A 115,343-nucleotide genomic window follows, 5' to 3' on the forward strand; every position below is an offset into this window, starting at 1 on the left:
CAGTCTGAATCGAGTTCATTGTCAACGCTTGCATTTTGTAAGCTTAATGAACTCAATCCCTCGACGTTTTATGCTAAGCGCCAGCAACTCAAAAAAGCAGATGTCTCTCAAGGCTTTGTACGGGCAGAGGTCGTCGAAAAGACAACGAAATATCAAGCTCAAATAGCCACCGCTAACATGACACTTCTCATCAATGATGTGGAGTTGAGCATTCCTCAAGGCACGCCCGCTGCCTACCTGGCAGAACTCATTGGAGCCTTGTCATGAAACATATGCTCAGCGCACCAGAGATTTATCTGTATCGTGAGAGTGTCGATTTTAGAAAGTCCATCAATGGCCTCGCGGCGATTATCGAAAGTGACACCGATTTACCCTTGGGAAGCGGCGCACTGTTCYTGTTCACCAATAAACAGCGCGACAAAATCAAAGTGCTGTACTGGGATAAAACTGGCTTTGCACTTTGGTATAAACGCCTTGAAAAAGCCAAGTATAAATGGCCTATAAAAGAGAAAAATGAAGTGTTTACCCTGACTAAATTCGAGCTTGATAGACTGCTTTCTGGCTTCACGATTATCGGCCATAAACCCGTTCAAATAAACGATTTTACAATGACTTAGTCGATAATAAAGCCTTATCTACCAAGCATTAATGGCATGGTTTTAGTATAATAAATGCCATGAAAAAAACGCCAGTTATCAACCCAGAAAGCCAAGATGTTGCCGAGCTACAAGCGATGGTGAAAGCGCTGATGGTGTCAGAAAACCAATGGAAACAAGAGCGTCAATCTCTGCTTGAGCAACTCAAACTTGCTTTCGACCGCCAGTTCGCAAAACGCTCGGAGGCGTTAAAGCCTTACGATGAATCTCAAGGTGACCTCTTCAACGAAGTGGAATGTGAAGCCGCTAAGGAAGAAGAGGTTGAGGTAACGACGACCACAACGAAGAAGCGTGGTAAACGCAAGCCACTTCCAAAGACTTTGCCTCGTGAGGTTATCGAACTTGATTTAGACGACCATGAAAAACAGTGTGCATGCTGCCAACATAGTCTGCATAAAATCGGTGAAGACCGCACTGAGAAACTTGAGTTCTCACCAGCTGTGCTCAAAGTCCTAGAATATGTTCGTCCTAAATATGCTTGTCGTCAGTGCGAGCAAACTGAAGACAAAAGCCACATCGTTCAAAAGCCAGCGCCCCAGAGCATCATCCCTAAAAGCTTCGCGACAGAAAGCTTGCTGGCCAATATCATCCTTGGTAAATATCAATACGCAATGCCACTGTACCGCCAAGAGTCGCTGTTTACTCAGTCGGGTATCGAGCTATCACGAACTACCATGGCAAGGTGGGTTATCCAAGTCAGTGAGAAGTTCAAACCCCTCTATGCCGCCTTAAAAGAGCATCTACTTCAACAAGTGGTGGTTCAGGCAGATGAAACGCCGCTCAATGTCCTCAAAGAAGATAAACAGTGTTATATGTGGCTCTACTGCTCGGGCGCAGACTCGCCCGACGCTGCACTGCCGAATGTAAAGAATATCGCCTTGTACGACTATCAAAACAGTCGCGCGAGGGCATGCCCTGTTGCCTTCTTGGGGGATTACAGTGGTTATCTGCAAACCGATGGCTATGGTGCCTATGATGGTCTTCATCACKTAACCAATGTTGGTTGCTTGGCGCATGCACGGCGTAAGTTCATGGATGCTAAGAAGCTTCAAGGTAAAGGTAAGTCAGGCAAAGCAGATAAAGCGCTAGCCAAAATCCAGAAGCTCTATGGGATAGAGTCGCGCTTAAAAGGTGCGACTGTCGAAACACGAAAAGCAGAACGTCAACAGCATGCCAAGCCGATACTGGATGAGCTGTACGACTGGATGACGTCTCAACAAGTAATAAGCTCTAGTCCATTAGGAAAAGCGCTTAAGTATACGCTCGGCCAATGGCCGAAACTTATCCGCTATATCGATGACGGTCATTTATCTATCGATAATAATCGTGCTGAACGCGCCATTAAACCGCTGGTCATTGGAAGAAAAAATTGGCTCTTCTCAAATACACCAAATGGTGCTGATGCGAGCGCGATGCTTTACAGCATCGTCGAGACAGCGAAAGCCAACGGCCTTATCCTCTACGACTACATAGTCAAGTGCATGAAAGAGCTCGCGAAAGCTGAGACGCGCCATTAAACCGCTGGTCATTGGAAGAAAAAATTGGCTCTTCTCAAATACACCAAATGGTGCTGATGCGAGCGCGATGCTTTACAGCATCGTCGAGACAGCGAAAGCCAACGGCCTTATCCTCTACGACTACATAGTCAAGTGCATGAAAGAGCTCGCGAAAGCTGAGCCTGATATCGATGCGCTCCTACCTTGGAACTTCAAACATTAACAACACCGCCCCGTGGGTTCATGGGGCGCATACGATTATTATTGGTCTTCTGTTCCCTTAATGTCTGCGAAAAAGTACCAGAGTGTCTTTGTCTTTACTCTGCGGATACGAATAAAACGTCAAGACGTGTGAAATAATTCGAATACAAGGTGATTTTAAAGGAATAGAAGAGCCAGACAGTTGGGCTGTCTGGCATGATCTCGATGTTAACATTCGGGATAATAATGGACTATATTTTGACCCCGAGAGCTCTTACTGTCTCCATGTTAATGTATTTATCGGTTGGTAGGTTATTGTCTGTTTGGAAGGCGTTTACAGCCTTGACGGTTAGTGGTCCAACATCCCCATCGATAGGGCCAGGATTGTATCCTTTGCTTTTCAAAGCATTTTGAATATCAATTATAGTTGCGCGTGTCATGTTTGTGTCACATAGAATAGAGCGCCATTCCATGAACCCATCTTGGTCGATTTTCTTAAGATTAACCGTGCTATATTCAGCGGGTATTTCGATGCGTTTTTCTGATGCTTGGGAAGTAAGCTTAGTTAGCTGTACCGTTTTGTATTTCGCTGGGATTTCTATGCGTTTGCTCCCCGCTTCTTGAGAAACGACACGACGTTTGACCGTTTCATATTTAGCTGGGCTCTCTGTTAAACATATTTTTTTACCTGTACGAGTACTGGCTGGATGTTCATGATTGTGTACTTCATGCCAAATAAAACCAACACCTGCTACCTGGTTGGTCACGGTTACATCTTTATATTTTGCCGGTACAGAGGTGCGAACTTCTTTGGATTCAGAGACTAACTCTTGTACTTTTACGGTTTTATATACAGCCGGTATTGCTACTGTACGGGTGGACGCTGGTGTTACTAGAACGCGTTTTGACAATGTTTTGTATGTCGTAGGGACATCAACTAAGCACATGATTTCTCCTGTTGCTTCATTGATCTTTTGAATCGGACCGGTACCTTTCTTCCAAATTGTATGAGCTGGTACGTCAACAACTTTTTCTGTCACGGTCTTATATTTGGCTGGCACCTGCTCGATTCGGCTACTTTCTTCTTTGACTAATACTTGTTTTTCAACCCATCGGTATTTTGCTGGGACAATTTTGACAACTTCAGAGGCTTCACTAATCAGAACGGGTTCATTTACCTTTTCATATTTAGCTGGTAAATAATGCTCGTGGAAACACATTCCTACTGTTGCTGAATCTAAATCGATACCATGAGCAGAAGCAGCATCTAACACTTCTTTACTTGCCGGAGCACTCCCCTTTTTTAAATCAACCAACCATTGGGTACTCGCTTTCTTTACGAGTTTTTGTTCTGTGATAAAGTCATATGTAGCGGGAACCGCTACCATTTTGAAACCCGCCGGTTGTACCAACACTGTTTCTTCAACTGTTTGATAACTCGCGGGAACAATTTCAAAACGCTCGCTTGCCTCTTTAACCAAGACGGTTTCAGTGTAATTTTTATAAGTTGGTTCGACCCAAACGCGAGCGTAACATTCACCAGACTTTGCGTTTGGTGGTAATAATTCTTCCACCATTGTATCAGTTTTGTTTGCTTTAACAGAGCTTGCTTGAGCCTGGCTAATGACTTCTTGAGCTTCTGCCTCGCGCTTGGCCACTGCCTTTTCTCTTTCTAACAGTGTATTGTTGCGTTGCTCTAATTCTGCAGCAGAAAGCCCTGTGGCAGCAGTGTTTGGTTGAGTCGTACTACATGCGCTCAGTAACAGTGCAATTGAAATTAAATTCAGCTTAAAAGCTAGCTTACTTGAATCGACCATATTTACTCCTTAATAAGGGGACAAGTAGTTAATTTTTTTAAAAGATACGAATTCTAGTCACCAATGTGTGAGTATTTGAGCGTGAAAAATATCCTTAATACTCACGCTTCCTACTTGGCAACAATTAGACTCTAGTTCAGAAAAACCAGAATTGCCCATCTTAACGTCCACAAAATATGCAATTTTTCTATTGTTATAAGGAACTTTTCGATAACCCAATCTTGTATTATTGGCGACATTAATCCAGAAGTTCATTAGCCAGCAGTCATCTTAGGAATACTTCATCAGTTAATGATCTACTTAAAAACTTATCATCATGGTGTATATCCCCTAATCAGAGCAGCATGGTTTCTTAGACTTAATTGACCTCCTAACGACGGTAAAGCGCTATATGCCGCCGTTTCTGAGAGTGAATGCTCATGGTCAACATTCCACTTTTTCCAGTGGTTGTTTGAGCAATACAGTTCTGACAATCAAACGCTAGATTTCTTTGGAACATTCTTGTTCTGTAAGCACCATTACCGATCCAAAAGGTTAGAGAATCAGGGGGCAATTAGTGCTTGGTTGTATTGTATTCAGTTGATTTTTTTAACGAGGTCTTGTCGTGAGGCTATGACGTGCAGTAAACGTGTTGTTTTGTTCATGCTAGCACTGTAAACGTTGCTTTCGGATAGCATTGAATTTTTTCTAAGGCATGAATGACAATTTGAAAAGAAATGTTAGCGATAGAGCCGTTGATTTATGAGCTTATCAATGTTGACATTTAGTGCAGGATAACAACTAAGGTTACAAACAAATGCAAAACAAACTGACTGATGATGAACTTTGCCATTACTTGACTGAAGTCTTCAAAAACATATTCCCTAACTTGACGATCATCGGTGGAGCTGAAGAACCCTATTACTCATCCCCAAAAGAAGATTCTAACGCAACAATTTATTATCGAAGTAATTACCCTAGAAGCCTATTACATGAAATGGCACATTATTGTTTAGCGGGTGGTCGGCGAAGAAATATAGATGACTTTGGTTACTGGTACTCTCCTTGTGGCAGAACTCAAGAAGAACAAAAAAAGTTTGAACTCGTTGAGGCTCGCCCTCAAGGGTTAGAAAAAGCAATGTGCCAAATCCTGGGTATTAGATTTTCAGCAAGTATTGATGACTTTTCAGGCCGCCCCCCTTCTGATGGCTTTTTATTGAAATTAGATCATTATTATAATCAAATGTTAGTCGATCCTCCGCTAACGGCTAAAAAAGCATTGAATGGATTGAAGGAGGCTGCAAAGGGGGGGAAGTCGCTCACGACATATTCAATTGGGGCGTAAAGGAGAGCAGACAAGACGAAATGTAATTTATTAGGGCTTAAACCTCGCTCAAATGGCATGGTGAAAAGCTCTTTTATCATAGGGTCCATCGTTAGACTTCTCTATGATGTGACGCGTTTTTGTTTGAGTAAGCTTGAAAGTATCTCTCCATCGTAACATGTGTTTTTACTTTCCACTTGCCTTCGCCAAAAAACCTTAAAGCCAGTTTTATCAAGACCTAGGTGCTGTATTAAGGCTCTTTTTGTTCTAAATAAGGCTTCTACTTACTTTCCTTTTAATGTCAGCTGTGACAGTCTACACGGCGATTTTGAGCCAGATTGTTTGGTCTTTATGAATAAAGTACACAACGAAGTCATGGGTATCTTAGAAGTTGGTCTTCCACCAAGAGTCAAAATGCTTTCTGAAGCGTTGCGCGACTTCTGCGATGTAGAACCTCTGTGTGCTAGCCAGTTTATTGTGAAATAAGAGAATATTATGATTATCGAATTTGAAGAAAAACTACTTGAAGTAATTGATGCTCGCATTGAAAACGCATCAGACGACGAACTGTTTGCGGGTGGTTACTTACGTGGTCATATTTCTCTTTCAGTGGCTTCATGTGAAGAAGAAGGTATTGAAGATTTGGCAGAAGTAAAAGCGCGCATTGAGAAGAGCCTAGATGATGCTCGCTCTGAACTAACACCTGCAGATCGCACCATTGTGAATGACCTTTGGGTTGAGCTGCAAAACCAAGCTTAATCGCGGGTTATTTATCATTGTCTGCTCAGTCCCTTCCTTTCCATTTTGCTGAGTAGTGAATAGTTTGAGACTCATTCGAAATTTTTGAATGAGTCTGTTCAATCCTTGTGATGGTGCCATTTTCTGACTACGTTATTCTAATCCCACTTAACGAGATTACAGAGAGGGTTACATCATGAAAGTTATCGCATTCGGCGCAAGCACAAGCTCTACCTCTATCAACAAAACACTAGCAACTTACGCAGCTAACTTGATTGAAGGTGCTGACGTAAAAGTTCTCGATATCAATGATTACAACGTTCCTATGTTCAGTGAAGACACTGAAAAAGAGATTGGCCAAGCTGAAGGTGCACAAGCCTTTTTGCGTGACCTAGCAGAAGCAGACGCATTCGTGATCTCTTTCGCAGAACACAATGGTCACTACCCAGCAGCGTATAAAAACCTATTTGACTGGGCAACATGTATTGAGCGCTCAGTGTTTGGTGAGAAGCCTGCGGTATACCTAGCGACGTCTCCTGGCCCTGGTGGTGCGCAAACAGTACTTGGCGCGGTAACGGGTTCTGCACCGTACTTTGGCGGTAACGTTAAAGCATCGGTTTCAGTACCAAGCTTCTACGATAACTTCGACTTTGAATCTGGCGCTATCAGCAACGAAGAGTTCGCACAGCAGATTAAAGAAGCTGTCGCTAAGCTTTAACTCTTATTAGTGCTTAAACCCAGTAAAGTCGTTTGAAAGTTTAAGTCATCAGATACAAAAAGCCCGAGAGACGTAGTGTCACTCGGGCTTTTTCATTACAAATACTCTGAATTAACGAACGAGTAATCCGTCAGCTATTGATTGGCTTTCGCTTGTTTATCTGCAACCCATCCTGCTGTTAACGCCTTACCTTTACGCAGCCTACGCACCCACATTCTGCTTGGATGAAGGGCTTCCAGTACATCAGCAGGAAGAGGCAGTGGATCGCCACAAATTTGTGATGCTAAAACTTCTGCGAGTAGGGGAGCAGAGCTTAACCCTCGCGAGCCTAAACCGATAAAGCAGAATAGGTTAGGGAAGCTAGTGACGGTTTCAACATCGTCAACCGAGTCACGCTGTGGATTAAAGTTATGCAGATTTTGGTACTGCTCTTTAATGGCTTCAAAGTTACCAACGTTGCCGATAAACGGGAGGTGATCGCGGCTTACACTACGGATACCTTGGCGCGCTAGGTTGCCACTGGTATCGACCTCTTTTGTCCAGGCTTGATTTGGCAGTGAGCCATGAAGGCGCTCGCCATTGTGCTGTTGAACCTCAGCATCAAACTCTTGGTCGATGTTTGTTTTGTCGTAGTTAGCGCCAATACAATGGTGTCCATTGTTTGGGTTTTGTGGTGTTAAGTAGCCATCAAAGCACAACACGGTTTTGAGTTTGCTAAGATTTTCCGTGGTCGGAATATGGCTCACTTGGCCTTTAACCGGAGTAAGTGGTACTGGCTGAGTTTGTTCAAACTGAGTGAACTTGTGTCCGTTCGCGACAACCACTTGGTCATGCTTGGTTTGAATCTCACCCTGAGGTGTCTCAATCGTCATTAACCATTGTTGTTCAGCTTCGAGCCACTCAAGTTGAGTCACTTGATGTTGATAGAGTGCGCTCACTTGGTTGCTCTCTTCTAACTTGCCAATCAAACCTTGAGTAAGCTGAAGTGGGCTTAGCCAACCACCTAGAGGAAAGTAGACACTCTGTTTATCAACTGGCAAACCGATCTTTTCGTTTGCTTGCTCTGGCGATAAACGCTGAATCAAATCGGTGTGGAAATTACCTTCCAACATGCGATTGAGCTTCTTAGTCGATCCTTCATCCCACATCAAAATATTTACACCACACCAGTTATGATCGAATTCAACCGATTTTGCAGCTTGATTGATGAACTGGCGAGCAAACAACAACCCCGGGCCAAATATACGCGAAACGTTTGAGGTCGCCTCACTCAACAGCGGGTAAATCGCACCTTGGTTATTACCAGAGGCGTTACCTGCAGCTTGCTGGTGTTCACAGTAAAGTGTGATGCTCTTACCACGGCGGCTCAGTGTTTTAGCCAACGCAGCACTGGCAACACCACCACCGATGATCGCGATGTCTTGTGAGTCACTGTGCTCTGATAAGCCGTACCAAGGTTTGATATTGGTATGAGCACGTTTTTCGCCAAGTCGGCCAGCAATCATTTCTCGCTTAGTGCCAAAGCCTTTGACCTTCTTCATCTCAAAGCCAGCTTCAATCAACCCACGACGCACGAAACCAGCTGCGGTGAAAGTCGCACAGCTACAATTTTGCTTGGCGAGCTTTGCCATGCCATTGAATAGGTTTTGGTTCCACATCTCGGGGTTTTTGCTCGGGGCGAATCCATCTAGGAACCATGCATCTACCAAACCTTTCTTTGGTGTAGGCACGTTTGGCATACAATCTTTGATGTCGCCGAACCATAAATCAAGCGTGATAGCGCCATCACCCATCACAATGCGGTGACATTCCGGCAATGCGATAGGGTAGTATTCTTGGAGTTGCGTCGCATACTCGGCTAATTCTGGCCACGATTGATGTGCTGTGATGAGATCCTCTTTATTTAAAGGATATTTTTCAAAACTGATGAAATGTAACTCTTTGGTCATCGCTTGTGGGTTATCTTTAAGGAAAACATCGAACCATTGGCACACCGCAAGAAAGTTGAGGCCTGTACCAAAGCCGGTTTCAGCGATCACAAAACGGCGCTGATCATGTTCAAGCCAACGCTCTGGAAGGTGGTTTTGCTTTAAAAAAACGTAACGAGTCTCTTCCAAACCATTCACGTTGGAGAAGTAAACATCGTCAAATTGGTCTGAAACTGGCGTGCCAGACTCATTCCATTCCAGTTCTGCATTAGTAATTGAAGTCATAAAATCTATCATTTTGTGATTTGAAGCGATATGTTGGTAGGGATTGTACGAATTTCTAGGAAAGCTGACCACTTTTGTTAGGCTTCTTAGTTATCATCTAGCTGAATTTAGAATTATAGGAATGTCACATGAAACGAGTCGTAATCACCGGTATGGGTATTGTTTCAAGTATCGGTAACAACGTCGAAGAAGTTTTAGCATCACTGAAAGAGGGTAAATCTGGTATTACCGCTTCAGAGCAGTTCAAGGAAAATGGCTTGCGCTCTCAAGTTTGGGGTAACCTAAAAATGAACCCTGCTGACCATATTGATCGCAAAAAGATGCGCTTTATGGGTGATGCAGCGGCATTCGCTTATCTTTCAATGGAGCAAGCAATTGCTGATTCTGGTTTAACTGAAGATCAAGTATCTAATGACCGCACGGGTATCGTAGCGGGTTCAGGTGGTGCTTCATCTCTAAACCAAGTAAACGCAGTAGACATCATTCGTGAGAAAGGCGTGAAGCGCGTTGGTCCATACATGGTTCCACGTACAATGGCTTCTACGGTTTCTGCTTGTCTTGCTACACCATTCAAAATCCGTGGCGTGAACTACTCTATGAGTTCTGCATGTGCAACATCTGCACACTGTATTGGTCACGCAATGGAGCTTATCCAACTAGGTAAGCAAGACGTAGTATTTGCTGGTGGCGGTGAAGAGCTAGATTGGTCTCTGACTATGATGTTCGACGCAATGGGCGCACTTTCTACTAAGTACAACGATACACCTGAGCTAGCTTCTCGTACTTACGATGCAGACCGTGACGGTTTCGTTATCTCTGGTGGCGGCGGCATGCTAGTTATCGAAGAGCTTGAGCACGCTAAAGCTCGTGGCGCGAAAATCTACGGTGAGATCGTAGGCTACGGCGCAACTTCCGATGGCTACGACATGGTTGCCCCTTCTGGTGAAGGCGCGGTTCGTTGTATGAAGATGGCAATGCAAAACGTTGATGGCGTTGACTACGTGAACACTCACGGTACTTCAACTCCAGTTGGCGATGTGAAAGAGCTAGGTGCTATCCAAGAAGTATTTGGTGACAACAGCCCAGCAATCTCAGCAACTAAAGCGATGACAGGTCACGCTCTAGGTGCAGCTGGCGTACACGAAGCGATTTACTCAACGCTAATGCTAGACAATGGCTTCATCGCGCCAAGCATTAACGTTTCTAACCTAGACGAAGCAGCTGCTGGCCTAGACATCGTAACTGAAGCTCGTGAACAAGAGCTAACAACAGTTATGTCTAACAGCTTTGGTTTCGGTGGTACGAACGCAACGCTAGTAATCAAAAAATACCAAGCTTAATTAGGCTTGAATTAGATAGATAAAGGTTAATTGTTAACGGGTGATGCGAGTGCAGTTTCAACACGCACAGGTAACCCATTAACCATGACCCACGGAACAAAGCTTTCTAAACATAGGTTTAGAAATGGAAAGGTTTCCAGAGCTTGATCAGTAGTGACTTTAGTTAGTACTGGTCGAACAGACGCAGACTCTGTCTCCTGGAGAGCGAGATAGGATCCTTTTGTTCTGGATGTTTGCCCGATTGTTAATTCAATCGGGCATTTTTCGTTTTAGGCTTGAGTAGTAGAAGCTGAGTAGGGTAATCATCCTAATCTCAACAAGCCTTTATTCATAATGTATTCCATTTGTTACTCGACACCGTGTGTGGAATTTTGCACAATCATTTCAATTCACATTTAGGTCGATAGACCCCAACAAAAGTACTCGCCAAATGAAAATCTTAATCGACGAAAACATGCCTTATGCTGAAGCGCTTTTTAGCCAGCTAGGTGAAGTGACAATGAAGTCTGGTCGCATATTAACTGCGGACGATCTGGTTGACGTAGACGCACTGATGATTCGCTCTGTCACCAAGGTGAATGAAGAATTAATCAGCAAAGCCAATAAACTGAAGTTTGTCGGTACCGCAACGGCTGGTATGGATCACGTCGACCAAGAATTGATGAAAGAGCGTGGCATTTTCTTTACTGCGGCACCGGGCTGTAACAAAGTGGGTGTGGCTGAATATGCGTTCAGCGCGATGATGGTTCTTGCGCAGCAACAAGGCTTCTCTGTTTTTGATAAAACAGTCGGTATTATTGGCTGTGGTCAAGTGGGTAGCTACTTAGCAAAATGCCTCGAAGGTATTGGTATTAAGGTTTTACTGAACGACCCTCTAAAACAGCAAGAGGGCGATGCTCGTGAGTTCACTGAATTAGAAACTCTGCTTGAGCAATCAGATGTGATCACTCTGCATATCCCGATCACGAGAACGGGTGAGTTCCCAACCCATCATTTGATCAACGAGCAAGTGCTGAATAACTTACGTGCTGACCAGATCCTAATTAATGCCGCTCGCGGCCCTGTGGTTGATAACCAAGAACTAAAAGCTCGTCTGCAAAAAGCTGATGGCTTCACGGCTGTCCTTGATGTATTTGAGTTTGAACCTGAAGTGGACATGGAGCTGCTCCCTTTACTTGCTTTCGCAACACCTCACGTAGCGGGCTACGGTCTAGAGGGCAAAGCACGCGGTACAACGATGATCTTTAACAGCTACTGTGAGTTCTTGGGTAGTGAACAACGCGCTTACGCAAGCGACCTATTGCCGACAGCGCCTGTACCTCAAATGAAATTAGATAGAGCTTGGGACGAAGCAACACTGCACAATTTGACTCAGTTGATCTATGATGTGCGCAAAGACGATGCCTTATTCCGTCGCAATATCGCTACGCCAGGTTCTTTTGACAAGATGCGTAAAGAATATTGGGACCGCAGAGAGTACAGTGCAGTCGAGTTAACAGGTGATGATTCTTGTAATCTAGCGCCGTTAGCTAAACTCGGTTTTATGGTAAAGCCAACTTTATAAAAGAGAGAAACAATGAGCCAAGAATTTAATATTGCTATTTTAGGTGCGACTGGTGCGGTTGGTGAAACCATTCTTGAAGTACTTAAAGAGCGTAAATTCCCTATCGGTGAACTGCACTTACTAGCAAGTGAACGTAGTGAAGGTAAAACTTACCGCTTTAATGGTAAGACGATACAAGTGCAGAACGTAGCAGACTTCGATTGGTCTCAAGTTCATATCGCATTTTTCTCTGCTGGTGGCGACCTTTCTGAACAATGGGCACCAGTTGCTGCGGATGAAGGTGTTGTTGTTATCGATAACACATCTAAGTTCCGCTACGAATACGATGTTCCACTGGTTGTGCCGGAAGTGAACCCTGAAGCAATTGCTGAGTTCCGCAACCGTAACATCATTGCGAACCCAAACTGTTCAACGATTCAAATGCTGGTTGCGCTTAAGCCAATTCACGATGAAGTCGGTTTAGAGCGTATCAACGTGTCGACTTACCAATCGGTGTCTGGTGCAGGTAAAACAGGTATCGATGAGCTTGCTGGTCAAACAGCTAAGCTTCTAAATGGTATGCCAGCTGAAAACTCAGCATTCCCACAGCAGATCGCGTTCAACTGTATCCCTCAAATTGATGAGTTTACGGAAAACGGCTATACGCGCGAAGAGATGAAGATGGTTTGGGAAACACAAAAAATCTTTAACGATTCTTCAATCACTGTGAACCCAACGTGTGTTCGTGTACCGGTATTCTACGGACACGCAGAATCTCTACACGTGGAGACACGCTCACCAATCGGTGCTGAGCAAGTGGTTCAACTGCTAGAGAACACAGAAGGTGTTGAAGTTTTCCACGGTATGGAATTCCCAACACAAGTGCGTGATGCCGGTGGTAAAGACCACGTAATGGTAGGTCGTATTCGTAACGACATCAGCCATCACAGCGGCATCAACATGTGGGTAGTTGCGGATAACGTTCGTAAGGGCGCGGCGACAAACGCAGTACAAATCGCTGAAGTTCTGATTCGCGATTACTTCTAAGCCTCACCGCTTTGATAAATAAGCCTCACTCTTTAGTGGGGCTTTTTTAATCGATTAAAAATATTGTTAGTCAAATTGTGTGAAATTGCTGCGAATATTGTCGCTGCAACACATTTTTTGTTTTCATCTCTATAGTTTTACGTCATTTATCCGATATATTTAATAGATCATCACATTATCCGAATTTAAGCACCTAGCTGAGCCTTTTATGTTTCAAATTTTCAAGCAGTGGTTAATACCTTTTGCCGTTATCATTGCGACTCAGATTTCCGTTGTTCGTGCAGATTCCATTCGAGTTGTAGGGCCTAATGGTCAGATACAATCAGCGCCTACTTTTTCAGAACCTCTTCAAAGAGCTCAATCGAATAGCGCAGAGCCTTCTCGTTTCTACGGTCCAACACGTGGCAATGAAACATTGTGGTCTATCGCCTCAAAACTGCGACCAGATAACTCTGTTTCCGTCCAACAAACCTTGTTGGCAATATACCGATTGAACCCACAAGCGTTTGAAAACCAAAATATCCATAGCTTATTGCCTGCTAGCCATTTACGTGTCCCTTCTTTAGAGCAAGCTCGTGCGAGCTCTACGCAACAAGCGATCAACATCATGAACTCGCATTTGGCAAAGCTTGATGAACCAGCAGGTAAGCCAAAAGCTGCTCAAGCTTCAAACCAATCGAATGTGGTATCGAAAAATCCGGTGCCTGCCAAGCCAACTCCTGCTGTAGAAACCGCGAAAAAAGTGGCTTCTGGTGCGCCATCTTCTTCTGTTAAAGAGATGAACAAACTAGAGAAGCAGCTAGAGCTATCTGAAAGCGAGCTTCTATCTCTCGAGGAGAAGAACCATCAACTTCGCTTGATGTTGTCGGATGTTCAGTCTGAAGTGGATGTGCTTAAGACAGAGCTTAGCGACGAAGACCGTATTCGCAGTGAAGTTGAAAAGTTACTTGCTGAAGAGCGCAGAAAGAACGCGGAAATTGAAAAAATGGCACCAAGTGCAATGGACCAGTTATTGTCGAATGGCTGGCTAGTGGCTGCACTTGCGATCATTCCTGGCCTTCTTCTTGGTCTTATCATTGTGATCTTGTTGGGTCGCCGCTCAAAAAATGAAGAGCAACAGCAACCAACGCAAGATCAGCCTATTCAGCCTGAGCTAAGCAGCGCTGCCCCAATGATGCTGGCTGATGAGATCGACGACCTCGACAATGAGTTGTCTCTTGATGACGAGCTGTTTGGAACTGAAGATGATGCGAATAAGCTATTTGATGACCAAGCACTGGCTGACGAAGACGATGTGTTTGCTGGCCTAGATGAATCAGACCTCGATTTTAACCTTGATGGTGAAGACGATGATCCGTTTGCCAGCATTGGTGAGAACGGTGATTTAGACACTAACTTCGATGATCTAGATTTAGACAGCAGCAACGGTATTAGTGTTAATGGCGAAGAGAAAGCGCTTGGCCTAGAAGAGATGGAGCGTGCGCTTGATAAGACGGCAGAAAGCGCGCTTGATTCTGATGATGGTGACTTTGACCTGTCGGACGACAACTCAATGTCTGCTGATGACATTGAAGCGCTATTATCTCAAGAATCGCAGACGGAAGACCTAGGTTCCAACGAACTGGACCAGTCTATGCTAGATGATCTGTTTGCACTGGATGACGAAGACGATGACCGTTTCGATATTGATGCACTGATCTCAGAAGAGCAAAGTGATTCGACGCCGAGCACAGACACGTCTGCAAGCGATGATTTTGATATCGATGCACTTATTTCCGAACAGCAAACTTCTCAACCAGAGCCAACAAGTGTTGAAGATGATATTGATGAAATCTTCGCGCAAGTGGCTGCTCAGAATGAACAGAGTGATCCTTTCAATCTAGATAGCGATGATGAGAGTGCCAAAGACCTAAATAGTGGTTTGGCGTCTGATGACGATATTGAAAACATTTTGGCTCAGTTTGACCAACCTTTGGAAAGCGAAGACGAGCAGGAGAGTGTTGACCTGCTTGACGAGCAATTAGCAGGCGCTGATGTCGATTTAAGTAACTCGACAGACCTACTCGATGAGATGCTGGAGAACGACTCTGATGAGGATTCTGAAGGTGAACCTCTAGGTTTTGACGCTCTGTCTGAATTGGAAGAACTGTCAGGCTTATCAACCGATGATGAACTGAATATTTCTGAAGACAGCACAGAGACGCTAGATGAGCTGCTTAGCAACTTGGACGATGACTTTGAGGTTGATGCTGAGAGCACCGACCTATTAGATGAGTTTCTTGACGACGAAATCAATGATACCGAGCTTACTCTAGACAGTGATGAAACCTTGGATGAGCTGCTAGGAAGCGAGCTGTCGGCGGATGAAGACGATCAGTCAGCGACTGAATCTCTGGATCCATTCGATGAGCTACTGACGAGTGGTATTGAAGACGAGGTTGAGTCTGAAGAGCAAGCCTTTGATAAAGAGCTAGAAGCTGCATTCGGCACACCAAGTGATGATGTAAGTAGCCTTGCAGAGGCTGATATTGAGTCGTTACTTTCTGAGCCTTCTGCTGCACCTGAATCTTCTGAAGCTGAGCTTGATGAGCCGGTAGTTGCAGAGCCAGAACCACAAGTCGACGACATCGAACTTAACGACGAGCTAGTAAGTACAGAAGCGACAGAAAATACTATAGAACCTGAGCTTAAGAACGATGAAGCTGCATTTAATCGTGATGACTTTATCGATGATATGTTTGGTGTAGCACCAGCTACAGATGCGCTACTCAATGACCCGTTGGACACCACTGATGAAGCGCTTATCGATGAGTTGATGACGCCAGAATTGGGCGCACACGTCGAAGAAGTTTCTGAGCAACCCGCTCAATCTGATGTGATTGAACCAGCGGTCGAAGAGACGAAGCCAGAGGTTGAAAGCGATGAGTTAGATATCGATTCGTTACTCTCTGAAAATAACAATCTTGAGGAGTTTGAGCAGGAGCAACCTGAGCTTAAACCTTTACCGGAACTAGGCAGTTCAGAAGAAAGCGCGCCAAGATTTGATAACGAGGCTGCGTCTCCAGCTTCATTAGGTGACATTTCTGAGGATGATGAAGATACAGTTGAAGACTGGCTAGCTGAAGCGATCAACGATGTAGAATCTCCATCGAACGTTGACTCTGATTTTGACTTTGAACCTAAGATTCAAGGTAGCGAAGAGTTCGATAGTGTTGTTGAATTCTTGCCAGAGCCAGAGCCAGAGCCAGAGCCAGAGCCAGAGCCAGAGCCAGAGCCAGAGCCAATTCGTGCTGCGAACATGCCAGAGATCATTCCAAATGAATTCGGTGTACCACAAGATGACGATTGGCTGATTGACGAAGACACCACTGAAGTAGTTGCTGAAACTGCTGAAGAACCAACGCTAGAGTCTCAACCTGAAACGGCCCTGCAGCCAGAATCAGTAGAGCAACAGAGCGAAGATGAATTCTCGTTTGATGATTTCGAGCTTCCAGAATTTAATGAAGAAGATGCATTGGCGGAAGCTGAGGCTGAAACTGCCATTGAACCGCAAGCTGAGTCTCAGCCTGAAACAGCACTACAACCAGAAGCTACAGAGCAACAAAGTGAAGACGAATTCTCCTTGGACGACTTTGAGCTACCGGAGTTTGGTGAAGAAGACGCACTTGCTGAGGCTGTGAGTGAACCTGATGAAGCTCAGTTAGAGCAGGATTTATCGGATGGTAGCGAGAAGTTTGAGTTCGATGATCTTGACCTTCCAGAATACGATGAAGAAAGTGCTAAAGCGGACTCTGTTTTAGATGATATTGAGCAGAGCAGTGCAGAGCCTGTTGCGGAAGAGCAAGGTGTACAGTTTGACGAGTTCGATTTACCTGAATACGGTGAAGATGAAGCGATCTCTGACGCATTTGCAGAGAAACCGACACCACTGACTTCTTTCAGCCCACAAGGCGAAGAGCAAGATGCGTTGCATGATTTGTTCTCAAACCCGCAGAGCTTCAGTAACGCTGAAGATTTCTCGAATTCACAAGAGTCTGAGTTGACCGGTTTTACACAGCCAGAAGAATCACTGAGCGCGGCTTCAGACCCAAACTCAACGCCTACAGCGGTTCAAGACGAACCACTAGAAGGCTTTGATGACTTTGATGAGACAGCATTAGCTGAGCTGCTTTCTGAAGATGTTCAAGACTCTGTCGACAACATGTTTGATAAGCCATTGGATGCGACATCGATTGATAGTGCTGGGTTAGACATTGACGCAATGCTTGAGGTTGGCGGTGAAGATTGGAAAGGTTTTAATCTTGCGCCAGAACAGCAATCGAGCATGCAAGATGATGTACCCGATGATCAACAAGAGATCTGGGCGTCAGCAGAGCAGCAAGCTGAACCTAAAATCAAAGAAGAGAATTGGGCGCAGCAAGATAACTTAACCGAATCATCGAACAGTCGTGATAAGCAGTACATGACCATCGATGAATTGATGGCTCAAGTTGAGCAAGAGGATGAAGATGCCATTAATCCAGATGAAGAAGAACTGAAACTGGATGTTGGTCTGAACGAATTCCCTGACGTAATTGGCGATATTGGAAACTATGATGTCGATAGCAACGCTGAAGCAGCAGGTAAGCTTGATCTCGCTAAAATCTACATTGAGATGAGTGACTCTCAAGGCGCGATCAAATTGTTGGAAGAGGCGATTGTAGACGGAAGCGACGATATTCGCCGAGAAGCCAAGAATCTTATCGATACGCTAAACGGACGATAAACTGGACGAGATATAAAGGGTAGCATTGGCTACCCTTTATTTTTGGCGGGTCGTTCTTTTAATATTGTAGATTTAGTCCCATCCTATTTGGGATAGCACTCATTTCCGTATATACTTCTCGCCCATTTTCAAAGAGAACAAGAACATGAAAATTGCTTTAGGTATTGAATACAACGGTACCCACTACTTTGGTTGGCAGCGCCAACGAGACGTGAAAAGTGTCCAAGAAGAATTGGAAAAGGCTCTTTCGGTTGTCGCAAATCACCCAGTAGAAGTTCAATGTGCAGGACGAACGGATGCCGGTGTTCACGGTACGGGACAAGTCGTTCACTTTGAAACCAATGTCGACCGCAAAATGGTGGCATGGACAATGGGTGCAAATGCCAACATGCCTAAAGACATCGCTGTTCGTTGGGCAACTGAAGTGAATGAAGACTTTCATGCTCGCTTCTCTGCAACAGCGCGCCGTTACCGCTATATCATTTTTAACCATGCACTGCGTCCTGGAATCTTGAATTCAGGTGTGAGCCACTATCATGGTCATCTTGACGAGAAAAAGATGCATGAGGCTGGTCAGTACCTGCTGGGTGAAAATGATTTCACGTCGTTCAGAGCGACACATTGTCAATCTCACAGCCCGTGGCGAAACATGATTCACTTGAACGTGACTCGTTATGGTCATTACATCGTCATTGATATTAAAGCGAATGCATTTGTACACCACATGGTGAGAAACATTACGGGTAGCCTAATAGCTGTCGGTAAAGGTGAACAGAAGCCAGAGTGGATTAAGTGGCTGCTAGAAGCGAAAGATCGTAAGTTGGCTGGAGCGACCGCCAAAGCCGAAGGTCTCTATTTAGTGGACGTGGATTATCCAGAAGAATTTGGTCTTCCAAGAGAGCCAATTGGTCCTTTGTTTCTTCCAGATAATTTGAACTAAATGTGGGACTTAGGTTCAAAAAATATTGCGAAATCGTGCGTAAAATAGCTCAAGAAAATAGGTACAACCAGTTTTTTATCTACACTTGCTGTTTTATGTGCTTTAATCTCTTCGCATAATTCCCAAATTTATTTCTTTCGCAATCAAGCGGAAGAATCGAAACAAAAGGTCTTCCATGAGTTGGCTTGAAAAGATTTTAGAAAAAAGCAACATCGTAACATCTCGTAAAGCGTCTATCCCTGAGGGTGTTTGGACTAAATGTACTTCTTGTGAGCAGGTGCTTTACCATGCTGAACTAGAGCGTAACCTAGAAGTATGTCCAAAATGTGACCATCACATGCGCATGAAAGCACGTCGCCGCCTAGAAACATTCCTAGACAAAGATGAGCGTGTTGAACTTGGTACAGATCTTGAGCCGCAAGACAAACTGAAGTTCAAAGACTCTAAGCGTTACAAAGAGCGTATCTCTGCTGCTCAAAAGAACAGTGGTGAAACTGACGCACTTGTAGCAATAAAAGGTGAACTACTAGGTCTACCAATCGTAGCGTGTGCTTTTGAATTCTCATTCATGGGCGGTTCAATGGGCTCTGTGGTAGGTGCTCGTTTTGTTCGTGCTGTAGATGCTGCTATTGAAAACAACTGTGGTTTAGTTTGTTTCTCTGCAAGTGGTGGTGCGCGTATGCAAGAGGCACTAATGTCTCTAATGCAAATGGCAAAAACCAGTGCTGCACTTGAGCGTCTTTCTGCGAAAGGCCTACCGTTTATTTCAGTAATGACTGACCCAACAATGGGCGGTGTTTCTGCAAGTTTGGCAATGCTTGGTGATATCAACATCGGTGAGCCAAAAGCACTTATTGGTTTTGCTGGTCGTCGTGTAATCGAACAAACGGTACGTGAAGACCTACCTGAAGGTTTCCAACGTAGTGAGTTCTTATTAGACCACGGTGCTATCGACATGATCGTTGACCGTCGTGAAATGCGTCAGCGCGTAGCTAGCCTAGTTGCAAAAATGACCAATCAGCCTTCACCATTAGTAGTTTCTGTGAACGATTCACCGAATGAAGCTGCTTATGAAGTACCAGAAGCGCCAGAAAAAGGGTAAAGTACCTTCTAACAAACCAACTTTATTATGGTTATGAGTTAGATGAGTCAACAACCTATTCCTCAAGCCACATCCTCTTTGGAGATGTGGCTTGATTATTTATCAAACATCCACACCAGTGCTATTGATCTTGGACTAGACCGAGTTCAGGCCGTCGCCTCTAAGGCAAATCTTACCAAACCTGCTAAACACGTCATTACTGTTGCCGGAACCAATGGCAAGGGCTCAACATGTGCCTTAATGGAAGCCATTCTATTAGATGCGGGATACTCTGTTGGTGTCTACAGCTCTCCTCACTTAATTCGTTACAACGAACGCGTTCGTATCAACGGCCAAGATCTATCTGATGAAAAGATGGTTCAGTCTTTTGATTTTATCGAGAAAGAACGCGGTGAAATCAGCCTTAGTTTCTTCGAATACGGTACTTTGGCCGCGTTACGTGCTTTTCAAACGGAAGCGGTCGATGTTGTGTTGTTAGAAGTCGGTCTAGGTGGCCGCTTAGATGCAACCAACATTGTTGATCACGACGTCTCTGTGATTACGAGCTTGGCGGTAGACCACGTAGATTGGCTTGGTGATGACATTAATGTGATTGGTTTTGAGAAAGCGGGTATTTACCGTAGCGGTAAGCCGGCTATCTGTGGTCAACCTAAGCCACCGGCGACGGTTGCTGCGCACGCCGATGATATCAAAGCTCAGTTTTATCAGGTCGGTATTCAATACACCTATGCCGTTGATGGTGATACGTGGAACTGGCATAGCGGTGCATTCCAACTGGAATCACTTCCTATCCCAACATTACCACTCCCTAACGCGGCAACGGCATTGATGGCACTGGGCACATCAGAGTTAGATATTAGCGATGTGAACGTGGTTAATGGTTTGAAGAACGCTCAGCTTTCTGGGCGCATGCAACAAATTAGCGACCAGCCTGTGATTGTGCTCGATGTGGCTCATAACCCACATTCAGCAGAATACTTTGCACAGCAAGTTACTAAAAAATATGCGGGCAAGAACTTGCACGTTGTAGTCGCTATGCTTCATGACAAAGACATTCCAGCGACATTAGAAGTGTTAGCGCCAATCGCAACACACTGGTACCCCGCTTCTTTGCAAGGGCCACGTGCGGCAACAGCAGCTGAACTTTGTCAAAGCCTTCCTCAAGGTGTTGAGCAGCATACAAATCCGGTTGCGGCGTTTGAGGCGGCATTAGCATCAGCGAAAGGTGAAGACGATGTCGTGTTGGTGGTCGGTTCTTTCCATACAGTAGGGGAAGTGTTGGAGCATTGGCAGAAAAAAGGAAACTAGATGGCAAGTAAATTTCAGAGCCGCTTAGTCGGCACCATCATTTTAGTGGCCATTGGCGTGATTGTATTGCCAGATGTGCTCGATGGTAAAAAGCTTCACTATAAAGAAGAGTTTGCAAGCATTCCTATTAAGCCTGAACTTGATAGCAATGTTGAAGTGTTTGAGGTGCTTGACCCAGTGGAAGATCAGATTGCACTGCCGGACTCTCCGGTCGAGCGAGTGGCCGAAAGCGGCGGATCATCAGAAACCCAAACGGCCTCGGCTTCTGAGAAAGAAGCAGATAAAGTGGCGGTTGTGGTTAAGCCAGTACCTGAAAAAAATGAGTACCAAGACAGCGCTTGGATCATTCAATTGATGGCTTTGAAGAATGCTGACAACGCGAAAAGCGTGGTTAAGGATTTGCAAAAGCGTGGTTATCAGGCTCACACCAAGCAAGAAAAAACTTTTACGCGAGTAATTATTGGCCCAGATGTATCTAAATCCAAACTTGAGCGACAAATTAAGGAATTAGAAAAAATTACGGGTTCAAAAGGCCAATTGCTCAAATTTAAACCGTTAAATCCATAAGAAAACGTTTGCGTTAGCATTTTTTCTGTTAAAATGCGCGCCAACTTAAGATGAAGAATTCATGAATTGGTTAGATTTTGTCATTTTAGGCGTGATCGGCTTCTCTGCCGTGATCAGTTTAGTTCGTGGTTTCGCTAAAGAAGCCTTGTCACTCGTAATTTGGTTTGGAGCATTTTTTATTGCTAGCCAGTACTACGCTAAATTAGCGATGTACTTCACCAATATCGAAGATGAGATGTTTCGAAACGGAACTGCGATAGCAGCATTGTTTGTTGCAACGTTAGTTGTTGGTGCCTTAGTTAACTATGTCATCGGTCAACTAGTTCAGAAAACAGGCCTGTCAGGTACAGACAGAATCCTCGGGGTCGTCTTTGGTGGCTTACGTGGTGTTTTGATTGTTTCTGCAGTGTTGTTTTTCATGGATGCGTTTACTGCATTCCCAAGTTCTGAGTGGTGGAAGAATTCGCAATTGGTTCCGGAATTTAGTCGAATCATTGCGCCGTTCTTCGAGCATTTACAAGCAACATCTAGTTTCTTATCTGGCGCGCTCTAGCGCCAGTTAATGTCGAAAAATCGAGGATTAGGACATGTGTGGTATTGTTGGAATCGTGGGTTCAACACCTGTAAACCAGTCTATTTATGACGCTTTAACGGTATTGCAGCATCGTGGCCAAGATGCCGCTGGTATTTGTACCATAGAAAGCAATCGTTTCCGTCTGCGTAAGGCGAACGGTTTAGTAAAAGATGTTTTTGAAGCAAAACACATGCAGCGCCTACAAGGTGAAGTTGGTATTGGCCATGTTCGTTATCCTACAGCGGGTAGTTCAAGTGCGTCTGAAGCTCAGCCTTTCTACGTAAACTCTCCTTTTGGCATTACGTTAGCGCACAACGGTAACCTGACAAACGCAAACGAAGTGCGTGAGAAGTTATTCGAAAAAGACCGTCGTCATGTAAACACAACCTCTGACTCTGAAGTTCTACTGAACGTATTAGCTCATGAGATCGATACTGTGAAAGGTAACGTAACTTCAGATGACGTTTTCCGCGCAGTAGCAAATGTGCACCGTACTATTCGTGGTGCTTACGCCGTAACTGCGATGATCATCGGCCACGGCATGATCGCATTCCGTGACCCACATGGTATTCGTCCGCTGTGCCTTGGTAAGCGTGAAGTTCAAGGTAAAACAGAGTACATGGTAGCGTCTGAATCTGTAGCACTGGATGCTGTTGGTTTCGACTTCATGCGTGACGTAGCACCTGGTGAAGCTATCTACGCAACGTTCGACGGTGAGCTTTTCACTAAGCAATGCGCAGACAACCCACAACTAAACCCATGTATCTTTGAGTTTGTATATTTTGCTCGCCCAGATTCATTCATCGACAAAATCTCGGTTTACAGCGCACGCGTTGAGATGGGTGAGATGCTAGGTAAGCGCATTAAGGAAGAGTACGCAGACTTAGATATTGATGTGGTTATCCCAATTCCTGAAACATCAAACGATATTGCACTGCGCATCGCTCAAGCTATCGACAAGCCGTACCGTCAAGGTTTCGTAAAAAACCGTTATGTTGGCCGCACGTTCATCATGCCTGGTCAGCAACAACGTAAGAAGTCGGTTCGCCGTAAGCTCAACGCAATCCGCTCTGAATTTAAAGGTAAGAACGTTCTATTGGTTGATGACTCTATTGTTCGTGGTACGACATCAGAGCAGATCATTGAGATGGCTCGCGATTCTGGCGCAAACAAAGTGTTCATGGTTTCAGCTGCTCCAGAGGTTCGCTTCCCTAACGTTTACGGTATTGATATGCCGAGCGCGACAGAGCTGATTGCTCATGGTCGTGATAACGAAACGATTTGTAAGCAGATTGGTGCAGACGCTCTGATTTTCCAAACGCTACCAGATTTAATCGCTGCGGTAGGTATGGGCAACCAAGACATTGCACGTTTCGATACTTCTGTATTTAACGGTGAGTATGTAACGGGCGATATCGACCAAGCGTACTTAGATTTCCTAGATTCTTTGCGCAATGACGACTCAAAGGTTCAGCGTGAGATCCAACAGGACCTGGCTAACCTAGAGTTGCATAACGAAGGCGCTTAGCTTTTAGTTAGTCACGAGAATATAAAAAACCAGAGCATCGGCTCTGGTTTTTTTGTTTGTGAGGTAGGGGATTAACCTAGTGAATGTGGTACGCGATTACAAAATCAATAAACAATCTAACTTTCTCAGGTAGATGGTCTTTGTGGTTATAAAGCATGTAAATATCACGAGGGTTAGCGCTCCAGTCTTCTAAGACTTGCACTAGGCTACCATCTTCAATGTATTCGCGAATCATCACGTCAGGCATCAGTGTGATACCTAGGCCTTCAGAACACGCTTGTCTCACGACATTAAGCGCATTGGCGTTGAAGCGGCCTTTCTCGCTATTCACTACTGTCTCTTCATTCGAATTACTTAGCTGCCACTTAATTAGCGGGTAGCCTTTTAGTAGCGAATGGTTTGCTAACTCTTCAGCATGGCTTGGAGCCGGATTCTTCGCTAAGTACTCAGGGCTTGCGATCAGAATATCTTTGACTTCACTGATCTTTCTTGCGATTAAGCTTGAATCACGTTGTGGGCCGACACGGAAAATTACATCCCACTCCGTTGGGTCCAACTGATCCGCTTGGTTGTTCATCATCAGCTCAATATTAATATCAGGGTATTGAGTCATGAAGTCACTGAACATTGGCATCATCATGCGCTTGGTCAGGTTTGAGGGTGCCGTAATACGAATCTTACCGGAAGCGCCTTTGCACACGTCAGTTAACTCTTCTGCTGTAGAAGAGAGACGTTGCAATAGCGGAGAGCATTCATTGAAGAAACGTTCGCCTGCCTCTGTTAAAGAAAGTTTACGCGCGTGTCTATTAAGAAGCCTAAGGTTCAAAGAATCTTCTAAGGCTTGGATGCGTCGTGTGATGGTCGCAACCGGGATCATAGTCTTGCGCGATGTTGCGGTGTAGCTCCCATTTTCAACGACGAGTCGAAAGAGGTTTAAATCATCTAATTTCATAAATCCAGACACATTTGTTTACAATCTCACCTAATTTATACGTAACAGTGAGATCAATGTTTGCGTTACGTCAACTCGTTGCACTATTTACAAGTATTCCAACCCTTGTCACGAATTACCAGCAAAGAGTGCATATTTGTGTATTTAGCATTTTATTACTAAGTTTTATATTAGTTCTTAGAACAGATAACAATAATAATTCGACTTAGTTTTGTGAGGTTAGAGATTATGTACAAAACTCACAGTCAGCCAGTTATGACCTCGGCTCAGGAAGTTATCAACCCAAAATGCGTGATGTTGGTTGATGATGATCCTATTTTTCGCCGGATAACCAGCGCATACCTAGACAAGGTTGGTTATAAAGTGGTTGAGGCTGAAAATGGGCTGGACGCTCTGCAAAAGCTTAGAGACTCAGCGCCAGATTTAATTGTGTGTGACTTATCAATGCCGATCCTGGACGGCATAGAGCTTGTAGAAGAGCTCAGTCTAGAGTACCCATCACTGCCTATGATCGTGGTGTCTGCGACAGATGACATGTCTGACGTAGCAAAAGCACTACGGTTTGGTATTAAAGACTTTTTAGCTAAGCCATTAGAGGACCACGGTCATCTAAGCAGTGCGATTGCCAACACGTTAACAGATTCGTTCGACAACCTTTCAGATCAACGAGATTTCTCAAGCCAGTGGTTTTGTGTGGATGATGGAGGAGAGATCCCGGAAGACCAAGAATTACATTGGCACCTGAATTACTTACAGGACAACCCAAGCGCAGCAAGAGATTTGTTGCACGCGTTGTTACCAGACAAAGACACAAGGCAAGGCTCATGGCGTTGCAGCTACCGTTTGTTGCAATCAACGGAAATGATGCCGCTTGTATTTGATTATGCATGGACGATGAATGGGCAGTTTGCTTTCTACCTTGTCGATTCAGCGTCTTCTGAAAATGGTGGCTCTGCGACTACCTTGTTAGTGAGGGCTTTGTTCCACGATTACTTAAGAAACAGAAAAGATTTTAGTGCTGACCTCAAAGATATCGCTGAAATTTTGGAGAAAGGGATTCGCTGCTCGGCGTGTTCAACACCTGTCAACGCGCTGTTTGGAGTTGCTAACCTCGCTGAGGGCACCATCTCAATTTTGCCTGCGGGTTTGGATGGGCATTGGTCGAATGGTGAAATGAATCAACATATTGCAGCAGGTGAACGCTTAGGCGATAACTGTAAAAAGAACTTTATCACCAGAGACTTACCAATAGAGCAGGGCTGTCAGTTGTCGTTGAGCCTGCTTGGAGCTGCAAGTTTCAGCTTGGATATCCATCAAGGGACCACCGATTAACCCTATATTTCCTCGGTTTTTGTGAATAATTGATTAAGGTATAGTTGCGCAAATGGTGTGGCTATGCCTTTTTTGTTAAATGTCGATTTGGCAAAGAGGGTTTGGTCCGCTGCTGGACTTACCTTTACTAACAAAAACAAGAAGCAATCATGGCAGATAATCAAGACTTTAAAGACCCGTTTAATGTATTCTACTTTTTAGGCTTTCTAGCCGCATTTTTAATGATTCCATTATTACCAGCAACACTAACGTTGATCCGCGTATTTAATGGCTACGCAACATTTTAGTTAAGCTGTCGTCGCCAAATGGTGATAGCTAACTCAAGGAGGCCACAATTAGCGTTCGAGTTTTAAGCCTGAATATTGCTGGTGGTCTTTGTATCTTTCTTGCAGTTCTAGGGATTGTATTACCCGTTCTGCCAACCACTCCATTTCTTCTTCTTGCTAGCGCATGTTTCATGCGAAGCAATCCTAAAGTTCACAAATGGATGCATGAGCATAAAACGCTCGGTCCTCTGTTAGAAAACTGGTATCAACACGGCGCTGTCACCAAGCAAGTTAAAGCGCGTGGCGTACTATTTATCTTGTTGAGCTTTGCGTTATCTATCTACTTTGCGCCACTCATTTGGGTCAAGGTTTTCCTAATTTGTGTACTTGTTATTCTTCTCACATGGTTTATGCGACTTCCAACCCATGAGTTGGTTGCTGACAGCAAAGAAAATCACTAACATTAAGCCAGTGTGCCTGCTTGTATAGCGGGCGTTTATTATTTCAGCAATCAGAGTTATGACTCTCGTTGCAATGAATACCAATCGTACCTTTCCTTAATTTCAAGCGTTGATGTTTGATTCGTTAACCAGAGTTTGGAAAGCGGCCTAATGAAGTGCATAAGATTATGAACACAGAAAAAATCTCTCTGATCAAAGCAAGCATCAAAAGCATTCCTGATTACCCTAAAGCGGGTATTTTGTTCCGTGACGTAACAAGCTTGATGGAAGACCCAGCAGCTTACAAAGCGACTATCGAGTTGCTAGCGGAAACATACAAGGACATGGGCTTTACTAAGATCGTTGGTACTGAAGCTCGTGGTTTCCTATTCGGTGCACCTTTAGCATTAGAGCTAGGTGTTGGCTTCATTCCTGTGCGTAAGCCGGGCAAACTGCCTCGTGAAACTGTGGCACAATCTTATGAGCTTGAGTACGGCACAGACACGCTAGAAATTCATACTGATGCTATCGTTGAAGGCGATAAAGTGCTGATGGTTGATGATCTACTAGCAACTGGCGGTACGATTGAAGCGACAACAAAGTTGATTCGTCAGCTTGGTGGTGTGGTAGAGCACGCTGCATTTGTAATTAATCTTCCAGAAATCGGTGGTGACAAGCGCTTAGAAGGCTTAGGTCTAGAAGTGTTTAGCATCTGCGAATTCGACGGCCACTAATCCTTTTCGGAATTATTCATGAGCTATCTTGCGTTAGCGCGAAAATGGCGACCAACCAAATTCAAAGAAGTGGTTGGTCAAGCCCATGTTTTAACAGCATTAGAGAATGCCCTTAGCCAAAATAGGTTGCATCACGCGTACTTATTTAGCGGAACACGCGGTGTCGGTAAAACGACCATCGGCCGCTTGTTTGCTAAGGGGCTTAACTGTGAAACAGGCATTACTTCAACCCCTTGTGGTGAATGTGCAACTTGTAAAGAGATCGATGAAGGTCGCTTTGTTGACCTGCTAGAGATCGATGCGGCATCACGTACCAAGGTAGAAGATACCCGTGAGCTTCTGGACAATGTTCAGTACAAGCCAGCGCGTGGTCGCTTTAAGGTTTACCTTATCGATGAAGTACACATGCTTTCTAGGCACAGTTTCAACGCGCTTCTAAAGACGTTGGAAGAGCCGCCTGAGTATGTGAAATTCTTGCTCGCAACGACCGATCCACAAAAACTGCCAGTGACTATCTTGTCGCGTTGTCTGCAGTTCCATCTTAAGCCGATCAGCGTTGATAATATCCACGAGCAACTCGACCATATTCTTGAACAAGAGAAGGTAACCTCTGAGTCTCGTGCACTTGGAATGATTGCTCATGCTGCCGACGGTAGTATGCGTGATGCTTTGAGCCTGACAGATCAAGCTATCGCATTAGGCAACGGCAATGTCGTGACTGATACGGTTGCGCACATGCTTGGCACATTAGATACCGATCAAGCGATCCATCTACTTGAGGCTATTAGCAGTAAGCAGCCTCAAGAGGCGATGGCTTGTATCCAAAACCTTGCTGAGAATGGCGTAGAGTGGGATGGTTTACTGAATCAACTTGCTGCTCAACTTCATCGTCTCGCCATGTATCAAGCGTTGCCGTCTACCTTAGACAAAGCTCAGCCTGACGCAGAGAAGCTTGAACTGCTTAGCAAAGCGTTAAGCCCACAAGATATTCAGCTTTACTACCAGATAGTACTAAAAGGTCGTGAAGACTTACCGTTATCGCCAACCGCACGTGTTGGTATTGAGATGGTGGTTTTACGTATGTTGGCATTTAGGCCTGCAGAGCAAAATGTCGCAACGGCTATCTCTACTCAGTCGACAAGCCCTGTCGCTGCACCTGTTCAGAGTCAAGCTCAGAGCGTTGCTCAGCCGGTTAGTCAACCAGCGCCAACGGCCGCTCCGAGACAGCCGCAGATGCAGCAGGCTCCTCAAGCGATGCAGCAAAGTCCGGCTCAGTATCCAAATTCGCAAGGTTACCCTGAGCATTCTGGTCATCAAGGTTATCCAGAACAGGATTACCCGCAAAGCCAGTATGATGCGCCGCCAGCTTATGACGATCGCCCTAGCTACGGCTCAGAGCAGCCGATGAGTCCTATGACTCAACAAGCGCAGCCTCAGCAGCAAGCGAGCTATCAGAATCAAGCTCCGGCTCAGCCACAAAATGTTGCACCGTCTGCGCCTGAAGGGCAGCCTGCACGTCCTGCATCACCTGTCAGTGGTTTGCGCCACCAATTACGCTCTCAGCGTAGAGGTAACGCAGCACAGGATAGCAAAGGTTCAGCGCCAAAAAAGGCTAAAGCGGCACCAGCTAAAACTTCAGTTCTTGACCGAGTTGCTCAGCAACACGGTAGTTCTGAGCGGGTGTCGCCAGCTTCTTTACCAACCTCTCCGACAAAAAATGTTACCAATGATAATGAACCTTATCGTTGGAAACCGTCTAAACCAGTTGTAAAAGAGGCGAGCAAAGAGCTTACACCTACTCAGATCAAGCGAGCGTTAGAGCATGTCAAAACGCCAGAAATGGTAGAAAAGCTGCTCAATGAGTCGATTGCTCAAGATGAGTGGTCTGCCACGATTCAAAAGCTAGAGACAGCTAAGCTTGTTGAACAGTTAGCGTTGAACTCTGTATTTACGAAGAATGATACATCGATAACGCTAACCTTGAGATCGAGCCAGGCTCACTTGAATACGGACCGAGCGCAGAGTGAACTATTACAGTCTCTCAATACGGTACTCGGAGAAGAGTGTCACTTGAGTGTTGAAATCGGCGATGGTGGTGAAACACCACTAGAATTACGAGAAAGGCTGTACCAGGGTAAGTTGAAAGACGCGTTTACCAGTTTGGAAAACGATGCCAACGTACAGTTTATCGAAAGACGCTTCGCTGCAGAGCTCGACAGAGATAGTGTTCGTCCTATCTAACGTTAATTTTGATTTAGTGATGGGCGTATCATCTTAGGTACGCCGATCGAAGAACTGAACACCGAGGGGTTGAATCACACTGCTTTAACCCCCATTTAAGCGCTTATAGCTTAATAAATTTTAATAAACCAATTAGACCAGAGAGTATTAACATGTTTGGTAAAGGCGGTATGGGCAACATGATGAAGCAAGCCCAGCAAATGCAAGAACGCATGCAAAAGCTTCAAGAAGAAATCGCAAATATGGAAGTAACAGGTGAATCTGGTGCTGGCCTTGTAAAAGTAACAATCACTGGTAGCCACAGCGTTCGCCGTGTTGATATCGATGAAAGCCTAATGGAAGACGATAAAGAGATGCTTGAAGATCTTATCGCTGCTGCTTTCAACGATGCGGCTCGTCGTGTTGAAGAAACTCAAAAAGAAAAAATGGCTAGCATCACTGGCGGAATGCAACTTCCACCAGGCATGAAGATGCCTTTCTAAGCGACTTATTTCTAAGGGTTCGTTCTTGCAGTACTTGAGCGGACCGTTATTTGAAAATTAGAACGGTTAAATATGCGTACCAGTCATATGCTGGAGCATTTGATGGAGGCCTTACGTTGTCTACCTGGGGTTGGCCCCAAGTCGGCGCAGCGTATGGCCTTTCATTTGTTACAGCGCGATAGAAAAGGCGGCCTTCAGTTGGCTGATGCTCTTAGCCAAGCAATGACTGAAATCGGTCACTGCAATGAGTGCCGTACTTTTACTGAAGAAGATACCTGCCACATTTGTACCAACCCTAAACGTCAGGAAAATGGTCAAATCTGTGTAGTAGAAAGCCCAGCTGATATTGCAGCTATCGAAGCAACTGGCCAATACTCTGGTCGTTACTTTGTGCTTATGGGTCACCTTTCACCACTTGATGGTATTGGTCCAAGTGATATTGGTCTAGATGTATTGGATTACCGTCTGCGCCGAGGAGATATCTCTGAGGTGATTCTCGCTACCAACCCAACGGTAGAAGGGGAAGCGACGGCTCATTACATCGCAGAACTTTGTAAAGAACACCAAGTGGAAGCAAGCCGTATTGCACACGGTGTACCAGTGGGTGGCGAGCTTGAGCTCGTGGACGGGACTACCTTGTCACACTCCCTTCTGGGTCGACACAAGATTTAATAAAAAAGCCGCTGAATTCAGCGGCTTTTTTATTGTTAGTGTACCGTCCTAAATAAGGTTGACACATTTCCAACATGAAATTGGAGAGTGTCATGAAATCAACGAGTAAACGAACCCAACGAGATTATTCTCTTGCCTTTAAGTTGACGGTTGTTGACCAAGTAGAAAAAGGTGAAATGACCTATAAATAAGCTCAAGAGCGATATGGAATACAAGGTTGGTCTACTGTCTTAGTTTGGCTTCGTAAGAACGGTCAGCTAAATCGGTCTAAAGGAATAGAGAAACCAAACACAATAGTAATGGTATGCTTGATTCTCCTTCTACTCAAACTCCTGAACAACGGATAAAAGAACTCGAGCAACAACTTGAAGAAACTCAACTGAAAGCGGACTTCTTTGAGGCTGTCGTAAAAGCAAAGGATTCGACATCCTCGATTAGGAACTCGAAAGCTAAAGTACTTACTCAGTCAGAATAACATTTATATAGGGCGAGACTGTTTGTTTTTTTGCTAAAACAGCATCGCCTATTGGTCTTAAACCGTAGGGCTTATCATCGAACAACAAACAGCCATCACCGGTCCCACTGTCATCCAAACCGAATCAAAGAGGGCGTGGTTCCAGATAAACCGGAGCAGTTGTGGGTCGCTGACATTACTTACTTGGCAACGCGAGCGGGAAATACTTATCTAAGCTTAATCCCTGACGCCTACTCGAGGAAGATAGTTGGGTATCATCTCGATGATAATATGAAGACGTAAGCCGTTAAGAGTGCGTTCCTGAAGGCTTTGAAAAAGCGGCGATATGAGGGAGAGCTTATCCATCACTCTGAACGATGCATTCAATACTGCTCTGAGGAATATCGGTCATTACACAGAAAATACAATGTGGCATGCTCTATGAATGATGGATACGACTGTTATCAAAACGCTCTAGCAGAGAGAGTAAATAGTATCTTAAAGATGGAGTACTTGCTGACTAAGCCGAATGACTTGAATGAAGCTAAGAAAATGATTGCTTAGTCGGTGAAACTCTATAATGAACAGAGACCACGTACAGCTCTGAAATACAAACGCCCGATGACGTTCATCGAGCGTTTTAACTAAAAGTGTTAACCCATATCAGGACGGGTCAGAGATATTTGGCTCAATTAGCTAAACTGATTAACCTCAACGAAATAACACTACTCAGAAAGAATCTCGATTCCTCTAACTTCCAATCCCAAGTTGTAAGTTCCGCTTCGACAAGTGCTATTGGTATATAGCATCACTCTTTTATTTTGTGCTTGGGCAGTAGCTGCTAGCGATGCAATACTATTCACTAGCCCTTCCCCTTTTGCTACCCTGGCGAATTTTTTTTCTGTGTTTGTCACTTCACACTGCGTTTCAGGTACTTCATTCACGTGAATACTTGCAATGTAGTACTTACCGTCATGGAATAAAGCTTCCTTATCGATCGTATATGGACCATGCCAGTACCCTGAACCTGCATAGCTTTCTGCTAGGGAGCTAAAGGATAATAAACAAGTTAAGGTGCCAATAAGTATTTTTTTCATATTTCTAGCCATGTTTAATTAGGTCTCGATATATTATTTGTAAAGCTAATAAAATAAATCAAATATATCTTTTTTTTCTATTTTTGAGGTGTGGTTCACAAATTTAATCACATTCACTTAAACTGAATGTTGGTTTTATTATATTGGCGGAATTTATCAAATAATGGCTTTTTAAATGTTACGTATACCTAAAAAATGGTGGTGTGCTTTTCTAGCATCATTATTGGTGATCTTCTCCTTAAATGTACTTTTGGTAATCAAAGGTGGTGAAATTGAAAGCAAAACAGAAATCTCCTTTCCGAATAGAAATCAGACTACTCCAGATTTAATTGCAAATGAATCATTTAAGGAAAACCATGAGTTAAAGCAGCTTCGAGTTAGCGTTCTTGAGAAAAACTTTCCCAAGGGTTTAGAAAATACTCAAGAAAAAAATATAAACAAAAGAATTGCTAATTTAGAAAATACAATAAAAGAATTATCTAATTAAAAGGTATAGGAATGAAAAACTGGTTAGGTGTAATATTTGTAGGTTTGTCTATGCCTGCTATATCACAAACTATAGGTACATTACCTGGAGATTTATCTATAGATAAAGGCGTCGCGTACTATCAAATACCGCTTACCTTCCCAAGTGGTAAAGGAGGTATTACACCTAGTTTGGCGGTAAGTTACTCGAGCTCAGGGCCAGCAAGGTCGACTCTTGGGGCTGGGTTTGTACTTAATGGCTTATCCTCGATAAAAAGATGTGGTGACCATCAAGCGATCGAAGGGGGAACGAGTTCCGTAACTTATAGCTTAACTGATAACTTTTGCTTGAATGGTACACGCTTAATCGGCACTGAGGGCGTAATTGGCAAGGATGGTTCTAAATACCGCTTACACATAGATAGTCAGTCAAAAATTACCTTGAATGGCGATTCAAGTACGCTGACAAGCTACTTCGTTAAGCATGACAAGAATGGGGCTGTTGAAGAATATCGTTATAACAGCCTTTCTAAGAGTTGGTTATTAAGTTCATATAAAAGCAATCCAAATTCCGAGAGTATCGCCTATAACTATGATGATTTAGGTCAAATCTCATCGATATCTTACGATTCTTTTAATATTGCCTTTAATTACAGTCTTGTCAATAAGGTTGTTCCCACAAAACATTTTAAGATGGATGGGAGAGTTCAGACTTCTGAGTCAAACTTAGTTAGAATTGATATTAATGTAAATAATAAACTCAAAAATTATTATCAACTGAGCTACAAAGAGATAACGGAAAATATCGGTACTTCATTTATTGATAATATTAAATATTGTAATGCGGCGGGTAGTTGTTTGCCTGCCACCAAATTTTATTGGAAGGCGACTAAAAGCCCGGTGAAAGGTCAGATATTCTTTGGTGAGAACATCGCCAATATTGATTTTTCTCATTGGGGGAAAAGCACGATCCCTAGTGATTGGGATAATTCCAATCGTAGTTGGTGGGTTGATATTGATGGGAATAGCATCGGAGATTTCTGTAAGACGGATACCCATGGCTTGACTTGTAATATGGATGTTTCTCAATCCAATGTGGCCCGTACCTACAATATCAGTAAGTGGGGAGACGAACATAGTCACTGGTGGTTAGATATTAACGCTGATAGCAAAGCTGAGTTTTGTCGTATTGATAATGGCAAATTACTTTGTGACGCTTTTCTTTCAAATAATACAACGGCACAGCATTCTTGGGATGTATCGAACTCAGGGATGAATAACTTCCGTTGGTGGAAGGATATGAATGGTAATGGCGTGCCAGAGTATTGCCGTCGTATCGGCGATGAGCTTTTGTGTAGCGAACCCAAAGAAGACGGTATGTGGACTGATTCAGTGCACGTTCGTGGTATCGAGTGGGGGAAGGCCAAAGATACTTATTGGACCGATATAAATGGTGATGGTGGTAGCGAACTCTGTTTTGTGAAAGGTAAAACGATTAAATGTACTTCCTTCTCGGGTAAAGACTTACTTCAAAAGAATATCGGTTATCCAATCAGCTCTATTGGTGAACCTGACTCTCGTTGGTGGGTTGATGTGAACGGAGATGGCGCCAGTGATTTCTGTCGCATGACGGACAATGACGCAGGTCAAGCTGTAAATTTGACATGCTCCCTTGGTTCTATCGGAACATTAGACAAATTTGAAGATGATTTTGTGCTATTGAAGAACCAGCACTGGATGGGAGAGTTAGGTAGTTCTGACAAACGGTGGTGGCTTGACTTGGATCAGGACGGTGTTACCGACTTTTGTCGTGGTGTGGGTAACAAAGTAAAGTGCATCAACATTTACAAACACCAGTATGAATTTGATGTTGATAATTGGGGGAGTGGCTTTAACTCGTTCATGGATTTGAACCAAGACGGTAGATTTGAACTCTGTAAAAAGAAATCTAACCGCCTAGTGTGTCAAACTGCAGCTCAAAGCAACCATGCTCCATTATTGCTCGAAAAAGTAACCAACGGTTTGGGGCACACTTCTTCGGTATGGTTTGGACCATACGGCAATCATACGCCTAATGTCTCTTTTGAGTCTGATGACTCTGGTCTTTTTAATTTACCAGGCTCCTTCCCCGTTGCTTATCGTCTTGAAACCGATAACGGATATGGAAAAAACAACTACTTATTTCAGTATGGCCCAGCAAAGCGTTCGAAGGATGGTTTAGCGCGAAACGGTTTTGAATGGATTCGTCAAAAAAGCTTCGTCAATGGCAAAAATACCTCAAACCAAGAGTTTCAGTTTAATACACAGTTTCCTTACTCTGGCACATTGAAAAAGCAAACGGACTATGTTGCTAATGGGCAGATGTGGGCAAATGATTGTGGTGATTGTACTACTGATGATTTTTGGAACTTTAGAGAGCTTAATAAAAGGTCTGAAGCTGAATTCGAATTCAAGACGCTACAAACGGAGGTGGGTTCAACGCAAACTGTAAGGAATCTTCAACAACTCTACTCTTCGGCACAAAAATATTTGACTGGCTATAAGCTTGTTGAGCACAAGGGGAAAAAATACGCAGCAGATGCGGATAAATTTGTTCCTGTTGGAGGCTCTCCAATGATGCCAATTATGATTCCTTCCACACAGTTTTCTTTGGTTGAAGAACAAACAACGGCGCTAGAAAATCAAATACCAGTTTGGTCTATGACACCAGTCTCAGATGACTTGAATAGCGAATTATCAGAATTGTCCGGTCAAGCGACATTTGTGAAGGCGATCACCTTACAGGAATATGATGAGATCATCGAATGGGTTGAGGCACCAATAACGGGCAGTACGTTCGCGTACTACACCTCAAAACGAAAGAATTCACAATACTCTGAGAGTGGTGAGTTATTGAGTACAGTTATTGTCGAGCAGAGTGATGTCGATGCATTCCTCAATGTAGGTAATATAACAACGACGACGACAGGGCTAAACCCTATTACTGGAGAAAGTGATACTTTCGTAGAAATTACTGAAAACAAGTATGTCAACAAAACAGGTGCTTGGTTAATTGGACTCCTCGACTCGACCAAAACAACTTACATCCATAGTGACGGTAGTAGGATCTCTCAAGAGGCGACGTTTAAATATGACAATGAAACTGGCCTATTACTCGAGCATACGATATTACCGAATACACCTTATTCATTGACTACCGTCAAAGAACGAGATGGCTACGGCATCGTTACCAAAGAGAGTATTACGGCGACCAATGGAGGTCAGTTAGAAACTCGCTCGACTTTATTTAAGCATTCTTACCTTGGAAACACGGTTACCACAGAAGTAACCAATCAAGCTGGACATGTCTCTTCTCAGACGGTTGACTTATTGTCAGGCGTGGTCGTGAAAGTAGATGAAAATGGCCTGTCGACCTCGACAACACTGGATGGTTTTGGCCGAGAGACTGAGATAGCTGTAACGAACACTTCTGTACAATCTGAGATAAGTCGCTTACCTGCAGCAGATAGCCGTTGCTTATTCGATGTTAGTAAGGCGAGTTACTGTGTCATCAACCAATCAAACAACTCTGGCAAAAAGATTAGTTTCTTTGATTTCTTAGAGCGAGAAGTGAGAAGAGCTTCCTTATCGGTAAATGGTAAGTGGGTTTTTGTTGACTCAGAGTACGATGCATTTGGTAATTTAGTCTCTGCTTCAAAGCCTTATTATCAAGGTGATATCCCTCAGTATATCGTCACTCAGTATGACAAATCGGGCAGGGTCATTTCGATAAAAGAACCTGGACCAGCAGGTAAAGAGGACAGCTGGATCTCTTATTCTTACAGTCCATTTACAGTTACTAAAACAGACGCTAAAGGCCGCACTTCTAAAACCTATACGAATGTATTGGGCTGGGAGATAGAGAAGCAGGAGCCTAATGGTGGCAAAGTTACCTATGACTTCTACGCCAACGGTATGTTGAAGTCTGCTATTGCATCAGAAGGAGAAACAGTTCGTACCGAGTATAATATTCAGGGTAATAAGTCTTTAGTTGATGATCCTGATTTAGGGGTGTGGAGCTATCAATACGATGGTTTTGGTCAACTCGTTCAACAAACGGATTCAAAAGGCCAAAGTACCTACTTTACCTACGACAAACTAGGCCGAAAAATCTCTGAGATTGTTGAGTCGAAAGTTAAACAAGGTGAGGAAGAAGTAACACAGTCAACAACTAAATCATGGGTTTATGACCGAGCGGATGGGCGAGTTTGGTTGGGAGGCCTTTTAAAAGCGAAAGTTGAAGGAGAACTTGTTAAAAATTTCTTCTACAACGATTTAGGCTTATTGGAGCGTGAAGAAACGATCACTTCGGAACATACTTTTGCCCGAGATCTAGAGTATGACGGCAACGGACAGTTAATTCGAGAGCATCGACCTAACAACTTCACTCTAAACTACAAGCGAGATCCGTTAACCGGTATCAATACGGAAGTTTGGGGAGATATTTCGCAAGCTCAAGTTAATTACACGGCTGATGAGTATCGTAATGTAATTGAACCTCTCATTAATGAGGCTCTAAACAAAGCGAGTGACTACTTAGTAAAAATTAAAGACCTCCAAGAGCAGCAATTCTTCTACAAACGACGCAAAGATGAGTACCAGGCGCTCAAAGATCAGCTTATCTCTTTCGATGGTGAGGCTGAGACTGAGGCGTTTGCTCGTCAGATGATGGCAGAGCTGTACACTAGACCATTGCAGATGTTTATCAACGAGTTTGGTGAACGCTACTTCAGAGTGTCACCGAGAACAGTCATTGTTTCCGGAAGTGGATTAATCCCTATTGTACAGCAGCCTAAATTTCATCTTAAAGTTGAAGGTAACCTATTAAGAGAGGTGAGTCTTGAGGAATGGGCTGCTGTTGAATCAGGGTTAGTCAATCAACATCAAATTGCTTACTACGGTAACTATTCTGATGATGGGAGCATAAGCTTAGCGACCTTTGATTTGGAAAGGGATGACCCCTTGTATGATCAAAGAATGCGTCAAATGTTTGATGAGCTTAATTCGCTTTCTGAAGAGGTTGATAGACTCGAATATGTTCAAGATGCAACAGAGGAGCGCGTAAATAGTTACCTGCTTGCGGCAGAGCAACTGGTTAGACTTGTTAAGCAAGTAAAACTAGTCTCACAAAAATACCAAAGTTTGGCTCAGCAATCTGAGGATGAGTCAGATGCGTTGAGCTCGCTCAAAGATGACAACCCTGATGCTGGACGTATTTCATACTGGAAGCTCAATGATATGGACGCTGAAGGTCGAATAACGTCAGAGGTTTTGGGGAATGGCTTGGTGAATAGCTTCGATTATCACGAGAGCAATGGCCAGCTACTCAATATTTATACAAGACAGGGTTCCAAACTGATACGTGGCGTTCACTACACCTACGACAGAATGGATAACGTTCAAAGTCGCCGTGACCTTGTAAATGATATTCAAGAAAACTTCTATTACGACGATCAAGATCGATTAACGGATTATCATTTATTTGGTGTCGGAGGAGCGCATGCTGAGAACCCGTTATTCAATAAGAAATATTCGATGTCTTATGCATCGAATGGCAACATCAAATACAAGTCTGACGTCGGTCACTATATTTACGCAGACCCTCTACACAAGCATGCTGTCACCCAAGCTGGGGATAACACTTATCGCTATGATGCGAATGGAAATATGCTGTCTGGCGGCGGGAGAAAAATTGAATGGACTGGCTTTAACAAGCCTTCTCGAATTCAACAAGATAAAGGCAGGGTTGATTTTAAATATGATGAGTCGAATCAGCGGATCAGCAAGCGCAGTAGCGATGGGAGCACAACGTGGTATCTCGGTAAGTCTTATGAGTTAAAAGAACTTGCATCTGGAGATATGCTTCAAACTCAATACATTTACGCTGCTAATGGTCTAGTCGCTGTAAATGTCAACTCGTTGAAGACTGATGGACAGGGCAATTACGCATCCGTAGATCGTCAAATTCGCTACAGCCACACAGACGCGCTTAAATCAGTAGATATGGTGACTGATATGTGGGGCAACATTGTCGACCGTAAGCTCTATGACCCTTGGGGCAAAGAAAGAGCCTTTACATGGAAGAATGACAGTGTGTTGCTACCACAACCCGTATTGTTGAATCGTGCATTTACAGGGCATGAGATGCTGAATGAGGTTGACCTAATTCATATGAATGGCCGTTTGTATGATTCAACGTTAGCTCGTTTTATAAGTGCGGATATTTACATTCAGGCACCTGATAACAGTCAGTCGTTCAATCGATACAGTTATGTGCTGAATAACCCTCTTAAATACAACGATCCTTCTGGTCACTTCTTTAAGAGAATTAGAAAAGAACTCAAACGTCAATGGAATGATGTACGGGAATTTACCTCTCGCTACTCAAGAGAGATAGTTGGTATCTTGACTGGGATCGTAGTTACAGTAGCAAGTGGTGGTATGTATAGCGTGTTACTGGCTGACGCGGGCGCAAGTTTCTTTTCTGCAGGCTCTCTTACCAATGCTATTGCTGCCGGAGCTCTTGGTGGTGCTACAGGCGGGGCTGTCAGTGGGGGAATTATCAGTGAGAGCTGGGCTGGCGTCGGTAAAGGTGCAGCTATTGGTGCAATCACTGGTGCAATAGGTGGCTATAACGGCTTCAAGCCAACAAAAAGCTTTGCCGATGCTGCTACAAAAGTCAGCGTTGCTGCCGCTGGTGGCTGTGCTACAGGTGAGATCGCGGGTGGTTCATGTGAAAAAGGTGCGAAATTTGCCGCATTATCACAAGTTGTCGTGCTTAGCTTTGAGTACATGAAAAATGTTACGGATCGCTACAAGTTAAGGTCTTGTGAAGTTCGAGGTTCAAATTCAGTTTGCAAATATAATGTAGATGGAGACTTACTTACGGATGGTACTCGTGGATCAACAACTGTATGGGAAAAAGAGCCAATTCGTACGAAGTTGTTTACCGAGGCTGGTATGGCAAGTGAGGCTTCGGGAAAACATATGTATCAAGAAAATGGATTAATTGGCCGATTTATAAACAAGGTGTCTAAAGTTCATGACTACTTTAACTCTGATGTATCGAGGTTATTTGGTTTTCATGGATATGACCATGTAACTGGACTGTGGATCGAGGCCGGAACGATACACAACCATTTGTTCCAAGCCTATAGTTTCTCAGGAATGCTGCCTGCCGCTATATTTACAGGAGGCGCACTAGTCGCACCATATCCTATCTATCCTTATTCACAATTAGGAGATTAGGAAAAGACAAAAGCCGCTGAATTCAGCGGCTTTTTTGATCTTGAGGTTCGAGAATCGATTAATCGTTTGATTCTGTACCAAGCAGATTTTTGTAGATAAGTGCGCCTAGAATACCACCAACGATTGGTGCTACCCAGAATAGCCAAAGCTGAGAAACCGCCCAGTCTCCAACAAATACCGCAACACCAGTACTACGCGCTGGGTTAACCGATGTGTTTGTCACAGGGATGCTGATTAGGTGAATCAGTGTCAAACATAGACCGATAGCGATAGGTGCGAAGCCTTGAGGCGCACGTTTGTCTGTTGCACCCATGATCACGATTAGGAACATCATCGTCATCACAACTTCAGTCACTAAAGCTGCAACCATTGAATATTGGCCTGGAGAATGCGCGCCGTAACCGTTCGCGGCAAAACCAGAACCAACTACGTCAAAGCCCGCTTGACCGGTTGCGATTACGTAAAGTATGCCACCTGCAATCACACCACCAATCACTTGCGCGATGATGTAAGGCACTACGTCTTTAGTATCAAAGCGACCGCCGGCCCACAAACCGATGGTTACTGCTGGGTTTAGGTGACAACCTGAGATATGGCCAATTGCAAATGCCATAGTAAGAACGGTTAGACCGAACGCAAGAGAAACGCCCAGTAGACCAATGCCGACATCAGGGAAGCCAGCAGCTAATACTGCACTACCACAACCACCAAGTACCAACCAAAAAGTACCAAAAACCTCTGCCATATATCTATTCATGTCGTTTCCTATGTCGGATTTAGATTACCCGCTGAACATAGTAGAAAATTGTCGAAAAAGTGTGCGTCGAAGCACGGAAATTAACCTAAATATAAGTCGGGAGTGATTTTGTCTCAGATATGAAACGAAATTGGTAGGTAAATGAGTGAAAAGGAAAACCTCGGTCATCATCATACAGATGAATAACCGAGGTGAGAGGAATCGTTCGACTAGTGATGCTAATCGTTAGCTAAATGCGATGAATGGTGAAATACAAAGCAGGATGCCTGTTGCGATGATCAGGTAAAGTGAAGCGCCTTTGTATTTATGCAGAGAAGGCACTTGATACACCAAGTAAGCAGGAATCAAACAGCCAATCAAACCAAAGATAGGGCTACAAACCGAAGTGAAGCTCAAAACTGGTAGGTTGAGTACGATAGCGCCCCATGCCATCAAAATAGCGAACAGAATGATACCTTTCGTCACGAGATCTTTGTTGATTTGCTCTTCAGGCATCACTTTTTTCAATGCCAACATCGCAAGGCCTTGGCAAGAATCACGGAAGCCTAGGTAAACACCAAAGAATGCTGTCATTACAGAAAAGATGTTCAACATCAGGCTAAGCAGTTTAAGCGTCGTGCCGTCCATGCCTTGTGCTACCATCGCTAGCGCAGAGATGTTCTCGTTTGCTGCACGGACGGCTTGTTCATGAGACATCGCCAACGTGAAAGAAATCGCGTAGAAGAACACAGTGACAAACAAAATGCCAAAAGCGATATTCATGGCGCGCATCGCTTTAAAACGGGCAACTTCAATAGACTTTTCTTTCGAACGGTAAGAGATCACCATCGGGCTCAAGCTTTGAATAAACAAGATAGAGGTAAGGGTAAACGGCAGCAGTTCAATCGCATCTTTTAGGCCAGCACCAGCGGTTGGTACCGTACCTACATTAGCTAAATCCCACTTCTCTACCATCATGAAACCTAACAGGGCAACGGTACAGAGCTTAATTAGCACTAAGCCCGTACTGACTTTAAATAAGATCTTTTCCCCACGAGACGCGATCGCCACCAAAGCGCAAACCAATGCTAGACCATACAACGGGTTTTCCGACAACAGTCCCTCAGTGATACCAAAGCTGTGTAGGAAAGAAGCTGAGTCATTATTGATTGCCGTCGAGTATACGAATACCCAAATCACCAACATGATGAAGTAGAGCACGCCTAACAAGGCGCCCCATTTATTGCCAAGGTAGCCTGAGATGACGCCCGCATAGTCTTGACACTTCGGGGAGGTGGAAAGCGTGTTAATGAATAGGCGTTGGAACAAGTACATCGCTGGATAACCAATCACCGCGGAGGCAAGAAATACCCATATGCCAAGTACGCCCACCTTTACTGGAAGAAAAACAATACCAGCACCGATAGCCATGCCGATGCTCATGATTACCCAGCCCCAGTCAGTGCTATCAAACTTAGTCGCCGCTTTCCATTCTGTGGCTGTCATACCGGCTTTAACGTGAGGTGGTTCTTTAGTTATTGGAAGAGTTTGTGTAGGTACAGTGACGCTCATTGTCGTTTTCTCTTTGTTAGTATGAATTTTTCTCAAATCTATTTGAGAAAAAGATTAACAACAATTTTTTTGTGGAAAATTCAGGTAAATTTGAGATATCGGCAAGATTACTCAATAAAATCTGAATTCAGATCGATTTTTGTGATCTTTAGTGGTTGTTTTTCTCACATATAGTTGAAAAAATAGCTTTAAAACGAAAGCGAAAGCTGAGTTTTACGTCTAAAACTAAAAACTATGTGAGGATTAACATGAAAGAATTGATCGCTTCAGAGCACGCTCCTGCCGCAATTGGCCCGTATTCACACGGAACCACTTACGGGGATTTGATTTTTACTTCTGGCCAGCTCCCAGTTGATAGCGCGACAGGTAAAGTAGTAGAGGGAGGGATTACTGCTCAAAGTCATCAATCTCTAACGAACTTAAAACATGTGCTTGAAGCAGGTAACGGCAGTTTAGATACGGTTCTAAAAACGACGTGTTACTTGGCAAACATCAGCGACTTTGCTGAATTCAACAAAGTGTATGCAGAGTTTTTCCAAAAAGATTGCCCAGCACGAAGCTGCTTTGCGGTGAAAGATCTTCCGCTAGGTGTTTTGATTGAAGTTGAAGCGATTGCTAGTAAAAAGTAATACGGAGAAGAAGCATGAATCAGCAATGGAACCAATATATCCAAATCATTAAGCAAGTTGTAAAACCTGCCCTCGGATGTACAGAACCCATTGCTGCTGCATATGCGGCAGCAGTTGCAAAGCGTGAGCTTGGATGCCAAACCCCGGATACGATTGAAGTCCGTGTCTCAGATAACTTATTTAAAAACTCAATGGGGGTTTACGTTCCCGGTACCGGGAAAATTGGCCTTAAGATCGCGGCGTCAGTTGGCGCTTTAGCGGGAGACCCAAACGCAGAACTGGAAGTACTTGCTAAAATTAATCAAGACGATGTGACTGCTGCCCAGCAACTTATTGATGAAGAGCGAGTCAGTGTTGCTCGCATTGATACACAAGAATTTATCTTTTGCAGCGTGACCATGAGCGCTGGAGAAGACACAGTCTCGGTGACCATCAGCGGTGGGCACACTAACATTATTCAGATCACTCGTAATGGCCAAGTGACGTTTGATGCCCTGCAGCAGCAACGTGTTGCGACAGGATCAGTATGTGAAGGCGTTGATATCTCCATTAAGCAGATTTACGACTTTGCCCTTCAAGCGCCATTTGATGACATCAAATTCATTCTGCAAGCGGCGGAACTCAACTCTTCCTTAGCGCAAGAGGGTATCGACCGAGGTTATGGCTTAGAAATTGGCCGGACATTAAAAGGCAATATCGAACAAGGCTTACTTGGCAATGATCTCATGAGCAGAATCCAAATGATGACGTCTGCTGCATCAGATGCTCGAATGGGCGGCGCTACGTTACCAGCCATGAGTAACTTCGGCAGTGGTAATCAAGGTATCGCGGCAACTATGCCAGTGGTGATTGCAGCTGAAGCCTTCCAAAGTAGTGAAGAGCAATTAGCACGAGCTCTGATCATGAGTCACCTAGGCGCGATATACATCAAGTCTTACTACCCACCTCTGTCAGCTTTCTGTGGTAACACGGTAACCAGTGCGGCTGCATCCATGGCGTTGGTGTACCTAGCGGGTGGCACGTTTGAGCAATCCTGTGATGCGATTCAAAACGTTATCAGTGATAGTTCGGGCATGGTGTGCGATGGCGCAAAATCCTCATGTGCGATGAAAGTCTGCACTTCTTCTACTACGGCAGTGCGCTCATATTTGATGGCGATGGGTAACCACAGTGTGAAGAATCAAGGTATAGTAGGCGACGAAGTTGAACAAACAATAAGAAACGTAGGCTCTATGGTTAGACTTGGTATGCCGTATACTGATAAATCTATTATCGATATCATGTCGGCCTAGCCTCAAAGTTTTTGCTAAGGGAAGTAAATTGCAGCTTAAGAAACTCACCAAAAGTGATTTAGATATTTTGAATTCAATGAAGAACGTCGTCGATGGCATTGCCCGTATGTATGGTGAGCATACTGAAGTCGTTCTTCACAGTCTTGATGCAGAAGCACCGGAAATCATCAAAATTGCCAATGGCCACATCACTGAACGTGGAGAAGGCGCGCCAATTACCAACTTAGCAAGGATGAAGCTACTTGAGGGCAAGGACGTTTCAGACTCGTATCTGACTAAAACGGCGAGCGGAAAGACCTTGCACTCGATCACTACTATCGTCCGCAACCCAAAAAACAAGCCGATTGGCCTGCTTTGTATTAACGTGGATATGGATGTGCCAATGCAAGACTTCTTGCGTTCCATCATGCCACAGCAGCAGAACCCGTGTTGTACTGGGTCGCAATCCCCAGAAACGTTTGCTCGCAATATTGACGAGACCATCATTAGTACGATTGAAACCGTTCAGTCAGAAGTATGGACGAATGAGGCAATCACGCCTTCCAAACGCAACCGAGAGTTAGTGACACGCTTACAAGGTTTGGGGATTTTCAAATACAAAGATGCGGTATTAATGGTGGCCAACCACCTAGGTATCTCGCGTGATACGATCTACCTCTACCTAAGAGAATTGGGTAACGATTAAGTGAGCAGTTCTAGCTCAGTAATGTTGCTCAAAGCTTCCTGATTGGTTTTGCCACACACGATCGGACACGGTTTGAATTCGTGGCAAACTTTTGGTCGCTCAGCTTTTCCGAATAGCTTGCATAGGTTGTCGTCATTCAATTGAACGCAACGTTCGCCCGCTGGTTTGCCATTTGGCATGCCAGGAATAGGGGAAGAGATACTCGGTGCAATGCAGCATGCCCCACAACCTAATCGACAATCCATCTAAAAGTCCTCGTAAAAATGAAGGGGGCATTATGGACATTTCTCGCCAGATTGGAAGAGGTGTGCGTAAATTCCTATCCATAAGATTACTTGGCTAAATACGAACAAATCTTACTCAATGCTCCTATCACTCCAGTAAGGCCGTAAAACTTGAATTTTGCCGTTCAGAGGGGTATAAAACGCACCCAATTCAATCCCATTCAGTAATAAGTAGTAAGCGTATGAGCACTCCATTTTGGCAAAGTAAATCGTTAGAGCACATGACAGAAGAAGAATGGGAATCGCTCTGTGATGGGTGTGGCAAGTGTTGTCTGCACAAGCTAATGGATGAAGATACGGATGAAATCTATTACACCAACGTGGCGTGTAGTTGGCTGAACAGCAAAACATGTTCGTGTAAAGACTACCCAAACCGTTTCACTTCAGGCGAAGAGTGCACCAAGCTGACGCGTGAAGATATTGATGACTTTACATGGCTGCCACACACTTGTGCATACCGCTTGTTGGCAGAAAACCAACCGCTGCCAGAGTGGCACCCATTAATCACTGGCTCTAAGTCTGCAATGCACGCAGCAGGAGAAAGTGTACGAAACAAAGTGGTGTATGAAATCGATGTGGTGGACTGGGAAGACCACATTTTAAATCATCCTAGCAAGGGGTAGGCTTCGTAAGGCTTAGCGGGGCTAGTGGGTTTATGGTTATTTTCGATAAATACCAAATGCTTTCTTGTCGCTGTCAAAGTTAGCACTAAGGAGAAGTATTCGGTGTAAATGAAGTACGAAGTTTCATAACTTCCTTTCCTTTTCACGCTTCTACCTTTCACGACAGCAATAACGCTTTTAACAGTGACCCACTTTTCTCTGAGGCCTTTATTAAATGCAGCTGGGAGCACGTAAACTTATCGTACCTCTTTTCGACCATGACTTTATCTTCGGTGATATCAGATTCTTGCTTGTCCTCAGACAAAGCCAATAATCTTGAAATTGTGCATCAACTTCTTCGATTAAGCTCGGTTGATTATTTTTGACTTGAACTAATAAATCTCCAACCTGATCAATCATTTTTTCAGTGTTTCAGTCTGACATTGCAGGGCTTCAGCCTAAAGCCTCTAACATGTTTATTATCGCTGTTAACTCCATCTCCTTGTCTTCTCAGGGGGGTAAGGGTTAAGTTAATGGTTGGTTCAAACGATCTTAGAACATTCTGATTTAAAAGGATTAAGGCGTATAGTTCTCGCTACAAGAGATGCACATGGTTTGTATTCATAATACGGATTTAGAGTCATCGAAACCCCCAAAATTTTATTCAAATCTTGCCTCCTGATGTTGACAGTGTCTCAGCAGCATAGCGAATTTTAGTATTTTATGTTCAATAGCTTATAAAAATAGCGTTAATTATCATTGTTTGATTGCTCCCCGTGTTTTGGGTGCACATTTATTTACCCCCCTTGTAAGTGATTATGAATTGCGTCTGAGTCTTAACGGCCGTGTTTATTCAATATTTGCACATCCTTCTGGTCGTCAACAATTTTTATGTTCAGGTCGGTTTTCATACTACCCTTCTAAGCCAATTACACGGCTCAAAACCTACCGATAGACCCAAACTGGTCGTATTTAAAACCACATATTATTAAAGTACCCATTATGATTATTTTTCCGCCACAACTTGTTTTTTATACCCAACCTTATTTTTGAGGTTTTAAGCTCACTACTTCAGATGAAAAAGCAAAATTCATTCTATTATATGCAATAAATTACTCATTAAAAACGTGCTCTTTTGGTATTTAATTAATACCAGTTTAACAGTTTTTGGTTTTGTAAAAGGAGCGTTTTTGATGTGCTCGTCAACAAATTGATCAAAAAGTAATCAAGTTTTGTTGTAAAAATCCTAATTTAGCTATTAGCTATAACTTAGTCGGTTGCTAGCAAAGCAAGCAATCAAACCGCAGTAATAAGAATGAATTGGTATTGGTGTAATACCAAAAGAAGGTAAATGGTTATCTACTGAGGATCAAAATACTATGCTTAACGATTTTAATGAATCACCTAAATACAGCGCTGACGTGTCGAGGCTTACGCTGAAAGCACAAATAGCTGACAAGTTAAGTGCTTTGATCGCATCGCGCATGATTGTTGAAGGAGAGGCTTTGCCATCAGAGCGCGAATTAGCGAAGTCGTATGACGTCAGCCGAGAAACAATACGCGGGTCGTTAGCAACCCTACGCGAAAGAGGTTTGATAACTATATCTCGAGGTAGAAAAAGCATTGTCGCGGAGGGCTCTGCAAAGATCATCCAGTCAACTTGCTTGCTGGACGATATTCAAAATTTCGATGCATTTACGGTTGTTGAAACAAGAAAGGTAATTGAGCGTGCAATATTGCGCTCAGCAGCAATTAATATCAAGGACGAAGACTTAGAGAAGCTGGCATCTTTGGTCGAATACCAGGAAACAGTATTGGATAACCACGTCGCGTTCCAGGTTTCTGACAAAGAGTTTCATTCGATTATCTATAAATCGTGCCGGAACGATTTGTTGTCCAAGATTGCCATTGATGTCTACTCCTATGCACTAGAGCATCGAACAGCTGCATTGGCTGAAGAAAAATCGACCGTTAGAAGCATTCGAGAGCATCACCAAATTCTAAGGTCACTTCAAAACCATGACCCTGATGCCGCTGAACGTTCCATATTGGGGCACGTGGATAGCATCTTTAAGTCAACACTGATCATGCAAAACAAGGACAATGAGTAGCCGATTATGCCTGTAATTACTTTAAATAAGCTAACCAAAAGATACAAATCTACCGAAGTGATTCACCAGATTGATTTGGTGATGGAAGATAACGAGTTTACCGTATTTGTAGGTCCGTCGGGGTGTGGTAAATCCACAACGTTAAGAATGATCGCGGGTCTAGAAACGGTCAGTGATGGCGAAATCAAAATGGACGACCGTCCTATTTCAGGTCTCGAACCGATTGATCGTGACATCGCGATGGTATTCCAGGACTACGCACTTTACCCACACATGGATGTGTACAAGAACATGTCTTTTGCTTTACGTCTTGCAAAGCACCCGAAAAGTGATATCAAAAAGCGAGTGGCAGAAGTGGCAAAAATGCTTGGCCTCACCGAATACCTTCACAGAAAACCTGCGGAATTGTCTGGTGGCCAAAGACAGCGAGTTGCGATGGGACGTGCATTGGTTAGAAATTCTTCGACCTTGCTGATGGACGAGCCACTTTCAAACCTTGACGCCAAATTGCGCGGCCAAATGCGTGCTGAGCTCGCGATGATGAGTAAAAACATCAAGAAAAATATTGTCTATGTGACTCACGATCAGATCGAAGCCATGACACTTGCAGACCGAATTGTAGTTATGAAAGATGGGTATATCCAACAGCACGGGACGCCAAGAGAGCTGTTTGATAAGCCAAGCAACAAGTTTGTGGCGGGTTTTATGGGGATGCCACCAATGAATTTTCTAGATATGTGCTTAGAGCAGATAGACGGAAAAACCTACGCTGTAGGGTCGGATTTTAAACTCGAGCTTTCAGCTTTAGAAGATAAATCTAAGTTACCAGATTCCGGCGAGGTTACGATAGGTATTCGTCCCTCTGCGCTCACATCCCCAATTTCTGTTCAATTTGAAAATTTAATCACGTTCACTATTAACGTAACTGAATATGTAGGCAATCAGACGGTATTAATTTCAGAAATTCAAGGTAAACGATTCATGGTTGAAGTGGATTCACTCAATGAATTTAACGATGGTGATACAGTCAGTTTTCAAGTAAATCCTGACGATATTTATATTTTCGAAAAAAACACGGAAGAAGCAATATATTAAATTTAAAATCATTTAATAAGTTAAGATAAAAACAACAAGGATAGCTAATTCATTCTCTTGCTCTTAGGAGGCAAAATGATTACGAACATTAAAAAGGTATTTAATAAATCAATAATCACAGCGCTAGCGCTGAGTACTGCGTCATCATTTTCGTATGCAAGCCCATACGATAAATATAAAGATACGACGCTGGTAGTGAATTTTCCTGCACACCCTCATTATAATGCAGTTATGAAGGTATTACCTGAATTCACTAAAGAAACGGGGATTAAAGTAGAAGTCGACCAACTTCAATATTTGAGAATGCGTGAGAAGCAAACTCTAGAATTAACTAAGCGCAAAGGCGACTATGATCTCATTTCATATGTTGTTTTCTCAAAGGCTGACTATGTATACGCCGATCAGCTGGAAAACCTTGCCAAATACTTTATGAACCCGATGTTGGCTGATCCTAAATTTGATGCAGAAGACCTAGTTGATGGGTACGTTGCAAATATTGGTGTTGCTGGGGGTAAGAAAGGTTACCTTAAGGGACCAACGGGATCGTTGTTTGGTTTACCTTACGGCTCTGAAACGTCAATCCTGGGGTATCGCAAAGACATTTTTGAAAAGCACAATTTGGAGGTGCCGACCAACTATAAAGAGATGTTATCTCTAGCTTGTGAGATCCCTAAACTTGAACCAGGGATGGGGGGACTAGCGTCTCGTGCGGCTTCAGGCCATCATGCGTCGCACGCTTTTCTTCTTCATTTATCACCTTTAGGTGGGCGAGTTTTTGATGACCAATGGAAACCAATCGTTAATAATGCTCAAGGTGTAGAAGCTGCTAAAGCGTTGAAAACGATTGTAGATTGTGGTGCTGAAGGCGCAAAAACGTTCGGTTTTGCCGAGGCAGGTACATCCTTTTTACAAGGCAAGTCTGCTATGTTCCTCGATTCTACTGTATTCGCAGGTCAGGTGAATGATCCAAGCAAGTCTAAAGTGGTGGGTAAAATCGGTTGGGCTCCTCACCCTATGGGTGTACGCAAAGGTTCACAAACCGGTGGATTCGGTATTGGTATTCCGACCAATGCGCAAAACAAAGAAGCAGCCTTCTTGTTAATGCAATGGCTAACGTCGAAGAAGGCAGACAAACTCGTTGCGATGGCTGGAGGAAATCCTTCTCGTTACTCTACGCACTTTGATAAAGACGTAAACGCGAAATTCCCTCATATGAAAGTATTTGGTGAAGCACTGAAAGACGCGGATCCAGATTGGCGTCCAATCATTCCAGTTTGGGGTAAAATTAATGCTGATTTAGGGACTACCTTATCGAAAGTATTAACAGAAGATCTGGATATTCAAGAGGCGCTTGATGGCGTTGCTAAGCGTGCGGAGAAGGAAATGGCTGATGCTGGCTATTATTCTTGGGACGAAAAATAATTAATCTCTAATAAATATGAGTTAAATCGGAAATGTTCTCGCCCTAAAATATTTGGGCGAGATAACTCCAAATCTATATAAATCGGTGTTTAAATGAAAGCTATTGATATTAATCGCATGACTCCGTATGTGTTCTTGGCTCCTGCCTGCATTTTTTTAATATTTGGTCTTCTATATCCAATTTTATATATGATGTATGCGAGTTTCCTAGATTGGAATCCAAGCCAACTAATTAATGAAGCAGATTGGGTCGGTCTCAAAAACTATTTTGACTTATTTCAAGACTCATCATTTCGTGAATCTCTTGGAGTGACTTTAAAATTTGCTGGTATTATTATTTTTTTAGAAGTTTTTCTGGGTGTAGGGCTTGCGTTGTTGCTAGATAGAAACATTCGTGGAATGTCTATATTGAGAACAATATTTATTTTACCCATGATGATTGCTCCAATTGTAGTTGGATTAATGTGGCGTTATATGTACCACCCTACTATCGGTGTTTTTAATCGCACATTAAACGCATTGGGTTTCGATTCCATTCCATGGTTGTCGGACTCTGATTGGGCACAATCGTCGATCATTATTGCGGACGTTTGGCAGTGGACACCATTTATTTTCATCCTTTCACTTGCTGCATTGCAATCTTTGCCTAAGTCGACACTTGAAGCCGCTAGAATTGATGGCGCAACACAGTGGCAACAGATCGTCTACATCAAGATACCTTTGATGATGCCTGTGCTTATCGTAACTATGCTGCTTCGTCTGATTGATGCATTCAAAGTGCTTGAGGTTATTCTGGTCATGACAAACGGTGGTCCTGGTTTATCTACTGAAATTCTCTCGCTCAGAATTTCTCGCACAGCCTCAGAATTTAGAGAGCTTGGAGAGGCTGCAGCTATGTCCAATATGCTACTTGTCGTTCTGTTGGTATTAACCCTAACCATGTTTATTTACAACCGAGTAAATGAAAAACGAATCGAGAAATTGGCGACTGTCAGAAAGGATGAAGAAGAATGAGTAATCCAAAGGAAAATGAACAAAACCCAGCGTTTTACGCCTTAATTGTAGCGCTAATTGTGATGTCACTCGGCCCAATAATGTTGATGGTGATGACGTCACTTAAATTGAACGTAGATATAATGAGCGACACGAGTGGTTTATTTTTTACACCAACACTTAAAAATTACGAGACCGTGTTGTGTGACGTGCTGTGGTACACGCCTGATCATGTAGACTTTTGTAGCCCGACGTTCACTCGTTCACTAGGGAACTCAATTTTTATTGCGACTGTTTCTACCGTTATCACATTGACCATTGGTTGTATGGCCGCTTACGCGTTAGTTCGATTTAAGTTTATGGGTAGAGGCGCTGTGTCACTGACAACCCTGATGATGCGTATGGTACCACCAGCGGTATTATTAGTACCTGTATTCGGTATCTGGACGTTCGACTACGGCTTGGATGGGACATTTAGCGGCATCATTTTATTGTATGTCGCAATGAACCTTCCGTTTGTAATATGGATTTTGCAAAGCTTCATTGTGCAAGTGCCATTGCCTTTGGAAGAGGCCGCAAAGGTGGATGGAGCCAGGCCCATGCAAATCTTTTTTTTGGTGGTTTTACCCATTATTAAACCGGGTTTAGCTGCTGCTGCGATCTTTACGTTTCGAATTGCTTGGAATGAATTTTTGTTGGCGAACGCGTTGTTACAGCGTGACACACGTACTGTGCCCGTAACCATTGTTAACTCTTTGACAGAGTACGACATTGATTGGGGCGTCATTATGGCAACAGGCATGCTTTTGGCGGTTCCTCCCATAATTTTTACTTTCATTGCGTCAAAACAAATCATCACCGGTATGACTGCAGGTGCGGTCAAAGGTTAACAGATTTAATTTTTCAACAGTTTTACAGGTATACACATGAATTTAGAAAAAGATTACCAACTAGTGATTGGAACATATAGTGATATCGATGCGTTGGCTCATCAGCCGTATTCTCCGAAACCGGGTGAGGGTATGTACTGCGCTACTCTTACAAAAAACGGTCAACTCATCGTTAATAGCGCTGTGGCATCCCTGAACCCTGCAGTGCTCATTCCTGGCTCTGACAAGAAATATTTATATGCGATTTTGGAAACGATCAGAGAGAACGGTTCTATTGTTCAGTATGAAGTCCAGGCCGACGGTAGCCTTACTGAAGTGTCCTCTTTTCAGGCAGGCGGAAAATCAACGTGTTACTTGTCTTTTTCCCCTAACAATGATGCCGCCATCGTCATTAACTACTGGGATGCCATCATTGATGTAGTCGATGTCGATGAGCAAGGACGTCTTGGTGAGGTACTTCAAAGCTTCAAACAATACTACCGACCTGAGTCCGAGTGGCGACAAGTGCAAGACCGCGAAGATCATTGGGGAAATCGTCAAGTAGGCCCACACGCACACTGCGCGCACTTTTGGCATGAGTGGGTGTTTATTCCTGACCTGGGAGAGAATGCGGTATTCCAGTATCGTTGGAACCCAGAAACTCGTCAATTGATGCGTGATACTTGGATTGAGTTTGAACCAGGTTCAGGGCCAAGACACATGGCAATGCATCCAAATTTAGACATCTGTTATATCTCAAACGAGCTATTTAATACGGTTTGTGTCGCTAAGTTGGACAGTTCTGAGCCCTCAGAGGTAAAACCACGCCTTATCGTGACTCAATATGAATCGACCTTAAACAACCACGATCAAATCAGCTATGTCTCTGAAATTAAATTGTCTCCGGATGCGAAGTTTCTTTATGTCTCCAACCGTGGGGACAACTCAATTGCCGTGTTCAAAGTCCTGGAAGATGGCAAATTGAAGCGCATAGACATCACATCAACGGAGGGGAAATTCCCTCGACATTTTGCTATTTCTCCTTGTGGAAAGGCGGCCATCATTTCCAACCAAGATACCGGTAATGTGATCGTATTTTCTAGAGACTTGGAAACGGGGTTGATCAAGATGACCGATGAAATCATCGAAGTCCCAGCGCCAAACTATATCCGTTTTTTGGAATTGTAAGGCGTTTGTTTAATCGTCAACGTAGAGATTAGGCATTTTAGAATGTCACCCTTTTTCATCGGTTATTGTGATAAGGGGGAGGGGGGAAGGGCCAAACACGATGCCATATCCGTTTGGTTTGACGTTTATGGATATTGATATGGATGATGGATCATGAATTATTGGTTAGGTATTGATTGTGGTGGCACGTATTTAAAAGCCGGCATCTACGACCAACAGGGGCGAGAAATTGGTGTATCTCGTTGCTCCCTCGAACTTATCTCGGAGCATTCAGGCTGGGTTGAGCGAGATACGGCACAGCTATGGGCGTCTACCTGTGCAGTGATAAAGCAGGCTATTGAGGATACCCAAGTCGCCCCGTCACAGATTAAAAGTATTGGAATATCTGCTCAAGGCAAGGGGGTATTCTTGTTGGACAAGCAAGGTCATCCCATGCCGCGTGCGGTTCTATCTGCCGATCAACGTGCGATAGACGTGGTGAAAAAATGGCAGCGAGAGGGCATTCCAGAAGCGATTCATCTCAAGACAAGGCAAACCCTTTGGACGGGACACCCTGTGTCGATTCTACGGTGGTTTAAGGAATCATTGCCTCAGCAATATGACCAAATAGGTACAATATTCATGAGTCATGATTATCTTAGGTGGTGCTTAACAGGGCAAAAGCATTGCGAAATCACGAACATATCTGAGTCTAATTTTTATAATTTCGAAACGGGTCAATACGATGATGATCTCGCCGAATTGATGGGGATTCCCGAAGTTTTTGACGCACTACCCCCAATCATTGGCTCGACAGATGTCGCTGGTTTTGTGAAGGAGGACGCAGCTCAATTGACAGGTCTCAAGGTAGGTACTCCAGTCGTTGGCGGTGTTTTTGATGTGGTTTCGACCACCATATGTTCTGGAATTCGGGATCCCCGGGCTTTGAACTTAACAATGGGCACTTGGTCGGTAACTACAGGTGTCACGGATCGCCTGATTGAGATCAACGAATCTTATGTTAAGCCGCATGTGTTTGGCCACCACGCGCAAGAAGGTCAATACATTACTCACGATGCGAGTCCCACCTCTTCTGGTAATTTGGAATGGTTTACTGAGCTTTTTGATGATCAAGACTTCTCTGAAATAAACCGTTCAATTAGTGCGTTGCCAAAGCTAAGCTCGTCAGTGTTGTTTGCCCCATTTTTGTATGGTTCTAACGCCGGATTAGGCGTCAAAAGCGGGCTATATGGAATCCAATCTTTTCATTCTAAGCCACAAATATATCAGGCTATTTATGAAGGGGTCGTGTTTAGCCATCTGTTCCACCTCGGTCATGTTCGCCTTCTTTACCCTAATCTCGAGTATTTGGTTGTATGTGGAGGCCCTGCTCGATCGAAAGAGTGGATGCAGATTCTGTCAGACGCCAGCGGACTTCCTGTTGTACTGCCTAAAATTGAAGAGACTGGCTGCTTTGGTGCTGCGATTGTGGCTATGGTAGGCAGTGGGGTTTACGTTTCAGTTGATCAAGCCATGGAGGGTATGAGTATCGATCAAGACAAGATCTTCCCCGACGGTAATGTTTTTTTGCCCTATCAGGAGAAAATGCAAAAGTACCGTGTGTACGTCGAATCTCTGGGCAAATTAGAGAACGCATTGAGCCAAATTACGTCCAGTAAAACAAGATTAGAGGAAGAACGATGATTCCTAAACTACAAGTAGCTTTGGATGTGAATACCGAAGCAGAGGCATTAAAATCTGCAGAGGCGTTAGCACCGTTTGTTGATGTTTTGGAGGCAGGCACCTTGATTTGTTTTGCTGAAGGCATGTCAGTAGTGCGAGCATTGCGCTGTCAGCACCCTACTATCCCGTTAGTGGTGGATATGAAATTAGCTGACGCCGGAAAAGATCTTGGTGAAATGGCATTTAGTGCAGGTGGTTCGCTACTAACAGTCGTATGTGCCGCGCCACTTGCGACCATAGAGGGCGCTTTGCAGGTTGCCAATGAATATGGTGGAGACATTCAGATCGAACTGTTCGGTGATTGGACATTCGAACAAGCCAGAGAGTGGCGAAAAATTGGGGTATCTCAAGCGATTTATCACCGGGGAAGAGACGCTCAAGCCAAGGGGCAAACATGGTTACAAGAAGACCTTGATTGTTTACAGCGTATGTGTGATTTAGGGTTCAAAATGTCGGTTACAGGAGGGATTACTCAAGATACCTTGTCCTTGTTTGAGTATTTGCCCATAGATACTTTTATTGTAGGCCGAGCGTTACTTGATTCGTCTGACCCCAAAAAAGCGGCCATTTCATTTAAAGAGACATTAACTGCATTATGGGGAAATAAAGAATGACATACGTTGACGCTTCACGCACTCATCCTATTGGTATTTATGAGAAAGCACTACCGAAACATTTAAGCTGGTCTGAAAGGCTAGCACTTGCCAAGTCTTGCGGCTTCGATTTTGTCGAGATGTCCATTGATGAAACTGATGGTCGGTTGGCTCGATTGGATTGGTCTAAAGATGAGCGCAAATCTTTAGTCAACGCAGTCATTGAGACGGGGATTCGTGTGCCATCGATGTGTTTGTCAGGCCATCGCCGATTTCCTTTTGGTAGTCATGATCCAGAGACTCGTCAGCGTGCTTACTCTATTATGGAGAAGGCTATTATACTGGCTCAGGATCTTGGCATAAGAACGATCCAATTGGCAGGTTATGACGTGTATTACGAAACGCAAGACGAAGATACATTGATGCGCTTCGAACAAGGCCTAAAGTGGGCTGTTGATCTGGCGGCAAAATCTCAGGTTATGATCGCAGTTGAAATCATGGATACGCCATTTATAAACTCGATCACCAAATGGAAAGCGTGGCAAGAAAAGGTCGATTCGCCTTGGTTTACTGTTTACCCTGATATTGGGAATTTATCCGCATGGGGAAATGATGTCACCGCTGAGCTGACATTAGGTATCAATCAAATAGCAGCGCTGCACCTTAAAGACACTTATGCCGTAACAGAGACGAGTGAGGGCCAATTCAGAGACGTGCCTTTTGGCGAAGGCTGTGTTGATTTTGTTCAAGTGTTCAAAACACTCAAGGCGTTGAACTACCGTGGGAGTTTCTTAATTGAAATGTGGACGGAGAAGGCTGAAGAGCCAGTAGCTGAGCTGATTAATGCTCGTCGCTGGATTGAGAAAAAAATGGACCAAGGAGGCTGGCATGTTTAAATCGTTAAAAGAAGAGGTTCTTGAAGCCAATCTGGCCCTTCCAAAGCATGGGTTGGTAACCTTTACTTGGGGGAATGTCAGCGCAGTGGATCGGGAACGAGGTGTGATCGCCATTAAGCCCTCTGGGGTCGAATATGAGGTGATGCAAGCCAGTGACATCGTTATAGTGGATCTCGAAACTGGCAAGGTTGTGGAGGGCGACAAAAAGCCCTCATCTGACACGCCAACACACCTTTGCTTGTATCGCGCTTTCAATGACATTGGTGGTATTGTTCATACACATTCTCGCCACGCGACTATTTGGTCTCAGGCGGGGATCGATATACCCGCTTGGGGTACCACGCATGCTGATTATTTCTATGGTTCCATTCCTTGCACACGGTCTATGTCTTCTGATGAAATACAAAGGGATTACGAATGGGAAACTGGCGAAATGATCGTAAAAACGTTTGATGAACGTCAGATTAATCCAAACCAAATGCCAGCAGTTTTGGTCAATGCTCACGCGCCGTTTGTATGGGGAAAAGATGCATCAACCGCAGTTCACAATGCTGTCGTATTAGAAGAGGTGGCGTATATGGGACTATTTTCAATACAACTATCGCCTAACCTTGGTTCTGTTCAGCAATCGCTGCTAGATAAACATTACCTGCGTAAACATGGATCCGATGCCTACTATGGTCAATAACGATGCGGTATGGTTATACGATGCAAAGAAAAAGCAATAAAGGAGAGAATTCTCTCGTCTCGCAGAGTCGCTAGTGACGATAAGAACAGACGCTCTTGAATGACTGTTTTGTTATTCGGTCTCACTCAAAAAACGCCCCGCAGGGCGTTAAGTGAAGCTAGCAAAAAAGCTCAGGCTAATTTACTTGCTGTTTGATGTATTCACCAAGCTCAGAGTGATGCATGATTTTTGATACTGGCAATATCTTTTCTGCTGGTCCCCAAGCAAACACGTTCACAGGAGTATGGGTGTGCGTGCCTGTACCCCAAACAATGTTTTGACCAGTTGCTTGTTCTCGAGCAAGTAGGTTGCCACGGTCGTTATATGGGAAGAAAGCATCGAAATCGTTGATGGCCGGGACATTCTCTTCAGAAAGATATTTGTGTTGCGCCAATCGATATGGATTTGGCTTACTTGCTAGCACCTTTTTCGCTTGTTCTGCGGTGATTGGAAATTCACTATTTTTGTTCACGATCCCAGCGAATTTCTCGGGCGTTTGCTCAGCTTTGTCGAGTTTTTGATACTCACTGATCATGCCGTAGTAGCTTTGTTTCTGGTTGTATAAACCATCAAGAATATCGAAGGCACCGAAGTTAAAGTTTGGCGCATAATCACGATCGGTAAAGGCTTCACCTGGGCGCTTTTGTGGCTTTGGTAGCTCACTTGATGAATAGCTAAAGCCGAAAGAGCCAGTTTCATGGTCTGCAGTCACGATTACGATGGTGTCTTCGCGATCTTTTGTCCATTCGTATACCGTTTGAATTGCTTCATCAAACTTAAGCAGTTCGTGCAGCATAGTACCCGCATCATTACTGTGCCCAGCCCAATCTATCTGTCCGCCTTCAACCATTAGGAAAAAGCCATCTTCATCTTTTGATAAGACGTTAAGCGCTTTTTGCGTCATCTCTTTTAGGCTCGGTTGTGTGCGTTCGCCACTCAGCTTTTTATTGCTATATGCAATGCCATCGTCCATGCCAGAGTACGCGAATAGACCAAGTAATTTGTCGCCGTTAGCGTTGTCGAGCATATCTCGGTTAAACGCTAACTGATAGCCGTCTTTCTGGGCTTCAGCAAGAAGGTTGCGGTCATCTTTACGTTTTGACTTGAGGTAAACGTCACCTTGGGTTAGTTGCTCAAGTTGTTTGTAGGTTTCGCCTTTGTCATTGGTTGACTTAGGGATCCAGTGACGCAGTCCTCCAGATAGCATCACATCGACACCTGTTTCCAGCATATCGCTAGCAATATGGTTTTCTAGAGAGCGGTGTGGCTGATGCGCGGCGAATGCGGCAGGTGTAGCGTGAGTTAAGCGCGTATCGGAAACCAGCCCGGTCGCTTTACCCACTTTTTTTGCTTTCTCCAAAACGGTTTCTATGTGATTGCCTTGGGAGTCAATACCAATCACTTCTGAACCTGTGTAGATACCTGTAGCAAGCATGGTTGCTGAACAGGCAGAATCGACCACAATCGCATCTTCTGGGTGGGTAAGAGATGAACCAATCACGCCTTCTTGAGCAAGCTGATAAAGGGCGGTCTTTTGACCTTTATAGATTGAGTTAGGTGCTTGGTTTGCATAAGTCTCTAATAAGCCAACTTGTTGAGGTCCCATACCATCGCCAATCATTAGAATGACATTTTTGATTTCTGCTGAAAGTACATTGAATGAGAGTGTTGACGTTGCCACTGCGGCAATAACAGGTTTCATAAAGTGCTTCATTGTTTATCCCTTTTTATATAAGCGGGGTGATTAAAACACTCGAATGTGTCAACTCTGTTTCATATTTATTTCATAAATATAAAATTGAGCAATAACTCAAATCTTTGGAATAGAAATAAAAAAAGGCTCACATTTCTGTGAGCCTTTGGCTTATTTAGGAGGGCCCAAACTCGTGGGCAGCGTCATGGCTAAAGTCAAGCAAGCGGTAGTTCTGCAACCACTTGGTTGAACGTGATTCGAGCATTCTGAGCCTGCTCAGATAACTCGACCTTTTTTGCTTGTGCGGCACTAAGATTACTCTCGGCCTGCTCAAGTGCTTGTTGTAGGTTCTCTGGTAATTCGTGAGTTTCCATTTGCGAACCTTGTTCTAGCACATAAGCGCGAATTTCTTTTTTCACTGCTGCTAGCTCTGTATAAGCAACACGCTCTGACTCTGCAGCTTCTTGCGCAGCGTCTCTCTCTTTCTCAAACTGAGCCAGTGCCATACCTTCAGCTGACCATGGGTCCATGTCTGGCAGCTCTTCGATATTGATGGTTGGCTCGATGTACGCATCTTGGTGGCGTAAGTCGAGGCTAGTTGCACGCACTGCTGAAATCATCAACATGACAGAGATAGCCAGTAATGGCAGGCCGCCAACAATCGCTGCGGTTTGTAGCGTACTCAAGCCACCCAGGAACATCAGAATTGTTGGTAAAAACGACAGTGTGAATGCCCAAAACATACGGTTCCAACGCATTGGTTCTTCTGTCACGTTGTTCTGAACAACAGAAGCAAGGATGTATGAGATAGAGTCAAAGGTAGTCGCCGTGAAAATGATACACAGTAGTGTAAACACTGCGATAACGATTGTGCTCATCGGCAACTGCGCCAGCATCGAGAAGATTGCTTTGGTTGCGCCTTCATCGTTAAGTACAGCCACAACATCCAGCTCACCAGAAAGCTGTAGAGATAGACCGTAGTTACCCAAGATCATGAAGAATAGGAAACAGCCGATAGAACCAAAGAAGATAGAACCTGACACCATTTGCTTGATGGTTCTGCCGCGAGAGATACGCGCTACAAATAGACCCATACTCGGTGCAAATACTAGCCACCATGCCCAGTAGAAAATCGTCCAGTCTTGCGGGAAGTGCGTGTTTTCGAATGTGCCGTAGCCACCAAATGGTTCAGCCCATGTTGCCATCACGAAGAAGTTAGACAATAGACGACCAATCGAGTCTAAACCGGTTTCTAGCATGAAGATTGTCGGGCCGGCAATCAGTACGAATGCCAATAGACCCATTGCACCCCAGAAGTTGATGTTACTTAGGATCTTAATGCCTTTTTCTAAACCCGCATAAGACGAGTAAGCAAAAATAGCAGTACAAACCAAAAGAACGGTCACTTGTGTTAGGTTGTTTTTCGGTAGGCCAAACAAGTGGTTCAAGCCTTCAGTGATAAGAGGTGCTGCTAAACCTAAGGTTGTCGCGGCGCCGCCTAATAGGCCGAAAATGAATAGGATATCGACGATCTTTCCTGGTATGCCTTTGCTACGGTGTTCACCAAGAACCGGCATTAATGCACTTGAGATCTTTAGAACTGGCTGTTTACGTACGTAGAAGAAGTAAGCAATAGGAATTGCTGGGATTAGGTAGATAGACCATGCGATAGGCCCCCAGTGGAACAGACCGTAAGTTGCTGCCCAACGAACCGCTTCTTCACTGCCTGGTTCTAATTGGAAAGGAGGGGATTGGTAGTAGTAAGCCCACTCAATACAGCCCCAGTACAAGATACTTGCACCGATACCACCACAAAACAGCATTGCAGCCCATGAAGCGGTTTTAAACTCAGGTTCTTCATCAGCTTCGCCGAGTTTAATTTGTCCCATATCACTGAACACCACGTACACCATAAATGCACAAGCCGCGAGGCCGAGCGCAAGATATAGAAAACCAAGTTGGTCAGTCATGAATGTTTTCGCAATCGCAATCCAGTCTGCACCTTGAGCTGGAAACAGAATGAGCGGGAAAACTATCGTGAGGAGTAGTGCAATAGCACCAAAGAAGGTTGGCTTATCGATAAGCTCAAAAGTGTTTTTCACGAGTATTATTCCATTAAAATGAGAGAGGAATTATGGAATGAACTCGTTTTTCTGACCTAATCGGGTCTATTGTCGTGACGACAAATCGCTTTTATTTTGAATAAAATACGATCAAGGACTAAGCGGGTAAGGCTATATTAAAGCAAGAAGAATACCGCCTACGGTTGCCGCTGCGGACAAGTATTGCCCCGCTGAATAAGAACCGTCATCTTCTTCTTCGATCTTATCTGGATGATCCATACCTAGAGCGCCATGAGCAAATGATTCAACTTTATCGCTTACTGTCGCGTTTTCTGCTTCGACTCTTTTCGCTTCTTTATCGATTTCTTTAAGGGCAGATAAGAGTGCTTTGCCCTCTTCAGAAAGTTTAACTGTGTTTTGCTCAACCTTAAGCGGTGCAGGCTTTTCAGCTTCGCTAACTGAACTCTTAGCGTTCATCTGCGAAGGCGAATATAGCTGAGTGTTACTCGTTCCTACTGGCGTCATATAGCTCTCCTTATCTATCCTTAAACATAGTATCGGCAGAGGTGTGAAAAACTTGTGCAATTAATCATCGATAGTGATGTTTTTTATTCGCACATTACATTTTCTTCTGCTTAATCAAAACTGCTTGGTAAATAAGCAATTCCTATGCCGATACCCATGTTCAAACTAAGAAGCTAAGCGAGCTTAGTCACATGGTAGGTCTGAGCTACGTTTAGACAGGTGTTTGTATGCCTTCATACGGTTCTCTTTCTGAACAAAACGCACCGGTGGAGACAATACTTGTAGTTGGTAATCACTTGAATCTGAAGACAAGGCTTCGACAGGTGTGATGATGGCAACTTTCAGGTCAGGATTACGACGCGAGATAGAAGCGGCTGTGCCTAACCCACCTTCAGTATGGAACTTACCAGCGACATGAATCACCTGTTTGTCAGGGTTCGTTGCTAGGTAATCGACAATCGAATCCGCCATGGTTTCATCCCAAGTTGCTTGAGCGGCAAACTGCTTTTCAGTTTGTTCAGGCGTACCGTGGTGCATCGATGCCATGAATTTGTCTTTGTATGGGCTATCGCCAGTATTCACCTCAGCAGCTACCCAGTCTCGTTGCTTTGTAGAAAGTTGGTCTAGATACGGTAACCCTTTACGGCCAATACACTGAACAAAAGGCTTAGGCGCATTTGCCGCGATAACATCTAAGTTATTCGCTTTTGCGAACTCTACTAATGCGCGGTAATCGCTTTCGTAATTTGGCCAAGCGGCAGCCTTGGAGATAAACACCTGTTCACCAATCTCACCGTTTAGGTATTGGTTAAGCGTGTCTTGGTGCTCGCGGGTAAATTGCTCCATTGATAGGGCAATGTTTGAATCTGCGTTTTGACACGCTTTTAAGAAGTCAGTCTGAAAGCGGTGGATTGCGGAGTGAGTGTGCCATTCGCCAATAAGAATAACGTCAGCGTTTAGCAGCTCTTGTGGTAAAGCGTTAAGAGAAAGTGCTTGGCCTTGTGGAGAGGCAAACTGATAATCGTAGTAGGTGGAAACGGTTTCCGGTTGAAGCACTTTTTGAGAAGTGTTTTCTGAAGGTTGATTAGCACAAGCTGTGAGAAGAGTGGTTAATCCGATAAGAATAATACGTTGCATGAAATGCCTCCTTGAAGAACACGCATACTAAAGGAGGCAAGATGAGCTTTCAATGCAAACGATAATCAATATCAATTAAATCTGTTTGCGGTACACTCTTAGCATAAAATCAGCTTCACAGTTGAATTGCTCTACGTTGGTGAGTTGTTGTTTAAACTCTTCAGTCGCTTTCCAAGCAAACGGCGTCATCTGTAGCAGGTCGAATGCATCAGACCCCGATAGTTCCATCATATAGTTTAGATGCTCTTGGTGCTCAAGAGTAAAACCTTCGATCAATTCAGGATCTTCATCGTGTAAACGCACACCATCATAAATGGTGTCACGCAACTGATATAGATGTCGGCTTGCTGGTGTTACTGTAATCACGACACCATTGTCTTTAATTGTGCGTTGGAGCTCTTCTGCCTTACATGGTGCATAAATGCGTAGAATGCCGTCTAAGCTGTTTTCAGCAAAGGGTAGACGATGGCTAGAGGCAACAGAGAAGTCGACAGCTGGGTAGCGTTTAGCCGCGTATTTGATAGCAACCTTAGAAATGTCTAGACCAAAAATAGCACCGTTCTTATCTTGAAGATTCAGCGCGATTTCATTGGTGTAATATCCCTCGCCACAACCAATGTCCAATAGGCTAGGTGCCGTTTCTGGTAGATAGTTTGAACAGAGTTTGACGACTGCTTGGCGCATAGGATTGTAATGGTTGCCTTCTAGGAAACGACGACGTGCTTGCATCATCTCTTTGTTGTCACCTGGATCTTTTGAACGTTTATGATGTGCAGGCATCAAGTTGACGTAGCCTTCTTTTGCTATATCGAACTGATGGTTCTTTTCACACTTAAACGTACGATCGTTTTGAGATAAAGGTTGGTGACACAGAGGACATTGGTAGTGCATGACGATCTCAGAGCATAGAGTAGGGCGGCAAATTCTATCAAAAAGGACTCCGTCAGGCTAAATAAAAAAGCTGTCATTGGTGGCTCTAGAGATACGGAGTATTAGGCCTGACAACATTAAAAATCATTGCTTCGATTTCGGTCACGTTTGTCTGCCGTTTTTCTGGGTATGGTTCACTCTTCAATAGCGTGAATAAGAAACTGATATGAAAAAGAAAATTATCCTCGATACCGACCCAGGCATCGATGACGCAATGGCCATTTTATTTGCAGAAGCTCATCCAGAGATTGAGCTGATGGGGATTACGACGGTCTATGGCAATGCGACGATAGACAACGGCACTCAGAATGCGCTTTATCTAAAGCAAAAGTTTGATATGAATGCGCTGGTGGCAAAGGGCACTGATAAACCTTTAGTCAGAGATCCAGTTGGCGCTACCGTGGTCGTACATGGTGAAGCTGGTTTTGGTGATGTGAAAGCGCCAAGTTCGCTAGATGTCTCAGCGATTGAAAAAACAGCTTATCAGTTCATTATTGATAGTGTTCGTGCTGAGCCGGGAGAGATTACACTCATTGCTGTTGGGCCTCTCACTAACCTTGCTCTGGCGTTGGAAGCTGCCCCTGACATTGTCAATTTGGTTAAGGAAGTCGTCATTATGGGTGGAGCCTTTGGCGAAAATGACCATAGGGGTAATGTGACGCCATTTGCCGAAGCGAACATACACGATGACCCTCATGCTGCAGACAAGGTCTTCACGGCATCATGGCCAGTGACAGTTATCGGGCTTGATGTAACAGAGGAGAGCTTCTTTACTGCTCAATACCTTGATGATTTGAGAGATGATGCTGGAGAGGTAGGGCAGTTCATCTGGGATGTTAGCCGTTACTATTTGAAGTTCTACTCAGAAAAAGTGGGAATGGAAGGCTGTCACGTTCACGATCCATCAGCCATTGCTTATGTCATCCAACCTTCTTTGTTTGAGTGCCGAAGTGGGGCAATTAGAGTGGTCACCGATGGACCTGCAGAGGGCATGACCATCCAGAAAAGCGACCAGCGTAGTTATATGAATGATGAGTGGAGTTCACTCCCGGCGCAGAACGTCGGCATTAAAGTAAACGATGAAGCGCTGCTGTCACTCTATAGAGAGACGTTAGTTCGATATTCTCAGAGTTAAGTTTAATCGTTAGCCGATTGAGAGCAATAAAAAGGCCGGAGTGAACCGGCCTTTAATGTGTCTTGCGTAGCGAACTGATTACAGAATCAATTCCTGAATAAGGTTACTGAACAGAAATCGTTGTAATCAGCTGGTGGCTCTCGCCAGGCTGAAGCGTTTTGCCTGCCTCTAAGCTCGGCGCGTGCAGTGTTGATTCAACACATAACATGGTTAGGTAACCATCGTCTTGCATGTCACCCATACCAGCCGCACCTTCTGCCCATGGGTTCCATAAAACCGCAGAGTTATGGCCTTGGTTTTTAACTGATAGAGTACGCTCAAGTTTTTTGTCCGTAACCAAGATCTGAGCTTCTGGTTGAGTGTACACTCGGTCAATGGTGTCGGTTAGCACAAGCTCAGCACCGCCTTGACAGATCTTGTCACCTTGCAGGCTGTCGATGTACTCAGCACCCATACCTGTGGTTGTTGTGTTATGGATGTCTGCAACGTTTAGGTAAGTGTGCAGTGCGCCAGAGAAAGTCCATGGTTGCTCATCTGTATTCTTCACATCCAAAGTCACTTTAAGCTCATCGCCAATCTCAACATTCAAGCGTGCATCGAACTGATGTGGCCATACTGCTAGCGTCTCTTCGCTAGGCTTTAGACCTAAGCTGACAATCACACCAGCCTCGCTTTCGCGGTGCTCAACTAATTGCCACTCGCTTGAACGAGCAAAGCCGTGTGCTGGTGCAGCAATGCGACCAAACCAAGGCCAACATACTGGAATACCACCACGCAGTGCTGTTTTGCCATCAAATTTAGCTTGTTGGCTCATCCAAATTAGGTCTTCTTGGCCTTGTGGTTGGAACGACACAACATGGCCGCCAAACAGTGAAATCGCTGCATTTGCTTTATCGTGAATAACACGAACCAGTTTTACACCTTGGTGTTCAACGATAGTGACGTTGTCAGAAAGCACCGCCAGTGCAGGAAGAGTAGATAAATCCATTACATAATCCTTCTTAAGGGAAATTGAATTCAAATTCGAGATACTCAAACTCAAGTAAAGAGTCGGGTAGTTCTCGCATTTGAATTGAATCTCGTACCGGAGAAATGTGCCATTTGTTAAGCATCATCTTCATTGGTGCAGAAGTGATTCATAAACAACAGGTACAAAAAAGGCGACTCTAGAGCCGCCTTTTCTTTTCAGTCTTTTCTCAAAGACAGTCTAGCTAAACGCTATCTAAGTAGTAATTACTTAGAGATGTGAGCGATTAGGTCTAGAACTTTGTTTGAGTAACCGATTTCGTTGTCGTACCAAGATACAACTTTAACGAATTTGTCAGTTAGAGCAACACCAGCTTTAGCATCGAATACTGAAGTGTTAACTTCGCCGATGAAGTCTTGAGAAACAACTTGGTCTTCAGTGTAACCTAGAACGCCAGCCATTTCGCCTTCAGAAGCTTCTTTCATTGCAGCACAGATTGCTTCGTAAGATGCAGCTTCTTTTAGGTTAACAGTTAGGTCAACTACAGAAACGTTAGCAGTTGGTACACGGAAAGCCATACCAGTTAGAAGGCCGTTTAGTTCTGGAAGAACAACGCCTACAGCTTTAGCAGCACCAGTTGAAGATGGGATGATGTTTTGAGAAGCACCACGGCCACCGCGCCAGTCTTTAGCAGAAGGACCATCTACAGTTTTTTGAGTTGCTGTAGTAGCGTGAACTGTAGTCATTAGACCAGATTCGATGCCCCACTTGTCGTTAAGAACTTTAGCGATAGGAGCAAGACAGTTAGTAGTACAAGAAGCGTTAGAAACGATGTCTTGACCAGCGTAAGAGTCTTGGTTAACGCCCATAACGAACATTGGAGTTGCGTCTTTAGAAGGACCAGTAAGAACAACTTTCTTAGCACCAGCAGTGATGTGCTTACGTGCAGTCTCGTCAGTTAGGAAAAGACCAGTTGCTTCAGCAACAACGTCTACGTCGATTGCATCCCACTTAAGATCTTCTGGGTTACGCTCAGCTGTAACACGTACAGTTTTACCGTTAACGATTAGGTTACCGCCTTCAACTTCAACAGTACCGTTGAAACGGCCGTGAGTTGAGTCGTACTTCAGCATGTATGCCATGTATTCAACGTCGATAAGGTCGTTGATACCAACAACTTCGATGTCATTGCGCTCTTGCGCTGCACGGAATACGAAACGACCGATACGGCCAAAACCATTAATACCTACTTTGATAGTCATTGTAGTTGCTCCACAACTTAATTTCTGATTAAAGATAACTGGTAGTAAAATTACAGAATCCAGTCTAAATCTGCAATAGATAATCCGACTTAACTTGTTTAATGTCAAAAAAAAGCGACGCTTTTCTTAACAATTGAGTGTAAGTGGTTGAAAATTGACCATTGCTAGTGGTTCTGCACCCTTCCAGTTGGGTAAAATACCTCTAAATGACGATTCACTTATGAGTGTATATGTACAATGTTTTCTTGTGAGAAAGTATGTGCTACAAAACGACTCATATGCAAGCCTTTATAGAAAAAAGTAAATATAATAAGTGATAATGTGGAGAGATATTAACGTGATTCAAAAGGAAAAAAATATGATAAAGCCTGATGAATACTGGCGTGAGCGCCTAACAGATGATGAGTTTGAAGTGTGTCGTTTGCGTGGTACTGAAGCCCCTTTTAGCGGAAAGTTGTTACACAACCATAAGACGGGTGTGTATAGCTGCACATGTTGTCAAACCCCTTTATTTCTGTCGGATAACAAATATGACTCGGGATGTGGATGGCCGAGTTTTGATGCACCAATTAACGACGAGGCAGTACGCTATATAGAAGATCTAAGTCACGGAATGAAGCGTGTAGAGATTCGTTGTAGCGCCTGTGATAGCCACCTAGGTCACGTTTTTCCTGATGGTCCGAAGACAACTGGTGAACGTTTTTGTGTTAATTCTGTGTCGTTAATTTTCAACAAAAATGACGAAAGTACGAAATAACCTGTAACTAATGTTTAATCCTTACAGATCGCATTTGTCGATGAAACAGTAATGAATAACCTGAGATTTCAGAGTTAACTTTAGTACAAATAAAAACAGCGACCACCACGGTCGCTGTTTTTATTTTAAAAGAGAATAAAATGGTATTTTCGTTAGAAAAGTGGGCTCGGCTCGGTCAGTAGCTAGGTACGATGGAAGGCGTGTAAGAGTCATCCTCTATCGCTTCAACAATTTTGTCTGCGTCTTGATTTAACTGCTTATATTTTGGTTTTTCAAAACGATAGAGCACGGAAAGCTCAGATTCAGAGGCGATAGGCACGTTAAAGTCTTTAGCGACCATTGCCCATACATACGCTTCTTCCATATTACCTAAGCTGTGGTTAATACTGGCCATCGACTTAAAAATTTCAGTATTGACGTTCGAATTGCTCGATAAGGTCAATGCGTTATTAAGCAGTTTTAGTGTCTTCACATGGTCTCGAGTGGTGTAGAAAGTTGCTAGGGCATACTGCATCTCTGCCGTATTTAACGCATCCGTTCCTTCCAGTTGTAAGAAGCTGCGTCTAGCGTTGGTATCCCCGGTTTGTGACCACAAGAAATAGAGTGTTTCTGGCGTGTCTGATTGAGACAGTTCACTGACAATACGTTCAGACTCTTCGATGCTGTGCATTAAAGAAGTAAAACGACGTCCTTGAAGTTTAGATTGATCGATCGTTTCTATTTGCGCGGCAAGCTCAAGACATTTTTTATAGGCCGTGACTAATTCGAACTCTTTGATCTTATTGCTTTCGCTTGGGTGCTTTTGAACTTCAAAGCGATGCCAGATAAGGTCGGTACGCGCTACACGGCACTGTCCGTCGTTCATGTTCAGCTGTTCACATCGCAACCCAGGATTGCTCTGGCACAACTGGTCGGTATTTTTGTTTCCTTCAAAACACCCAACCAGAGTGAAAGGTAATAGGCCAATTACCAACCATTTCATAATTTTCATATTCCTTCACTTGTGATCAAATGCACTTATTATTGGTCAGGTTCTTGACTCAATTCTGTTACGGGTTATTTTCTGGTGAAAACTGTTAAAACTAAGGCTTTACCATGGATGCAGAACAACTTCTTAGCGCAATGACACCCGAGGTTTACGAACGTTTAACCTACGCAGTTGAAACGGGTAAATGGCCAGAAGGAACAGCGCTTTCTAAAGAGCAGCGCGATTCGTGTATGCAGGCAGTTATGTTATACCAATCTAAACATAACTCTGAAGCTCAACACATGACAATTGCCGCTGGTGGCGAAATTAGCTTTAAGTCTAAATCTGAACTCAAAAAACAGTTTAAGTCAGATCAACAAGACATTGTGAGAGTTAACCCAAATCATTAGGCATTAAATTACAACAAAGGGGTGGCGCAGTGCCACCCCTTTTACGTTAAGTCGTTTATTTATAAGTAATAAAACGATTTAGCTCACGTTAAACTGCTGCTCTTTTCATAGAATAGCAGCCGCTTAATATGAACCTTAACGAGCTTACAAGCTCATCTCACCACGCAGTACTTCCTGCATCTGAGTTTTCACTTCTTCGTAGCTTAGGTTTTGGCTTAATAGATAATGAAGTTTCGCTAGTGCCGCTTCCGGAGTCATATCATAACCACTCACAACTCCAGCTTCTGCTAAAGCACAGCCCGTCGCATAGCCACCCATGTTCACTTTACCTGCTAAACATTGAGTTAGGTTCACCACAATAACCCCACGCTCTGACGCGTCTTTTAGGTGCTGAAGTAGCTCTGGGTTTTGTGGCGCATTACCAACACCAAAAGTCAGCAAGATCATTGCGTTAACTGGTTGCAGCAACGTGTTACGAATCACTTCGTGAGAGATTCCCGGGTACATAGTGATTACGCCAATTGGTTGCGGTGTAATGTTATGAACCTTGAACTCACCTTCAGGTTGCTCGTTAACCACAACGTTGTTGCTTAGCTGGATATTGATACCAGCTTCCAACAACGGATTAAGGTTTGGAGAGGTAAACGCATTGAAGCCATCAGCGTGTGATTTGGTGCTGCGGTTACCACGCATTAATTTGTTGTTGAAGAACAGTGTCACTTCATTGATTGGGTAGTTCGCCGCGATGTGCAGTGCATTCAGTAGGTTTGCTTGGCCGTCAGAGCGTAGCTCAGCAAGCGGGATCTGAGAGCCGGTTACAATCACTGGTTTGCCAAGGTTCTCTAGCATGAAAGACAACGCAGAAGCGGTGTACGCCATGGTGTCAGTACCGTGCAGGATAACGAAACCATCGTATTTGTCGTAGTTCGCGCGGATGTCATCAGCGATAGTCTGCCAATCAAGTGGCGTCATGTCTGAAGAGTCCATTAATGGCGAGTATTCGTGAATGGTGTACTCAGGCATCTCTGGGCGATGGAATTCAGGCATACCAGCAAGCTGTTTATCCATGAATCCAGCTACAGGGACATAGCCGTGATCATGCGATTTTTGCATGCCGATTGTGCCGCCGGTGTACGCGATATAGATGTGTTTTCTTTCCATGGCGATTATTACTTTAGTGTGATGTAGGGAACAGGTGGGCGATTATAGCGAATTATTATGTAATAAAAAGAGGCGCCTCACACAGAGGCGCCCCTTGATAATAAAGCGTTGAGCTTAAATTATTGAACTTGGCAGTTTAAGCAAAAAGCGTAACGGCCTTGTGGGTCGTTAAAGTTGCTTAATAGTTGGCTATCTTGAGCTAACTGCTGCGTAACCGGCTGCAAACTGCTTGGTATCATTGACTGAATATCAAGGCCAATCGACATCTGAACTTGGTTCATAAATTCTTGAATAAACTGCTCAGTGGCTGAAAGTGGCTCTTCTACCCAGTAGATGTTGTAGCTTTCGAGTTCTGCAAGTGAAGCGGCGGCGGCAATCGCGTCATCGAAGTCACCAATTTCATCGACTAAACCGTTTTGCATAGCGTCTTGACCAGTCCATACGCGACCTTGAGCAATTTTATCGACCGCATCAACATCCATTCCACGGTTTTCTCCAACTAGACCTATGAATCGGCGGTAGCCATGTTCGATACCCATTTGGAACGCATCTTTCGCGCCCTCAGTTAGGCCGGTGGTGATACCAAGACCTGAGAACGGTGATGTGCCAACGCCATCAGTGTAAACACCAATATCATTTAAGCCTTTTTCGAAGGTAGTGATGACACTGAAGATACCAATCGAGCCAGTTAACGTCGTTGGTTGAGCGAGGATCTTGTCTGCGCCCATTGAGATCCAGTAACCACCAGAAGCGGCAAGGCTAGACATTGAAACAACTACTGGCTTACCCGCTTGCTTAATCGCTTCTATTTCATTGCGAATAACTTCTGAAGCAAATGCGCTGCCGCCAGGGCTATCCACTCGAAGAACAACGGCTTTAACTTTGTCATCGTTACGAGCTTGGCGAAGCAGAGCCGCGGTTGTATCGCCACCAACGGTGCCACGTGGCTGTTTGCCATCCATAATAGCGCCGCTAGCAACAATCACAGCAACATCGTGTGATTCATTGCTCATGTCTGGAAGCATGGTTGCACGGTAGTCGTAGTAGCCAAGTGCGTTGTAGCTGTCTTGGCCATCACTGCCGAACACATCTGCAAGTTCCAGTCGAACTTGCTGGCGAGTGGCTAGCTCATCTACTAAACCAAGTTTTTCTGCCAGTTTCGCGATATCGCCATCGACAGATTCAAGCTCTTTCAAGAAAGTGTCCATGCTTGGATTAAGTGTCTTCGCATCAATTTGGCGGTTATTGCTCACATCATCAACGTAAGCACTCCATAGTTGACCTAACCAACGTGATGCCGACTCTTTGGCTGCGTCAGACATGTCGTCACGAATGAAAGGCTCGATAGCTGACTTATAAGTACCCACACGGAACACGTGCGTGTTTACATCTAGCTTCTCTAATAAGGTTTTGTAGTATAGCGAGTAAGCGCTGTAACCTTTAAGAAGTACACCACCATCAGGTGACATGTATACCTTAGTTGCGTAGCTTGCTAGGTAGTATTGGCTTTGGTTGTAGAAGTCACCTACTGCATAAATCGGTTTACCTGAAGCTTTAAACTCATTTAAGGCTTTAGCAATGTAGCGCAGTTTAGTCAGGTTGGTTTCTGGCAGCTCTTTAAGCGCCAAAACAATACCTGTTACATTGTCATCGTCTTTGGCATAGCGAATCGTTTCAACGATATCAAAGAGAATATTTTCTTTTGGCAGATCTTTGCCTAGCAGCGAACCGGTAACTGAGTCCATCGGATTGATATAGCGGCTTTGTTCAACAATCGGACCCGACAGGTTTAGCACTAAAGCAGATTGTTGTGGCACGGTTGGTGGCGCTGTGTCTGAGTGGAAGTACACAAAGTAGATAACGGCGATACTAAGTAAGAAGATTAAGTTAACAAGCGCAACACGTAAAAACGTAATCAGCTTCCAAATCCCTTTGAAGATCATACCTATAATTTTGAATATTTTTTTCATTCTGTCTCCGCAGTGAGATTACGTCGCTTTAACAAGCAGCAGTACTATTAATCTCAATAATATGAACTGCTTAGTATCCTACGATAATTCCCTAACTCAAACTATACCAAGAAGTGTTAATCGATTTATATTCTCATTAAGTGTAGACAGATAAGGGGCTGTTGACCTTTCGTGGTTAAGTTTTGTTCGAGATAAAATCGTTTTAGGCGCGGCGAAGAGTATGTAGCCTAGTCATTCTAAGCAAATATTCTTCAACAAAGCATAAAATGATTTTTGTGGGGGCGCCTAGCTCGAACCCTTCGGGCAGCTCTTGTGGTTCATTTCTACTGCGTTATCGGCTTTTCATGTAGGCCAGCTACACATCAAAGCCTCTTCCTTGTATAAATTTCCCACAAGATGCTGCAAAACCAATCTCGAAAGGTTAACAGCCCCTAGGACTTCCGAACGATTAATACCTTCAGCATTATGATCGGTGTTACAAAAATGTAAACGGTTGTTTGAACTTTTGGTGATTGAGCTATACTGTGGTCAGACCACAAGGATAAATAACAGAAGTGATGTCTGCCATGTACCCACATTTACTTGAACCACTCGATCTTGGATTTACTCAGTTACGAAACCGTGTATTGATGGGATCAATGCACACAGGTTTAGAAGAGCATAAAGAAGGCCTGCATAAACTCGCCGCGTTTTACGAAGAGCGAGCAAAAGGGGGCGTTGGCCTAATTGTTACAGGCGGCTTTTCTCCGAACTTACGTGGCAGATTATCTCCGTTTAGTGCTGAATTCAGCAAAGTTAAGCACGCGAAAGCGCACCAAGTTGTTACCGAAGCGGTACATAAGCACGGCGGGAAAATTGCGTTGCAGCTACTTCACGCTGGTCGATACGCAATGCACCCATTCGCACAAAGTGCTTCGGGTATAAAAGCACCAATCGCCAAGTTTGCGCCAAGTGAAATGAGCTCTCGCCAAATCAAAAAGACCATCAATGCCTTTGCCAACAGTGCCGAACTTGCTCAAGTGGCAGGCTACGACGGCATTGAAATCATGGGCTCTGAAGGCTACTTGATTAACCAATTCATCTGTAAGCGTACCAACATGCGTTACGACGAGTGGGGCGGTTCTTATGAGAAGCGTATGCGTTTCCCGCTAGAGATCGTGAAATCGATTCGCGAAGCTGTGGGCAAGGATTTTATCATTATCTTCCGACTGTCGATGTTGGATTTGGTTGAGCAAGGTAGCACCTTTGAAGATGTTGTGTTGCTGGCTCAAAAGCTTGAGGAGGCAGGCGTTACCATTATCAATACTGGTATCGGTTGGCACGAAGCACGCATTCCGACTATCGCGACACAAGTACCACGTGGTGCCTTCTCTTGGGTTACCGAGAAAGTGAAGCCGTACGTCTCTATTCCAGTCATTACATGTAACCGTATTAATACACCAGAAGAAGCAGAACGCATTATCAGCTCCGGTCAGGCTGACATGGTTTCCATGGCTCGACCTTTCTTGGCTGACCCTGATTTCGTTAACAAAGCCGCACAGGACCAAGCTCAGTTCATCAACACCTGTATCGGTTGTAACCAAGCCTGTCTTGATAACGTGTTCAAAGGGAAACGCGCGAGCTGTTTGGTTAACCCACGAGCTTGTTATGAGACTGAAATTGTTGTTCAACCCGCGCCAGCTACCAAGACGATTGCGGTAGTGGGTGCTGGCCCTGCAGGCTTGGCTTGTGCGACAACATTGGCGCAGCGCGGTCACAAGGTAGATTTGTTAGAGAAGAACGATCGTATCGGTGGCCAGTTTAGGCTAGCAATGCAGATCCCGGGCAAAGAAGAATTTAGAGAAACGATTCGTTATTTTGCCAACCAAATCGATGCATCGGGTGTGAATCTTAAGCTGGATACTGAAGCCACGTTTGAAATGCTGCTCAAGTACGATGAAGTGGTGATGGCGGCAGGTGTAGAGCCAAGAAAACTGAATATTGAAGGTATTGAGCACGAGAACGTGGTCGACTATCAAACCTTGATTCGCGAAAAGACACCAGTAGGCGAAAAGGTCGCGATTGTTGGTGCAGGTGGTATCGGTGTCGATGTGGCAACCATGCTCACCGAGCCAACGTCACACAGTCTAGACGATTGGCTGCATGAGTGGGGCATTGATAAGAATATGGAGCACCCAGGTGGCCTGTATCCTTACCCGGATTCATTCAGTGACAAAACGGTTTGGGTGATGCAGCGCAAAGCGGGTCGTGTTGGTAAAGGCCCTGGTAAGACCACAGGTTGGATTCACAAACGCACACTAGAAAAGCGTGGTGTGAATCTGTTGGGTGGTGTGAGCTACAACAAGATTGATGACCAAGGTTTGCATATCAGCGTTGGTAAACAAGATCAGGTACTCGATGCTGATTCGGTTATCGTGTGTGCAGGTCAAGTATCGGTGAGACCATTTGAAGATATGTGGCAAGAGTTCGGTGGCAAACTGCACGTGATTGGTGGTGCTGATTATGCTGGTGAGCTAGATGCTGTGCGCGCTATCCGCCAAGGTGTTGAACTAGCGATTAAGTTATAGATAAAGCTACAAGCCGTAATATTATCGGTAAATATGCTTGTCTAATATGCCTAGATAAATGTTTGAACAAGGCTCCTAAGTCATAGATTTAGGAGCCTTTATTGTTTCTAATTTAGGCCAAATGAGCAGTCGTTGAGATTTATTATCGTTTGTATTCTGTGCTAAAGTTCAAGTATACAAATAATAAAGAAATAGTAAGGACTTCAAATGGATGCTTTGGATCTACTGCTCAACCGACGCTCTATCGCAAAACTCTCTGATCCAGCACCTGAAGGTGTCGCGTTAGAAAACATCATCAAAGCGGGCTTGCGTGCCCCTGACCACGGTGCACTTACACCATGGCGCTTTGTTATCGCGCAAGGTTCAGGGCTACAGAAGCTATCTGATATCTTGGTTCGTGCTGCTGAAGCGGAAGAAAGCGAAGAAGCGGTGATTGAGAAAGTGAAAAAGGCGCCGTTCCGTGCTCCTATGGTGATCACCGTGATTGCTAAAGTCACCGAGCATGAGAAAGTACCAGCGATTGAACAACATCTTTCTGCAGGCTGCGCGGCGCAAGCGATGCAAATGGCCGCAGTCGCTCAAGGTTTCCAAGGTTTTTGGCGCTCAGGTAAATGGATGTTCCACCCAGAAGTGCATCAAGCATTTGGCCTAGAAGGCGACGACGAAATTGTTGGTTTCCTATACCTAGGTACGCCGGGCTGTACGCCAATGAAAGTGCCAGAGCGTGACTTTTCTAAGTTTGTTGAGTTCTTATAAAGAACGCTGAAGCTGAATAGTGGAATGCTAACTGTATAAACAACCAGTTTTTCTTGATTTATTAGGGTCACATTAGATAATGTGACCCTAATTGTTTGTAGCATCTGGAAAAACATGTCTCGCCTTATTATTGCTGAAAAACCAAGCCTCGGCCGTGCGATCGCCGCTGCACTGCCTAATCCACAGAAGAAAGACCAAGGGTTCATCAAATGTGGTAACGGTGATGTAGTGACTTGGTGTATTGGACACTTATTGGAACAGGTTGAGCCAGACGCTTATGACGAGCGTTACAAGAAATGGAACTTGGCCGATCTCCCTATCGTGCCAGAGCAATGGCAGCTAAGACCACGCAAGACTTCGAGCAAACAGTTCACGGTGATCCGAAAGCTATTGAAGGATGCCACTCAAATTGTCCACGCCGGAGACCCAGATAGAGAAGGGCAGCTTCTGGTTGATGAAGTGATCGATTACTGCAAAGTCTCTAAAGCCAAGAAAGAGTCGATGGAAAGGTTGCTGATTAGTGATTTGAACTTACCTGCGGTGAAGCGCGCACTTTCTCAAATGCGTAGCAATCGCGATTTTATCCCTCTTTCTGTTTCAGCATTGGCACGCTCAAGAGCCGATTGGCTGTATGGTATGAATATGACTCGCGCTTATACCTTGCTTGGTCAAAAAGCTGGTTATCAAGGCGTATTGTCGGTAGGGCGTGTGCAGACACCAGTACTTGGTTTAGTGGTGAGACGTGATGAAGAGATCGAAAACTTCATTCCCAAAGATTACTTCACTTTGCATGCCTTGATTCCTTACCAAAATAACGGACAGAGTTTTGACATTAGTGCTCGCTGGAAACCAAGTGAAGCCTGTAAGCCGTGGCAAGACGAAGAAGGCCGTGTACTCAATCGAAAGTTGGTTGAAAACGTCGCTCAGCGAATCGCAAACCAACCTGCAACCGTCACAGAGTCAGAGCAGAAGCAAAGTAAACAAGCTGCACCACTTCCTTATTCTCTGTCTGCCTTGCAGATTGATGCCTCTAAGCGTTTTGGTATGAGTGCTCAGCAGGTGCTAGACACTTGTCAGTCTTTATATGAGAAGCACAAACTTATTACTTACCCACGTTCTGATAGTCGCTACCTTCCTAAAGAGCACTACTCGCAGCGAGAATCAATTGTAGACGCCATCGCCAATAATGCGAAAGAGCTACAAAGTGGTGCGCAAGGCGCAGATCTCTCACTGAAATCAAAAGCATGGAACGACAGTAAGGTCGATGCTCACCACGCAATCATCCCAACACCGAAGAAATCATCGGTAAATGGTTTGTCTGCGAATGAGATGAAAATCTATCAACAAATCGCCCGCCAATATCTGATGCAGTTTTACCCTCCGGCTGTGTTTGCGGATGCTAAGTTAGTGTTTGATATCGCTGGTGGTGTGTTCATTGCGAAAGGGCGTCAGCTTATCAATCCTGGTTGGAAAGTGTTGATGGGTAAAACCGACACCGAAGAGAAAGGTGATGGTACTGATACAGTTCCACCGCTAGATAAAGGAACTGTGCTGACCTGCCGTGAAGGTGTCATTGGTGATAAGAAAACCGAACCACCAAAGCATTTCACGGAAGCGACATTGCTTCAAGCGATGACAGGTATCGCGCGTTTTGTCGCGAACAAGGATCTGAAAGCAATTTTGAAAGAGACTGATGGTCTTGGAACAGAGGCGACTCGTGCGGGCATTCTGGATACGCTATTCAAAAGGCAGTTGCTAACGCGCCAAGGTAAGAGTATTCATAGTAGCCCTGCAGGTAGAGGTTTGATTCATGCCCTACCTGAGGATTCGACCTTTCCGGACATGACAGCACACTGGGAACACCAGCTACAGGGTATGGCCGAGCGTAACCAAGCGTATCAACCTTTCATGCAAGCGTTGGAAAGCAAGATTGATGGCCTAATGGGGCGAGTGAAAACAGGGGAAGTGCCGGAATCGCTTCGTCATCTCCCTAAAGTTGAGAGACCCGCTTTTAAACGTCGCAAAGGTGGCGGTACGAAGAAGTCTTATGCCAAGAAAGGCACTAAAAGCTAGTACTTATCGGTAGAGGGATTAACGTCCAACCTTACGCCCACAACGCTTAAACAACTTTTGCCAATACTCCACATGGCGACGGGTTGATGCGCGAAAGGCTTGGTGCGTATCTTGGATGGGGAAGTAGTAGCTGTGTAGTTCTGGTTGAGCATCAAACATTGCCAGCTGCGGAGCGAGCTGTTGATAGTAGCCATCCAGTTGCGCCATATACGGCTGTACTTTGCCAATATACTGTTGTTCGAATACGTTGTTGAGGTAACGGAACTTAGTGGTGTCGCGTTGTTTTCCGCAGATGATATTGGCATCAAAAGTAGTGAGTTGCTCGGTGATGGTATCGAGTTCAACCGACGCGCGCGCAAGCGAATAATACAGATCCCCAAGGGTAGAGCTCTTCTCTAACACCTCTTGCACCTCTGTGGTCTTACCCGAAACAAGTGGTGTATTTAACGAATGGTTAAGATGCTCCAAGGCGTCGCTCGTCTGTCTTACTTGTTGACCAATATCCTGACGCAGCCACTGACTACCGCGCATCTGTGACTGCATAGCATCACTAGCATAAATCAGGTTCCATTGGTGGAGTGGAAATTGTGCGAGCTTCTGTTGCTCGATCCCTCTCAAGAGCTCGATGATTTCTGGGTCTAGCTCATCACTCGATAAGCACTTGCCTACGCCTTCGAGTAGAGCGACTTGGTAATCGTAATTGCGGAACTCGTCCGCGACTTTTCCTAATACTGAGTTACGCTCAGCAATCAGGTTGAAAAGTCCACATTGGCGAAGCTGATAGCTGTCGATGAGCCCAATAGAAACAGAGGGGACGTTTAGCAATAACTCTCGCTTTCTCGGCAAACCCTCAAACTCCCAGTCTTGTTTGAGCTCTTCAGCATCTTGCACTCTGGCAACTTTGGTTTGATAGTCATCGAACAAGTCTCCAGGGCCTTCCCCAAAACACCCTCCGAGCACCACGGTGATTAAAAGCAGTGGCGAGCGTTGTGCGAAGTTTGTAAGAAGGCGAAGATTCATGGGTTACCTACCAGTCTATTTCATTGCCGTCGAAATTGAAGAAGTGACCACTTACTTCAGTGCTGGCAGATTCGATGACTTTAATAAGACCAGACGCTGAAGTGTCTGTATCAATAAGAGCATTAGGACCACCCATTTCTGTTTGTACCCAACCTGGATGCAGTGCCAATACCGTGAAGCCGTTGCTAGTTAGATCGTTGCTTAAACTTTTTACAACCGAGTTGAGAGCCGCTTTAGAAGAGCGATAGATGTAGCCTCCGCCAGAAGTGTTTTCTGCCATGCTGCCAACTCGAGAAGACAAGCAAGCTATCTTTTTCACGTCACTGGCTTCTAGCATAGGGAGAAGTGTTTCAACTAGCTTCAATGGCGCAATAGTGTTGACCTCAAAAACGCGTCGCCACTCTTCTACATCGGTGTTACCCAGTCCGTAACCTTTAGGGCCGTAATAGCCTGCATTGTTAATTAGAATATCAATGGGCTGGAGTTGATCAGGTAGCCTGCTGGTGGCTTGATAATCAGTGATGTCTAGTTGAATACAGGTTAAGTTGCTGTGGTGTTCTGCGAGTGCCAGTAACTCATGTGCCGATGAGGTCTCACGATAGGTAGCGTAAACGGTGTGATTGTCCTTAACGTATTGCTGAGCAAGGCTTAAACCAATGCCTCGGTTTGCTCCAGTAATAAAAATAACGCTCATGGTGATTCCTTTTCAGTTCAATTAGTTAAGTTTGATGGCTTAACACCAGAAAATCAACGGCCCACCAACTGGCCATTAGCATTCCGACAAAAATCATTACTGCTGTCGCCGAGCCACAGATCACCCCAAGGGTAAGTATTAGGTTTTTCATTGCTTTCTCTGAATACATTTAAAGGTAATGATAATTGTTATCATTAATTTAGGTTGTCGCCAAGGCTGAGGCTGTTATGATTTTGAGAAAGATACGCAATTAACTCGATTATGATTCCTTTAATTTACCACCCAATTTATTCGCAGTTGCCTTTACCTGAAGGTCACCGTTACCCAATCAACAAATACCAGTTGTTACATAGCGCAGTTGAGGCGTTAATGGATAGCGATTCACTCTGGAAGAGTATGTTTGAAGTGTTTGAACCAAAGCCGGTGTCGGTAGAACAAGTCAAACAGGTTCACGACAGTGACTATGTCGATTTGCTTGTTTCTGGGAGTTTACCAGCGGCGAAGATGAGACGCATTGGTTTTCCGTGGAGTGAACAGTTGATTGAAAGGACGCTCTATTCAAGCGGCGGCACTTGCCTAGCTGCGGATATGGCCATTGAGAGTGGGTTAGCCATTCACTTGAGTGGAGGCTATCACCACGCGCACCATGATTTTGGCAGCGGATTTTGTTTGTTGAATGATCTGGTGTTGGCAGCGAAGCATGCACTTACCTTTGAGCAGGTTGATAAGGTGCTGATCGTAGACAGCGACGTACACCATGGCGATGGTACAGCGACACTCTGCCAAGAGAGCGATGAGATTATTACTCTGTCTTTCCACTGCGATAAAAACTTCCCTGCAAGAAAGCCATTATCGGATCTGGATGTGCCATTAAGTCGCGAAACGGAAGATGAAGAGTTTCTGCGTTGTTTTGAGCAAGTGACTAAGCTGGCGATTGCGCATCACCAACCTGATTTGATCATTTATGATGCAGGTGTCGATATCCACCAAGATGACGAGTTGGGTTACTTGAATGTATCGACGCAAGGGATCTTTGAACGAGATTGCTTCATGATTAACTTAGCAAAATCAGAGTATATTCCAATGGCGTGTGTTGTTGGGGGAGGCTATCGTACTCAGCACCAAGATTTGGTACCGATTCACATGCAGCTTTTGAAAGCAGCACTAGCAGTGAATAGTTGACCTGCTAAGCTAAGTTTTCTTCAGATACAAAAAAGCCGCTGATTTCTCAGCGGCTCTCTTTAATGTGGTGGAGGGATAGGGATTTGAACCCTAGAACCGCTATTAACGGTTGCCGGTTTTCAAGACCGGTGCTTTCGACCACTCAGCCATCCCTCCAGTGGCGTGAATAATATAAGGGGCGGAGGACCTTGTAAACCATTAATTTTCATAACTTTGTTTTGTTGCTTGTTTTATAATCACTTACGGTAATAAAAAAGGGAAACCATTGGCTTCCCTTTTCTGTTTGCTGATTATTTAGTCATTTTTTGTGTAGAAACGCTGTAGCTCAGTAAGGCCTTGCATCAACACCGGTAAGCGAGGGCTTACGTTTTTCAGGCGCTTGTAATTCTGGTCGTACAATTTGTAGTTACCGAATTTATCTAGCACCGTTGTTTGCTGGTCAGTAACAAGAGCAAGTTCACGAGAGTCACCAGCGAGGATCCACTTTCTCCTACGCTCATCAAACAGACTACGACCGCTACTAAAGTCAGTTGGGTTTGACGAGACACCCAATAGCTCTTGCATTAGCGTTACAGAAACATCCAGGTGGCTAGAGCGATGAGTATACTCAGACGCTGATTTACCTGGCCAGCTAATAAATAGAGGTACCTGCAGCTGATAACGGCTGTAGTTAGAGTTTGCTCCCCAGCTGTTAGTCTTGGTTTCGTTAAACTCAGTACCGTGATTAGAGGTAATGATAACTACCGTATTATCGATAAGGTCCAAGCGTTCCAATTCTGCGTAGATGGTCGCAAGCTGCGCGTCCGCCGCTTGAGCTGATTTTTGGTAGTCGGCAGCAAAACGCTCTGCGGTTGTTAACGCTGAATCTGACTCTGCTTCTGAACTTGCGAAGTTGTCTAGTGTTGTCAGCTCAATAAAGTTGAACCAAGGACGCTTAGCTTTCGGGGATTCCACCCAGTTTGACCAGGCTTTGATTGCGTTTTGGTCATTAAACGTCGCTTGCTCGGACATGATCTTACGGCCTCGGAAGATGATGTCCGAGTATAGTGCATCGTCAAAGTTGTCACCGCTGAATGCAGCAAACTTGTATTTGTGGTTATCTAATACATCTAACAGTACTGAACTCGCCCCCTGAGCTTCAATGCTGCTTGCATAGCTGCTCGGAAGGCCGTAGAACAAGCCGAAAATACCAAACATGTCGTTGCTAGAACTGTAATGGTTGGTGAAATTGATCGACTGTTGTGCAAATGCGTAGCTGCTTGGCATTGATGTTTCGTTAAGAGCATCTGCGCGCAGGTTATTAACGCTCACCATCAGGATGTTCAAATCATCACTGCGGCGGTTGTACTGAATTTCTTCTAGCGGGTAGCTAACAAGGTTTACATTGCGTTTGTTTGCTTCTAAACGCTCTAGATATTCTTCACGGTCTAACAGACCATGCTTCTCCATAAAGCTTTTCGCTGTCATTGGGTAAGACAGTGGGAAGTTCGCTTTTTGGCTCGTAATTGGGTTATAGAAATACGCATCAGCCCACATGTAAGTCAGGTGGCTACTGATGAAACACAAGAAGAAGACGGCGGTAATTGGGCGGCCGATGTGTTTATGAGAAAGTTTACGCTGCTTACGCCAAACCCATTCAGATAGGCCAAGCTGCAATAAGAAAATAAGCGGCATAACAATGAAGAGGTGCTGTAAATCAGACGTAAATGCAGACTCCTCTCCACTGAATAAAACCTCCCACACGACAGGTGTCAGGTGGAGGTTTATATTTTGATACGTTTGAGTATCAATCAACAGGACAGTTAAACCTATGGTCGCAAAGCAAACGGCAACCAAACGTAATAACTTCCTCGACGGAAGAATAAATGTGAGCGGGAACAGCACTAATAGATAGAGCGCAAATACCAAAAAGCCGAAATGACCAACCCATGAAACAGCCAAGTAGAATTGACCCAGCAGGGTTTCTGGCCAAGCAGATTGAGTGATATAACGAGTACCAATCAACATCGCAGCAATGATGTTGAAAAATGCAAACCAGTGACCCCAACCAACTAGTCGAGATACACGATCGCTATATGAGTTTGCGCTGTTTACCATTTATAATTCTTTTATCCGTCAATCAAATTTAGTGAGACTTTTTATCTTCAAGAGAAGAAATTAAAGCCTCGGCAAATTTTTCAGCAATTCCTTTGCGTTGTGAAGCAGCAACGTTCTGATTTAAGACATTGGTTGCGATATTTCCAGCGATCATCAGTGAAAGTTCTGGTGAAGCTTTGTGCTTAGATAGTACAGCACCTACCTCAGCTAGGATTTTTTCAACTTGTTCATCTGTGTATTTAGATATAATCGGCATAAGGACTCTAATAATGATAGTAAAAGCGGCTTATGATAACCTACTATGCACGACAACTGAAACCTGAACGGTAATATTTTCACTATGAGCCTTCACCTTTCCAATGTGATTTTACACCAGCTGAGCAAGAACGATCAGGAAGAACTGATTGTTAACTATCGTGCTGAATCTCTAGAAAACGATGCTTCTTCTGAAAGCCTAGTTGCTGAACTTCATCGTGTTTTTAACTCAAAAGCAGGCAAAGGGTTTGGTTCTTTCAAATCTGACAGCGAATTCCAACAGTGGTTGCATCAAATTCGCGCTGGTGAGACAAACTTTTACGATTTTTCTCAAAAGAGTGCGCAACGTCTAAAAGACGAGCTTTCAAAATACCCATTTGCTGATGAAGGCATCTTGGTAATCGCCGAATATCAGTCACTTGCAACTGACTACCTTTTCATTGGTCTACTGCCTTCAAACCAGAGCTTGAAGGTAACAGAAGGACTAGATATCAGCGCGACTGACTACTTAGATATATCTAAAATGGACATTGCAGCTCGCTTAGATCTGTCTACTTACGAGACAGACAAAGAATCAAATCGCTACCTAACGTACATCAAAGGACGTGTTGGTCGTAAAGTGGCTGACTTCTTCTTAGATTTTCTTCAAGCAGAAGTAGGCCTGGATGCAAAACTGCAAAACCAGGTGTTAATGCAAGCGGTAGAGGATTTTGTTTCTGATTCTAAATTAGAGAAAGAGGAAGCGATCAGCTACAAAAAGCAGGTTGCTGATTACTGTAACGAGCAGTTAAAAGCGGGTGATGAGGTTCAAGTGCGTGAACTGTCTGGCGAATTACCAGCAAGCTCAGATGGTACCAGCTTCTTTGACTATACTAGTGAGCAAGGCTACGAGTTAGAAGACAGCTTCCCTGCAGATCGCGCAACTATGCGTAAACTAACAAAATTTGTTGGTGCAGGTGGCGGTTTGAATGTTAGTTTTGATAGTCTGCTTCTAGGCGAGCGTATCTTCTATGATCCGGAGACAGATACGCTAACGATTAAAGGCACACCGCCAAACTTACGTGACCAACTGACTCGTAATAAGTCATAGTCCGAAGTGAATAGGTAAGCGGCAGTAGGATGCTGTCGCTTGTTTTGTGCTTTGTGTCTTCGCCATAGCAATAATGGCTTCAAGTTAACACGCACAAGGAATATAGATGGAACAATCAGTAGCAAAGCCCATTCGCTTTAATAAACCAGTCACTTTCTTAGTTGTGATTTTGGTTCTGTGGCTATTTCCTTCATTGGCACTTCTCAACCTGAGCCGTTCCTACACCAACTCTCTTGCTCAAATCGAAGAGCTGGGTCTTCGCGTTAACGAGTTAAAGCAGTCGTTTTATTTCTCGGAGCCACTTCGAGTCTCTCGTATCAATGATCTCGCACTCGATGCTCAGTTGATTTATTCGATCCGACTGCAGATTGAATCTGACTTCCAACACGCCTTGTTTCGACCCGATGTCAACCAACTGCTTTACGTTACTGATCAGTTACTAGAAAAGTTTGATGAGTTCATCCCAATCGAAAGCCAAGTTCAAGACATTGTTGATAACATTAAGATCTTGCGTACCGATAAAGACCTATCCCCTAAGCTAAAACCGTTACTAAACGAATTCGGAGTTGTGGTGTTTGAAGCGATGTATTCTGACAATCAAAGTTCGCCAGCGACTTATCGTGCCTTTGATTCCATTCTGGAAAAATCTTATTTACTCAAAACTAAAGAGCAAGATGCACTCCAACAGTTATTAGCGGATGCTTCTGCTTTATTGGTGGATTACGCACAACTTAATTTTTTAGTTGATAAGATTAAGCAGAACTCGGTGAATAAGCAGATCATCAAACTAGAGTCTGAATATCACGAACGTCAGTTTAATCTTATGTTAGTGATGTTAGGTGTGAGTTTGATTGCTATGAGCGGTTTGGTGGTATGGAGTGTCAGTGTGAGAAAAGCGGCCCAACAACCTAAAGCGGACCAGAGTCTCGCCCCTGAATCTAGCAAGGAAAAGGTGGTTCAATTTTCTAATAAAGAAGATGAACTGTTTTCAGAAACCAGCGTGGCTTTCTCTCCCTCGGCAGCTGCGCAAGATGAGAGTGACTCTGACACCGTATTGAATCAGCATCCACAGTATCAACCTCAACAAAATATGGGCCCTGCAAATCAACTTGATGAAAAAGGGGCGATTTTGGCGGAGAAGCGTGTTGTTAGTGTGAAGGATTCAAAACCTGCTATTGATATTGAAGGGATGCTCGAAACACTCAATGGTGATGCGGAGTCGATTGAATTGTTGCTTGGGGTTTTTGTCCAAGACCATGCGGACGACTATGAGAAGTTTAAAGCGCTATTGACCAAAGATGAAACCTCAGCCGCACGTGTTGTACATAGCTTAAAAGGTGTGGCAGGCAGTATTAAAGCGTCGCGTTTAGCTATTATTGCCGCAAGTATAGAGATGACAATGAAACAATCTCGAGCGATCAGCGAATACGACTTGAACGAACTTGAGCAGGCAATAAAAGCCTCTGTGGATTCCGCTGTCGAATATTTAGATAATCAGCGTTAACTTTTGCGGGAGTTTTGACAATACTCTGACTAAGTGTTCATACAATCCGCGCCCTTAGTCTTTGTCAGAGGTTTATATGTTACGCGTTTCGAGTCGAAGTTGGATAGTGTTGGTGCTTAGTATTGTGCTAAGTGGTTGTTCTCTATTGGAAGTTAAGTTAGATAGTCAAACGACGCCTCTCACTCAACAAGAGCTGAATGCTCGGCTCATGACGCGTGAATACGCTCAGCTGTTTTTTACACAAGTCGAAGACTCGGCAGATATAATCGCGCAATCTTATCCTGCTGATGACACCTTACATCAATCTTACGTTTTGCTTTGGAAGATCCATGCTGAGCAGGGCTTACAGCAAGCGGCTTACCAAACTTCTCCTATGTCTGCGCTCATTGATACTTGGGTGTTTACTGCGCAAATGAATCAATTCTATGCCGAAGGTGAAGGAGCGGATCTGTTCACGACGGATCATGTGGTTAACACCGCACGTTCTCTCGATCAAGAAGCAGAAAAGCTAGCAAAAGGCGTTCTGAGCTCGAGTGACTTTAAGAAGAGCAAAGCATTCGTTGCTGAGTTTGTTGCGAGCAATCCATTCAACGACCTAACGTTCAGAAGCACGCCTGCTTATCGAGAATGGCTAGCTTACCTTGGCAAAGATGAATCACAGATTGTTCAGAGCCTAGGTACCATGCCAGAAGTAATGAGCGATGCATCAGATCGTTTAAGCCTGATGGCGGACCAAACGCCAAAGCTGATGTCTTGGAAAGCAGAGTTAGTGGCGATGAATAGCTCACTGACGGGTGAAGATTTATCGATGACACTAGAAAGCCTTCGCCAAATGTCAGCAAGCATGCAGGACTTCATTGAGAACAACCCTGAGTACATGCAAACACTGGCTTCTATTATTTCGGCGAAAATGCAGCCGCTGCTTAATGATCTTAGCGACAAAACAGACCAAAAACTGGCTATGCTGAGTGATGAGCGTGTGGCGTTAGAAAAGATGGTCACGCGTGAAAGAGAAGCGTTGGTTCAGATGATCGAGAAAGAACGTATTGAGGTCGCGGGTATCGTGACATCAGAAAGAGAATTGTTCACTCAAGATTTAGATCGCGTTTCGCAAGAAGTGGTTGTACTCGCGATTGATAAGCTGATGGCGCTAATCAAAGGTGTAATTATCTACTTTATTCTGTTTATCTTGGTGGTGTTCTTCGCACCGCTAGGTATCGGTTATTGGTTGGGTAAACGAACCGCAAATAAATAACCCAATAAAAAAGAGCGCTTTAGGGCGCTCTTTTTTATCTATGCCATTAAGGTTTTGTGTTTACGTTCTCAGTCTTAGAGTGATGGAGACTAGGCTTGTTGTTTAGTCAGCTCTGCCGCTTCTTCCGCTTCAACGGCTGGTGCTGTTGGTTCACACTTATCAACGAACCAACCCATGTAAGAGGTCACGATAGTTACGATGATACAGATGAAGCTTAGCCACATGAATGGTGCGTACGACAGCGTTGCAACGCCTAGGATACTCGCCATGTAGATACCGTTGTCACTCCAAGGCACCATACCTGATGTCAACGTACCGCCGAACTCAGCGTTACGAGATAAGTTCTTACGCTTATAACCTAGACGGTCGTAGTTTTTCGCACAGATTTTTGGCGTAAGGATTAACGATACGTACATTGCAGAACCGAATACGTTACCCATGAAAGCCGTACCAATGGTGCTAGTCGCTAGTGAGCCGGCGCTGTTCACGCGGCGCTCAAACACTTTAGCTATTGTCTCTAGTACGCCCACTTTATCTAGTAAGCCACCAAAACCTAGACCAAATACGATAACAGCAACCGAACCAAGCATGGAAGACATACCTCCACGGTTAAGAATCGAATCAATAAACTCTACGCCAGATGAGATTGAGAACGGTGCCCAAGCAGTGTTGAATGCCGTTAGGAAGTCGATATCTTGGATCATGACTGCCCAGATAATACCAAGCAGAGAACCAAAGCTGATTACTGGGAATGAAGGCATACGGAAAGCCAACAAACCAAGCACGATAAGTACCGGAACGAATGAGTAAGGCGTGATGTAGAACTGAACTTCCATTGCTTTGATTACAGAGTCTACTTGGCTCATGTCAACGTTGCCCGCGTAGTGGAAACCAAACGCAGTAAACATAATGCCGGTAATTACGTAGCTGATTAATGCTACAGGCAGCATTCCTTTGATGTGTTCAACCACTTCTACGTTAGACATAGAAGAAGCCAAAATTACTGAATCGGAAAGTGGAGACATTTTGTCACCGAAGTAACAACCTGACAGTACTGCACCTGCCGTAATTGGTGCAGGGACACCTAGGCCTTGGCCAATACCCATCATCGCAATACCCGCTGTACCAGCAGCCCCCCAAGAAGTACCAGTAGCCAACGCCGTTAGAGAACAGATGATCATGGTCGCCAAAAGGAAGATAGAAGGGTGGATAGCTTTTAGACCATAGTAAATGATGGTCGGTACGATCCCGCCAGAGATCCAAGTACCAACAAGAGCGCCAACGGCTAAAAGTATTAAAACCGCGCCTAAGCCGTTAGATATTCCTTTGAGTGCTGCTTTTTCTAAGTCTTTGTATTGGTGTCCAAGACGAATACCAAGCACCATGATAATGAACCAACCAATGTACAAGGCGAGTTGGATTGGAAGGTCAAGCTTTGCTGTAAAGGAAAAAGCAAGGGATAGAAATAGTCCTAACGCGATGAATACTTGCATCAGGTTCGGTAGGCGAGTTTTACTCTGCTTCATAAAAGCCTCTTGTGATTTCGAGCATTTATAGTGCTTCATTATATTGTGGGGTACGAAAGGGACACTACATTAATTAGATTATTATATCGAAAAAATACGTATAAGTTGTGATATTTGACTGCATATCGAGCTAAATATGGTTTCATGACCTGAATTTTTGTTAAATTAATGGTTATTACATGTTTTATTCTGTTGCACGTTGTTTCCATTTTGTAAAATAAAACACCAATTAACCTTGGTTTAATAGAGGTAATTACTGTTTGTGTTCGGGGTTTGATTGTTAGTTTTAGCGTGATAAATGGCTGAATTTAACAGGGTTGATTTTTCTATCGATATAGTGAGGACTGAATCTCTGTATTGAGATAACTTTGCGATTCATCGCGTTCACTTAAAAGAAACGAAAAAGTTACACTTTTTGACAAAAAGCGCTTGAGTTCTGTTTCTGAAAAACTTATAGATGGGGGAGAGCAATTTTTAATTTATACATGGAGAGTGAGAGATGAGAGTAGGTCTAGTTGGTTGGCGCGGTATGGTGGGTTCTGTACTGATGCAACGTATGGTTGAAGAGAAAGACTTCGACCTGATTGAGCCTGTTTATTACAGTACATCTCAGATTGGTATTCCTGCCCCTGTTCTAGGTGGTAAAGATGCGGGTCTACTTCAAAACGCTTTTGATATTGATAGCTTAAAGCTGCTTGATGCGGTTATTACTTGTCAAGGTGGTGATTACACATCAAAAGTTTACCCAGTGCTACGTCAAGCGGGTTGGAAAGGTTACTGGATTGATGCTGCGTCTACTTTACGTATGGACGCTGATTCAATCATTACTCTTGACCCAGTTAACTTGGCTCAAATCCAGCAAGGCATTCACAGCGGAACAAATACTTTCGTTGGCGGTAACTGTACAGTGAGCTTAATGCTTATGGCGCTAGGTGGCCTATATGAGAAAGGTATGGTCGAGTGGATGAGCGCGATGACTTACCAAGCGGCTTCTGGTGCGGGTGCGAAAAACATGCGTGAGCTGATCTCACAAATGGGTGTAATCAACGACAGCGTCAGTTCTGAGCTCGCTAACCCTTCAAGCTCTATTCTTGATATTGATAAGAAAGTGGCAGATACTATTCGTTCATCTTCATTCCCTACAGATCAATTCGGTGCTCCACTTGCAGGCTCACTGATTCCTTGGATCGATGTGAAGTGTGAAAACGGCCAGAGCAAAGAAGAGTGGAAAGCGGGTGTTGAAGCGAACAAGATCCTTGGTCTAGACGGTCAGCCAATTCCTATTGATGGTACTTGTGTTCGAATCGGTGCAATGCGTTGTCACGCTCAAGCACTAACGATTAAGCTTAAGCAAGATGTGCCAATGGACGAGATTGAAGAGATCATCGCGACGCACAACGATTGGGTTAAAGTGATTCCTAACGATCGTGATATTACAGCGCAAGAGCTAACACCAGCGAAAGTAACAGGCACAATGTCTGTACCTGTGGGTCGTCTGCGTAAGATGTCTATGGGTAACGACTTCCTAAATGCATTCACAGTTGGTGACCAACTGCTTTGGGGTGCTGCAGAGCCACTACGTCGTACTCTGCGTATTATCCTAGCTGAGAAAGCGTAACTGCCTCATTTCTGAGAATAAATAAAGAAGAAGCGCCTGACGGCGCTTTTTTTGTATCTAATGACAAAGGCCTGACTTTAAAACCTTACATTTCGTACGTCTTAAAGTTGGAGCTAGAAAATGAAATCGAACCTGAAAGGTTTTACTCTTATCGAGTTGGTTGTTGTTATCGTCATTATTGGTGTTTTAGCGGTTGTCGCGGCGCCTAGGTTTTTAAACATGCAACATGACGCTAGGGCTTCAGTTATCGAAGGGCTAGGAGCATCAGTTCACACCGCTGCTGATTTAGCATTCGAAAAAGCAGCCGTTGAGGGACTGGAAGGCCAAGAGTCTTATTTAATACCAGAGTATGGGCGTGTGAAGTTTGGTTACCCCGCGGTTGAAAAAGGCGGGATGGAAAACTTTTTAGCGATTGACTCTGGGTTTCATGACCTAACTAAAGAGTGGACATGGGCTGCGCATAATAATGGGCCTGTGAGTGACCCTGACTTATGGCTGATTACCCGATCGGAATATTTGTCGGATGTTCCTCCCAATGACTTTAATACCGCTATTGAGAATACGCAGTGCTACGTGAAATATACGGCTGCGATGGAAGCGAACGATGACTATCAGGTTGAAGTGTTTACCGACGGTTGTTAACAGCTAAATGAAATAATAAAAAAGAGCTCTTTAGGAGCTCTTTTTTTGTTTCTATTCTGCCTTGTCGGACACGACACGTTTGTCAGGGTCGGCTAATTCACTGGCACAGTGCTTACAGTAGATGGCGTCAGGGTCGTGTCCTGAAAGGTTGCAGTTCGGACATTTGACTAACTCCTTGTGAGAGTTCATTTCACTACTTAGCTCGGCGGTAATTATCCCGGTAGGTACCGCAAGGATAGAGTAACCCAGTAACATTGTGAGAGATGCGATAGCCTTACCAATCGCTGTTTGCGGCACCATATCCCCGTAGCCAACGGTGGTGATGGTGACGATTGCCCAGTAGATACTGTGAGGAATACTGGTGAATCCGTTTTCTGGCCCTTCAATCACGAATATCAAAGCGCCAAAGATAACAACCAAGATGCCGACTGTGCTAAAGAAGATCAGAATCTTTCGTCTTGCCATCAATAGCGAACGCAACAGGATATTTGAATCTTGTAGATAGCGAACCAACTTCAGAATTCGGAAGATACGCATGACACGCAGCAATCTCACAACGCCCATAAACGAAGCTCCTGGGAAGAAGATCGCTAGGTAAGTAGGTAGAATCGCTAACAGATCAACAATGCCATAAAAGCTGGTGGCGTAAGATTTCGGTTTTGGAGAACAATAGAGCCTTAATAGATATTCGATAGTGAATAGGGCGGTGAAAGTGTACTCGATGTAACGAAGTTCTTGAGACCACTCTGTCATCACATTTGGAATGGACTCTAGAATAAGAACCAGAAGCGAAGCCAAGATTGCAATGATCAGTGATATATCAAACGCACGTCCGGCAGGTGTATGGGTACCAAAAATGATAACGTACAAATGATGCTTGAGTGGCTTGCGTGACATAAGGGGAGGTTCGTCTTCTATTAAATGCGTTAACCGTCATTATACAAGCTTCATAATAACGAGGCGAGTGAAAGCCAAATTGCTTTACTCGCCTCAGATGTGTTCCACATTAAATAGCTGCAGTTAAGCGACTATGTGCTGTTTGTGGTTATGCTAATCCTGGGAATAGGTTACGCAAGCCATTCGCAATGAACTCGATGCCAAGTGCACCAAGAATCAAGCCCATGATACGGGTGATAACGTTAATCCCGGTTTGACCTAAAAAGCGCACGATAACAGGCGCTGAACGGAACAGAAGCCAAGAGCAAGTTGCGAACGCAATAATGCTGATACCAATACCGATAGTATCGATTGCCGCTGGGTAACGCGATCCATAGACAATGGTCGAACTTATCGCACCTGGGCCCGCCATTAAAGGCATAGCTAAAGGAACAACACCTATTTGTTCTTTACTGATGTACTCAGACTTTTCCTGCTTATTCTGCTTATCTTCACCTAACTTACCGCTCATCATCGAAAACGCGATGCTCAGCAATAGCAGTCCACCCGCGACACGGAATGAATCTAGTGAAATGCTAAACATGTCGAGGAGCAACTGACCCGCAACTAGCGACACAATCAATATAACAGCAACGGCGATATTGGCCTGAAACGCTGTCCGGTTTCTCTCCTCTGGCGGCATGTGGGCAGTAAGAGAAACAAACACAGGCATGATACCGATTGGGTTTACGGCTGCAACAAGCCCAAGGAAGAATTGCATAAAGATTGCGAGTTCTAAACCTTGCATGGGAGCGATCTCCAAGTAACGTAAAGTAGGATAGTGGGTTTGATCTGACCTCGGTCAGAGTGCGTAATGTAAGAGACAAATTCAATGAGAGCGAATGAAAAAAACTAACCTGAACATGGGGTTAGTTTTTAGAAAAACTAATTGAGTGTCATGTCTGTAATATCATTGTTATAAAATGTTTTCTCATGTTTAGTGTTGTGACCTGATTTGAACGTAATGTTATCTCACGCACGCTTTTAATAAAAATTATGACAGTTTCTAGCTCGTTGCAACGGTATGGATATACTCTCAGTAGCACAGTTTTAGCCGTATACATGTAAGTGAACTGATTAAAAATGAAACTTTTTTACAGTTTATTACACGAAGTAGAAAATAATTATCTGATTGCTTGTTTTTTGCTCGATAGTAAGGTGTGATTTAAATTCATATAAATCATTGGTTTATGTTTGTTTTTGCGCTTGCCTTACCACTAATTGGGTAATTCTTTTTGGGTAACTGATCTGGGTCAATTTTTTTCACACACTGAAATAATATACTCAGCCCTGAAAGCAATTTACTAAGAACGCTGTTTTAAAGGGTTTAAGGCAAGCAGCGAATTTAATAAAAAGTTTTTAATATTTATTATTTTAGGAGATCCACCATGCCTGTAACTAACTTAGCGGAACTTGATGCTCTAGTAGCTCGCGTTAAAGCAGCACAAGAAGAGTTTGCAACATTCTCTCAAGAGAAAGTTGATGCTATTTTCCGCGCAGCTTCCCTTGCAGCGAACCACGCTCGTATCCCACTAGCACAACAAGCAGTTGCTGAATCTGGAATGGGTATTGTTGAAGATAAAGTTATCAAGAACCACTTTGCCTCTGAATTTATCTACAACAAATACAAAGACGAAAAAACATGTGGCGTCTTAGAAGAAGATGACAACCTAGGCACAATGACTATCGCTGAGCCTGTAGGTATCATCTGTGGTATCGTTCCAACAACGAACCCAACTTCTACAGCAATCTTCAAATCTCTAATCTCTCTTAAAACACGTAACGGCATCATCTTCTCGCCACACCCACGTGCAAAGAACTCTACTAACGACGCAGCGAAGCTGGTTCTAGACGCAGCGGTAGCAGCGGGTGCTCCAAAAGACATCATCGGTTGGATCGACCAACCATCTGTAGAGCTTTCTAACGCGCTTATGAAGCACGACGGTATCGCACTTATCCTTGCTACTGGTGGTCCAGGCATGGTTAAAGCTGCATACTCTTCTGGTAAGCCTGCAATCGGTGTTGGTGCTGGTAACGTACCTGTAGTTATCGATGAAACAGCTGATATCAAACGTGCTGTAGCATCTATCCTAATGTCTAAAACATTCGATAACGGCGTTGTATGTGCTTCTGAGCAAGCTGCAATCGTTGTTAGCGATGTATATGAAGAAGTTAAAGAGCGTTTCGCTTCTCACAAAGCTCACGTTCTATCTAAAGCTGACGCTGACAAAGTACGTAAAGTACTTCTTATCGATGGCAACCTAAACGCGAAAATCGTAGGTCAACCTGCACCAGCAATCGCTGAAATGGCGGGCGTTAAAGTTCCTGCTGATACAAAAGTACTTGTAGGTGAAGGTCTTGGTAAAGTTTCTTACGATGACGAGTTCGCTCACGAGAAACTGTCTCCAACTCTAGGTCTATTCCGCGCAGACGACTTCGAAGACGCTGTTGCTCAAGCGGTAACTATGGTTGAAATCGGTGGTATCGGTCACACATCTGGTCTTTACACTAACCAAGATACTAACGCAGACCGCATCCGTTACTTCGGTGACAAGATGAAGACTGCTCGTATCCTAATTAACATCCCGACTACTCACGGTGGTATCGGTGACCTGTACAACTTCAACGTTGCACCTTCTCTAACTCTAGGTTGTGGTTCATGGGGTGGTAATTCTATCTCTGAGAACGTAGGTCCTAAGCACCTTATCAACAAGAAAACTGTAGCGAAGCGAGCTGAAAACATGTTGTGGCACAAACTACCTAAGTCTATCTACTTCCGTCGTGGTAGCCTTCCAATCGCAATGAGCGACCTAGAAGGTAAGAAACGCGCATTCCTAGTAACTGACCGTTTCCTATTCAACAACGGTTACGCTGATGACGTAGTCAGCCTGCTTAAAGCACAAGGCATTGAAGTTCAAACTTTCTTCGACGTAGAAGCGGATCCAACACTATCTGTTGTTGAGAAAGGTGCAGAAGCAATGAAGAGCTTCCAACCTGACGTAATCCTAGCTCTAGGTGGTGGTTCACCAATGGATGCTGCGAAGATCATGTGGGTTATGTACGAGCACCCAGAAACTCACTTCGAAGAACTAGCAATGCGCTTTATGGATATCCGTAAACGTATCTACAAGTTCCCTAAAATGGGTAAGAAAGCTGAGCTTGTATGTATCACTACAACTTCAGGTACGGGTTCAGAAGTTACTCCATTCGCGGTTGTTACTGACGACAAGACTGGTGCTAAGTACCCACTAGCTGACTACGAAATCACGCCAAACATGGCTATCGTTGATGCTAACCTAGTAATGAACATGCCTAAGTCTCTAACAGCATTTGGTGGTTACGATGCAGTAACTCACGCTCTTGAAGCTTACGTATCTGTTCTTGCTAACGAATACTCTGATGGTCAAGCTCTACAAGCACTTAAGATGCTTAAAGAGTACCTACCATCAAGCTACGCGAACGGTGCAAACGACCCAATCGCTCGTGAGAAAGTACACAACGCAGCGACTATCGCTGGTGTAGCATTCGCGAACGCATTCCTAGGTGTTTGTCACTCTATGGCGCATAAAATTGGTGCTGAGTTCCACCTACCACACGGTCTGGCGAACGCACTACTAATCTCTAACGTTGTACGTTACAACGCGAACGATAACCCAACTAAGCAAACTGCGTTCTCTCAATACGACCGCCCACAAGCACGTCGTCGTTACGCTGAAGTAGCTGACCACCTAGGCCTAAGCCAAGAAGGTGACCGTACTGCTCAGAAGATTGAACGTCTACTAGCATGGTTAGAAGAGTTGAAACTGAACCTAGATATCCCAACGTCTATCCAAGCGGCTGGTGTATCTGAAGCAGACTTCATCGCTAAGCTAGAAGGGCTAGCTGTAGAAGCGTTCGATGACCAGTGTACAGGTGCTAACCCACGTTACCCTCTAATCACTGAGCTGAAAGAAGTGCTACTAGCGTCTTACTACGGTAAAGCATTTGTTGAAGGTGAAACTTTCGAAGGTACTACAGTTATCCTTAAGAAATCTGACCAAAAACCAGCTGAAGCGAAAGCAGAAGCAGCGTCAAAAGCTAAAAAAGAAAAAGCTAACGCATAATAAGTAAGCATTAGTTTTGAGATAAGTTTTCGCTAGCACGATACTTATCTATCGGGAAAAGATGAAAGCCCCAGTCGAGAGACTGGGGCTTTTTTATGTTAGCTGGCTATTCTACGGATTTTGAAAGGCTAAACTTATACGACTTAATTCAAAATGAATTGCGTGTATTTACTTGAAGTAGAGGAGGACTAAACCTCAGCAGCCACAACCCGTCCACTAAAGTAATCATTAGAGACAATGTATTCCGTTGTTCTGGTCAGCTCATCTTGCAGTTGCGCCCAGTGACATCGGTTGAGCTTGCCATCGGAATTATGTATTGCGGGTACTACGCCACCGACTCGAATACCAAATTGAGTTAGTTCTTTCGCCCAACTATGGGTAAAGCCGGTGATCATTGAGTTCGCGCTCTCTAAGCCGGATACATCATGAAAGTCATCGTGAGATATCACATTTACAATCACGCCTTCCTTATCTTCCTCTCTCAATCTCTCTGCGCTGATTTGTCCAAATGCGAAAAGGGTCGATGCCATCGATGAGAGATCATCAATAAAGCTACTCACAGGCTGATCGCCAATTAGGCTAGGCATCGGGGAGCTTATCCAGTTATTGACTAGCACATCCGGTGTGGTGTTGAAGGTGGTTTGAATAAAATCGTATACGCTGAGAATCGCTTGGTTGTCATTGCCAGTGAGTGTGTAGGGGTAAACCGAGTCAGAAAAGCGGGCACATTGTAGATACGTCGCTTGAAGGGCTTCCGTGTCGTTATCACAGAGGATGACTGTGGCTCCAAGGTTTACAAAGTGGTTCGCTATCGTCCCTCCTAGGCGCGAGCCAGCAGATGTTACCAATATGATTGAGCTTTTTATTTCCATCCCAGTACCTAAGCAAATCGTCCGTGTCGGGTAAGGATGGGTCAAAATTCATACAATGGGTGTGAATTGGTTCAAACTAAGGTATGTGAATTGATAACTTTTTATGAACTTAGTGGCAGGTCACATTTTGTAGTAACTTCAAGTAGTAATCGACATGTGTTGATTGAAGGGTGCCTAAGGCTGGTGGTTCATATAACTCTCGTGAATCTTTCGAATAGCGCGAATTGAACAAAGCAGATAGAGATACAGAAATAAAGTGAGACTGAAGCTATACCTGAGCCTGAATTTGATATTTACGCTGAGCAGTAGATAACTCATTGTAAAGCGTCGCTGACGGAAGATCTGGGTGGTTTTTGTTGGCTAGCTTACGACGGTCGTGACCTGAAAGGTTTTGATAAACCTCTTCAGGCAAGTCACCAGTGTCTTCGGGCATAAACGCCAGAGCTTCAGGTTTTAAGTAATGACAGAGTTTAGCGCTCACCAAGCTTGATTGGTGAAAGTGATTAGACTGTTGTGCTGAAATCTCATAAGACGATTGGTTTGAACGCAGTTGTTGTGGCTCGGCTACACCAAACTGTTTACGTAGGCGATCTTCCGTTGTCTCTGTAACTTCAATTGTGTCGATGGGCGTGCAATCTCGAACATCATTAGAAAACATAGATAACAGCAACGCGAAATCTGCACGGCGACCTTGCTCAACCGCTTGGCTGATCCCGATGCCGAACTTCAGTTCGTTGATGATTCCTGCTTTATCTAAAGTATGTACTTGCATGATGCCTCTCATTTGATACACCTTTAACGGCATCGAGTCGGCAAACTTTAGTCTTTAATTACAGGTAAGTAGGGAATTTATTTAGGGTGGGTAAGTGACGCTGAAAAACACTGAGTTAGCGGCTTTATATTCAAGTTACTGATGCTTCAGATACAAAAAAGCTCACGCCTAGGCATGAGCTTTTAATAGGTAACTCGCTAAAAATAGCGCAGCTTAAGTAATAGATTACTTAGCTAGGTTCTCTTCTACGAAAGACCAGTTTACTAGGTTCCAGAATGCAGCCATGTAGTCAGGACGAACATTACGGAAATCGATGTAGTAAGCGTGTTCCCATAGGTCAACAGTTAGAAGTGGAGTAACACCTTCTTCTGTTAGAGGAGTAGCAGCGTTAGAAGTGTTAACGATGTCTAGAGAACCGTCAGCTTTCTTAACTAACCAAGTCCAAGAAGAACCGAAGTTGTTGATTGCTGAATCAGTGAATTTTGCTTTGAATTCTTCGAAAGAACCGAATGCAGCGTTGATAGCTTCTGCAACAGCGCCAGTTGGTTCGCCGCCTGCTTGAGGTGCTAGACAGTGCCAGTAGAACGTGTGGTTCCAGATTTGAGCAGCGTTATTGAAAACACCACCAGTAGAAGTCTTGATGATCTCTTCTAGTGTTTTGCCTTCAAACTCAGTACCTGGGATAAGACCATTTAGCTTAACAACATAAGTGTTATGGTGCTTACCGTGGTGGAAATCTAGCGTTTCTGCTGAGATGTGTGGTTCTAGCGCGTCTTTCGCGTAAGGAAGAGCTGGTAGTTCAAATGCCATTGCTCAATTCTCCATTGATATGAAAGAGTTAACTCTTTCGATTGCTTCCAGTGATATTATTATTCATGGCTCGCTATGCTGCCAACCATGGTCAATTTGCTGACTTGGTTTCTAGTTTAGCAAGTTTTTACTTTATTAAAAGCATATTTCATCACTTTTATGTGAATTGTTAGTCTAGCTTGTTAACCGCTTTTTTTATGTGGTTTTTATTCTTTTGGTTTGGGGTAGAATAAAGGCAATAAAAGCCGTAATCCATTAACGAGGAAGCAATGGAAACTATCGATAAAATCAAACAGCAAATTGAAGAAAACACTATTCTACTGTACATGAAAGGTTCTCCTAAGCTACCTAGCTGTGGTTTCTCTTCTCAAGCGTCTCAAGCTCTAATGGCATGTGGCGAAAAATTTGCTTACGTAGATATTCTACAAAACCCTGATATCCGTGCAGAGCTGCCAGCTTACGCACAATGGCCAACTTTCCCACAGCTTTGGGTTGAAGGTGAGCTAATCGGTGGTTGTGACATCATTCTTGAGATGTTCCAAAAAGGCGAACTTCAGCCAATCATCAAAGAAGCAGCAGCGAAAGTTGCTGGCGATGACGCTGAGTAAGTTCTAGCTTTTTCGCTGAACAGTAAAATGAGGGGCCTTAATTAGGCTCCTTTTTTGTTGGAATTGATTGAGAGTCGACTCGATAAGGAACGAACAATGAACGTAAAACTTCATTATGTACATGACCCGATGTGCAGCTGGTGCTGGGGATACAAACCAACACTGGAGTTACTAAAACAACAATTGCCTGCGAGCATTGAGTTCAACTACGTAGTTGGTGGCTTGGCTCCGGATTCTGATGAACCAATGTCAGAAGAGATGAAGGGCAAGTTGCAAGCTATCTGGAAGCAGATCGAAGCCAAATTAGGAACAGAGTTCAATCATGAATTTTGGACTGAGTGCCAACCGGTTCGCAGCACTTACCCTGCGTGTCGTGCTGTTATTGCTGCGGGTTTCCAAGATCACTATGAGCAGATGCTTGAAGCGATTCAACACGCATACTACTTGCGTGCAATGCTGCCGCACAGCGAAGAGACACATAAGCAATTGGCTGAAGAGCTAGGCATGAATGTTCAGCAATTCGAGAACGATCTTGCTGGTAAGCTACTTGAGGGTGAGCTAGAAGATCAACTGAGCTTCAAACACGCGATGGGCGTGTATTCTTACCCAACCCTAATGCTTGAAGTTGACGGTATCTTCACTGAAGTTGAGCTGGATTACCACTCATCAGAAACGACACTTAAGTCGATTAGAGAAGTTCTAGTAAAGAGTGCTCCTAGTGCTTAATTGACGAGACTGAATCGTATGATTCAAAACTACTTCAAAGGCTTGCTCGTAAGAGTAAGCCTTTTCTTTTGTTATACCGTAAGGTTTTTATATGTAGCCTGGCGGGAGAAATACCGGATACAAAAAAGACCGCACTCGCGGTCTTTTTAAGTTTTGAAAATTGATTCTGACTATAGAACCTAGCTACAAGCTACAGAACCATAGCTGCAATCCAACCGAATACGATCAGTGGGATGTTGTAGTGTAGGAATGTCGGTAAAACGGTTTCCCATACGTGCTCATGCTGTCCATCTGCATTAAGACCAGACGTTGGACCTAACGTTGAGTCAGAAGCCGGAGAACCAGCATCACCAAGCGCTGCTGCTGTACCAACTAGAGCAATAGTTGCCATTGGAGAGAAACCAAATGCTGCCGCTAGTGGAACGTAGATAGTTGCAAGGATTGGAATCGTAGAGAACGAAGAACCGATACCCATAGTTACCAATAGACCAACCACTAGCATAAGTAGTGCAGCTAGAGGCTTGTTGTCACCGATGCTTGTTGAAAGTGCTTCAACCAAAGATTCAACGCCACCAGTTTGCTTCATTACTGCTGCGAAACCTGCCGCGGCAATCATGATGAAACCGATCATTGCCATCATGTGTACACCTTTCGTGAAGACATCTTGTGTCTCTTTCCAAGCAATTACGCCACCGAAAGTGAATACCATAAAACCAGCAAGTGCACCGATGATCATTGAACCAGTCGATAGCTGAACCGTTAGTGCTGCAACAATACCTGCCGCTGCTACTAGGATGTGTTTCTTGTTGATCTGCTTCGCTTCAGTTGAAACAACCGTGTGAGACGTTTCTTTGTATTGGCGAGGCTTACGGTAAGTGAAGAACACTGCCGTTAGAAGGCCAAAGAGCATACCTGCAGCTGGTAGTAGCATTGCCATTGGAACTTGGCTCGCCACTACACTTTCAAGACCGTTGTCGTGAAGGTTCTTAAGTAGGATGTTGTTTAGGAAGATGCCACCAAAACCGATTGGTAATACCATGTATGGCGTAATCAGACCAAAAGTCAGCACACATGCAACCAGACGACGGTCTAGGTTCATTTTTGCGAATACGCCTAATAGAGGTGGGATTAAGATTGGGATGAAGGCGATATGTACCGGAATCACGTTTTGCGAAGACATGGTCACTAAGATCAAAGAAGCAAGGATGCCGTATTTAAGACCAATCGATGCTGCACTGTTCTCTTTGCCGTGAATGCGCTTAATGACGCTTTGAGCAAGAAGATCTGTGATACCAGAGCGAGAGATAGCAACAGCGAATGTACCAAGCATAGCGTAGCTAAGTGCGATAGTTGCACCGCCGCCTAATCCACTTTCGAAAGCCGCGACTGCGTCGTTCAAGGCCATACCAGAGGCTACGCCACCGATAATTGCGCTGAACGTTAGAGCAACGACTACGTTTACGCGCATCAAAGCTAAAACAAGCATGATGCAAACTGAAATTACAACAGGATTCATATTATTCTCGGGATGTTGTGTTTTTTATGAAGGTAATACGAGTGAGCGTTTACCGACTCTATTTTTTATTCTTCGTCAACAAGAGGCCAACCACCAAGGGCTTTCCATTTGTTTACAATGCCGCAAAACAACTCTGTGGTTTTTTGCGTATCATACAAAGCAGAGTGTGCTTCTTTGTTGTCAAATTCCATCCCTGCAGTGCGGCAAGCTTTAGCCAAAACGGTTTGACCGTAGGCAAGACCACTAAGAGCTGCAGTGTCAAAAGTAGCAAATGGATGGAAAGGGACGCGTTTAAGCTTACAGCGCTCACTTGCCGCATTAACGAAGTTCAAATCGAATGTAGCGTTGTGAGCAACCATGATTGCGCGACTGCAATCTAAAGCTTTTTGTTCTTTTCTCACTAGCTTGTAGATTTCTTTAAGGGCTTCTTGTTCCGACACAGCACCACGTAATGGGCTAAATGGGTCTTTAATTCCGTTAAAGTCTAATGCTGCCTGCTCTATATTTGCGCCTTCAAAAGGCTCAATGTGAAAATGAAGCGTTGATGCAGGGTGCAGATCTCCGTTCTCATCCATTTTTAATGTAATGGCACAGATTTCTAATAATGCATCGGTTTCAGCGTTAAACCCTGCGGTTTCCACGTCGATGACCACTGGGAAATAGCCGCGAAAGCGTTTTTTTAGGGTCAGAGCTTCGTTTTCTACAGTCATGTTAGCCCAAATAAGTGTGATTAAGGCTGCATTATTGCAGATAATAGCAGTGATAAAAACTAGGGAAGGGCAATAAATCATAAATTACCTAACCCATTACGGCTTGATAATTGCATATTTAAACACGAGAGAAAAATGCGGCAATTGGCTGCATTGTTAAACGAATTGCTTAAGAGATACTCCACTTTATGAAGAAACAACTCATAACAGGTTCAATGCTATTTTCGCTACTTGTGTCGTCATCAGTTATGGCACAAGAAAAGCGTTACGGAGCATCTCCTCAACAATCGACATGGGAGATGGTGGCCAATACGCCATTAGAATGTCGCTTGGTTCACCCAATCCCAAACTTTGGTGATGCTGAGTTTTCATCTCGCGCGAGTAAGAAAATCATTTTGGACTTTGAGCTTAAAATGCGCCGCCCAATGGGTGCGACACGCAATGTCAGCTTAATCTCTATGCCGCCACCTTGGCGCCCAGGTGAAAGTGCCGATCGTATGACAACCATTAAGTTCTTCCAACAATTTGATGGCTATGTTGGTGGTCAAACCGCTTGGGGTATCTTGAGTGAGCTGGAAAAAGGACGTTACCCGACATTCAGCTATCAAGAGTGGCAGAGTCGAGATCAGCGTATTGAAGTGTCATTGTCATCGGTGTTGTTCCAAGAAAAATACAATGTGTTCAGTGATTGTGTTGCTAACCTGCTGCCTTACAGCTTTGAAGATATCTCTTTCACTATTTTACACTACGACCGCAACAGCGATCAGTTGAACAAGGCGTCGCGCAAAAGGCTGAGTCAGATTGCGGATTACGTTCGCTACAATCAAGACATCGACCTTGTGCTGGTGGCAACGTACACCGATTCTGTCGACAGCAAAGGGATTAGCCAAAACCTGTCAGAGCGCAGAGCAGACTCGTTAAGAGAGTACTTTAAATCTCTTGGCTTGCCAGAAGACCGTATTCAAGTACAAGGTTATGGCAAGCGTCGTCCAATTGCCGACAATAACTCGCCAATTGGTAAAGATAAGAACCGACGCGTTGTGATCTCTTTAGGTCGCACACAGGTTTAAGATAAACAATAGCTCGTTTTGGAATGATAAAGCCCGTCTTGATGACGGGCTTTTTTGTATTTTAAATTTGGAGTCGTGGTCTAAACGGAGCTCGTTTAGTTCAAGCGGAAGCTAGCGATTATTTCACAGTTGGTCGCGGTATCGATCTTTTCCACCATCGAGGCAATTTTAGGGTTTGGGTGGCGTTTCATGAAATCGATCAGCGCTTTCTTACAGCAACCAATAGAATCGATAAAGCTTGAACACTGAGTATTAGGGCATTGAGGGATTAGTGTGAGTACCTTTTCGGAAGCTAATTGAAGATATTTAAGCTCGTATTCAGTATCGCCAGCCCAACGCCAGAATTGAGCAAGGTTGTGGCAAGAAATTACCGAGATCAATAGGCGTTCATCGGCTTGAATATCGGTACGTTCCGTAATTTCTTCACTTAAGTTCAAAGCCTGCTGATAATGAAGAATACTTCGTACAGGATCGTCGAGCTGCAATGCCGTATCGGCAAGTAACGTGTGTTTTTCCCATTCGCTAATCATTGTATTACCTCACTAATCAATAGGTGATTAATTTAAATGATAATTATTATCATGTAAAGTTTCATCAGTGAGATTGTTAATAATAATTACTGAAGAGTATTGTTCATGAGTGGAAACATAAAAAAGAAGCGAGCATAGTGCTCGCTTCCTTGTTCATTTTATCAGGCGCTCTAGCCCAGCTTCGCAAAATATTGAGGAGTTAACCTTCTAGACCTGCGCTTGCTTGTTTGTTCTGAATCAGCTCAATCATGTAGCCATCAGGATCTTTAACGAACGCAATGTGTGTAGAGCCGCCTTTAACCGGACCCGCTTCACGCGTTACGTTGCCGCCAGCTGCTTTAATCGCATCACACGTTGTGTAGATGTCATCAACACCGATAGCAACGTGACCAAAAGCAGAGCCAAGATCGTATTCCGTGGTGCCCCAGTTGTAAGTCAGCTCAATCACTGCGCCTTGAGATTCGTCACCAAAGCCAACGAAAGCTAGCGTGTATTCGTACTCTTTGTTTTCGTTCTTACGTAACAGCTGCATACCCATTACGTTAGTGTAGAACTCGATAGACTTATCTAGATCACCCACGCGTAGCATGGTGTGTAAAATACGACCGTTTGACATGATTTGCTCCTAGCTTTAACTATGTTTACGTTTTTGTAATTCTGTTTTCTGCCGCCAGAAAATTGCGACACTGTTTAGCCAATAGGCTTGTGGTTCTTGTTTATGAACTTAGACGTCAGTTTTCTTTTGGTGGAGAGTATTCGCACAGATCTTCAATAATACAGCTGCCACAGCGAGGCTTACGCGCGACACAAGTGTAGCGTCCATGAAGAATGAGCCAGTGGTGGACATCCAGTTTGAACTCTTTTGGAACTACTTTAAGTAGCTTGGCTTCGACATCATCGACTGTCTTACCCATGGCGAGCTTAGTGCGGTTCGATACACGATAGATGTGAGTATCAACGGCAATAGTTGGCCAGCCGAAAGCGGTGTTCAATACTACGTTGGCAGTTTTACGGCCAACACCAGGCAGTGCTTCCAGTGCTGCGCGATCTTCTGGCACTTCACCATTGTGAAGATCAAGCAGCATGCGACATGTCTTAATGGTGTTTTCTGCTTTCGAATTAAACAGACCGATAGTCTTGATGTACTCTTTCAGACCATCGACACCTAGGTCAAAAATCGCTTGTGGGGTATTAGCAACAGGGTAAAGCTTATCTGTAGCCTTGTTCACGCTGACGTCAGTTGCCTGTGCAGACAAAAGTACCGCAATCAGAAGTTCGAAAGGGCTACTCCAATTTAGCTCAGTCTCTGGCTTTGGATTGTTTTCCCTCAAACGCTCAAGTATTTGTACTCGTTTTACATTGTTCATAGCGACATTACTTTCAAATAGTTAGGGCAGAGCTTTGGAGTTGGTATTCAATAAACTCGAAAAGTCAGGCCGTATCATCGGTTACGCGCTCTTATGAGCGTCATTGTTATGTGTTTTTGTTATATCTATTTTCTGCCGGTCGGTTGAGCAGCTCGGCAGATTTTTGTTGTTAAGCGTTGGTCACGCGGGCACGCTCAATAACAGGTTTTTCTGGTTTTGGTTGTTTCGATTTTGCTTGATGATCGATGATATTTTTCAACGCAATCAAGAAACCAACACCAATAAAGGCACCCGGTGGAAGTAGAGCCAGCAAGAAGCTGTTATCAAATTGGAAAATTTCAATTCTTAAAGCTGATGCCCAATCACCTAGTAGCAGATCTGCGCCATCAAATAGGGTGCCATTACCAATGATTTCACGCATTGCGCCCAGTACCACCAATACTGATGTCATACCAAGCCCCATCCAGAAGCCATCTTGAGCGGCAGGTAATACTTCATTTTTCGAAGCGAAGGCTTCTGCTCGGCCAATAATGATACAGTTGGTTACGATCAGAGGGATGAAGATACCGAGAGATAGGTACAGACTATACGCGTAAGCATTCATCAGTAGCTGAACACACGTTACCAGTGACGCAATGATCATGACAAATACTGGAATACGCACTTCTTTTGGCACGTGGTTACGAACCAGAGAAACTGCAACGTTCGAACCGACTAATACAAGCAAAGTGGCAATACCCAGCCCAAGTGCGTTAGTGACTGTTGACGATACAGCGAGCAGCGGACATAGCCCAAGAAGTTGCACTAGGGCAGGGTTATTGGCCCACATGCCATTTTTGATTAGTGTTTTATGATCACTCATTATTCACCACCGCAATTTAGAGGTTGAGCAAGCAATGCTTGGTTGTTTTGGTTAACGTATTGGACCGCTTGTTTGACAGATTTCACTACCGCTCTAGGGGTAATTGTCGCGCCAGTAAACTGGTCGAAGTCACCACCGTCTTTACGAACCTTCCAACGGTCAAGATTAGAGTCTGTTACTTGTTTACCGGAAAACGAAAGAATCCAATCACTCACACGTAGATCAATCTTATCACCCAAGCCTGGAGTTTCTTGGTGAGAAAGTACACGAGTGCCTAAAATGGTACCATCGATTTTCATACCGACGATCACCTTAATCGCACCGTTATAACCGTCTGGTGCAATTGCCTCGATAGCAATCGCGCTTGGCTCACCATTGATTTTTGCGATGTAAGCGGGCATCGCTTTCTCTGTACCAAGCTCTTCTGCTTGAACTAATGTACAAGACGAAAACAGTTTGTTGTCGTGAAGATCGTGCGGGATCACTTGGTTCAGTACAGATAACAACTGGGCTTGTTCTTGCTGTTTGATCTGATCTTTTGTTAGGTAGTGGGTTACCGCCACTAAACCTGTCGATGCACAGGCAAAAATCGCGAGCACAAGGCCGTTTTTCTTAATAGCATTTAGCATGATGTCCGCTCCTTTAGTGGCCGTATGTACGAGGCTTGGTGTAGTAGTCAATCAGTGGAACACACATGTTGGCTAACAATACAGCAAACGCCACGCCATCGGGGAAGCCACCCCAACTGCGGATAATAAACACTAACGCACCAATTAGCGCACCAAACACCAAGCGACCTTTAACTGTCGTTGAAGCCGAAACTGGGTCGGTTGCAATAAAGAATGCACCAAGCATAGTCGCGCCAGACAGAAGGTGAATGGTTGGAGAAGCAGTTTCACCAGGAGTAAGCACTAAGAACACCAAGCTAAACAGAGTAAGACTGCCGATGAAAGCCACTGGGATATACCACTGAATAACACGCTGCTTAATCAGCACTAAACCGCCGATTAAATAAGCAAGGTTTACCCACTCCCAGCCTACGCCAGCTAACCAGCTGAATTGCGGTTGAGACAGTGCTTCCGAAGCCGTGTTACCTGCCGTTAATGCTGTTTTGAATGCATCAAGTGGCGTCGCCATTGTGGTGCCATCAATGCCAAGGCGTGCTTGCTGCAGAGATAAACCTTCGTTATTGAAGCCCGTGAATATCATCAAGAATGAGTCAATAAAGCTTGTTGCTTCTGCTGTCAGGCTCGCGGGTGCATTCCAACTGGTCATTTGAACTGGGAATGAAATCAGCAAAACGACGTAAGCGACCATCGCAGGGTTAAATGGGTTCTGCCCTAGGCCGCCGTATAAGTGTTTCGCGATAATAATAGCGAAGAACATACCAATGACCAGGATCCACCACGGAGAGTGCGGGGGAATGGCGACACTCAGTAGCCAAGCGGTTACAACAGCACTGTAATCACGCAGCGCCATCACTGGCGGACGTTTTCTTAACAGCATTACGGCTGCTTCAAAGATAACAGCAAGTGCAATAGCAAATACTAACTGGATGAGGGTACCCCATCCAAAGAAGTAGGTTTGAACTAGTAGACCTGGCAATGCACAAATAGCTACCCATTTCATGAGATCTGGGGTGCTTCTACGACTGTGCGCGTGCGGTGAGCTGGCGATAAAGAAGGCCACTACTCTTTCTCCTCATTGTTCTTTTTATCTAGCTCTTGCTGTGCTTTTCTTGCTTTAGCACGAGCAATAGCGGCAGCAACGGCTGCTTTTTTAGGATCGACTGGCTGTGATTGAGTCTCAGCTACCACTTCAGCTTCTTTTTCGGCTTCAGGTTCAGGAGCGATTTCTTGTGCTTCAACCTGTTTAGCTTGCTGTACTTTTTTCGCCTTAGCGCGTGCAATAGCGGCAGCAACAGCAGCTTTTTTAGGATCGACTGGCTGTGATTGAGTCTCAGCTACCACTTCAGCTTCTTTTTCGGCTTCAGGTTCAGGAGCGATTTCTTGTGCTTCAACCTGTTGCGCTTGTTGTGCTTTCTTAGCCTTAGCACGAGCGATAGCAGCAGCAACGGCGTCTTTCTTAGCGTCGCCGGAGCTTTCAGCAGCAGATTCAGCAGCAGATTCAACTTGTTGCGCTTTCTTCGCTTTAGCACGAGCGATAGCGGCAGCAACGGCGACTTTCTTAGCATCGCCAGAGCTTTCAGCTGGAGCGTCAGTAGCAGATTCAGCTTGTTGAGCTTTTTTCGCTTTAGCGCGAGCTATTGCGGCTGCAACAGCGTCTTTTTTGCCTTCACCAGAGTTTTCGGCTTGAGTCTCAGCTGAAGCTTGTTGCGCTTTGCGCTCTCTAGCTTGTCGTTTACGCTCTTCGCGCAGTTTCGACATTTCAGAGTTATCTGGTTCAGCGCCGTTTTCCTTCAGAGCTGCAGCTTGTTTCGCTTTTGCCTTCGCAATAGCTGCAGCAACCGCAGGTTTTACAGCTGGCTCTTCATTCTGAGCCTGATCCGCGGCGGATTTTTGTGCTTTAACACGAGCAATCGCAGCAGCAATAGCATCATCACCGCCAGATGTTTTCATATCTTTACGGCGGTTATCTGCGGCTTTCTTAAAGCGGTTTTCACGCTCGGCTTTATCACGCTCCATACGAGCGTTCTTCTCTTCAAAGCGAATCTTGGCGCGCTCTGCAGCAGCGGCTTCATCTTTTCGAGTTTTGATTTCAGCTTTTGCTTGGCGGTAGTACTGAACAAGAGGGATTTCGCTTGGGCAGACAAATGCACATGCCCCGCATTCAATACAGTCTTTAATATTTAGTTCTTCACACTTGTCTAGCTCATTGGCTTTTGCATGCCATTGCAACTGTTGTGGTAACAGTGATGCAGGACAAGCTTCGGCACATGCACTGCATCGAATACACTCCATTTCGTAAGTGCTCGGTGCAATTTCACTACGTGTTGGCGCTAAAATACAGTTCGATGTTTTTGTGATCGGCACATTGGCATGTGGCAAGGTAAAGCCCATCATCGGGCCGCCCAAAATCAAACGCGGCAGCTTTTTATCGGCTTTATAGCCAAACTCTTCAAGTAACTCGTGTACAGGTGTACCTAATAGTGCCCAAACGTTACGAGGTTGCTTAAAAGTCTTACCGGTTAAAGTCACAACGCGGTTAACTACGGGTTCACCGTCGATTACTGCACTCTTAATTGAGTAGAGAGAGCCAACGTTCTGAACTAATATACCGATGTCAGCAGGGATGCCGCCAGCAGGCACCTCTTTATTCGTGAGGATCTTAATCAGCTGTTTCTCACCACCTGAAGGGTATTTAGTTGGGATCACGCGAATGACGATATCTTTGTCTTTCGCGGCAACCTCTAGTGCTTTTATTGCCGCTGGCTTGTTGTCTTCAATACCGATAACGGTCAGTTTTGGTTGAAGGATGTGTTCAACTATCTCAATGCCTTTTAGCACTTCTTCGGCATGCTCTTGAAGCAACTTGTCATCTGATGTGATGTAAGGTTCACACTCAGCTGCATTGACGATCAGAATATCAGTACGTCCTAGGCCTGACTGGAGCTTTTTCGCAGTAGGGAATCCCGCACCGCCCATACCTGAGATACCGGCTTGGCGAATCACATCAAGCAGCTCGTCTGAGGTTTTCGTTGAAAAGTCTTCGACGGGGTTTCGTTCAATCCAAGCGTCTAAGCCATCAGGTTTAATGACCACACTGAGTTCGCTTAAGCCTGAAGGGTGAGCGGTAGTTCTTGGTTCGATAGCGGTAATCACACCTGATGTAGGTGCATGTACCGGCAATGTAAAACCAGTATCTAAAGCCGTTAGTTGTTGGCCTTTCAGTACGGTGTCACCCGCGGCAACTAATAAGTTACCAGGTTTTCCAATGTGCTGTTTTACCGGAAGGACGATTTCTTCTGGAAGCCTTGCATGAACGATATCAGTGGTATTGGACTGTTTCTTGTTTTCAGCAGGGTGCACGCCGCCCGGGAAGGTCCAAATAGAGCCCGTGCGAATTTGTTCAATTAAAGAGATCATACTAACCCTATGCCTTAGGCTCTGACGCGGTCGCATCAGTTGCTTGGTTAGTGATATCCGTAACAGGAATGATGTTCATCTGCCATTTCCAATTTTCAGTCGTTGTCGCCACTGGAATCATTTCAATACAGTCAGTAGGGCACGGCGCGACACAAAGATCACAACCAGTACATTCATCTTTAATTACTGTGTGTAGTGCCTTAGTACCACCAACTATGGCGTCGACAGGGCAGGCTTGAATACATTTAGTACAGCCGATACACATATCTTCATGAATGAAGGCAACAGTTTTTACTTTGTTATCTAAATCGTGAGCGGAGTCTTCAACTTCTACGCCCATTAAGTCTGCTAGCTTCTCAATGGTTGCTTGGCCGCCAGGAGGACATTTGTTGATCTTGTCTCCGTTAGCAATCGCCTCTGCGTACGGACGACAACCCGGATAGCCACACTGGCCACACTGAGTTTGCGGTAAAATGGTGTCGATTTGATCAACGATAGGATCAGCTTCGACTTTAAAACGGATAGAAGCAAAGCCCAAGATAGCGCCAAAAACAGTGGCTAAAACGGCTAGCGCAATGATCGCAATTAAAATGGTGCTCATGCTTATTTCACCAATCCAGTAAAGCCCATAAATGCCAGAGACATTAGGCCTGCTGTGATCATCGCGATCGATGCACCTTTGAATGGCATTGGAACATCAGCAACCGTAATACGCTCACGCATCGCAGCAAATAGGATCAGTACAAGAGAGAAACCTACCGCCGCGCCGAAACCATAAATGATCGACTGAATGAAGTTGTGGTTTTCATTGATGTTCAAGAGAGCCACACCTAATACCGCACAGTTGGTGGTGATAAGGGGTAGGAAGATACCCAATAGGCGATAAAGAGTCGGGCTAGTTTTGTGAACCACCATTTCCGTAAATTGAACCACGACTGCGATCACCAAGATGAAACTCATGGTACGCAAGTATTCAATACCCAGAGGGGTAAGGATGTAGGTTTCTACTAGGTATGCAGATACCGACGCTAACGTCAGAACGAAAGTCGTCGCGAGGCCCATGCCAATCGCAGTCTCCAGTTTCTTGGAGACTCCCATGAAAGGACATAGCCCTAAAAACTTCACTAGCACAAAGTTATTGACCAGCACTGTGCCAACCAACAACAAAAGGTATTCGGTCATAATGGATTAATTCTTGAGATTCCGATCCCGATATTATCCTGCTTTGCTCACCTAATAACAACCAAGGATCACTAGGGATTTAGACACTTGGTGAAAAAATCAACGAGTAAACGTTTGATTAAGATAGATCAGCTTAAGTATAGGAGGGTATTTGATGGGAATGAAAAATAAGATTAACCGAATGATAACTCATCAAATCAATCCTATTTTCTTTGTTGTAAAAAGTGTCAGGAATCGAAAACACTCAGCCCTAGTAACTGTTCGTTTTATGAAGCTAAGCCTTTAGTGTCCCGAGTATTATTAACTGATGTTTCGAACCGAAGCTCTGCGCACTAGTATTGGCATAAACAACTTATGTTCTGACTGTTCTTTCGGTTCATCGCTTGCGAGTTGAAGAGACAGCTTTACCGCTTGATTTGCCATGACTTGAATTGGGTAGCGAATGGTCGTCAATCTAGGGTAAATGAAGCGAGCAATGTGGCCATCATCAAACCCAATAACTGACATGTCTTCTGGAATTCGAATGCCATTTTCTTGTAGAAGTGTCAAGCAGCCAGCAGCCATGTAATCGTTATAAGTTGCAATCGCTGTGATGTCGGTGTTTTTAGCCATTAGGTTAACCATGGCTTGTTCACCACCTAACTCGTCAGGCTCGCCGTATTCTATGTATTCGTCACTAGGTTCAATACCGTTGTCTTTCAGTGCGTCTAAATAACCCGCTAAGCGATCATGAGCATCTTCAATGTTGTGACTCGAGCAAATGTAACCAATATGTTTGTGACCGTTTTTGATCAAATACTCAGTCGCGATGTAAGAACCGCGGCGGTTGTCGAGAGCAATACAGCGGTTTTCTATGTCGGGAACAATGCGATTGATCAGTACCATTCCGGGTACTTCATTTGCCAATTTGACTAACTCTTCATCGCTAATGCCTTTGCTATGAACGACGAGTGATTCGCAGCGGCTGTTGATAAGCAGGTTAATGGCATTACGCTCTTTGGCGGCGTCATGGTAGCCACTGCCAATTAGTAACTGTTTTTCTTGCTCGCTGGCCACGGTATCAATGGCTTTGATCATCGAGCCGAAGAATGGGGCAGAAACATCGTTGACCAATACGCCAATCGCATTTGAAGATTTACTGACCAATGCACGGGCGTTGGCATTTGGACGATAGCCGAGTTTTTCCATCGCAGCTTTTACTGCTGAAATAGCAGTTTCACTGGTGTGAGCTGCATTGTTGATTACTCGAGAGGTGGTCGCGATTGATACGCCTGCTTCCTTCGCAACATCTTTAATGGTAGCCATTCCGCTCTCTTATTCTGAAAATAATGCTGTGTGCTGGTGGTTGGACATTTAACAACGGATAGTTAGCCAATTCAAATACTAAACATCAAATATGACGAGGCTTTAAGGTTTATTTTTGGTTGGCTTATCGTTTGATAATAAAAAGCCAAGCTCTAGATTTGAGCTTGGCTTTTGATTCACATTGGCGTTTGAACTGCTGTCGTGTGAAATAGCGTAATCACAGGTAACCCAAAGTAATAGGGAACCAAGTGGCTTTAGAGCAAGCCGCTTGGCCCGAATCTACTTACGATGCGCTTGTTAGCGTAACCTGATAACGATATTGATTGTCGGTGAGTTGAAACCCTCGGTGAACACTTGGACTCCAAGAATCATCACCACCAACGCCCATATGTTGGTGATCTACGCGTACATAGATTTTCTCTTCACGAGTCAGGTCATTGGTATGCTTGGCATCTGTTAATTGTTGCTGGCTGTATTGACTCACACTGAATGAAAAATCGCCTTCGATCCCGATATTTCCCACATTCAAGTTTTTGGTTCCGCAACGTAAACCGCTATCGGTTGGGAATATATATTGCGTGTGCATCTGTTCCAGTGTTTGTTTGTGTAAACCGAATCGAGCTGCAGCTAAACGGTCCGGATAGTTTTCAAAAGGACCTAATCCTTGCCATGAAATCGGAGTTTCATTGCTTGTTTCGATTGGTAAAGGCAGCTCCATTTCAAGGCCAATACGAGGCATAGGTGGTAAGTGGTCGGCTAAGGTGACATCAACCGCGATATTCATTTCACCTAGGTTATTTAAGGTGTATTGCCATTTTGTAATCGCTTGGATTTGGCCATTAAATTGGTAGGCGAATACTGACGTCACTTGTACTGAGTCTGCGAGTGCTTGTGCGATACAACTTGTACACTGACGTTCCCATTGACCAATACCTGCGAGTTCCCAGCGACAAGCCCATGCATTTGGATCGATATTGTCTATCTCACTGATACCAATATCGTTATCCAGTGGCGCACGATAGAAGTTATCGACAGGTGCCTTGATAACTTGCGGTTGCCCATCAACGATCCAGTGGGTCAACAGTCCACTCTGTGTGTCCCATTGCCATTGATGCGTTTCATCTAGGCTTGATACGACAACTTTATCGTCTTGTTGATTTAGCTGAGGAGCCAAGGCATTTGCAATCTTAGGGAGTTGCAAACCAGCGTGGTTACGTAAAGCAAACTGCTCTGTGGCACAAACATGGCCTTCTTCTGCCCACTTGGTCGAATAAATCAGAGTAATATCTGTGTTTAGATGATATTCGGCCTGTGCTTTTGGCGTGAAAGTAAGGTCAATTATTAGCTCTTGTTTACTATCTTCAGCAATGGATAAGACTTGTTGCCCTGATTGAATCACGATGCCATTTTCGAGCAATTGCCAGCGTAAGATTTCATTGTCGGTTGCTCGGAACAGGTTTTCATTGGTTACAGTTAGGCGGCATTGATCTTCAGTTTGTTCTGTTAACGTCATGCTGATCATTCTCTGGCAGTATTTAGCCTCTTCCAAGGTCGGGTGTACGCTACGATCTGGGAAGATTAAACCGTTGATACAGAACTGACGATCGTTAATTATGTCGCCAAAGTCTCCACCATAGGCCCAGAAGTGTTCGCCGTTTTCATCCCACCGACTTAGCCCTTGGTCAACCCAATCCCAGATGAAACCGCCTTGCAAACGAGGGTACTCTCGGAATGCATCCCAGTAATCATTGAAGCTACCTAAACTGTTACCCATTGCGTGTGCGTATTCGCAAAGAATAAGCGGGCGTTGCTCGTTAGGCAGAGAAACCCATTTCTTGATAGACCATTTTGGAACAGCATCGTCTTCAATTGTGCTGTTAACGCGTGCGTACATTGGCGCAATAATGTCGGTTGCTGTGGTATTTGAACCACCGCCTTCATATTGTACCGGGCGAGAAGGGTCGTACTGTTTCGACCAAGCATACATCGCATTGTGGCTGCTGCCGTGCCCCGACTCGTTACCCAAAGACCAGATGATGATAGAAGGGTGGTTCTTATCACGCATGACCATTTGCGTGTAACGATTCATATAAGCGTGTGTCCATTGTGGGTCGGCAGACAAGCGATTCATCGGCTGCATGCCATGGGTCTCGATGTTCGCTTCATCACACACGTATAAGCCGTATTCATCACACAGCTCGTACCATCGTGGATGATTCGGGTAGTGAGCGGTGCGCACAGCATTGAAGTTGTACTGCTTCATTAGACAGATATCGCGGATCATGTCTTCTTCTGTCATCACATGCCCCAACTCTGGGTGATGCTCATGACGGTTCACACCGCGAATCAATAGCGGTTTGCCGTTTAGCTTTAGCTGACCGTCTGTCATTTCGACTTTACGGAAGCCAACTTGATAAGCTTCACTTTCTAGGTAGTTACCCTGTTCATCAAGCAATGACACGACAATTCTATAGAGGTTAGGAACTTCTGCGCTCCATTTCTTTGGCTCTCGAACATGAAGAGTTTGGAATACCACATCATCATAGGTGCCACGCTCGTCTATTCGTCGATTATGAGGACGATCGATATGCGGCTCAGTCACTGCGTTTTCACCGTCAAACAGCTGAACCTGAACTTGGTAAGTGTCTGGTGCAGTAATTTTGGTGACAATAGACAGTGAACCATCGCGATAGCATGCGTCTAAGTCCGGCGTAACGAACACATCTTCAATACACTGCTTTGGTTTAGCTAGCAAGGTCACATCACGGAAAATACCGCTTAGCCACCACATATCTTGGTCTTCTAAATAGCTACCATCACACCAACGTATCACCATGACTGACAGCGTATTGTCGCCGACAGTTAGATACTGAGTTAAGTCGAACTCGGCAGGTAAGCGGCTATCTTGGCTGTAACCAACCCAATTGCCATTACACCAGAAGTGAAAAGCGGAATTGACGCCATCAAAGATAATACGT

Annotated in this window: 96 protein-coding genes, 1 tRNA gene and 5 pseudogenes (1 of these 102 running past the window's edge); 58 read left to right on the plus strand and 44 right to left on the minus strand. The window is 44.3% G+C overall.

The window, feature by feature from the left end:
* The 4 genes and pseudogenes from L1D11_RS00005 to L1D11_RS00020 form a co-directional block, all read left to right on the plus strand.
* Positions 1–267 (plus strand): IS66 family insertion sequence element accessory protein TnpB (locus L1D11_RS00005; RefSeq protein ID WP_239833021.1); only part of this gene is annotated, 267 nt, incomplete at its 5' end.
* Positions 264–617 carry an IS66 family insertion sequence element accessory protein TnpB gene (gene tnpB / locus L1D11_RS00010; RefSeq protein WP_239833020.1) on the plus strand — a complete coding sequence of 118 codons (354 nt, stop codon included), beginning with the start codon at positions 264–266 and terminating at the stop codon, positions 615–617. The genes L1D11_RS00005 and tnpB, both read left to right, overlap by 4 nt.
* A gap of 59 nt (positions 618–676) precedes the next feature.
* Positions 677–2,173, plus strand: coding sequence for an IS66 family transposase (locus L1D11_RS00015; RefSeq protein WP_239861952.1), 1,497 nt, complete (start codon positions 677–679; stop codon positions 2,171–2,173).
* A pseudogene (locus tag L1D11_RS00020) lies at positions 2,163–2,375 on the plus strand (transposase domain-containing protein); the annotation flags it as partial. The gene L1D11_RS00015 and the pseudogene L1D11_RS00020, both read left to right, overlap by 11 nt.
* Before the next feature lie 229 nt (positions 2,376–2,604).
* On the opposite strand, the gene L1D11_RS00025 reads toward L1D11_RS00020, so the two are convergent.
* Together L1D11_RS00025 and L1D11_RS00030 are read right to left on the minus strand one after the other, a co-directional pair.
* A complete protein-coding gene (locus L1D11_RS00025) occupies positions 2,605–4,170 on the minus strand; it encodes a peptidoglycan-binding domain-containing protein (RefSeq protein WP_239834788.1) in 1,566 nt (521 codons plus the stop codon).
* A gap of 347 nt (positions 4,171–4,517) precedes the next feature.
* Positions 4,518–4,660, minus strand: a pseudogene (locus L1D11_RS00030) (IS5/IS1182 family transposase); the annotation flags it as partial.
* A gap of 306 nt (positions 4,661–4,966) precedes the next feature.
* Between L1D11_RS00030 and L1D11_RS00035 the strand changes: the two are divergent.
* The 4 genes and pseudogenes from L1D11_RS00035 (at position 4,967) to L1D11_RS00050 (ending at position 6,929) form a co-directional block, all read left to right on the plus strand.
* The gene (locus L1D11_RS00035; RefSeq protein ID WP_239861954.1) at positions 4,967–5,494 is read left to right on the plus strand and encodes an elongation factor P hydroxylase; all 528 of its coding nucleotides are present in this window, start codon (positions 4,967–4,969) and stop codon (positions 5,492–5,494) included.
* 240 nt (positions 5,495–5,734) lie between these two features.
* Positions 5,735–5,959, plus strand: a pseudogene (locus tag L1D11_RS00040) (elongation factor P hydroxylase); the annotation flags it as partial.
* A 9-nt stretch (positions 5,960–5,968) separates the two neighbouring features.
* Positions 5,969–6,232, plus strand: coding sequence for a YfcL family protein (locus tag L1D11_RS00045; protein ID WP_004737967.1), 264 nt, complete (start codon positions 5,969–5,971; stop codon positions 6,230–6,232).
* A gap of 175 nt (positions 6,233–6,407) precedes the next feature.
* On the plus strand, positions 6,408–6,929 hold the full coding sequence (locus L1D11_RS00050) for an NADPH-dependent FMN reductase (protein WP_239833094.1): 522 nt from the start codon (positions 6,408–6,410) through the stop codon (positions 6,927–6,929).
* 134 nt (positions 6,930–7,063) lie between these two features.
* On the opposite strand, the gene mnmC is transcribed toward L1D11_RS00050, so the two are convergent.
* The gene (gene mnmC, locus L1D11_RS00055; RefSeq protein WP_239833093.1) at positions 7,064–9,214 is read right to left on the minus strand and encodes a bifunctional tRNA (5-methylaminomethyl-2-thiouridine)(34)-methyltransferase MnmD/FAD-dependent 5-carboxymethylaminomethyl-2-thiouridine(34) oxidoreductase MnmC; all 2,151 of its coding nucleotides are present in this window, start codon (positions 9,212–9,214) and stop codon (positions 7,064–7,066) included.
* 56 nt (positions 9,215–9,270) lie between these two features.
* Between mnmC and fabB the strand changes: the two genes are divergently transcribed.
* The 10 genes from fabB to purF all read left to right on the plus strand — a co-directional run bounded on the left by fabB (position 9,271) and on the right by purF (position 23,856).
* On the plus strand, positions 9,271–10,482 hold the full coding sequence (gene fabB, locus L1D11_RS00060) for a beta-ketoacyl-ACP synthase I (protein ID WP_239833092.1): 1,212 nt from the start codon (positions 9,271–9,273) through the stop codon (positions 10,480–10,482).
* A gap of 430 nt (positions 10,483–10,912) precedes the next feature.
* Positions 10,913–12,046, plus strand: a complete 1,134-nt coding sequence (locus L1D11_RS00065) for a 4-phosphoerythronate dehydrogenase (protein WP_239833091.1) — start codon at positions 10,913–10,915, stop codon at positions 12,044–12,046.
* A 12-nt stretch (positions 12,047–12,058) separates the two neighbouring features.
* A complete protein-coding gene (locus L1D11_RS00070) occupies positions 12,059–13,072 on the plus strand; it encodes an aspartate-semialdehyde dehydrogenase (protein WP_004737979.1) in 1,014 nt (337 codons plus the stop codon).
* 208 nt (positions 13,073–13,280) lie between these two features.
* Entirely contained in the window at positions 13,281–17,837 is a 4,557-nt protein-coding gene (locus L1D11_RS00075; protein ID WP_239861956.1) for a FimV/HubP family polar landmark protein, read from the plus strand.
* A 145-nt stretch (positions 17,838–17,982) separates the two neighbouring features.
* Positions 17,983–18,777, plus strand: a complete 795-nt coding sequence (truA, locus tag L1D11_RS00080; protein WP_239833089.1) for a tRNA pseudouridine(38-40) synthase TruA — start codon at positions 17,983–17,985, stop codon at positions 18,775–18,777.
* A gap of 175 nt (positions 18,778–18,952) precedes the next feature.
* The gene (gene accD / locus L1D11_RS00085) at positions 18,953–19,879 is read left to right on the plus strand and encodes an acetyl-CoA carboxylase, carboxyltransferase subunit beta (RefSeq protein WP_239833088.1); all 927 of its coding nucleotides are present in this window, start codon (positions 18,953–18,955) and stop codon (positions 19,877–19,879) included.
* Positions 19,880–19,921: 42 nt separating this feature from the next.
* Positions 19,922–21,187 carry a bifunctional tetrahydrofolate synthase/dihydrofolate synthase gene (gene folC, locus L1D11_RS00090; protein WP_239833087.1) on the plus strand — a complete coding sequence of 422 codons (1,266 nt, stop codon included), beginning with the start codon at positions 19,922–19,924 and terminating at the stop codon, positions 21,185–21,187.
* Positions 21,188–21,754, plus strand: coding sequence for an SPOR domain-containing protein (locus L1D11_RS00095; protein WP_171731521.1), 567 nt, complete (start codon positions 21,188–21,190; stop codon positions 21,752–21,754).
* Positions 21,755–21,815: 61 nt separating this feature from the next.
* Positions 21,816–22,307 (plus strand): CvpA family protein, encoded by a 492-nt coding sequence (locus L1D11_RS00100; RefSeq protein WP_009848678.1) that lies wholly within the window; start codon positions 21,816–21,818, stop codon positions 22,305–22,307.
* Positions 22,308–22,341: 34 nt separating this feature from the next.
* Positions 22,342–23,856 carry an amidophosphoribosyltransferase gene (gene purF, locus L1D11_RS00105; protein WP_239833086.1) on the plus strand — a complete coding sequence of 505 codons (1,515 nt, stop codon included), beginning with the start codon at positions 22,342–22,344 and terminating at the stop codon, positions 23,854–23,856.
* Positions 23,857–23,932: 76 nt separating this feature from the next.
* Here the strand turns inward: purF and L1D11_RS00110 are convergent, their stop codons facing one another.
* Positions 23,933–24,808: a LysR family transcriptional regulator gene (locus tag L1D11_RS00110; protein WP_060982248.1), complete on the minus strand. Its 876-nt coding sequence runs from the start codon at positions 24,806–24,808 to the stop codon at positions 23,933–23,935.
* A gap of 228 nt (positions 24,809–25,036) precedes the next feature.
* Here L1D11_RS00110 and L1D11_RS00115 point away from each other — a divergent pair, with 228 nt between their 5' ends.
* The 8 genes and pseudogenes from L1D11_RS00115 to L1D11_RS00150 all read left to right on the plus strand — a co-directional run bounded on the left by L1D11_RS00115 (position 25,037) and on the right by L1D11_RS00150 (position 32,073).
* Entirely contained in the window at positions 25,037–26,140 is a 1,104-nt protein-coding gene (locus tag L1D11_RS00115) for a response regulator (RefSeq protein WP_239833085.1), read from the plus strand.
* A 149-nt stretch (positions 26,141–26,289) separates the two neighbouring features.
* Positions 26,290–26,427 (plus strand): hypothetical protein, encoded by a 138-nt coding sequence (locus L1D11_RS00120; protein WP_004740644.1) that lies wholly within the window; start codon positions 26,290–26,292, stop codon positions 26,425–26,427.
* A gap of 74 nt (positions 26,428–26,501) precedes the next feature.
* Positions 26,502–26,867: a YbaN family protein gene (locus L1D11_RS00125; RefSeq protein ID WP_239833095.1), complete on the plus strand. Its 366-nt coding sequence runs from the start codon at positions 26,502–26,504 to the stop codon at positions 26,865–26,867.
* A gap of 167 nt (positions 26,868–27,034) precedes the next feature.
* The gene (gene apt / locus L1D11_RS00130) at positions 27,035–27,580 is read left to right on the plus strand and encodes an adenine phosphoribosyltransferase (RefSeq protein WP_004740646.1); all 546 of its coding nucleotides are present in this window, start codon (positions 27,035–27,037) and stop codon (positions 27,578–27,580) included.
* Positions 27,581–27,598: 18 nt separating this feature from the next.
* Complete coding sequence (gene dnaX, locus L1D11_RS00135) at positions 27,599–29,821, plus strand: DNA polymerase III subunit gamma/tau (protein ID WP_239861958.1); 2,223 nt, start codon at positions 27,599–27,601, stop codon at positions 29,819–29,821.
* Positions 29,822–29,973: 152 nt separating this feature from the next.
* Positions 29,974–30,303 carry a YbaB/EbfC family nucleoid-associated protein gene (locus L1D11_RS00140; RefSeq protein WP_004740648.1) on the plus strand — a complete coding sequence of 110 codons (330 nt, stop codon included), beginning with the start codon at positions 29,974–29,976 and terminating at the stop codon, positions 30,301–30,303.
* Positions 30,304–30,375: 72 nt separating this feature from the next.
* Positions 30,376–30,975, plus strand: a complete 600-nt coding sequence (gene recR, locus L1D11_RS00145) for a recombination mediator RecR (protein WP_239833083.1) — start codon at positions 30,376–30,378, stop codon at positions 30,973–30,975.
* 92 nt (positions 30,976–31,067) lie between these two features.
* Positions 31,068–32,073: pseudogene (locus L1D11_RS00150) on the plus strand (IS3 family transposase).
* Between the two features lie 81 nt (positions 32,074–32,154).
* Here L1D11_RS00150 and L1D11_RS00155 read toward each other — a convergent pair.
* The gene (locus L1D11_RS00155) at positions 32,155–32,526 is read right to left on the minus strand and encodes a hypothetical protein (RefSeq protein WP_239833082.1); all 372 of its coding nucleotides are present in this window, start codon (positions 32,524–32,526) and stop codon (positions 32,155–32,157) included.
* A 175-nt stretch (positions 32,527–32,701) separates the two neighbouring features.
* Here L1D11_RS00155 and L1D11_RS00160 point away from each other — a divergent pair, with 175 nt between their 5' ends.
* Together L1D11_RS00160 and L1D11_RS00165 are read left to right on the plus strand one after the other, a co-directional pair.
* Positions 32,702–33,013, plus strand: a complete 312-nt coding sequence (locus tag L1D11_RS00160) for a hypothetical protein (protein WP_239833081.1) — start codon at positions 32,702–32,704, stop codon at positions 33,011–33,013.
* Positions 33,014–33,024: 11 nt separating this feature from the next.
* Complete coding sequence (locus L1D11_RS00165) at positions 33,025–40,278, plus strand: RHS repeat-associated core domain-containing protein (protein ID WP_239861960.1); 7,254 nt, start codon at positions 33,025–33,027, stop codon at positions 40,276–40,278.
* A 58-nt stretch (positions 40,279–40,336) separates the two neighbouring features.
* Here the strand turns inward: L1D11_RS00165 and aqpZ are convergent, their stop codons facing one another.
* Entirely contained in the window at positions 40,337–41,035 is a 699-nt protein-coding gene (gene aqpZ / locus L1D11_RS00170) for an aquaporin Z (RefSeq protein WP_010643980.1), read from the minus strand.
* A gap of 225 nt (positions 41,036–41,260) precedes the next feature.
* Complete coding sequence (locus tag L1D11_RS00175; RefSeq protein ID WP_033006068.1) at positions 41,261–42,520, minus strand: amino acid permease; 1,260 nt, start codon at positions 42,518–42,520, stop codon at positions 41,261–41,263.
* A 314-nt stretch (positions 42,521–42,834) separates the two neighbouring features.
* Between L1D11_RS00175 and L1D11_RS00180 the strand changes: the two genes are divergently transcribed.
* Genes L1D11_RS00180 through L1D11_RS00190 form a run of 3 tightly spaced genes read left to right on the plus strand, consistent with a single transcriptional unit; the run spans position 42,835 to position 45,192 of the window.
* Positions 42,835–43,215, plus strand: coding sequence for a RidA family protein (locus L1D11_RS00180; RefSeq protein ID WP_005432926.1), 381 nt, complete (start codon positions 42,835–42,837; stop codon positions 43,213–43,215).
* 14 nt (positions 43,216–43,229) lie between these two features.
* A complete protein-coding gene (locus tag L1D11_RS00185) occupies positions 43,230–44,507 on the plus strand; it encodes an L-serine ammonia-lyase, iron-sulfur-dependent, subunit alpha (RefSeq protein ID WP_239833864.1) in 1,278 nt (425 codons plus the stop codon).
* Positions 44,508–44,535: 28 nt separating this feature from the next.
* A complete protein-coding gene (locus tag L1D11_RS00190) occupies positions 44,536–45,192 on the plus strand; it encodes a PAS domain-containing protein (RefSeq protein WP_239833865.1) in 657 nt (218 codons plus the stop codon).
* Here the strand turns inward: L1D11_RS00190 and L1D11_RS00195 are convergent.
* Positions 45,189–45,437, minus strand: a complete 249-nt coding sequence (locus L1D11_RS00195) for a YkgJ family cysteine cluster protein (protein WP_005432895.1) — start codon at positions 45,435–45,437, stop codon at positions 45,189–45,191. The genes L1D11_RS00190 and L1D11_RS00195 overlap by 4 nt on opposite strands.
* A gap of 221 nt (positions 45,438–45,658) precedes the next feature.
* Between L1D11_RS00195 and L1D11_RS00200 the strand changes: the two genes are divergently transcribed.
* A complete protein-coding gene (locus tag L1D11_RS00200; RefSeq protein ID WP_239833866.1) occupies positions 45,659–46,099 on the plus strand; it encodes a YcgN family cysteine cluster protein in 441 nt (146 codons plus the stop codon).
* Between the two features lie 56 nt (positions 46,100–46,155).
* Here the strand turns inward: L1D11_RS00200 and L1D11_RS00205 are convergent.
* Positions 46,156–46,624: pseudogene (locus L1D11_RS00205) on the minus strand (ISAs1 family transposase); the annotation flags it as partial.
* A gap of 833 nt (positions 46,625–47,457) precedes the next feature.
* Here L1D11_RS00205 and L1D11_RS00210 point away from each other — a divergent pair.
* The 10 genes from L1D11_RS00210 (at position 47,458) to araD (ending at position 57,655) form a co-directional block, all read left to right on the plus strand.
* On the plus strand, positions 47,458–48,189 hold the full coding sequence (locus L1D11_RS00210) for an FCD domain-containing protein (RefSeq protein ID WP_239833867.1): 732 nt from the start codon (positions 47,458–47,460) through the stop codon (positions 48,187–48,189).
* Positions 48,190–48,195: 6 nt separating this feature from the next.
* Positions 48,196–49,284 carry an ABC transporter ATP-binding protein gene (locus tag L1D11_RS00215; RefSeq protein WP_239833868.1) on the plus strand — a complete coding sequence of 363 codons (1,089 nt, stop codon included), beginning with the start codon at positions 48,196–48,198 and terminating at the stop codon, positions 49,282–49,284.
* Between the two features lie 75 nt (positions 49,285–49,359).
* Entirely contained in the window at positions 49,360–50,706 is a 1,347-nt protein-coding gene (locus L1D11_RS00220) for an extracellular solute-binding protein (protein ID WP_239833869.1), read from the plus strand.
* Positions 50,707–50,799: 93 nt separating this feature from the next.
* Positions 50,800–51,720 carry a sugar ABC transporter permease gene (locus tag L1D11_RS00225; protein ID WP_239861962.1) on the plus strand — a complete coding sequence of 307 codons (921 nt, stop codon included), beginning with the start codon at positions 50,800–50,802 and terminating at the stop codon, positions 51,718–51,720.
* Positions 51,717–52,589 (plus strand): carbohydrate ABC transporter permease, encoded by an 873-nt coding sequence (locus L1D11_RS00230; protein ID WP_239834531.1) that lies wholly within the window; start codon positions 51,717–51,719, stop codon positions 52,587–52,589. The genes L1D11_RS00225 and L1D11_RS00230 overlap by 4 nt, the downstream gene beginning before the upstream one ends.
* A gap of 36 nt (positions 52,590–52,625) precedes the next feature.
* The gene (locus L1D11_RS00235) at positions 52,626–53,756 is read left to right on the plus strand and encodes a lactonase family protein (protein WP_239834529.1); all 1,131 of its coding nucleotides are present in this window, start codon (positions 52,626–52,628) and stop codon (positions 53,754–53,756) included.
* A gap of 153 nt (positions 53,757–53,909) precedes the next feature.
* Positions 53,910–55,439 (plus strand): FGGY-family carbohydrate kinase, encoded by a 1,530-nt coding sequence (locus tag L1D11_RS00240; RefSeq protein WP_239834528.1) that lies wholly within the window; start codon positions 53,910–53,912, stop codon positions 55,437–55,439.
* Positions 55,436–56,092, plus strand: a complete 657-nt coding sequence (locus L1D11_RS00245; protein WP_239834522.1) for a 3-dehydro-L-gulonate-6-phosphate decarboxylase — start codon at positions 55,436–55,438, stop codon at positions 56,090–56,092. The genes L1D11_RS00240 and L1D11_RS00245 overlap by 4 nt, the downstream gene beginning before the upstream one ends.
* Positions 56,089–56,967: an L-ribulose-5-phosphate 3-epimerase gene (locus L1D11_RS00250; protein WP_239834521.1), complete on the plus strand. Its 879-nt coding sequence runs from the start codon at positions 56,089–56,091 to the stop codon at positions 56,965–56,967. Before L1D11_RS00245 ends, L1D11_RS00250 begins: the two co-directional genes overlap by 4 nt.
* Complete coding sequence (gene araD / locus L1D11_RS00255) at positions 56,960–57,655, plus strand: L-ribulose-5-phosphate 4-epimerase (RefSeq protein ID WP_239834520.1); 696 nt, start codon at positions 56,960–56,962, stop codon at positions 57,653–57,655. The genes L1D11_RS00250 and araD overlap by 8 nt, the downstream gene beginning before the upstream one ends.
* A gap of 175 nt (positions 57,656–57,830) precedes the next feature.
* Here araD and L1D11_RS00260 read toward each other — a convergent pair whose 3' ends face one another.
* From L1D11_RS00260 to rlmA, 5 genes are all read right to left on the minus strand, one after another.
* Positions 57,831–59,408 (minus strand): alkaline phosphatase, encoded by a 1,578-nt coding sequence (locus L1D11_RS00260; protein WP_239834518.1) that lies wholly within the window; start codon positions 59,406–59,408, stop codon positions 57,831–57,833.
* Positions 59,409–59,602: 194 nt separating this feature from the next.
* The gene (locus L1D11_RS00265; RefSeq protein WP_239834488.1) at positions 59,603–61,489 is read right to left on the minus strand and encodes a BCCT family transporter; all 1,887 of its coding nucleotides are present in this window, start codon (positions 61,487–61,489) and stop codon (positions 59,603–59,605) included.
* Positions 61,490–61,621: 132 nt separating this feature from the next.
* Positions 61,622–61,975 (minus strand): hypothetical protein, encoded by a 354-nt coding sequence (locus tag L1D11_RS00270; protein ID WP_239834486.1) that lies wholly within the window; start codon positions 61,973–61,975, stop codon positions 61,622–61,624.
* A 183-nt stretch (positions 61,976–62,158) separates the two neighbouring features.
* The gene (locus L1D11_RS00275) at positions 62,159–63,112 is read right to left on the minus strand and encodes a ChaN family lipoprotein (RefSeq protein WP_239834484.1); all 954 of its coding nucleotides are present in this window, start codon (positions 63,110–63,112) and stop codon (positions 62,159–62,161) included.
* A 75-nt stretch (positions 63,113–63,187) separates the two neighbouring features.
* Positions 63,188–64,003: a 23S rRNA (guanine(745)-N(1))-methyltransferase gene (gene rlmA, locus L1D11_RS00280; protein ID WP_239834483.1), complete on the minus strand. Its 816-nt coding sequence runs from the start codon at positions 64,001–64,003 to the stop codon at positions 63,188–63,190.
* 205 nt (positions 64,004–64,208) lie between these two features.
* On the opposite strand from rlmA, the gene L1D11_RS00285 reads away from it, so the two are divergent.
* On the plus strand, positions 64,209–65,177 hold the full coding sequence (locus tag L1D11_RS00285; RefSeq protein WP_239834481.1) for a nucleoside hydrolase: 969 nt from the start codon (positions 64,209–64,211) through the stop codon (positions 65,175–65,177).
* Between the two features lie 103 nt (positions 65,178–65,280).
* On the opposite strand, the gene L1D11_RS00290 is transcribed toward L1D11_RS00285, so the two are convergent.
* Together L1D11_RS00290 and gap are read right to left on the minus strand one after the other, a co-directional pair.
* Positions 65,281–66,165 carry a D-hexose-6-phosphate mutarotase gene (locus tag L1D11_RS00290; RefSeq protein ID WP_239834480.1) on the minus strand — a complete coding sequence of 295 codons (885 nt, stop codon included), beginning with the start codon at positions 66,163–66,165 and terminating at the stop codon, positions 65,281–65,283.
* 245 nt (positions 66,166–66,410) lie between these two features.
* Positions 66,411–67,406 (minus strand): type I glyceraldehyde-3-phosphate dehydrogenase, encoded by a 996-nt coding sequence (gap, locus tag L1D11_RS00295; protein WP_128159842.1) that lies wholly within the window; start codon positions 67,404–67,406, stop codon positions 66,411–66,413.
* Between the two features lie 358 nt (positions 67,407–67,764).
* Between gap and msrB the strand changes: the two genes are divergently transcribed.
* Positions 67,765–68,163, plus strand: coding sequence for a peptide-methionine (R)-S-oxide reductase MsrB (msrB, locus tag L1D11_RS00300; protein ID WP_063523991.1), 399 nt, complete (start codon positions 67,765–67,767; stop codon positions 68,161–68,163).
* Positions 68,164–68,338: 175 nt separating this feature from the next.
* Here msrB and L1D11_RS00305 read toward each other — a convergent pair whose 3' ends face one another.
* On the minus strand, positions 68,339–69,145 hold the full coding sequence (locus tag L1D11_RS00305; RefSeq protein ID WP_239834478.1) for a DUF2989 domain-containing protein: 807 nt from the start codon (positions 69,143–69,145) through the stop codon (positions 68,339–68,341).
* Between the two features lie 113 nt (positions 69,146–69,258).
* Here L1D11_RS00305 and L1D11_RS00310 point away from each other — a divergent pair, with 113 nt between their 5' ends.
* On the plus strand, positions 69,259–69,540 hold the full coding sequence (locus tag L1D11_RS00310) for a DUF1315 family protein (protein WP_239834477.1): 282 nt from the start codon (positions 69,259–69,261) through the stop codon (positions 69,538–69,540).
* 144 nt (positions 69,541–69,684) lie between these two features.
* Here L1D11_RS00310 and ansA read toward each other — a convergent pair whose 3' ends face one another.
* Positions 69,685–70,701, minus strand: a complete 1,017-nt coding sequence (ansA, locus tag L1D11_RS00315; RefSeq protein WP_004740664.1) for an asparaginase — start codon at positions 70,699–70,701, stop codon at positions 69,685–69,687.
* Between the two features lie 119 nt (positions 70,702–70,820).
* Positions 70,821–72,671 (minus strand): signal peptide peptidase SppA, encoded by a 1,851-nt coding sequence (gene sppA, locus L1D11_RS00320; protein WP_239834476.1) that lies wholly within the window; start codon positions 72,669–72,671, stop codon positions 70,821–70,823.
* Between the two features lie 557 nt (positions 72,672–73,228).
* Between sppA and L1D11_RS00325 the strand changes: the two genes are divergently transcribed.
* From L1D11_RS00325 to L1D11_RS00335, 3 genes are all read left to right on the plus strand, one after another.
* Complete coding sequence (locus L1D11_RS00325; RefSeq protein ID WP_239834490.1) at positions 73,229–75,238, plus strand: NADPH-dependent 2,4-dienoyl-CoA reductase; 2,010 nt, start codon at positions 73,229–73,231, stop codon at positions 75,236–75,238.
* 207 nt (positions 75,239–75,445) lie between these two features.
* Entirely contained in the window at positions 75,446–75,994 is a 549-nt protein-coding gene (locus L1D11_RS00330) for an NAD(P)H nitroreductase (protein WP_004740667.1), read from the plus strand.
* Positions 75,995–76,108: 114 nt separating this feature from the next.
* Positions 76,109–78,067 carry a DNA topoisomerase III gene (locus tag L1D11_RS00335; protein ID WP_239834110.1) on the plus strand — a complete coding sequence of 653 codons (1,959 nt, stop codon included), beginning with the start codon at positions 76,109–76,111 and terminating at the stop codon, positions 78,065–78,067.
* A gap of 18 nt (positions 78,068–78,085) precedes the next feature.
* On the opposite strand, the gene L1D11_RS00340 is transcribed toward L1D11_RS00335, so the two are convergent.
* The 3 genes from L1D11_RS00340 to L1D11_RS22590 are packed head-to-tail and all read right to left on the minus strand — an operon-like array spanning position 78,086 to position 79,932.
* Positions 78,086–79,087, minus strand: coding sequence for a DUF3080 domain-containing protein (locus tag L1D11_RS00340; protein WP_239834109.1), 1,002 nt, complete (start codon positions 79,085–79,087; stop codon positions 78,086–78,088).
* 7 nt (positions 79,088–79,094) lie between these two features.
* Positions 79,095–79,781 carry an SDR family oxidoreductase gene (locus L1D11_RS00345; protein WP_239834108.1) on the minus strand — a complete coding sequence of 229 codons (687 nt, stop codon included), beginning with the start codon at positions 79,779–79,781 and terminating at the stop codon, positions 79,095–79,097.
* Between the two features lie 25 nt (positions 79,782–79,806).
* Positions 79,807–79,932: a hypothetical protein gene (locus L1D11_RS22590; protein ID WP_258099341.1), complete on the minus strand. Its 126-nt coding sequence runs from the start codon at positions 79,930–79,932 to the stop codon at positions 79,807–79,809.
* 110 nt (positions 79,933–80,042) lie between these two features.
* Here L1D11_RS22590 and L1D11_RS00350 point away from each other — a divergent pair, with 110 nt between their 5' ends.
* Positions 80,043–80,963, plus strand: a complete 921-nt coding sequence (locus L1D11_RS00350) for a histone deacetylase (RefSeq protein WP_239834107.1) — start codon at positions 80,043–80,045, stop codon at positions 80,961–80,963.
* 65 nt (positions 80,964–81,028) lie between these two features.
* Here the strand turns inward: L1D11_RS00350 and L1D11_RS00355 are convergent.
* The 3 genes from L1D11_RS00355 to L1D11_RS00365 all read right to left on the minus strand — a co-directional run bounded on the left by L1D11_RS00355 (position 81,029) and on the right by L1D11_RS00365 (position 83,316).
* A tRNA-Ser gene (locus L1D11_RS00355) sits at positions 81,029–81,119 on the minus strand.
* A 138-nt stretch (positions 81,120–81,257) separates the two neighbouring features.
* Positions 81,258–83,060, minus strand: a complete 1,803-nt coding sequence (locus L1D11_RS00360; protein WP_239834106.1) for a DUF3413 domain-containing protein — start codon at positions 83,058–83,060, stop codon at positions 81,258–81,260.
* A gap of 28 nt (positions 83,061–83,088) precedes the next feature.
* A complete protein-coding gene (locus tag L1D11_RS00365) occupies positions 83,089–83,316 on the minus strand; it encodes a YejL family protein (RefSeq protein ID WP_004740674.1) in 228 nt (75 codons plus the stop codon).
* Between the two features lie 84 nt (positions 83,317–83,400).
* On the opposite strand from L1D11_RS00365, the gene yejK reads away from it, so the two are divergent.
* The 3 genes from yejK to L1D11_RS00380 all read left to right on the plus strand — a co-directional run bounded on the left by yejK (position 83,401) and on the right by L1D11_RS00380 (position 87,164).
* Positions 83,401–84,405, plus strand: a complete 1,005-nt coding sequence (gene yejK, locus L1D11_RS00370; RefSeq protein ID WP_239834105.1) for a nucleoid-associated protein YejK — start codon at positions 83,401–83,403, stop codon at positions 84,403–84,405.
* A gap of 106 nt (positions 84,406–84,511) precedes the next feature.
* Complete coding sequence (locus L1D11_RS00375; RefSeq protein WP_239834104.1) at positions 84,512–85,909, plus strand: Hpt domain-containing protein; 1,398 nt, start codon at positions 84,512–84,514, stop codon at positions 85,907–85,909.
* A gap of 76 nt (positions 85,910–85,985) precedes the next feature.
* Positions 85,986–87,164: a chemotaxis protein gene (locus L1D11_RS00380; RefSeq protein WP_239834103.1), complete on the plus strand. Its 1,179-nt coding sequence runs from the start codon at positions 85,986–85,988 to the stop codon at positions 87,162–87,164.
* An 89-nt stretch (positions 87,165–87,253) separates the two neighbouring features.
* Here the strand turns inward: L1D11_RS00380 and nhaC are convergent, their stop codons facing one another.
* Positions 87,254–88,690, minus strand: a complete 1,437-nt coding sequence (nhaC, locus tag L1D11_RS00385; RefSeq protein ID WP_239834102.1) for a Na+/H+ antiporter NhaC — start codon at positions 88,688–88,690, stop codon at positions 87,254–87,256.
* 499 nt (positions 88,691–89,189) lie between these two features.
* Between nhaC and asd the strand changes: the two genes are divergently transcribed.
* Entirely contained in the window at positions 89,190–90,308 is a 1,119-nt protein-coding gene (asd, locus tag L1D11_RS00390) for an aspartate-semialdehyde dehydrogenase (RefSeq protein ID WP_239834748.1), read from the plus strand.
* Between the two features lie 120 nt (positions 90,309–90,428).
* Positions 90,429–90,950 carry a prepilin-type N-terminal cleavage/methylation domain-containing protein gene (locus L1D11_RS00395; protein ID WP_239834749.1) on the plus strand — a complete coding sequence of 174 codons (522 nt, stop codon included), beginning with the start codon at positions 90,429–90,431 and terminating at the stop codon, positions 90,948–90,950.
* Positions 90,951–91,001: 51 nt separating this feature from the next.
* On the opposite strand, the gene L1D11_RS00400 is transcribed toward L1D11_RS00395, so the two are convergent.
* Positions 91,002–91,847, minus strand: a complete 846-nt coding sequence (locus tag L1D11_RS00400) for an ion transporter (RefSeq protein ID WP_239834750.1) — start codon at positions 91,845–91,847, stop codon at positions 91,002–91,004.
* Between the two features lie 148 nt (positions 91,848–91,995).
* On the minus strand, positions 91,996–92,634 hold the full coding sequence (locus tag L1D11_RS00405; protein WP_004740682.1) for a YchE family NAAT transporter: 639 nt from the start codon (positions 92,632–92,634) through the stop codon (positions 91,996–91,998).
* A 640-nt stretch (positions 92,635–93,274) separates the two neighbouring features.
* On the opposite strand from L1D11_RS00405, the gene adhE reads away from it, so the two are divergent.
* A complete protein-coding gene (gene adhE, locus L1D11_RS00410; protein WP_239834330.1) occupies positions 93,275–95,989 on the plus strand; it encodes a bifunctional acetaldehyde-CoA/alcohol dehydrogenase in 2,715 nt (904 codons plus the stop codon).
* Between the two features lie 188 nt (positions 95,990–96,177).
* Here adhE and L1D11_RS00415 read toward each other — a convergent pair whose 3' ends face one another.
* The 3 genes from L1D11_RS00415 to sodB all read right to left on the minus strand — a co-directional run bounded on the left by L1D11_RS00415 (position 96,178) and on the right by sodB (position 98,443).
* The gene (locus tag L1D11_RS00415; protein ID WP_239834325.1) at positions 96,178–96,861 is read right to left on the minus strand and encodes an SDR family oxidoreductase; all 684 of its coding nucleotides are present in this window, start codon (positions 96,859–96,861) and stop codon (positions 96,178–96,180) included.
* A 268-nt stretch (positions 96,862–97,129) separates the two neighbouring features.
* A complete protein-coding gene (locus tag L1D11_RS00420; RefSeq protein ID WP_275665988.1) occupies positions 97,130–97,633 on the minus strand; it encodes a VC2046/SO_2500 family protein in 504 nt (167 codons plus the stop codon).
* 225 nt (positions 97,634–97,858) lie between these two features.
* On the minus strand, positions 97,859–98,443 hold the full coding sequence (gene sodB / locus L1D11_RS00425) for a superoxide dismutase [Fe] (RefSeq protein ID WP_004741703.1): 585 nt from the start codon (positions 98,441–98,443) through the stop codon (positions 97,859–97,861).
* Between the two features lie 269 nt (positions 98,444–98,712).
* Here sodB and L1D11_RS00430 point away from each other — a divergent pair, with 269 nt between their 5' ends.
* Together L1D11_RS00430 and L1D11_RS00435 are read left to right on the plus strand one after the other, a co-directional pair.
* Positions 98,713–99,051 (plus strand): Grx4 family monothiol glutaredoxin, encoded by a 339-nt coding sequence (locus tag L1D11_RS00430; RefSeq protein ID WP_004741702.1) that lies wholly within the window; start codon positions 98,713–98,715, stop codon positions 99,049–99,051.
* Between the two features lie 96 nt (positions 99,052–99,147).
* Positions 99,148–99,777 (plus strand): DsbA family protein, encoded by a 630-nt coding sequence (locus L1D11_RS00435; protein WP_239834326.1) that lies wholly within the window; start codon positions 99,148–99,150, stop codon positions 99,775–99,777.
* A gap of 190 nt (positions 99,778–99,967) precedes the next feature.
* Here L1D11_RS00435 and L1D11_RS00440 read toward each other — a convergent pair whose 3' ends face one another.
* Positions 99,968–101,293, minus strand: a complete 1,326-nt coding sequence (locus L1D11_RS00440; protein ID WP_239834327.1) for a Na+/H+ antiporter family protein — start codon at positions 101,291–101,293, stop codon at positions 99,968–99,970.
* A gap of 65 nt (positions 101,294–101,358) precedes the next feature.
* Positions 101,359–102,003, minus strand: a complete 645-nt coding sequence (gene rnt / locus L1D11_RS00445; protein ID WP_239834331.1) for a ribonuclease T — start codon at positions 102,001–102,003, stop codon at positions 101,359–101,361.
* Positions 102,004–102,191: 188 nt separating this feature from the next.
* Here rnt and L1D11_RS00450 point away from each other — a divergent pair, with 188 nt between their 5' ends.
* Positions 102,192–103,073: an OmpA family protein gene (locus tag L1D11_RS00450; RefSeq protein WP_239834328.1), complete on the plus strand. Its 882-nt coding sequence runs from the start codon at positions 102,192–102,194 to the stop codon at positions 103,071–103,073.
* Between the two features lie 95 nt (positions 103,074–103,168).
* On the opposite strand, the gene L1D11_RS00455 is transcribed toward L1D11_RS00450, so the two are convergent.
* The 11 genes from L1D11_RS00455 to L1D11_RS00505 form a co-directional block, all read right to left on the minus strand.
* Positions 103,169–103,603: a DUF2753 domain-containing protein gene (locus L1D11_RS00455; protein ID WP_239834329.1), complete on the minus strand. Its 435-nt coding sequence runs from the start codon at positions 103,601–103,603 to the stop codon at positions 103,169–103,171.
* Positions 103,604–103,802: 199 nt separating this feature from the next.
* Positions 103,803–104,219 carry a lactoylglutathione lyase gene (gene gloA / locus L1D11_RS00460; RefSeq protein WP_004734046.1) on the minus strand — a complete coding sequence of 139 codons (417 nt, stop codon included), beginning with the start codon at positions 104,217–104,219 and terminating at the stop codon, positions 103,803–103,805.
* A 115-nt stretch (positions 104,220–104,334) separates the two neighbouring features.
* The gene (nth, locus tag L1D11_RS00465; RefSeq protein WP_239834176.1) at positions 104,335–104,970 is read right to left on the minus strand and encodes an endonuclease III; all 636 of its coding nucleotides are present in this window, start codon (positions 104,968–104,970) and stop codon (positions 104,335–104,337) included.
* 169 nt (positions 104,971–105,139) lie between these two features.
* Complete coding sequence (locus L1D11_RS00470) at positions 105,140–105,832, minus strand: electron transport complex subunit E (protein WP_239834175.1); 693 nt, start codon at positions 105,830–105,832, stop codon at positions 105,140–105,142.
* Positions 105,832–106,461, minus strand: coding sequence for an electron transport complex subunit RsxG (gene rsxG / locus L1D11_RS00475; protein WP_239834174.1), 630 nt, complete (start codon positions 106,459–106,461; stop codon positions 105,832–105,834). Before rsxG ends, L1D11_RS00470 begins: the two co-directional genes overlap by 1 nt.
* 13 nt (positions 106,462–106,474) lie before the next feature.
* On the minus strand, positions 106,475–107,521 hold the full coding sequence (rsxD, locus tag L1D11_RS00480; protein WP_239834173.1) for an electron transport complex subunit RsxD: 1,047 nt from the start codon (positions 107,519–107,521) through the stop codon (positions 106,475–106,477).
* On the minus strand, positions 107,521–109,878 hold the full coding sequence (gene rsxC, locus L1D11_RS00485) for an electron transport complex subunit RsxC (protein ID WP_239834172.1): 2,358 nt from the start codon (positions 109,876–109,878) through the stop codon (positions 107,521–107,523). The genes rsxD and rsxC overlap by 1 nt, the downstream gene beginning before the upstream one ends.
* A gap of 7 nt (positions 109,879–109,885) precedes the next feature.
* Complete coding sequence (gene rsxB, locus L1D11_RS00490) at positions 109,886–110,479, minus strand: electron transport complex subunit RsxB (protein WP_239834171.1); 594 nt, start codon at positions 110,477–110,479, stop codon at positions 109,886–109,888.
* A 2-nt stretch (positions 110,480–110,481) separates the two neighbouring features.
* Positions 110,482–111,060 carry an electron transport complex subunit RsxA gene (gene rsxA, locus L1D11_RS00495; RefSeq protein ID WP_046222689.1) on the minus strand — a complete coding sequence of 193 codons (579 nt, stop codon included), beginning with the start codon at positions 111,058–111,060 and terminating at the stop codon, positions 110,482–110,484.
* 300 nt (positions 111,061–111,360) lie between these two features.
* Positions 111,361–112,365, minus strand: a complete 1,005-nt coding sequence (locus tag L1D11_RS00500) for a substrate-binding domain-containing protein (protein WP_239834170.1) — start codon at positions 112,363–112,365, stop codon at positions 111,361–111,363.
* A 283-nt stretch (positions 112,366–112,648) separates the two neighbouring features.
* On the minus strand, positions 112,649–115,343 hold the 3' portion of the coding sequence (locus L1D11_RS00505; protein WP_239834169.1) for a beta-galactosidase. The gene runs 407 nt beyond the window's last position; the window shows 2,695 of its 3,102 coding nt (coding positions 408–3,102); its start codon lies off the right edge, out of view; the stop codon is at positions 112,649–112,651.

Source organism: Vibrio sp. Isolate32 (genome assembly GCF_022397955.1).
Taxonomy (GTDB): Bacteria; Pseudomonadota; Gammaproteobacteria; order Enterobacterales; family Vibrionaceae; genus Vibrio.

Coding starts and splice junctions, on each gene's coding strand:
- L1D11_RS00025 (WP_239834788.1), bottom strand. CDS start 4,170: ATGGTCGATTCAAGTAAGCTAGCTTTTAAGCTGAATTTAATTTCAATT.
- L1D11_RS00035 (WP_239861954.1), top strand. CDS start 4,967: ATGCAAAACAAACTGACTGATGATGAACTTTGCCATTACTTGACTGAA.
- L1D11_RS00045 (WP_004737967.1), top strand. CDS start 5,969: ATGATTATCGAATTTGAAGAAAAACTACTTGAAGTAATTGATGCTCGC.
- L1D11_RS00050 (WP_239833094.1), top strand. CDS start 6,408: ATGAAAGTTATCGCATTCGGCGCAAGCACAAGCTCTACCTCTATCAAC.
- fabB (WP_239833092.1), top strand. CDS start 9,271: ATGAAACGAGTCGTAATCACCGGTATGGGTATTGTTTCAAGTATCGGT.
- L1D11_RS00065 (WP_239833091.1), top strand. CDS start 10,913: ATGAAAATCTTAATCGACGAAAACATGCCTTATGCTGAAGCGCTTTTT.
- L1D11_RS00070 (WP_004737979.1), top strand. CDS start 12,059: ATGAGCCAAGAATTTAATATTGCTATTTTAGGTGCGACTGGTGCGGTT.
- L1D11_RS00075 (WP_239861956.1), top strand. CDS start 13,281: ATGTTTCAAATTTTCAAGCAGTGGTTAATACCTTTTGCCGTTATCATT.
- truA (WP_239833089.1), top strand. CDS start 17,983: ATGAAAATTGCTTTAGGTATTGAATACAACGGTACCCACTACTTTGGT.
- accD (WP_239833088.1), top strand. CDS start 18,953: ATGAGTTGGCTTGAAAAGATTTTAGAAAAAAGCAACATCGTAACATCT.
- folC (WP_239833087.1), top strand. CDS start 19,922: ATGAGTCAACAACCTATTCCTCAAGCCACATCCTCTTTGGAGATGTGG.
- L1D11_RS00095 (WP_171731521.1), top strand. CDS start 21,188: ATGGCAAGTAAATTTCAGAGCCGCTTAGTCGGCACCATCATTTTAGTG.
- L1D11_RS00100 (WP_009848678.1), top strand. CDS start 21,816: ATGAATTGGTTAGATTTTGTCATTTTAGGCGTGATCGGCTTCTCTGCC.
- purF (WP_239833086.1), top strand. CDS start 22,342: ATGTGTGGTATTGTTGGAATCGTGGGTTCAACACCTGTAAACCAGTCT.
- L1D11_RS00110 (WP_060982248.1), bottom strand. CDS start 24,808: ATGAAATTAGATGATTTAAACCTCTTTCGACTCGTCGTTGAAAATGGG.
- L1D11_RS00115 (WP_239833085.1), top strand. CDS start 25,037: ATGTACAAAACTCACAGTCAGCCAGTTATGACCTCGGCTCAGGAAGTT.
- L1D11_RS00120 (WP_004740644.1), top strand. CDS start 26,290: ATGGCAGATAATCAAGACTTTAAAGACCCGTTTAATGTATTCTACTTT.
- apt (WP_004740646.1), top strand. CDS start 27,035: ATGAACACAGAAAAAATCTCTCTGATCAAAGCAAGCATCAAAAGCATT.
- dnaX (WP_239861958.1), top strand. CDS start 27,599: ATGAGCTATCTTGCGTTAGCGCGAAAATGGCGACCAACCAAATTCAAA.
- L1D11_RS00140 (WP_004740648.1), top strand. CDS start 29,974: ATGTTTGGTAAAGGCGGTATGGGCAACATGATGAAGCAAGCCCAGCAA.
- recR (WP_239833083.1), top strand. CDS start 30,376: ATGCGTACCAGTCATATGCTGGAGCATTTGATGGAGGCCTTACGTTGT.
- L1D11_RS00155 (WP_239833082.1), bottom strand. CDS start 32,526: ATGAAAAAAATACTTATTGGCACCTTAACTTGTTTATTATCCTTTAGC.
- L1D11_RS00160 (WP_239833081.1), top strand. CDS start 32,702: ATGTTACGTATACCTAAAAAATGGTGGTGTGCTTTTCTAGCATCATTA.
- L1D11_RS00165 (WP_239861960.1), top strand. CDS start 33,025: ATGAAAAACTGGTTAGGTGTAATATTTGTAGGTTTGTCTATGCCTGCT.
- aqpZ (WP_010643980.1), bottom strand. CDS start 41,035: ATGAATAGATATATGGCAGAGGTTTTTGGTACTTTTTGGTTGGTACTT.
- L1D11_RS00175 (WP_033006068.1), bottom strand. CDS start 42,520: ATGACAGCCACAGAATGGAAAGCGGCGACTAAGTTTGATAGCACTGAC.
- L1D11_RS00180 (WP_005432926.1), top strand. CDS start 42,835: ATGAAAGAATTGATCGCTTCAGAGCACGCTCCTGCCGCAATTGGCCCG.
- L1D11_RS00185 (WP_239833864.1), top strand. CDS start 43,230: ATGAATCAGCAATGGAACCAATATATCCAAATCATTAAGCAAGTTGTA.
- L1D11_RS00195 (WP_005432895.1), bottom strand. CDS start 45,437: ATGGATTGTCGATTAGGTTGTGGGGCATGCTGCATTGCACCGAGTATC.
- L1D11_RS00200 (WP_239833866.1), top strand. CDS start 45,659: ATGAGCACTCCATTTTGGCAAAGTAAATCGTTAGAGCACATGACAGAA.
- L1D11_RS00210 (WP_239833867.1), top strand. CDS start 47,458: ATGCTTAACGATTTTAATGAATCACCTAAATACAGCGCTGACGTGTCG.
- L1D11_RS00215 (WP_239833868.1), top strand. CDS start 48,196: ATGCCTGTAATTACTTTAAATAAGCTAACCAAAAGATACAAATCTACC.
- L1D11_RS00220 (WP_239833869.1), top strand. CDS start 49,360: ATGATTACGAACATTAAAAAGGTATTTAATAAATCAATAATCACAGCG.
- L1D11_RS00225 (WP_239861962.1), top strand. CDS start 50,800: ATGAAAGCTATTGATATTAATCGCATGACTCCGTATGTGTTCTTGGCT.
- L1D11_RS00230 (WP_239834531.1), top strand. CDS start 51,717: ATGAGTAATCCAAAGGAAAATGAACAAAACCCAGCGTTTTACGCCTTA.
- L1D11_RS00235 (WP_239834529.1), top strand. CDS start 52,626: ATGAATTTAGAAAAAGATTACCAACTAGTGATTGGAACATATAGTGAT.
- L1D11_RS00240 (WP_239834528.1), top strand. CDS start 53,910: ATGAATTATTGGTTAGGTATTGATTGTGGTGGCACGTATTTAAAAGCC.
- L1D11_RS00245 (WP_239834522.1), top strand. CDS start 55,436: ATGATTCCTAAACTACAAGTAGCTTTGGATGTGAATACCGAAGCAGAG.
- L1D11_RS00250 (WP_239834521.1), top strand. CDS start 56,089: ATGACATACGTTGACGCTTCACGCACTCATCCTATTGGTATTTATGAG.
- araD (WP_239834520.1), top strand. CDS start 56,960: ATGTTTAAATCGTTAAAAGAAGAGGTTCTTGAAGCCAATCTGGCCCTT.
- L1D11_RS00260 (WP_239834518.1), bottom strand. CDS start 59,408: ATGAAGCACTTTATGAAACCTGTTATTGCCGCAGTGGCAACGTCAACA.
- L1D11_RS00270 (WP_239834486.1), bottom strand. CDS start 61,975: ATGACGCCAGTAGGAACGAGTAACACTCAGCTATATTCGCCTTCGCAG.
- L1D11_RS00275 (WP_239834484.1), bottom strand. CDS start 63,112: ATGCAACGTATTATTCTTATCGGATTAACCACTCTTCTCACAGCTTGT.
- rlmA (WP_239834483.1), bottom strand. CDS start 64,003: ATGCACTACCAATGTCCTCTGTGTCACCAACCTTTATCTCAAAACGAT.
- L1D11_RS00285 (WP_239834481.1), top strand. CDS start 64,209: ATGAAAAAGAAAATTATCCTCGATACCGACCCAGGCATCGATGACGCA.
- L1D11_RS00290 (WP_239834480.1), bottom strand. CDS start 66,165: ATGGATTTATCTACTCTTCCTGCACTGGCGGTGCTTTCTGACAACGTC.
- gap (WP_128159842.1), bottom strand. CDS start 67,406: ATGACTATCAAAGTAGGTATTAATGGTTTTGGCCGTATCGGTCGTTTC.
- msrB (WP_063523991.1), top strand. CDS start 67,765: ATGATAAAGCCTGATGAATACTGGCGTGAGCGCCTAACAGATGATGAG.
- L1D11_RS00305 (WP_239834478.1), bottom strand. CDS start 69,145: ATGAAATGGTTGGTAATTGGCCTATTACCTTTCACTCTGGTTGGGTGT.
- L1D11_RS00310 (WP_239834477.1), top strand. CDS start 69,259: ATGGATGCAGAACAACTTCTTAGCGCAATGACACCCGAGGTTTACGAA.
- ansA (WP_004740664.1), bottom strand. CDS start 70,701: ATGGAAAGAAAACACATCTATATCGCGTACACCGGCGGCACAATCGGC.
- sppA (WP_239834476.1), bottom strand. CDS start 72,671: ATGAAAAAAATATTCAAAATTATAGGTATGATCTTCAAAGGGATTTGG.
- L1D11_RS00325 (WP_239834490.1), top strand. CDS start 73,229: ATGTCTGCCATGTACCCACATTTACTTGAACCACTCGATCTTGGATTT.
- L1D11_RS00330 (WP_004740667.1), top strand. CDS start 75,446: ATGGATGCTTTGGATCTACTGCTCAACCGACGCTCTATCGCAAAACTC.
- L1D11_RS00335 (WP_239834110.1), top strand. CDS start 76,109: ATGTCTCGCCTTATTATTGCTGAAAAACCAAGCCTCGGCCGTGCGATC.
- L1D11_RS00340 (WP_239834109.1), bottom strand. CDS start 79,087: ATGAATCTTCGCCTTCTTACAAACTTCGCACAACGCTCGCCACTGCTT.
- L1D11_RS00345 (WP_239834108.1), bottom strand. CDS start 79,781: ATGAGCGTTATTTTTATTACTGGAGCAAACCGAGGCATTGGTTTAAGC.
- L1D11_RS22590 (WP_258099341.1), bottom strand. CDS start 79,932: ATGAAAAACCTAATACTTACCCTTGGGGTGATCTGTGGCTCGGCGACA.
- L1D11_RS00350 (WP_239834107.1), top strand. CDS start 80,043: ATGATTCCTTTAATTTACCACCCAATTTATTCGCAGTTGCCTTTACCT.
- L1D11_RS00360 (WP_239834106.1), bottom strand. CDS start 83,060: ATGGTAAACAGCGCAAACTCATATAGCGATCGTGTATCTCGACTAGTT.
- L1D11_RS00365 (WP_004740674.1), bottom strand. CDS start 83,316: ATGCCGATTATATCTAAATACACAGATGAACAAGTTGAAAAAATCCTA.
- yejK (WP_239834105.1), top strand. CDS start 83,401: ATGAGCCTTCACCTTTCCAATGTGATTTTACACCAGCTGAGCAAGAAC.
- L1D11_RS00375 (WP_239834104.1), top strand. CDS start 84,512: ATGGAACAATCAGTAGCAAAGCCCATTCGCTTTAATAAACCAGTCACT.
- L1D11_RS00380 (WP_239834103.1), top strand. CDS start 85,986: ATGTTACGCGTTTCGAGTCGAAGTTGGATAGTGTTGGTGCTTAGTATT.
- nhaC (WP_239834102.1), bottom strand. CDS start 88,690: ATGAAGCAGAGTAAAACTCGCCTACCGAACCTGATGCAAGTATTCATC.
- asd (WP_239834748.1), top strand. CDS start 89,190: ATGAGAGTAGGTCTAGTTGGTTGGCGCGGTATGGTGGGTTCTGTACTG.
- L1D11_RS00395 (WP_239834749.1), top strand. CDS start 90,429: ATGAAATCGAACCTGAAAGGTTTTACTCTTATCGAGTTGGTTGTTGTT.
- L1D11_RS00400 (WP_239834750.1), bottom strand. CDS start 91,847: ATGTCACGCAAGCCACTCAAGCATCATTTGTACGTTATCATTTTTGGT.
- L1D11_RS00405 (WP_004740682.1), bottom strand. CDS start 92,634: ATGCAAGGTTTAGAACTCGCAATCTTTATGCAATTCTTCCTTGGGCTT.
- adhE (WP_239834330.1), top strand. CDS start 93,275: ATGCCTGTAACTAACTTAGCGGAACTTGATGCTCTAGTAGCTCGCGTT.
- L1D11_RS00415 (WP_239834325.1), bottom strand. CDS start 96,861: ATGGAAATAAAAAGCTCAATCATATTGGTAACATCTGCTGGCTCGCGC.
- L1D11_RS00420 (WP_275665988.1), bottom strand. CDS start 97,633: ATGCAAGTACATACTTTAGATAAAGCAGGAATCATCAACGAACTGAAG.
- sodB (WP_004741703.1), bottom strand. CDS start 98,443: ATGGCATTTGAACTACCAGCTCTTCCTTACGCGAAAGACGCGCTAGAA.
- L1D11_RS00430 (WP_004741702.1), top strand. CDS start 98,713: ATGGAAACTATCGATAAAATCAAACAGCAAATTGAAGAAAACACTATT.
- L1D11_RS00435 (WP_239834326.1), top strand. CDS start 99,148: ATGAACGTAAAACTTCATTATGTACATGACCCGATGTGCAGCTGGTGC.
- L1D11_RS00440 (WP_239834327.1), bottom strand. CDS start 101,293: ATGAATCCTGTTGTAATTTCAGTTTGCATCATGCTTGTTTTAGCTTTG.
- rnt (WP_239834331.1), bottom strand. CDS start 102,003: ATGACTGTAGAAAACGAAGCTCTGACCCTAAAAAAACGCTTTCGCGGC.
- L1D11_RS00450 (WP_239834328.1), top strand. CDS start 102,192: ATGAAGAAACAACTCATAACAGGTTCAATGCTATTTTCGCTACTTGTG.
- L1D11_RS00455 (WP_239834329.1), bottom strand. CDS start 103,603: ATGATTAGCGAATGGGAAAAACACACGTTACTTGCCGATACGGCATTG.
- gloA (WP_004734046.1), bottom strand. CDS start 104,219: ATGTCAAACGGTCGTATTTTACACACCATGCTACGCGTGGGTGATCTA.
- nth (WP_239834176.1), bottom strand. CDS start 104,970: ATGAACAATGTAAAACGAGTACAAATACTTGAGCGTTTGAGGGAAAAC.
- L1D11_RS00470 (WP_239834175.1), bottom strand. CDS start 105,832: ATGAGTGATCATAAAACACTAATCAAAAATGGCATGTGGGCCAATAAC.
- rsxG (WP_239834174.1), bottom strand. CDS start 106,461: ATGCTAAATGCTATTAAGAAAAACGGCCTTGTGCTCGCGATTTTTGCC.
- rsxC (WP_239834172.1), bottom strand. CDS start 109,878: ATGATCTCTTTAATTGAACAAATTCGCACGGGCTCTATTTGGACCTTC.
- rsxB (WP_239834171.1), bottom strand. CDS start 110,479: ATGAGCACCATTTTAATTGCGATCATTGCGCTAGCCGTTTTAGCCACT.
- rsxA (WP_046222689.1), bottom strand. CDS start 111,060: ATGACCGAATACCTTTTGTTGTTGGTTGGCACAGTGCTGGTCAATAAC.
- L1D11_RS00500 (WP_239834170.1), bottom strand. CDS start 112,365: ATGGCTACCATTAAAGATGTTGCGAAGGAAGCAGGCGTATCAATCGCG.